The 115,343-nt window shown below is 55.2% G+C and carries 106 protein-coding genes and 4 tRNA genes (2 of these 110 running past the window's edge); 76 read left to right on the top strand and 34 right to left on the bottom strand.

The annotated features are described in order from the left end of the window. Positions 1-572: the 3' end of a PTS sugar transporter subunit IIC gene (locus tag ACVV26_RS19045; RefSeq protein WP_474798818.1), read on the top strand. The gene continues 772 nt to the left of window position 1, outside the view; 572 of the gene's 1,344 nt are visible here — the last part of the coding sequence; its start codon lies off the left edge, out of view; its stop codon occupies positions 570-572. 30 nt (positions 573-602) lie between these two features. On the opposite strand, the gene fhuF is transcribed toward ACVV26_RS19045, so the two are convergent. Both fhuF and ACVV26_RS19035 read right to left on the bottom strand, forming a co-directional pair. Continuing rightward, positions 603-1,391 carry a siderophore-iron reductase FhuF gene (gene fhuF / locus ACVV26_RS19040; RefSeq protein WP_474798816.1) on the bottom strand — a complete coding sequence of 263 codons (789 nt, stop codon included), beginning with the start codon at positions 1,389-1,391 and terminating at the stop codon, positions 603-605. A gap of 80 nt (positions 1,392-1,471) precedes the next feature. Next, positions 1,472-2,539 (bottom strand): GGDEF domain-containing protein, encoded by a 1,068-nt coding sequence (locus tag ACVV26_RS19035; RefSeq protein ID WP_312985473.1) that lies wholly within the window; start codon positions 2,537-2,539, stop codon positions 1,472-1,474. A 255-nt stretch (positions 2,540-2,794) separates the two neighbouring features. Here ACVV26_RS19035 and ACVV26_RS19030 point away from each other — a divergent pair, with 255 nt between their 5' ends. Beyond that, positions 2,795-3,031: a DUF1435 domain-containing protein gene (locus ACVV26_RS19030; protein WP_312985471.1), complete on the top strand. Its 237-nt coding sequence runs from the start codon at positions 2,795-2,797 to the stop codon at positions 3,029-3,031. A 32-nt stretch (positions 3,032-3,063) separates the two neighbouring features. On the opposite strand, the gene ACVV26_RS19025 is transcribed toward ACVV26_RS19030, so the two are convergent. The 4 genes from ACVV26_RS19025 to rsmC all read right to left on the bottom strand — a co-directional run bounded on the left by ACVV26_RS19025 (position 3,064) and on the right by rsmC (position 4,537). Then, a tRNA-Leu gene (locus ACVV26_RS19025) sits at positions 3,064-3,150 on the bottom strand. Positions 3,151-3,180: 30 nt separating this feature from the next. Continuing rightward, positions 3,181-3,267, bottom strand: a tRNA-Leu gene (locus ACVV26_RS19020). 29 nt (positions 3,268-3,296) lie between these two features. Next, positions 3,297-3,383 (bottom strand) — tRNA-Leu (locus ACVV26_RS19015). Between the two features lie 122 nt (positions 3,384-3,505). After that, the gene (gene rsmC / locus ACVV26_RS19010; RefSeq protein WP_474798814.1) at positions 3,506-4,537 is read right to left on the bottom strand and encodes a 16S rRNA (guanine(1207)-N(2))-methyltransferase RsmC; all 1,032 of its coding nucleotides are present in this window, start codon (positions 4,535-4,537) and stop codon (positions 3,506-3,508) included. Positions 4,538-4,663: 126 nt separating this feature from the next. On the opposite strand from rsmC, the gene ACVV26_RS19005 reads away from it, so the two are divergent. From ACVV26_RS19005 to ACVV26_RS18970, 8 genes are all read left to right on the top strand, one after another. Then, positions 4,664-5,077, top strand: coding sequence for a DNA polymerase III subunit psi (locus tag ACVV26_RS19005; protein ID WP_474798812.1), 414 nt, complete (start codon positions 4,664-4,666; stop codon positions 5,075-5,077). Beyond that, the gene (gene rimI, locus ACVV26_RS19000) at positions 5,046-5,489 is read left to right on the top strand and encodes a ribosomal protein S18-alanine N-acetyltransferase (protein WP_474798810.1); all 444 of its coding nucleotides are present in this window, start codon (positions 5,046-5,048) and stop codon (positions 5,487-5,489) included. Before ACVV26_RS19005 ends, rimI begins: the two co-directional genes overlap by 32 nt. A gap of 24 nt (positions 5,490-5,513) precedes the next feature. Further along, positions 5,514-6,191, top strand: a complete 678-nt coding sequence (gene yjjG / locus ACVV26_RS18995) for a pyrimidine 5'-nucleotidase (protein ID WP_474798808.1) — start codon at positions 5,514-5,516, stop codon at positions 6,189-6,191. A gap of 97 nt (positions 6,192-6,288) precedes the next feature. Continuing rightward, positions 6,289-7,878 (top strand): peptide chain release factor 3, encoded by a 1,590-nt coding sequence (gene prfC / locus ACVV26_RS18990; RefSeq protein ID WP_474798806.1) that lies wholly within the window; start codon positions 6,289-6,291, stop codon positions 7,876-7,878. 416 nt (positions 7,879-8,294) lie between these two features. Next, positions 8,295-8,918 carry a molecular chaperone OsmY gene (osmY, locus tag ACVV26_RS18985; RefSeq protein ID WP_474798804.1) on the top strand — a complete coding sequence of 208 codons (624 nt, stop codon included), beginning with the start codon at positions 8,295-8,297 and terminating at the stop codon, positions 8,916-8,918. A gap of 130 nt (positions 8,919-9,048) precedes the next feature. Further along, positions 9,049-9,210, top strand: coding sequence for a DUF1328 domain-containing protein (locus tag ACVV26_RS18980; RefSeq protein ID WP_002437547.1), 162 nt, complete (start codon positions 9,049-9,051; stop codon positions 9,208-9,210). A 201-nt stretch (positions 9,211-9,411) separates the two neighbouring features. Next, on the top strand, positions 9,412-10,488 hold the full coding sequence (locus ACVV26_RS18975) for a patatin-like phospholipase family protein (RefSeq protein WP_312981808.1): 1,077 nt from the start codon (positions 9,412-9,414) through the stop codon (positions 10,486-10,488). Beyond that, positions 10,485-11,261, top strand: coding sequence for a TatD family hydrolase (locus ACVV26_RS18970; RefSeq protein ID WP_474798802.1), 777 nt, complete (start codon positions 10,485-10,487; stop codon positions 11,259-11,261). Before ACVV26_RS18975 ends, ACVV26_RS18970 begins: the two co-directional genes overlap by 4 nt. Here the strand turns inward: ACVV26_RS18970 and ACVV26_RS18965 are convergent. Further along, entirely contained in the window at positions 11,256-12,119 is an 864-nt protein-coding gene (locus tag ACVV26_RS18965) for a YjjW family glycine radical enzyme activase (protein WP_474798800.1), read from the bottom strand. The genes ACVV26_RS18970 and ACVV26_RS18965 overlap by 6 nt on opposite strands. Next, a complete protein-coding gene (locus ACVV26_RS18960; RefSeq protein WP_474798798.1) occupies positions 12,091-13,641 on the bottom strand; it encodes a YjjI family glycine radical enzyme in 1,551 nt (516 codons plus the stop codon). Before ACVV26_RS18960 ends, ACVV26_RS18965 begins: the two co-directional genes overlap by 29 nt. A 265-nt stretch (positions 13,642-13,906) precedes the next feature. On the opposite strand from ACVV26_RS18960, the gene deoC reads away from it, so the two are divergent. The 5 genes from deoC (at position 13,907) to kch (ending at position 19,475) form a co-directional block, all read left to right on the top strand. Next, positions 13,907-14,686 carry a deoxyribose-phosphate aldolase gene (gene deoC / locus ACVV26_RS18955; protein ID WP_474798796.1) on the top strand — a complete coding sequence of 260 codons (780 nt, stop codon included), beginning with the start codon at positions 13,907-13,909 and terminating at the stop codon, positions 14,684-14,686. A gap of 56 nt (positions 14,687-14,742) precedes the next feature. After that, positions 14,743-16,065 (top strand): thymidine phosphorylase, encoded by a 1,323-nt coding sequence (gene deoA, locus ACVV26_RS18950; protein WP_474798794.1) that lies wholly within the window; start codon positions 14,743-14,745, stop codon positions 16,063-16,065. Between the two features lie 99 nt (positions 16,066-16,164). Then, positions 16,165-17,388: a phosphopentomutase gene (gene deoB, locus ACVV26_RS18945; protein ID WP_474798792.1), complete on the top strand. Its 1,224-nt coding sequence runs from the start codon at positions 16,165-16,167 to the stop codon at positions 17,386-17,388. Positions 17,389-17,441: 53 nt separating this feature from the next. Then, complete coding sequence (deoD, locus tag ACVV26_RS18940; protein WP_125293779.1) at positions 17,442-18,161, top strand: purine-nucleoside phosphorylase; 720 nt, start codon at positions 17,442-17,444, stop codon at positions 18,159-18,161. A 129-nt stretch (positions 18,162-18,290) separates the two neighbouring features. Further along, on the top strand, positions 18,291-19,475 hold the full coding sequence (gene kch, locus ACVV26_RS18935; protein WP_474798790.1) for a voltage-gated potassium channel protein: 1,185 nt from the start codon (positions 18,291-18,293) through the stop codon (positions 19,473-19,475). A 27-nt stretch (positions 19,476-19,502) separates the two neighbouring features. On the opposite strand, the gene lplA is transcribed toward kch, so the two are convergent. Together lplA and ACVV26_RS18925 are read right to left on the bottom strand one after the other, a co-directional pair. Then, positions 19,503-20,519 (bottom strand): lipoate--protein ligase, encoded by a 1,017-nt coding sequence (gene lplA / locus ACVV26_RS18930; RefSeq protein ID WP_474798788.1) that lies wholly within the window; start codon positions 20,517-20,519, stop codon positions 19,503-19,505. Positions 20,520-20,543: 24 nt separating this feature from the next. After that, the gene (locus ACVV26_RS18925) at positions 20,544-21,185 is read right to left on the bottom strand and encodes a YtjB family periplasmic protein (RefSeq protein WP_474798786.1); all 642 of its coding nucleotides are present in this window, start codon (positions 21,183-21,185) and stop codon (positions 20,544-20,546) included. Positions 21,186-21,289: 104 nt separating this feature from the next. Between ACVV26_RS18925 and serB the strand changes: the two genes are divergently transcribed. The 3 genes from serB to nadR all read left to right on the top strand — a co-directional run bounded on the left by serB (position 21,290) and on the right by nadR (position 25,044). After that, complete coding sequence (serB, locus tag ACVV26_RS18920; protein ID WP_312981792.1) at positions 21,290-22,261, top strand: phosphoserine phosphatase; 972 nt, start codon at positions 21,290-21,292, stop codon at positions 22,259-22,261. Between the two features lie 12 nt (positions 22,262-22,273). Continuing rightward, on the top strand, positions 22,274-23,656 hold the full coding sequence (gene radA / locus ACVV26_RS18915) for a DNA repair protein RadA (protein ID WP_312981791.1): 1,383 nt from the start codon (positions 22,274-22,276) through the stop codon (positions 23,654-23,656). A gap of 155 nt (positions 23,657-23,811) precedes the next feature. Further along, entirely contained in the window at positions 23,812-25,044 is a 1,233-nt protein-coding gene (nadR, locus tag ACVV26_RS18910) for a multifunctional transcriptional regulator/nicotinamide-nucleotide adenylyltransferase/ribosylnicotinamide kinase NadR (RefSeq protein ID WP_474798784.1), read from the top strand. A 45-nt stretch (positions 25,045-25,089) separates the two neighbouring features. Here nadR and ygjG read toward each other — a convergent pair whose 3' ends face one another. Continuing rightward, positions 25,090-26,487: a putrescine aminotransferase gene (gene ygjG / locus ACVV26_RS18905; protein ID WP_474798782.1), complete on the bottom strand. Its 1,398-nt coding sequence runs from the start codon at positions 26,485-26,487 to the stop codon at positions 25,090-25,092. Then, positions 26,423-26,773, bottom strand: coding sequence for a hypothetical protein (locus ACVV26_RS18900; RefSeq protein WP_474798780.1), 351 nt, complete (start codon positions 26,771-26,773; stop codon positions 26,423-26,425). The genes ygjG and ACVV26_RS18900 overlap by 65 nt, the downstream gene beginning before the upstream one ends. Positions 26,774-26,937: 164 nt before the next feature. On the opposite strand from ACVV26_RS18900, the gene ACVV26_RS18895 reads away from it, so the two are divergent. After that, positions 26,938-28,458: a methyl-accepting chemotaxis protein gene (locus ACVV26_RS18895; RefSeq protein ID WP_474798778.1), complete on the top strand. Its 1,521-nt coding sequence runs from the start codon at positions 26,938-26,940 to the stop codon at positions 28,456-28,458. A 115-nt stretch (positions 28,459-28,573) separates the two neighbouring features. Continuing rightward, positions 28,574-29,305, top strand: a complete 732-nt coding sequence (locus ACVV26_RS18890; RefSeq protein WP_474798776.1) for a FadR/GntR family transcriptional regulator — start codon at positions 28,574-28,576, stop codon at positions 29,303-29,305. 102 nt (positions 29,306-29,407) lie between these two features. Here the strand turns inward: ACVV26_RS18890 and ACVV26_RS18885 are convergent, their stop codons facing one another. Together ACVV26_RS18885 and ACVV26_RS18880 are read right to left on the bottom strand one after the other, a co-directional pair. Then, positions 29,408-29,599: a hypothetical protein gene (locus ACVV26_RS18885; protein WP_474798774.1), complete on the bottom strand. Its 192-nt coding sequence runs from the start codon at positions 29,597-29,599 to the stop codon at positions 29,408-29,410. A 228-nt stretch (positions 29,600-29,827) separates the two neighbouring features. Next, positions 29,828-30,037, bottom strand: a complete 210-nt coding sequence (locus ACVV26_RS18880; protein WP_474798772.1) for a hypothetical protein — start codon at positions 30,035-30,037, stop codon at positions 29,828-29,830. A gap of 232 nt (positions 30,038-30,269) precedes the next feature. On the opposite strand from ACVV26_RS18880, the gene ACVV26_RS18875 reads away from it, so the two are divergent. The 5 genes from ACVV26_RS18875 to ACVV26_RS18855 are packed head-to-tail and all read left to right on the top strand — an operon-like array spanning position 30,270 to position 35,824. Beyond that, on the top strand, positions 30,270-31,154 hold the full coding sequence (locus tag ACVV26_RS18875; protein ID WP_474798770.1) for a 2-dehydro-3-deoxygalactonokinase: 885 nt from the start codon (positions 30,270-30,272) through the stop codon (positions 31,152-31,154). Between the two features lie 8 nt (positions 31,155-31,162). After that, the gene (locus tag ACVV26_RS18870) at positions 31,163-31,813 is read left to right on the top strand and encodes a 2-dehydro-3-deoxy-6-phosphogalactonate aldolase (protein ID WP_474798768.1); all 651 of its coding nucleotides are present in this window, start codon (positions 31,163-31,165) and stop codon (positions 31,811-31,813) included. Positions 31,814-31,845: 32 nt separating this feature from the next. Beyond that, a complete protein-coding gene (locus ACVV26_RS18865) occupies positions 31,846-33,222 on the top strand; it encodes an MFS transporter (RefSeq protein WP_474798766.1) in 1,377 nt (458 codons plus the stop codon). After that, the gene (gene ilvD / locus ACVV26_RS18860) at positions 33,219-34,934 is read left to right on the top strand and encodes a dihydroxy-acid dehydratase (RefSeq protein ID WP_474798764.1); all 1,716 of its coding nucleotides are present in this window, start codon (positions 33,219-33,221) and stop codon (positions 34,932-34,934) included. The genes ACVV26_RS18865 and ilvD overlap by 4 nt, the downstream gene beginning before the upstream one ends. Further along, the gene (locus ACVV26_RS18855) at positions 34,931-35,824 is read left to right on the top strand and encodes a dihydrodipicolinate synthase family protein (RefSeq protein WP_474798762.1); all 894 of its coding nucleotides are present in this window, start codon (positions 34,931-34,933) and stop codon (positions 35,822-35,824) included. The genes ilvD and ACVV26_RS18855 overlap by 4 nt, the downstream gene beginning before the upstream one ends. Before the next feature lie 26 nt (positions 35,825-35,850). Here the strand turns inward: ACVV26_RS18855 and ACVV26_RS18850 are convergent, their stop codons facing one another. After that, positions 35,851-36,417 (bottom strand): helix-turn-helix transcriptional regulator, encoded by a 567-nt coding sequence (locus tag ACVV26_RS18850; RefSeq protein WP_474798760.1) that lies wholly within the window; start codon positions 36,415-36,417, stop codon positions 35,851-35,853. Positions 36,418-36,646: 229 nt separating this feature from the next. Between ACVV26_RS18850 and ACVV26_RS18845 the strand changes: the two genes are divergently transcribed. The 22 genes from ACVV26_RS18845 to grpO all read left to right on the top strand — a co-directional run bounded on the left by ACVV26_RS18845 (position 36,647) and on the right by grpO (position 59,863). After that, positions 36,647-37,399 carry a siderophore-interacting protein gene (locus tag ACVV26_RS18845; protein ID WP_474798758.1) on the top strand — a complete coding sequence of 251 codons (753 nt, stop codon included), beginning with the start codon at positions 36,647-36,649 and terminating at the stop codon, positions 37,397-37,399. A gap of 132 nt (positions 37,400-37,531) precedes the next feature. After that, positions 37,532-38,161 (top strand): response regulator transcription factor, encoded by a 630-nt coding sequence (locus ACVV26_RS18840; RefSeq protein WP_312981770.1) that lies wholly within the window; start codon positions 37,532-37,534, stop codon positions 38,159-38,161. Continuing rightward, the gene (locus ACVV26_RS18835; protein ID WP_474798756.1) at positions 38,161-39,702 is read left to right on the top strand and encodes an MASE1 domain-containing sensor histidine kinase; all 1,542 of its coding nucleotides are present in this window, start codon (positions 38,161-38,163) and stop codon (positions 39,700-39,702) included. Before ACVV26_RS18840 ends, ACVV26_RS18835 begins: the two co-directional genes overlap by 1 nt. A gap of 99 nt (positions 39,703-39,801) precedes the next feature. Beyond that, on the top strand, positions 39,802-41,124 hold the full coding sequence (uhpC, locus tag ACVV26_RS18830; protein ID WP_312981837.1) for an MFS transporter family glucose-6-phosphate receptor UhpC: 1,323 nt from the start codon (positions 39,802-39,804) through the stop codon (positions 41,122-41,124). A 15-nt stretch (positions 41,125-41,139) separates the two neighbouring features. Further along, complete coding sequence (locus tag ACVV26_RS18825; protein WP_125293760.1) at positions 41,140-42,171, top strand: ABC transporter substrate-binding protein; 1,032 nt, start codon at positions 41,140-41,142, stop codon at positions 42,169-42,171. A gap of 53 nt (positions 42,172-42,224) precedes the next feature. Further along, on the top strand, positions 42,225-44,303 hold the full coding sequence (locus ACVV26_RS18820; protein ID WP_474798754.1) for an ABC transporter permease: 2,079 nt from the start codon (positions 42,225-42,227) through the stop codon (positions 44,301-44,303). Between the two features lie 15 nt (positions 44,304-44,318). Continuing rightward, the gene (gene fbpC, locus ACVV26_RS18815; protein ID WP_474798752.1) at positions 44,319-45,362 is read left to right on the top strand and encodes a ferric ABC transporter ATP-binding protein; all 1,044 of its coding nucleotides are present in this window, start codon (positions 44,319-44,321) and stop codon (positions 45,360-45,362) included. Between the two features lie 417 nt (positions 45,363-45,779). Continuing rightward, complete coding sequence (locus ACVV26_RS18810; protein WP_474798750.1) at positions 45,780-46,898, top strand: 1-propanol dehydrogenase PduQ; 1,119 nt, start codon at positions 45,780-45,782, stop codon at positions 46,896-46,898. A gap of 139 nt (positions 46,899-47,037) precedes the next feature. Beyond that, a complete protein-coding gene (locus tag ACVV26_RS18805) occupies positions 47,038-47,730 on the top strand; it encodes a phosphate propanoyltransferase (RefSeq protein WP_474798748.1) in 693 nt (230 codons plus the stop codon). Further along, a complete protein-coding gene (eutJ, locus tag ACVV26_RS18800; RefSeq protein WP_474798746.1) occupies positions 47,723-48,547 on the top strand; it encodes an ethanolamine utilization protein EutJ in 825 nt (274 codons plus the stop codon). Before ACVV26_RS18805 ends, eutJ begins: the two co-directional genes overlap by 8 nt. 4 nt (positions 48,548-48,551) lie before the next feature. Further along, positions 48,552-49,268: a flavoprotein gene (locus tag ACVV26_RS18795; RefSeq protein ID WP_474798744.1), complete on the top strand. Its 717-nt coding sequence runs from the start codon at positions 48,552-48,554 to the stop codon at positions 49,266-49,268. A gap of 11 nt (positions 49,269-49,279) precedes the next feature. After that, positions 49,280-49,552 carry a propanediol utilization microcompartment vertex protein GrpE gene (grpE, locus tag ACVV26_RS18790; protein WP_312981742.1) on the top strand — a complete coding sequence of 91 codons (273 nt, stop codon included), beginning with the start codon at positions 49,280-49,282 and terminating at the stop codon, positions 49,550-49,552. A gap of 24 nt (positions 49,553-49,576) precedes the next feature. Next, on the top strand, positions 49,577-50,074 hold the full coding sequence (locus ACVV26_RS18785) for a GlcG/HbpS family heme-binding protein (RefSeq protein WP_474798742.1): 498 nt from the start codon (positions 49,577-49,579) through the stop codon (positions 50,072-50,074). A gap of 44 nt (positions 50,075-50,118) precedes the next feature. Further along, positions 50,119-51,315 carry a propionate kinase gene (gene tdcD / locus ACVV26_RS18780; RefSeq protein WP_474798740.1) on the top strand — a complete coding sequence of 399 codons (1,197 nt, stop codon included), beginning with the start codon at positions 50,119-50,121 and terminating at the stop codon, positions 51,313-51,315. Between the two features lie 286 nt (positions 51,316-51,601). Next, positions 51,602-51,883, top strand: a complete 282-nt coding sequence (gene grpH / locus ACVV26_RS18775) for a propanediol utilization system shell hexameric protein GrpH (RefSeq protein WP_002438304.1) — start codon at positions 51,602-51,604, stop codon at positions 51,881-51,883. 21 nt (positions 51,884-51,904) lie between these two features. Beyond that, the gene (gene grpI, locus ACVV26_RS18770) at positions 51,905-52,690 is read left to right on the top strand and encodes a propanediol utilization microcompartment protein GrpI (RefSeq protein WP_312981738.1); all 786 of its coding nucleotides are present in this window, start codon (positions 51,905-51,907) and stop codon (positions 52,688-52,690) included. Positions 52,691-52,751: 61 nt separating this feature from the next. Then, positions 52,752-54,272, top strand: a complete 1,521-nt coding sequence (locus tag ACVV26_RS18765) for an aldehyde dehydrogenase family protein (protein WP_474798738.1) — start codon at positions 52,752-52,754, stop codon at positions 54,270-54,272. Between the two features lie 23 nt (positions 54,273-54,295). Continuing rightward, positions 54,296-54,595 carry a propanediol utilization system shell hexameric protein GrpK gene (gene grpK, locus ACVV26_RS18760; protein WP_122927243.1) on the top strand — a complete coding sequence of 100 codons (300 nt, stop codon included), beginning with the start codon at positions 54,296-54,298 and terminating at the stop codon, positions 54,593-54,595. A gap of 10 nt (positions 54,596-54,605) precedes the next feature. Further along, positions 54,606-55,181 (top strand): DJ-1/PfpI family protein, encoded by a 576-nt coding sequence (locus ACVV26_RS18755; RefSeq protein WP_474798736.1) that lies wholly within the window; start codon positions 54,606-54,608, stop codon positions 55,179-55,181. A gap of 48 nt (positions 55,182-55,229) precedes the next feature. Then, entirely contained in the window at positions 55,230-57,782 is a 2,553-nt protein-coding gene (gene grpM / locus ACVV26_RS18750; protein WP_474798734.1) for a glycyl radical diol dehydratase GrpM, read from the top strand. 111 nt (positions 57,783-57,893) lie between these two features. Then, a complete protein-coding gene (gene grpN / locus ACVV26_RS18745) occupies positions 57,894-58,811 on the top strand; it encodes a glycyl radical diol dehydratase-activating enzyme GrpN (protein ID WP_474798732.1) in 918 nt (305 codons plus the stop codon). Positions 58,812-58,957: 146 nt separating this feature from the next. Next, complete coding sequence (gene grpO / locus ACVV26_RS18740; RefSeq protein WP_474798730.1) at positions 58,958-59,863, top strand: propanediol utilization system permease GrpO; 906 nt, start codon at positions 58,958-58,960, stop codon at positions 59,861-59,863. Between the two features lie 112 nt (positions 59,864-59,975). On the opposite strand, the gene ACVV26_RS18735 is transcribed toward grpO, so the two are convergent. The 4 genes from ACVV26_RS18735 to ACVV26_RS18720 all read right to left on the bottom strand — a co-directional run bounded on the left by ACVV26_RS18735 (position 59,976) and on the right by ACVV26_RS18720 (position 64,146). After that, the gene (locus tag ACVV26_RS18735) at positions 59,976-60,518 is read right to left on the bottom strand and encodes a BMC domain-containing protein (RefSeq protein ID WP_474798728.1); all 543 of its coding nucleotides are present in this window, start codon (positions 60,516-60,518) and stop codon (positions 59,976-59,978) included. A gap of 45 nt (positions 60,519-60,563) precedes the next feature. Beyond that, on the bottom strand, positions 60,564-61,715 hold the full coding sequence (gene grpR, locus ACVV26_RS18730; RefSeq protein WP_474798726.1) for a propanediol utilization system methionine adenosyltransferase GrpR: 1,152 nt from the start codon (positions 61,713-61,715) through the stop codon (positions 60,564-60,566). Between the two features lie 119 nt (positions 61,716-61,834). Then, positions 61,835-62,899, bottom strand: coding sequence for an AraC family transcriptional regulator (locus ACVV26_RS18725; RefSeq protein ID WP_474798724.1), 1,065 nt, complete (start codon positions 62,897-62,899; stop codon positions 61,835-61,837). A gap of 17 nt (positions 62,900-62,916) precedes the next feature. Continuing rightward, entirely contained in the window at positions 62,917-64,146 is a 1,230-nt protein-coding gene (locus ACVV26_RS18720) for a sensor histidine kinase (protein ID WP_474798722.1), read from the bottom strand. Between the two features lie 409 nt (positions 64,147-64,555). On the opposite strand from ACVV26_RS18720, the gene ACVV26_RS18715 reads away from it, so the two are divergent. Then, positions 64,556-64,768, top strand: a complete 213-nt coding sequence (locus ACVV26_RS18715; RefSeq protein ID WP_474798720.1) for a hypothetical protein — start codon at positions 64,556-64,558, stop codon at positions 64,766-64,768. 12 nt (positions 64,769-64,780) lie between these two features. Here the strand turns inward: ACVV26_RS18715 and ACVV26_RS18710 are convergent, their stop codons facing one another. Then, positions 64,781-65,080 (bottom strand): hypothetical protein, encoded by a 300-nt coding sequence (locus ACVV26_RS18710; protein WP_474798718.1) that lies wholly within the window; start codon positions 65,078-65,080, stop codon positions 64,781-64,783. Positions 65,081-65,318: 238 nt separating this feature from the next. Here ACVV26_RS18710 and ACVV26_RS18705 point away from each other — a divergent pair, with 238 nt between their 5' ends. The 6 genes from ACVV26_RS18705 (at position 65,319) to ACVV26_RS18680 (ending at position 72,919) form a co-directional block, all read left to right on the top strand. Further along, positions 65,319-65,693, top strand: a complete 375-nt coding sequence (locus ACVV26_RS18705; protein ID WP_474798716.1) for a hypothetical protein — start codon at positions 65,319-65,321, stop codon at positions 65,691-65,693. Between the two features lie 169 nt (positions 65,694-65,862). Next, positions 65,863-66,852 carry a helix-turn-helix transcriptional regulator gene (locus tag ACVV26_RS18700; RefSeq protein ID WP_474798714.1) on the top strand — a complete coding sequence of 330 codons (990 nt, stop codon included), beginning with the start codon at positions 65,863-65,865 and terminating at the stop codon, positions 66,850-66,852. 140 nt (positions 66,853-66,992) lie between these two features. After that, complete coding sequence (gene foxA / locus ACVV26_RS18695; RefSeq protein ID WP_474798712.1) at positions 66,993-69,083, top strand: ferrioxamine B receptor FoxA; 2,091 nt, start codon at positions 66,993-66,995, stop codon at positions 69,081-69,083. Positions 69,084-69,286: 203 nt separating this feature from the next. After that, positions 69,287-70,345 (top strand): 7-bladed beta-propeller protein YncE, encoded by a 1,059-nt coding sequence (yncE, locus tag ACVV26_RS18690; protein ID WP_474798710.1) that lies wholly within the window; start codon positions 69,287-69,289, stop codon positions 70,343-70,345. Positions 70,346-70,355: 10 nt separating this feature from the next. Beyond that, positions 70,356-72,359 carry a TonB-dependent receptor domain-containing protein gene (locus ACVV26_RS18685; protein ID WP_474798707.1) on the top strand — a complete coding sequence of 668 codons (2,004 nt, stop codon included), beginning with the start codon at positions 70,356-70,358 and terminating at the stop codon, positions 72,357-72,359. A gap of 260 nt (positions 72,360-72,619) precedes the next feature. Further along, positions 72,620-72,919, top strand: coding sequence for a DUF1889 family protein (locus tag ACVV26_RS18680; protein ID WP_474801918.1), 300 nt, complete (start codon positions 72,620-72,622; stop codon positions 72,917-72,919). 96 nt (positions 72,920-73,015) lie between these two features. On the opposite strand, the gene ACVV26_RS18675 is transcribed toward ACVV26_RS18680, so the two are convergent. After that, positions 73,016-73,091 (bottom strand) — tRNA-Ile (locus ACVV26_RS18675). A gap of 125 nt (positions 73,092-73,216) precedes the next feature. Here ACVV26_RS18675 and mug point away from each other — a divergent pair. Then, complete coding sequence (gene mug / locus ACVV26_RS18670; RefSeq protein WP_474798705.1) at positions 73,217-73,723, top strand: G/U mismatch-specific DNA glycosylase; 507 nt, start codon at positions 73,217-73,219, stop codon at positions 73,721-73,723. 50 nt (positions 73,724-73,773) lie between these two features. Here the strand turns inward: mug and rpoD are convergent, their stop codons facing one another. The 3 genes from rpoD to rpsU form a co-directional block, all read right to left on the bottom strand. Further along, positions 73,774-75,618, bottom strand: coding sequence for an RNA polymerase sigma factor RpoD (gene rpoD / locus ACVV26_RS18665; RefSeq protein WP_474798703.1), 1,845 nt, complete (start codon positions 75,616-75,618; stop codon positions 73,774-73,776). 153 nt (positions 75,619-75,771) lie between these two features. Beyond that, positions 75,772-77,514, bottom strand: a complete 1,743-nt coding sequence (dnaG, locus tag ACVV26_RS18660) for a DNA primase (RefSeq protein ID WP_474798701.1) — start codon at positions 77,512-77,514, stop codon at positions 75,772-75,774. A gap of 178 nt (positions 77,515-77,692) precedes the next feature. After that, positions 77,693-77,908, bottom strand: a complete 216-nt coding sequence (gene rpsU, locus ACVV26_RS18655; protein WP_001144069.1) for a 30S ribosomal protein S21 — start codon at positions 77,906-77,908, stop codon at positions 77,693-77,695. A gap of 245 nt (positions 77,909-78,153) precedes the next feature. Here rpsU and tsaD point away from each other — a divergent pair, with 245 nt between their 5' ends. Beyond that, positions 78,154-79,167 (top strand): tRNA (adenosine(37)-N6)-threonylcarbamoyltransferase complex transferase subunit TsaD, encoded by a 1,014-nt coding sequence (gene tsaD / locus ACVV26_RS18650; RefSeq protein WP_474798699.1) that lies wholly within the window; start codon positions 78,154-78,156, stop codon positions 79,165-79,167. Positions 79,168-79,183: 16 nt separating this feature from the next. Here tsaD and plsY read toward each other — a convergent pair whose 3' ends face one another. Beyond that, positions 79,184-79,801 carry a glycerol-3-phosphate 1-O-acyltransferase PlsY gene (plsY, locus tag ACVV26_RS18645; RefSeq protein WP_312981697.1) on the bottom strand — a complete coding sequence of 206 codons (618 nt, stop codon included), beginning with the start codon at positions 79,799-79,801 and terminating at the stop codon, positions 79,184-79,186. A 106-nt stretch (positions 79,802-79,907) separates the two neighbouring features. Here plsY and folB point away from each other — a divergent pair, with 106 nt between their 5' ends. Together folB and bacA are read left to right on the top strand one after the other, a co-directional pair. After that, positions 79,908-80,276 carry a bifunctional dihydroneopterin aldolase/7,8-dihydroneopterin epimerase gene (folB, locus tag ACVV26_RS18640; protein ID WP_474801915.1) on the top strand — a complete coding sequence of 123 codons (369 nt, stop codon included), beginning with the start codon at positions 79,908-79,910 and terminating at the stop codon, positions 80,274-80,276. 114 nt (positions 80,277-80,390) lie between these two features. Continuing rightward, positions 80,391-81,209 (top strand): undecaprenyl-diphosphate phosphatase, encoded by an 819-nt coding sequence (bacA, locus tag ACVV26_RS18635; protein WP_474798697.1) that lies wholly within the window; start codon positions 80,391-80,393, stop codon positions 81,207-81,209. Between the two features lie 16 nt (positions 81,210-81,225). Here bacA and ACVV26_RS18630 read toward each other — a convergent pair whose 3' ends face one another. Then, on the bottom strand, positions 81,226-82,461 hold the full coding sequence (locus ACVV26_RS18630) for a multifunctional CCA addition/repair protein (protein ID WP_474798695.1): 1,236 nt from the start codon (positions 82,459-82,461) through the stop codon (positions 81,226-81,228). A 494-nt stretch (positions 82,462-82,955) separates the two neighbouring features. On the opposite strand from ACVV26_RS18630, the gene sinH reads away from it, so the two are divergent. The 3 genes from sinH to ACVV26_RS18615 all read left to right on the top strand — a co-directional run bounded on the left by sinH (position 82,956) and on the right by ACVV26_RS18615 (position 91,033). Then, the gene (gene sinH / locus ACVV26_RS18625; RefSeq protein WP_474798693.1) at positions 82,956-85,178 is read left to right on the top strand and encodes an intimin-like inverse autotransporter SinH; all 2,223 of its coding nucleotides are present in this window, start codon (positions 82,956-82,958) and stop codon (positions 85,176-85,178) included. 40 nt (positions 85,179-85,218) lie between these two features. Continuing rightward, positions 85,219-86,220, top strand: coding sequence for a SinI family autotransporter-associated protein (locus ACVV26_RS18620; RefSeq protein WP_474798691.1), 1,002 nt, complete (start codon positions 85,219-85,221; stop codon positions 86,218-86,220). Positions 86,221-86,398: 178 nt separating this feature from the next. Then, the gene (locus tag ACVV26_RS18615) at positions 86,399-91,033 is read left to right on the top strand and encodes an adhesion domain-containing protein (protein ID WP_474798689.1); all 4,635 of its coding nucleotides are present in this window, start codon (positions 86,399-86,401) and stop codon (positions 91,031-91,033) included. A gap of 54 nt (positions 91,034-91,087) precedes the next feature. On the opposite strand, the gene ACVV26_RS18610 is transcribed toward ACVV26_RS18615, so the two are convergent. Then, on the bottom strand, positions 91,088-91,708 hold the full coding sequence (locus ACVV26_RS18610; RefSeq protein WP_312981692.1) for a TIGR04211 family SH3 domain-containing protein: 621 nt from the start codon (positions 91,706-91,708) through the stop codon (positions 91,088-91,090). A 245-nt stretch (positions 91,709-91,953) separates the two neighbouring features. Between ACVV26_RS18610 and ACVV26_RS18605 the strand changes: the two genes are divergently transcribed. The 3 genes from ACVV26_RS18605 (at position 91,954) to hldE (ending at position 97,608) form a co-directional block, all read left to right on the top strand. Continuing rightward, a complete protein-coding gene (locus tag ACVV26_RS18605) occupies positions 91,954-93,255 on the top strand; it encodes a CYTH domain-containing protein (protein WP_474798686.1) in 1,302 nt (433 codons plus the stop codon). Between the two features lie 12 nt (positions 93,256-93,267). Continuing rightward, on the top strand, positions 93,268-96,108 hold the full coding sequence (gene glnE, locus ACVV26_RS18600; protein ID WP_474798684.1) for a bifunctional [glutamate--ammonia ligase]-adenylyl-L-tyrosine phosphorylase/[glutamate--ammonia-ligase] adenylyltransferase: 2,841 nt from the start codon (positions 93,268-93,270) through the stop codon (positions 96,106-96,108). A gap of 66 nt (positions 96,109-96,174) precedes the next feature. Next, the gene (gene hldE, locus ACVV26_RS18595) at positions 96,175-97,608 is read left to right on the top strand and encodes a bifunctional D-glycero-beta-D-manno-heptose-7-phosphate kinase/D-glycero-beta-D-manno-heptose 1-phosphate adenylyltransferase HldE (RefSeq protein WP_312981688.1); all 1,434 of its coding nucleotides are present in this window, start codon (positions 96,175-96,177) and stop codon (positions 97,606-97,608) included. Positions 97,609-97,641: 33 nt separating this feature from the next. On the opposite strand, the gene ubiK is transcribed toward hldE, so the two are convergent. Continuing rightward, entirely contained in the window at positions 97,642-97,983 is a 342-nt protein-coding gene (gene ubiK / locus ACVV26_RS18590; protein ID WP_312981687.1) for a ubiquinone biosynthesis accessory factor UbiK, read from the bottom strand. Between the two features lie 277 nt (positions 97,984-98,260). On the opposite strand from ubiK, the gene ACVV26_RS18585 reads away from it, so the two are divergent. Next, positions 98,261-98,485 carry a hypothetical protein gene (locus ACVV26_RS18585; protein WP_474798682.1) on the top strand — a complete coding sequence of 75 codons (225 nt, stop codon included), beginning with the start codon at positions 98,261-98,263 and terminating at the stop codon, positions 98,483-98,485. A 47-nt stretch (positions 98,486-98,532) separates the two neighbouring features. Beyond that, positions 98,533-99,186, top strand: a complete 654-nt coding sequence (ribB, locus tag ACVV26_RS18580) for a 3,4-dihydroxy-2-butanone-4-phosphate synthase (RefSeq protein ID WP_312981685.1) — start codon at positions 98,533-98,535, stop codon at positions 99,184-99,186. A 63-nt stretch (positions 99,187-99,249) separates the two neighbouring features. On the opposite strand, the gene zupT is transcribed toward ribB, so the two are convergent. Continuing rightward, positions 99,250-100,023, bottom strand: a complete 774-nt coding sequence (gene zupT, locus ACVV26_RS18575; protein WP_474798680.1) for a zinc transporter ZupT — start codon at positions 100,021-100,023, stop codon at positions 99,250-99,252. A 196-nt stretch (positions 100,024-100,219) separates the two neighbouring features. Between zupT and ygiD the strand changes: the two genes are divergently transcribed. Continuing rightward, positions 100,220-101,008 (top strand): 4,5-DOPA-extradiol-dioxygenase, encoded by a 789-nt coding sequence (gene ygiD / locus ACVV26_RS18570; RefSeq protein ID WP_474798678.1) that lies wholly within the window; start codon positions 100,220-100,222, stop codon positions 101,006-101,008. Positions 101,009-101,040: 32 nt separating this feature from the next. On the opposite strand, the gene ACVV26_RS18565 is transcribed toward ygiD, so the two are convergent. The 3 genes from ACVV26_RS18565 to tolC all read right to left on the bottom strand — a co-directional run bounded on the left by ACVV26_RS18565 (position 101,041) and on the right by tolC (position 104,518). Next, a complete protein-coding gene (locus tag ACVV26_RS18565; protein ID WP_474798676.1) occupies positions 101,041-102,201 on the bottom strand; it encodes a glutathionylspermidine synthase family protein in 1,161 nt (386 codons plus the stop codon). 3 nt (positions 102,202-102,204) lie between these two features. Then, positions 102,205-102,876: a DUF1190 family protein gene (locus tag ACVV26_RS18560; protein ID WP_474798674.1), complete on the bottom strand. Its 672-nt coding sequence runs from the start codon at positions 102,874-102,876 to the stop codon at positions 102,205-102,207. Between the two features lie 151 nt (positions 102,877-103,027). Continuing rightward, positions 103,028-104,518 (bottom strand): outer membrane channel protein TolC, encoded by a 1,491-nt coding sequence (gene tolC / locus ACVV26_RS18555; RefSeq protein WP_474798672.1) that lies wholly within the window; start codon positions 104,516-104,518, stop codon positions 103,028-103,030. Between the two features lie 212 nt (positions 104,519-104,730). Here tolC and nudF point away from each other — a divergent pair, with 212 nt between their 5' ends. From nudF to parE, 5 genes are read left to right on the top strand one after another with little or no spacing between them, the layout of a single operon-like run. Next, a complete protein-coding gene (gene nudF, locus ACVV26_RS18550) occupies positions 104,731-105,363 on the top strand; it encodes an ADP-ribose diphosphatase (protein ID WP_312981659.1) in 633 nt (210 codons plus the stop codon). A gap of 2 nt (positions 105,364-105,365) precedes the next feature. Continuing rightward, the gene (locus ACVV26_RS18545; RefSeq protein WP_125293715.1) at positions 105,366-105,788 is read left to right on the top strand and encodes a DUF1249 family protein; all 423 of its coding nucleotides are present in this window, start codon (positions 105,366-105,368) and stop codon (positions 105,786-105,788) included. Between the two features lie 24 nt (positions 105,789-105,812). Continuing rightward, the gene (gene cpdA, locus ACVV26_RS18540; protein ID WP_474798670.1) at positions 105,813-106,640 is read left to right on the top strand and encodes a 3',5'-cyclic-AMP phosphodiesterase; all 828 of its coding nucleotides are present in this window, start codon (positions 105,813-105,815) and stop codon (positions 106,638-106,640) included. Then, positions 106,640-107,215, top strand: coding sequence for an esterase YqiA (gene yqiA, locus ACVV26_RS18535; protein WP_312981655.1), 576 nt, complete (start codon positions 106,640-106,642; stop codon positions 107,213-107,215). Before cpdA ends, yqiA begins: the two co-directional genes overlap by 1 nt. Positions 107,216-107,258: 43 nt before the next feature. After that, positions 107,259-109,151 (top strand): DNA topoisomerase IV subunit B, encoded by a 1,893-nt coding sequence (parE, locus tag ACVV26_RS18530; protein ID WP_312981653.1) that lies wholly within the window; start codon positions 107,259-107,261, stop codon positions 109,149-109,151. 63 nt (positions 109,152-109,214) lie between these two features. On the opposite strand, the gene ACVV26_RS18525 is transcribed toward parE, so the two are convergent. Continuing rightward, the gene (locus tag ACVV26_RS18525) at positions 109,215-109,529 is read right to left on the bottom strand and encodes a putative quinol monooxygenase (protein ID WP_183169578.1); all 315 of its coding nucleotides are present in this window, start codon (positions 109,527-109,529) and stop codon (positions 109,215-109,217) included. Between the two features lie 108 nt (positions 109,530-109,637). Continuing rightward, on the bottom strand, positions 109,638-110,219 hold the full coding sequence (locus ACVV26_RS18520) for an NAD(P)H-dependent oxidoreductase (RefSeq protein WP_474798668.1): 582 nt from the start codon (positions 110,217-110,219) through the stop codon (positions 109,638-109,640). 249 nt (positions 110,220-110,468) lie between these two features. Here ACVV26_RS18520 and parC point away from each other — a divergent pair, with 249 nt between their 5' ends. The 4 genes from parC to ACVV26_RS18500 form a co-directional block, all read left to right on the top strand. Beyond that, positions 110,469-112,739 carry a DNA topoisomerase IV subunit A gene (gene parC / locus ACVV26_RS18515; RefSeq protein WP_474798666.1) on the top strand — a complete coding sequence of 757 codons (2,271 nt, stop codon included), beginning with the start codon at positions 110,469-110,471 and terminating at the stop codon, positions 112,737-112,739. A 225-nt stretch (positions 112,740-112,964) separates the two neighbouring features. Beyond that, a complete protein-coding gene (locus ACVV26_RS18510; protein ID WP_474798664.1) occupies positions 112,965-113,702 on the top strand; it encodes a 1-acylglycerol-3-phosphate O-acyltransferase in 738 nt (245 codons plus the stop codon). 57 nt (positions 113,703-113,759) lie between these two features. Then, positions 113,760-115,172, top strand: coding sequence for a cell division protein FtsP (gene ftsP / locus ACVV26_RS18505; protein ID WP_312981648.1), 1,413 nt, complete (start codon positions 113,760-113,762; stop codon positions 115,170-115,172). Positions 115,173-115,299: 127 nt separating this feature from the next. Beyond that, positions 115,300-115,343, top strand: partial view of a YgiQ family radical SAM protein gene (locus tag ACVV26_RS18500; RefSeq protein ID WP_474798662.1) — the start only. 2,155 nt of this gene lie beyond the right edge of the window; 44 of the gene's 2,199 nt are visible here — the first part of the coding sequence; the start codon lies at positions 115,300-115,302; its stop codon lies off the right edge, out of view.

Genomic DNA, 115,343 nt, shown 5'->3' with positions numbered 1-115,343 from the left:
TCGTGTCCGGGATGCTGCAAATGTTCTGGCTAACCAACCTTGCTGCAAACCAGGCCGCGCTGGCGCAGGGCGCACCCTTGCCGCATATCTTTATGGAGGCGTTCTGGACCTTTTTTATCGTGGTCGGTGGTTCAGGCGCGACTATGGGGCTGGTGATTTGTTATCTGAGAAGCCGATCAGCGCATCTGCGGGCGATTGGGCGTTTGAGCGTGGTGCCCAGCCTGTTCAACATCAACGAACCGGTTATCTTCGGTACGCCGATTGTCATGAATCCGGTATTTTTTATCCCGTTCCTGCTGGCGCCGATGGTTAATGCAGTGCTTGCCTGGGCGGCTATGAAATTCGATCTGATTAGCCGGGTAATTTCGGTGGTGCCCTGGACTGCGCCAGCGCCGATTGGCGGTGCCTGGGCGCTAGGTTGGGATTACCGGGCCGCGCTGTTAGTGATTGTACTGGCGGTAGTGTCTGCCATTATTTACTACCCGTTTTTCAAAGTGTATGAAAAACAGCTGCTGGCGCAGGAAGCGGCGGAAAGCCAGGCGCATGAGGCCGATAGTCAGCAGGTAGCGTGAGGATGCCAGCCCGTGCGGGACGCGGGCTGATTATTTCAGCGTGCAGTCGCCGCATTGCTGAACGCCAGGCAGACGGTTACGCTGGCAGCAGGTGCGGCGCACCAGTAATCCTTCACGCGGTACAACGGTGCGATAGAGGGGGTTGTCACGTCCATCCAGACGCGTTTTTTCAAAGAAGCAGGCCTGGCGCAGCAATTGCCAGGCGGCTTCACCCAGGCGCGGCTTTAATTCGCCCAGGAACCAGTTGATCAGATAGCCAGTGTTGCTCCATATCAGGCGCCCGTTGATATCGCCGCTTTCTTCCAGCGCGTCGACCACCGGCATCAGCACATTGCCGACCAGGTACTCCATCCGCTCGCGTAAACTAAGACTCGCCAGTTCGGGATCCGGGTAGACATCAATCCAGAACGATTCCACACGGCCCGTTTCATGGAAACGCGCCCGAATGACATCCGGGGAAAGACGCAAGCCTTGCGGATGCGTCAGCACAATCGCCATCAGCGCAGGTGTGAGCAGGCCCACATACCATTGCGCCCACAGGGACTTCAGCGGTTTTACTTCCCGCGCCTGTTCAGTATGTTGGGCGTAAATATGATCGCCATAGGTCGCCATCAGGGCGTTCAACGTACCAGGCTGCGCCCAGTGCGACAGCGTCAGCGCGTTGATAGGCGTCGGTTCATCGAACTTTACGGTGTCGAGTAAATGCGGATGGTGCTCGCGCAGGGCGTGACGGAGCGCATCTGCGAGCATTGCCGTATCGTTAAACGGGGCAGGCGACGCGACGGCAGCGTTTTCCAACTGAAGCGAAAGGTAAGCCATATGCACTGAATAGCAAATCTAAATGATAATGATTGCCAATCCTAACGATGGGTTTTGCCGATGGCAAGCGGATTCATCGGCTACTGTTCAGTTTCCATCTCTTCGCTGGTGAGAATATGGTTGCGCCCCAGATGCTTGGCTTTATACAGGGCTTTATCCGCAAGCTTAAACGCGTCGTTAAAATCCCGTTCGTGCATTGGCGCGAGGCCAATACTGATGGTCACATTCGTGGCGACCTCGGCATTAAAACGGTGGGGAATACGCAGATCAAATACCCGCTGGCGTATCCGCTCTGCGGTTTTGCGTGCCATTTCCAGATCGGTATTGGTTAATAACACCAGAAACTCTTCACCGCCAAAACGCGCCACGATATCCCGCGAACGCACCGCATCGCGGATGGCCGCTGACACGCGGGCCAGCGCCTGGTCGCCCATCATATGGCCGTAATGGTCGTTGTAAGCCTTAAAGTGGTCGATATCCAGCACCACCACCACGTTACGTTCCGACCCTAATGCAAACAGGTTCTCCAGCCGGTTTTGAAAGCCGCGCCGGTTATACAAGCCAGTGAGTGGATCGACCATGCTTAAATCGGTGAGCGTTTTTTTCTCTTCCATCAGCTTAAACATCAGGCCCTGAGCAAATGCGTCGTTGCGCTTCTGAATAAGATGCTGGATCACAATACCCACCATCGGTAGCGCCACGGCGTACAGCATGCGGATAGTGTGTTGCCCCTGATCCAGCCATACCACGGTCAGGATCACCGGCAGGCAATGGCAAATAAATGCTTTAAGGTTATTAATAAATGCCAGTGCGCCGACAAACAGCACGCTCATTAACGCAATGATCAGGTAGGAGGATTCGTGTTGCGGAATATGAGGTTGCTTAAGATAAATATGCCAGGCCCAGAGCGAGCCAAATAAAAGAGAGATCAGATTCAGGCTAATGGTGCGCGCCTGGCTAACCCAACGCCATATCAATAACCCGATACTGAGCGCCAGTAGGGTGACCAGCGGCACGGTAATCATCTTTACGCGGAACAATGGGCTCAGCATGCTAAATAATGCCGACAACGCATTAAGAAACAGAAACAGGCGTAATGAGAGTTGGTACTTCTCTTGAAGTAGCGATCGCCAGGTTTGAGACGTCATATCTAAGTCGTTGTTTACACGCGCTATGTCAGGTTGAGGGGAGATAAAGGCTAACAGGCGGAAAGTGGGTCATGATCGAGCCAGAATTAATGATCTTTATCAATTTGCTCAATCTATCACCTTCATCAATTCGTGTCATTAATTGCCCGTAAAACTCAACGTTCGCTTAACAACAGAAGACTTGCAAATGAGAATTTATATCATATGATATAATTTATCATTGCCATTTGAGTTATCAGTGTAAGAGGCGTAGCCATGTTGCAAAAAGCGCTGGAAAGTGGATGGGGGATTGTACTGCCGGGCGTGGTGGTGACCGTGCTGGCGTTTAGCGGATTAACCTTCGAACAGTGGCGGGGCGTAGTGGTACTGGCGCTGCTGGCGACGTCGGGCATGCTTTATCATAAGCGGCTGCGTCACTTCGTGTTGTTGCCGTCATGCATAGCGTTAACCAGCGGGCTGATGCTGATTGCGTTAAATTTACAGTGGTTTTAAAACAGGGAAGTCAAACAAGAGGGGGTAAAGCGTGGTGCGAAGAGAGGGACTTGAACCCTCACGCCCGTTAAGGCACTAACACCTGAAGCTAGCGCGTCTACCAATTCCGCCACCTTCGCACAGGGTAAAGATAAATATCGTCATCGCATTGGTGCGAAGAGAGGGACTTGAACCCTCACGTCCGTTAAGACACTAACACCTGAAGCTAGCGCGTCTACCAATTCCGCCACCTTCGCGCAGTGCGAACGATATTTTGCGTGGTTGTTGGTGCGAAGAGAGGGACTTGAACCCTCACGTCCGTTAAGACACTAACACCTGAAGCTAGCGCGTCTACCAATTCCGCCACCTTCGCGTACCAGCAATACCAGGAAGTATTGCAACCACGGAGGCGCATTCTAGATGTTTTCTGAGCGTCGTCAACAGTTAATTTGGTGTCGCTTTCCTGATTGGCTTAAAAAGCGACACACGTCAGGTTTAACGCTTCTTCGCGCCGCGGCCCATCACGGCGCGATAGACCTTAAAGCGCCCGGTTTGCGCCAGCACTTCATGGTTGCCGAAGGCTTCATCCAGCACATTTGGATAGGGCAGGAAGGCGTTAGCGACGATGCGCAGTTCGCCGCCGATATTGAGATGGCGCACCGCCCCACGGATCAGCTGTTGCGCCGCGTCCAGGCTGGTTTGCATCCCATCATGGAACGGCGGATTGGAGATGATCATATCGAAGCGGCCATTCACATCGGAATAGACGTTGCTGGCAAAGACCTGGCCTTCCAGCTCGTTAGCCGCCAGGGTTGCTTTTGCCGCTTCTACCGCCGAAGCGCCCACATCGGTCAGCGTTAAACGCACTTTCGGCGAATGGCTGGCCAGCATCACGGACAACACGCCCGTGCCGCAACCCACATCCAGCACTTTACCTTTGGTGTGTGGCGTAAAAGTGGATAACAGCAGTTGGCTACCCACATCCAGCCCATCGCGGCTAAACACGCCCGGCAGCGTTTTGATGGTCCGCCCGTCGAACTGATAGTCGCCCCACCATGCGTCGGCGTCGAATTCCGGTTGTTTTTCCAGCCGGCCGTGGTACAGCCCGCAACGGCGCGCGCTGTCGATTTTGTTCAGCGGACAAAAGTCCTCAAGGATTTGCTCGGCGCTGCGCACGCCGCTGCGGTTTTCGCCCACCACAAACACATCGCAGCCAATCGGCATCAGCGACAGCAGATTCATCAGCTGGAACTGGGCTTCCGGCTTGTTCTTCGGCCAGTAGTAAATTAGGGTATCGCTGTCGGCGATAAAGTCGGCGTCCACGGTCAGGCCGTACTGCGCGCTGTCGCCCATCGTCTGGGAGAGCGTCTGCCAATGGTGATAAAATTGCGTGAAAGCGCGACTGGCTGCGGTTTCAAACCGGGCGGGCAGGTCATCCTGAAGATCTCCGGCGAACAGCACGCGGCTTTCGGCAAAATCATCACTGTGGCGCAGCAAGACTTCGCTTGCCGGGGTAAAAGCAGACATGAAACTCTCCTGTATAAACGTAGGCGGCGATTATAACCCTGACCCGCTTGCGGCTGCACCTTTGTTGGCGCAGGCTGCTCGGATTTGCTATATTTGCGCCCTTCCGGCAATGAGGCAGGCTTTGCGATGACATCCCGACGCGACTGGCAATTACAGCAACTGGGCATCACTCAGTGGGTGCTGCGTCGCCCGACGGCGTTGCAGGGCGAAATCGCCATCTCGCTGCCCGCCCATATTCGCCTGGTAATGGTGGCAGACGCGCTGCCAGCGTTAACTGCGCCGCTCATCCGCGATCTGCTGCTCACGCTTGGCGTTAGCCCCGATCAGGTGCTGGCGCTGACGCCTGACCGGGTGGAAATGCTGCCCGCTGACAGCCGCTGCGTAAGCCTGTGGTTAGGTGTGGAGCCGCTGTCCTCGCTGGACGGCACGGCATTACGCACCCAGACGCTGGATCAATTGCGCCAGGACCCCGCGGCGCGCGCCGCATTATGGCAACACATTTGCGAACATGAACACGATCTCTTTACTCACGAGCAGTGACCTCGACCGGGCATTTGCCATTGAACAGCGCGCCCACGCGTTCCCCTGGAGTCAAAAAACCTTTGCCAGCAACCAGGGCGAACGTTATCTCAGTTTCCGGCTGGATGTGGCGGACGAGATGGCCGCATTCGCCATCACTCAGGTGGTGCTGGATGAAGCGACGCTGTTCAATATTGCCGTCGATCCGGCATATCAGCGCCGGGGATTGGGTCGCCAGCTGTTGGAACATTTAATTAGCGCGTTAGAACAACGCGACGTGTTTACGCTCTGGCTGGAAGTCCGTGCTTCCAATACTGCCGCCATCGCGCTCTATGAGAGCCTCGGCTTTAACGAAGCAACAATACGCCGTAATTACTACCCCACTGCGGATGGCCGTGAAGACGCCATTATCATGGCCCTGCCATTGGGTTGATAACACAACAAGATAGGTGAAGTGATGAACTGGGACTGGATACTGTTTGATGCTGACGAAACGCTGTTTACCTTTGACTCGTTCGGCGGTTTACAGCGGATGTTTCTCGACTACAGCGTGACCTTTACCGTTGAAGATTTCCAGGATTACCAGGCCATCAACAAGCCGTTGTGGGTCGATTACCAGAACGGTGCTATTACCGCGCTGCAACTGCAACATAACCGCTTTCAAAACTGGTCAGAACGTTTAAATGTCGCCCCAGGCGCACTGAATGACGCATTCCTGAACGCGATGGCGGAAATCTGCGCCCCGCTGCCGGGCGCGGTATCGCTGCTTAATGCGCTAAAAGGGAAAGTAAAACTGGGGATCATCACCAACGGTTTTACCGCGTTGCAGGAAATTCGTCTGGAGCGCACCGGTCTGCGCGACTATTTTGATTTATTAGTGATCTCCGAGCAGGTTGGCGTAGCCAAACCCGATGCGCGGATCTTCGATTATGCTTTTGAGAAAATGGGCAACCCGCCGCGCTCGCGCGTGCTGATGGTGGGCGATACGCCGGAATCCGATATTCTGGGCGGCATCAACGCCGGGCTGGCGACCTGCTGGCTGAGCTCAAGCGGACGCACGTTGCCGCCAGAGATCAAACCCACCTGGCAGGTTTCGTCGTTAAGTGAACTGGAGCAGCTGTTGTGTAAACACTAAACACTGATTGTCTGAGATTACCAGCCAGGTAAAATAGCCGCATTTTTCGATTTCCAGTCGCATGGCCTGCCCATGCCCTTATGAAGAAGATTTGATTATGACCTTGTCTCCTTATTTGCAAGAGGTGGCCAAGCGCCGCACTTTTGCCATCATCTCTCACCCGGATGCCGGTAAAACCACCATTACCGAAAAGGTGCTGTTGTTCGGACAGGCGATCCAGACCGCCGGTACGGTAAAAGGCCGTGGCTCCAACCAGCACGCCAAATCCGACTGGATGGAAATGGAAAAGCAGCGTGGTATTTCTATTACCACCTCCGTAATGCAGTTCCCGTATCACGATTGCCTGGTGAACCTGCTGGACACCCCGGGCCACGAAGACTTCTCTGAAGATACCTACCGTACCCTGACGGCGGTAGACTGCTGCCTGATGGTGATCGACGCCGCGAAGGGCGTTGAAGATCGTACCCGCAAGCTGATGGAAGTGACCCGTCTGCGCGACACGCCGATCCTGACGTTTATGAACAAACTGGACCGCGATATTCGCGATCCGATGGAACTACTGGATGAAGTCGAGCACGAACTGAAAATCGCCTGCTCACCGATCACCTGGCCGATCGGCTGCGGAAAACTGTTTAAAGGCGTCTACCACCTTTATAAAGACGAAACCTACCTCTACCAGACCGGTAAAGGCCACACCATCCAGGAAGTGCGTATCGTTAAAGGGTTGAACAACCCGGAACTCGATGCGGCAGTGGGTGAGGATCTGGCGGCGCAGCTGCGCGACGAACTGGAACTGGTGCAGGGCGCTTCCCATGAATTCGATCGGGAACTGTTCCTGAGCGGCGAAATCACGCCGGTCTTCTTCGGTACTGCGCTGGGCAACTTCGGCGTGGATCATATGCTGGATGGCCTGGTGGAATGGGCACCTGCGCCGATGCCGCGTAAAACCGACACCCGCGAAGTGGAAGCCCGGGAAGAGAAGTTCTCCGGCTTCGTATTTAAGATCCAGGCCAACATGGACCCGAAACACCGCGACCGCGTGGCGTTTATGCGTGTGGTGTCCGGCAAATACGAAAAGGGCATGAAACTGCGCCAGGTGCGTATCGGCAAAGACGTGGTCATTTCCGACGCGCTGACCTTTATGGCGGGCGACCGCTCGCACGTAGAAGAAGCCTATCCTGGGGACATCATCGGTCTGCATAACCACGGCACTATCCAGATTGGCGATACCTTTACCCAGGGCGAAATGATGAAGTTCACCGGTATCCCGAACTTCGCGCCGGAACTGTTCCGCCGCATTCGTCTACGCGATCCGCTTAAGCAAAAACAGCTGCTTAAAGGGCTGGTTCAGCTATCCGAAGAAGGGGCGGTACAGGTGTTCCGTCCTATCGCCAACAACGATCTGATCGTCGGCGCGGTAGGTGTGCTGCAGTTTGATGTAGTCGTGGCGCGCCTGAAAAGCGAGTACAACGTTGAAGCGATTTACGAATCAGTCAACGTAGCGACCGCGCGTTGGGTGGAAAGCGATGACGTGAAGAAGTTCGAAGAGTTCAAGCGTAAAAACGAAATTCAGCTGGCGCTGGACGGCGGCGATAATCTCACTTACATCGCCCCAACGATGGTTAACCTCAATCTGACCCAGGAACGTTACCCTGACGTGACGTTCCGTAAAACCCGCGAGCATTAATCCTCTCCCAGGACGCGGCACACGCCGCGTCCCGTCACTTTCCCTGTCTTTTTAGTCCCTTGCGGATTGTTCTTAATTTCCCTGGTTTGTTGCCGGTTTGCTCATTTTTCGCGCAGTCAACCAGGCGTTTTCAAGATTGTGATCTATATTTAACAAAGTGAAGAACAGATTGCCGGGTTAATGTGTCATCTAACTTAGGTTTTTTGACGGTTAATCCTGATATTGGTTTCAATCACGATATTAACAGCTAAGAATGACAATGTGATGTAAAAAAGTAGTGAACAGGATTGTTTCTGCTGTAATCCATTGATTCTTGGTGATTTAGCAACTGCCGTGACGGCGTTGCTGCTTAAGGAGAGGCTACTCGGTAAGTAGCTCAAGGCTCAAATTCTGGGCAAACCTACAGGAATGAATCGATGAACAAGACTAAGATTTCAAAAACTCTGATGGCTGTTTTGTTGGGCTCTGCACTGGCTTCCGGTTCCGCGCTGGCTGAATCCGAAACCATGAACAAAGTCGAATCAACGGCGGATAGCGCAGGGCAAAAAATCGATAACTCTATGAATAAAGTCGGTAATTTCATGGATGACAGTGCTATCACAGCGAAAGTAAAAGCGGCTCTGGTGGACGATGAGAACATCAAGAGCACCGATATTTCGGTAGAAACCGATAAGAAAGTGGTCACTCTGAGCGGCTTCGTAGAAAGCCAGGCGCAGGCTGAACAGGCTGTGAAAGTCGCCAAAGGCGTTGAAGGTGTCGACTCAGTAAGCGACAAGCTCCATGTGCGTGATGGCAAATCCGGGTCCAAAACCGACTCTGCAAAAGGTTATGCAGGTGATGCCGCTACCACCAGTGAAATCAAAGCCAAGTTCCTGGCCGATGACATCGTTCCTTCACGTAAAGTGAAGGTTGAGACCACCGATGGCGTGGTACAGCTTTCAGGTACGGTCGAGTCCAAAGCACAGTCCGAACGTGCTGAGAGCATCGCCAAAGCCATTGATGGTGTGAAAAGCGTTAAAAACGATTTGAAAGTTGAGTAATTCACACCACGAAACCCCCTCTCCTGGTGAGAACCGGGAGAGATGGTAAGCATCACCACCAGATAACACCGCCGGTAAGCCGGGCTTGCTCAGAAGCGGTAGCAATTAAACTATGGTAAAGGAGAGTCTTATGTTTCGTTGGGGCATTATTTTTCTCGTGATTGCGTTGATTGCCGCGGCGTTAGGCTTTGGTGGCCTGGCCGGTACAGCGGCTGGCGCAGCTAAAATTGTCTTCGTAGTCGGTATCATTCTGTTCCTGGTCAGCCTTTTCATGGGCCGCAGACGTCCATAGTGTGATACAACTGCAACAGGTAACCGGAAAGCCAGTCAATGCGACTGGCTTTCACGGTTTTACCGTTGCGCCCCACGCGGCAAGGTTGTTGCGGTAGCGCTTAGCGTGGTATCTTTTTTGTTTATGGCGAAAGAAAAACTAACATGTTGATTGCTGGCGGATTATTCCGTTTACCGGCACAACAACAATCAGGAAAGCAGGGTGGGACAACGTATACCCGTTACGCTCGGCAACATCGCGCCGCTTGCGTTAAAACCGTTTCGTCCCGGAAAGCTTGCCCTCGTTTGTGAAGGGGGTGGGCAGCGTGGGATCTTCACTGCCGGCGTGCTGGACGAATTCATGCGCGCAAATTTCAACCCGTTCGATACTTTCCTTGGCACTTCCGCCGGTGCGCAAAATCTCTCTGCCTACGTCTGTAACCAACCGGGCTACGCGCGTCGTGTAATCACCCGCTATACCACCAGCCGCGAATTTTTTAATCCGGTGCGCTTTGTGCGCGGTGGCAACCTTATCGATCTCGACTGGCTGACCGAAGCCACGGCAAGCAAAATGCCGTTGGCGATGGACAACGCCAGCCGGCTGTTTGACGGCGGCAAAGCGTTTTATATGTGCGCCTGTCGTAGCGACGACTATTCGCCGGGTTATTTCTCGCCAACCAATACCACCTGGCTGGATATACTGCGCGCCTCCAGCGCCATTCCCGGCTTCTACCGGACCGGCGTAGAGCTGGACGGCATCAGTTATCAGGATGGCGGCATCAGCGACGCGGTCCCGGTACGTGAAGCGGCGCGGCTGGGTGCCAACACCCTGGTGGTGATCCGCACCGTGCCGTCGCAGATGTATTACACCCCGCAGTGGTTCAAGCGCATGGAGCGCTGGATGACCGACAGCAGCCTGCAACCGCTGTTGAACCTGGTACAGCATCACGAAAAGACCTACCGGGAAATCCAGCAATTTATTGAAAAGCCGCCGGGTAAACTGCGCATTTTCGAAATCTATCCGCCGAAGCCGCTACAGAGTATGGCGCTGGGCAGCCGCGTCCCGACATTGCTGGAAGATTACAAAATTGGCCGTTTATGTGGACGCTATTTCCTGGCGACGGTAGGCAAACTGTTAGTGCCGACCCCGCCGGTCATGCGCCATGTGCCGCGTATCGTTACCCCTGCGCCGGTGGTGGTGGTACCCCCAGCCACCGTCGCCAACGACGCCGTTGCCGCCACGCTGGTCAACGCGCCGCAGGCCAACGATCCGGCGTTTGAAAATGAGGATCTGGCGTGACCCGCCGTTTTATTGATACCCATTGCCACTTTGATTTCCCACCGTTTACCGGCGATGAAAATTCAGCCCTGGCGCGCGCCGCGCAGGCAGACGTAGAAAAAATCATCCTGCCTGCTATTGATGAAACGCGTTTCGATACCGTTCTCGACCTTGCGCATCAGCATGCGGCAATCTATGCCGCGCTGGGCCTGCATCCGATTGTGATTGAAAACCACACCGAAGCGGCGCTTGAAGAGCTTGACCGTCGGCTGGCGCAGCGCCCGGAGAAACTGGTGGCGGTGGGGGAGATCGGGTTGGATCTGTATCGCGACAATCCGCAGTTCGAACGCCAGGAGTGGTATTTCGACAGACAGCTCCAGCTTGCCAAACGCTACGATCTGCCGGTGATCCTCCATTCGCGCCGCACCCACGACAAACTGGCGATGCACCTTAAGCGCCACGATCTGCCGCGTACCGGCGTAGTGCACGGTTTTGCCGGCAGCCTGCAACAGGCGGAGCGCTTTATTGGTCTCGGTTATAAAATCGGCGTGGGAGGCACCATTACTTATCCGCGCGCCAGTAAAACCCGGGATGTGATGGCGCAACTGCCGCTGGACGCATTACTGCTGGAAACCGATGCCCCGGATATGCCGCTTAACGGTTGGCAGGGCCAACCCAATCGCCCTGAGCGCATCGCGCTGGTGTTTGAAACGCTATGTGAACTGCGCAGTGAAGCACCGGATGAGATTGCCGCCGCCATCCTGGCAAATACCCATCAGGTATTTGATCTATAGATAGAGTGCGGGCAAAACGATATCGCGAATGCCGCGCTGGCGTAGCGCGCTGGCTAACTGCTCCACGTCCTGTCTGGTGGCTGTCCGCCACTCCCGCGCCATACCGTAGGTGCCATGATGATGAAACGCGTTGATGCGCAGCGTAATCGGCCCCAGTTCTCGCAGAAAAGCGCTTAATGGGTCGATATGATGAAGATAATCGCTGTGCTCTGGGATCAGTAACAGCCGCAGTTCCGCCAGCTTTTCCCGTTCAGCCAGAAAGCGGATACTCTCGATGATCCGCAGGTTACTGCGTCCGGTGAGGAACCGGTGTCGCTCGGGGTGCCAGGCCTTAAGATCCAGCATTGCGCCGTCCATTACCGGTAACAGCTTTTCCCATCCCGACTGGCCCAGCTCGCCGTTACTGTCTACCAGGCAACTCAGATGGCGCAGCGCGGCGCGGCCTTTAATCGCCGCAAACAGATCGCGCACAAACGGCAGTTGGGTCGTCGCTTCGCCGCCACTCACGGTAATGCCTTCGATAAACGGCGCTGCGCGTTCCACCTGCGTTAAGACCTCGTCCACGCTTAGCGTTTGCGCCATTGGGCTGGACTGCGACGGGCAGCCCTTCAGGCAGGTATCGCACTGGGCGCAGCGCGTTTCATCCCAGATAACCTGCCCGTCGCGCAGCGTTAACGCCTGCTCCGGGCAGCCGGGAACACACTCGCCGCAGTGGTCGCACAGCGCGATGGTGTACGGGTTATGGCAGCTTTTGCAACGCAGATTACAGCCCTGTAGAAAAAGAGCCAGGCGGCTGCCCGGCCCATCCACGCAGGAGAACGGCAGGATCTTATTGATCGAAGCGCATCTGCTGTTCATTGCTTACCACGCGCGGTTTACGTTGCAGAATTCCGGTATTGCGGGCGGCTTCTTCACCCAGCCATGTGGTATTGGTGCGCGACCCTTCCGCGCGGAATTTCTCCAGATCCGATAACCGCACCATATAACCGGTGACCCGAACCAGATCGTTGCCGCTGACGTTAGCGGTAAATTCGCGCATCCCGGCATTAAACGCGCCCAGACAGAGCTGTACCACCGCCTGCGGATTGCGCTTCACCGTTTCGTCGAGCGTTAAAATATCGCTGATGCCTGACGGGTAGTAGCGATGATGTGGCGCAACGGCCAGCAGATGGGTGACCGGATCGGGCTCATCGCCGTAAGGCAGACGCGCGCCCGGCGTGGTGCCCGCGTCGCTGCTGATACCGGACTGAGCATGCAGCAGGGCGCGTTGATTCCAGCCAAAGTCCACCGGGGTGTTTTCCACATAATCGGCCAACGCGGCGCTGATGCGGTAGCCCAGTTCGTTGGCCTCGGCGTCTTTCCCGTAGCGGCCCGCGATCCCGGATTTATCGCACAGTACGTTCACCGCCTCGGCCAGCGCGTAGATGCCAAACATTGGCGCAAAGCGTTGCGGATCGATCAAGCCTTCGCGCACCAGGAAACTTTCTGTGAAGAAATTCGACTCCTGATACAGAAATGCGCAGCGCGCGTTGATGATAGCCCGTTGTTGTTCACAATAATAAGGGAGCGCGCGCGCAAAGAAGTCGTCGACGCTGTGGCTGCGCGCCGCCACTTCGCTGAGATTAATACGCACCAGCGTACTGCCGCCGCCGCCCATTGGCAGCGAGTTATAGCAGCTGACGATGCCGTAATTCCCCGGTGTGAAAATTTTATCATGCACCGGGCCGTTGGCGATGTGGGGCTTAGAACATTCACAAATGTTATTAGCGACGGTGAGCAGCAAATCGTCCGGCGTAATCTGCGGGTCATAAATAAAGGTCAGATTAGGCGCAACCTGCTTGAGTTCTGCGTCGGCACGTAAGATTGCGCGCGCCACCATCGAATCCTGTGGGCCAATATTGGCATGCATAAACGCATCCGGCAGGACGCGATCGAGGTAGCGCCAGAAACGTTTTATGCGCAGATCGATTTCATCTTGTGTTAGAATTCTAACATAAGGCGACAGCAATGCATCCAGATGCCCCAGGAACACCGGCATCGACGTTACCGACGGAACGTGATGGTAAAGGATGGTGAGCATCGACAGCGCATCGTCGAAATTTTCGGCGGGCGGCAGCTCCAGCCATTCACTGCCCTGAGCGAGAAATCTGGCGTAATCAGGCAGCACATAGCGAGGCTTATACGGAGCGTGGCCTTCGAACATATCGCAAATAACGCCGTCCGCCAGCGCTTGGCGCGCGGTATCCGACAAAGCCGGATAGGGCAGCGCATTCTCGGCTTCCAGCGCCAGAAAATGGCGTTTCTGAGCCGGTGAAAGCCCCGCCGACGTAACGATATTTTGGCAGCGTTCCAGCAAACCGGCTTCGTGAAGTTCAGACATGATGTGTCCCTTACATGTTGACAGTGGTGCCAATGTAAAACGATTCACGCGATGCGCTTTTGATCCTGTCACCCACATTGCGTACTGAACAGCCAGTCTGCCCTAAGAATTTTGAGTTGCATCACATATACGGTGTATGGCGAGTCGTATCGATTTCCATAACTGTGATGTCTGTCTAAGAGTAAGCGTGAGCAGATGTTAGAATACTAACATTCCGCGCGGTGATTAATGAACCGGCGAACCCGGCTTCCATCTGGAGAAACACATGACCGATTTAACCAAAAGCAGCCTTCGCGCATTGCAATTAATGGATTTAACCACCCTGAACGATGACGACACCAACGAGAAAGTCATCGCGCTGTGCCATCAGGCCAACACTCCGGTGGGCAATACGGCGGCGATCTGCATTTACCCACGCTTTATCCCGATTGCCCGTAAAACTCTGAAAGAGCAGGGCACCCCGGATATCCGCATCGCGACGGTCACCAACTTCCCGCATGGCAATGACGATATCGAGATCGCGCTGGCGGAAACCCGTGCGGCTATCGCGTACGGCGCAGATGAGGTAGACGTGGTATTCCCGTACCGCGCGCTGATTGCGGGTAACGAGCAGGTTGGCTTTGAACTGGTGAAAGCCTGTAAAGAAGCCTGCGCCGCCGCCAACGTGCTGCTGAAAGTGATCATCGAAACCGGCGAACTAAAAGAAGAAGCGCTGATTCGCAAGGCCTCTGAAATCGCCATCAAAGCGGGTGCGGATTTCATCAAAACCTCTACCGGTAAAGTGCCGGTCAACGCCACGCCGGAAAGCGCGCGCATCATGCTGGAAGTGATCCGCGATATGGGCGTGCAGAAAACCGTGGGCTTCAAGCCTGCCGGCGGCGTACGCAGCGCCGAAGACGCACAGAAATTCCTGGCGATTGCCGACGACCTGTTCGGCGCTGACTGGGCCGATTCCCGTCACTATCGCTTCGGCGCATCCAGCCTGTTAGCCAGCCTGCTGAAAGCGCTCGGCCACGGCGACGGCAAAAGCGCCAGCAGCTACTGATTCCTTTCCTGCGGCGGGCAACCGCCGCCTAAAATCTGCTATCTCTGGGGGTTACCTTGTTCCTCGCTCAAGAAATTATCCGCAAAAAACGTGATGGCCACGCGCTCAGCGACGAAGAAATTCGTTTTTTCATCAACGGCATTCGCGATAACACCGTCTCAGAAGGGCAAATTGCCGCGCTGGCAATGACCATCTTTTTCCATGATATGACGATGCCAGAACGGGTTTCGCTGACCATGGCGATGCGCGATTCCGGCAGCGTACTGGACTGGAAAAGCCTGAACCTCAACGGCCCGATTGTGGATAAACACTCCACCGGTGGCGTGGGCGATGTTACCTCTCTGATGCTCGGCCCAATGGTGGCGGCGTGCGGCGGCTACGTGCCGATGATTTCCGGTCGTGGCCTCGGCCATACCGGCGGCACGCTGGATAAACTGGAAGCTATTCCGGGCTTTGACATTTTCCCTGATGACGCGCGCTTTCGCGCCATCATCAAAGACGTCGGCGTGGCGATTATCGGCCAGACCAGCTCGCTGGCCCCGGCGGATAAACGTTTCTACGCGACACGCGATATCACCGCGACCGTGGATTCTATCCCGCTGATCACCGCCTCGATCCTCGCCAAAAAACTGGCAGAAGGGCTGGATGCGCTGGTGATGGACGTAAAAGTAGGCAGCGGCGCGTTTATGCCGACGTATGAACTTTCCGAAGCGCTGGCAGAAGCCATCGTCGGCGTGTCCAACGGCGCAGGGGTGCGTACCACCGCGCTGCTGACCGATATGAACCAGGTGCTGGCCTCCAGCGCGGGTAACGCCGTAGAAGTACGCGAAGCTGTACAGTTCCTGACGGGCGATTACCGTAACCCGCGTCTGCTCGACGTGACCATGGCGCTGTGTGTGGAAATGCTGATCTCCGGCCGCCTGGCCCGTGATGAAGCCGACGCCCGTAAACAGCTACAGGCAGTACTGGATAACGGCAAAGCCGCAGAGGTGTTTGGCCGCATGGTCAGCGCCCAGAAAGGCCCGGCGGACTTCATTGAAAATTATGATAAATACCTGCCTGCCGCGACCCTGAGCAAAGCGGTGTACGCCGATCGCAGCGGTGTGGTCTCTGCGATGGATACCCGCGCATTAGGTATGGCGGTGGTATCGATGGGCGGTGGTCGTCGTCAGGCCTCCGATCCGATTGACTACAGCGTGGGCTTTACCGATATGGCACGTCTGGGCGACAGCGTTGACAGCCAACGCCCGCTGGCGATTATCCACGCCAAAAATGAAGCCTCGTGGCAGGAAGCGGCGAATGCCGTTAAAGCGGCGATTGTTTTAAGCGACACCGCGGCTGAAGCCACGCCGGTGGTCTATCGCAGAATCAGCCAGTAACCGTCTTCGCTTCCTGGGCGAGCCGCATTTAGGTATACTGATCTGATCGCATTTTTTTAACGCCACAGGGCGTTAAATAGCGCAACGTACGGAGAAAATATGAAACGTGCATTCATTATGGTACTGGATTCATTCGGTATTGGCGCGACTGAAGATGCAGAGCGTTTTGGCGACGTGGGTTCTGATACCCTCGGCCACATTGCTGAAGCCTGCGCAAAAGGTGAAGCGGATCATGGCCGTAAAGGCCCGCTGAACCTACCGAATTTGACCCGTCTTGGTCTGGTGAAAGCCCACGAAGGCTCCTCCGGTAAAATTGCCGCCGGTATGGACGGCAATGCCGAAGTCATTGGCGCTTATGCCTGGGCGCACGAACTGTCGTCCGGCAAAGATACTCCGTCAGGCCACTGGGAAATCGCCGGTGTGCCGGTTCTGTTCGACTGGGGTTACTTCAGCGATCACACCAACAGCTTCCCGCAGGAATTGCTGGATAAGCTGGTGGAGCGCGCAAACCTGCCGGGCTATCTCGGTAACTGCCACTCATCCGGCACCGTGATCCTGGACGAGCTGGGCGAAGAGCACATGAAAACCGGCAAGCCGATTTTCTACACCTCTGCCGACTCGGTATTCCAGATTGCCTGCCACGAAGAAACCTTCGGGCTGGATCGCCTGTATGAGCTGTGTGAAATCGCCCGTGAAGAGCTGACCGAAGGCGGTTACAACATTGGCCGAGTGATCGCGCGTCCGTTTATCGGCGACAAAGCGGGGAACTTCCAGCGTACCGGCAACCGCCACGACCTGGCCGTTGAACCGCCAGCGCCGACCGTGCTCCAGAAGCTGGTGGACGAGAAGGGCGGCAACGTGGTGTCGGTGGGTAAAATCGCCGATATCTATGCCAACTGCGGCATCACCAAAAAAGTGAAAGCCACGGGTCTGGATGCGCTGTTTGACGCCACGGTAAAAGAGATGAAAGCCGCAGGCGACAACACCATCGTGTTCACCAACTTCGTGGACTTTGACTCCTCGTGGGGGCACCGTCGCGATGTGGCGGGCTACGCGGGCGGCCTGGAGCTGTTTGACCGCCGTCTGCCGGAGCTGATGGAGCTGGTGGGTGAAGATGACATCTTGATCCTGACCGCCGACCACGGCTGCGACCCGACCTGGAAAGGCACCGATCACACCCGTGAGCATATCCCGGTGCTGATCTACGGCCCGAAAGTCAAACCGGGCTCGCTGGGCCACCGCGAGACCTTCGCAGATATCGGCCAGACCGTCGCCAAATACTTCGGCACGTCCGACATGGACTACGGTAAAAACATGTTGTGATTGACAGGGCGGCCTGTCCGCCCTGATTAACCATTTTAAAAAGGGATAAATTCATGGCTACGCCACACATTAATGCAGAGATGGGTGATTTCGCTGACGTTGTTCTGATGCCAGGCGACCCGCTGCGTGCGAAACATATTGCTGAAACCTTCCTGGAAGACGTGCGTGAAGTGAACAACGTGCGCGGAATGTTGGGTTTCACCGGCACCTACAAAGGCCGCAAAATCTCTGTGATGGGCCACGGCATGGGCATTCCGTCCTGCTCCATCTACACCAAAGAGTTGATCACCGATTTCGGCGTGAAGAAAATCATTCGCGTGGGCTCCTGCGGCGCGGTACGTGCTGACGTGAAACTGCGTGACGTGGTGATCGGTATGGGTGCCTGCACCGATTCCAAAGTAAACCGTCTGCGTTTTAAAGATCACGATTTCGCGGCGATTGCCGACTACGGCATGGTGCGCGACGCGGTTGACGCGGCGAAAGCGCTGGGCGTAGAAGCGCGTGTGGGCAACATCTTCTCGGCGGACCTGTTCTACTCGCCGGACCCGCAGATGTTTGACGTGATGGAAAAATACGGCATCCTGGGCGTGGAAATGGAAGCGGCGGGTATCTACGGCGTTGCGGCGGAATTTGGCGCCAAAGCTCTGACCATCTGCACCGTATCTGACCACATTCGTACCCACGAGCAGACTACCGCAGCAGAACGCCAGACCACCTTCAACGATATGATTAAAATCGCGCTAGAATCCGTGCTGTTAGGCGATAAAGCGTAATTTTTGCCTCTCAATGCCAGCCTTCTCCGGCTGGCATTTTTGTTTCTCGCGCCTGGCTGTTTCAAACCCCTCGCCGCACGGCTATCATTCATGCATTCACACCACGGATACATGGAATAACCACTTGTTGTGAAAAAACTCATCCATCGTTGCCTGGCCCTGTTTTCACCGCACGGACTGCTCGCCATTCTGGTGGCGGCCTGCGGTTATTTGTTCCTGCACCCGGTCCTGATGAGAACCGTGGATGTGCTGCCCCAGATGCACAGTTTCAGCACCTGGAAAGAGGCGCTGTCGGTGCTGGGGTTGCTCGACATTCCGCAGTTTGTGCTGGGGCTTGGCTTGATCCTGATGGCCTTCGGGCTGCTGCTGCGCGCCCGCACCGCGTGGGTGTTCTCGCTGCTGTTGTTGTTGGTGACCAGCGCCTTTAATTTCTTATCCCCGCAGGGCAATCCGGCGCTCAGCCTCGGCGCGCTGGCGCTGATGCTGCTGTTGATTGGCTTCTGGCGGCAGTTTGACCGCGCCAGCCTGGCGGCGGGTGGGTTGTTCGCGCTGGTGAGCTTTGTCTCTCTGCTGCTGTATGCGGTGATGGGAGCGCTGTATCTGGGCGAGGAGTTTGCGCCCGCGATCATGGATATGCCGACGGCGTTTTACTTCGCAATCGTCGGTATGTCGACGGTGGGATTTGGCGACATTGTCCCGGTCACCTCCACGGCGCGGTTGTTTACCGTCTCGGTGATCGTCATGGGCATCACCGTATTTGCGACGTCAATCAGCGCCATTATCGGCCCGGTGATTGGCGGTAATTTAAAACGAATCGTCACAGGGCGGATTTCACACGTGATGCGTAAAAATCACTTTATTATTGCTGGCGCATCGCCGCTGGCGCTCAGCGTTTACCACGGCTTAAAAGCGCGCGGTGAAGCGGTCACCGTGATTGTCCCGCCGCATATCGCCCACGAATACCCGCCGGATGCCGATCTGATTTCCGGCGATCCGTCTAACGCCGATGAACTGGTTAAAGCCGGGGCGGCGAAATCAAAATACATTCTGGCGCTGCGCGACGACGACGCCGAAAATGCGTTTATCGTACTGGCCGCCAAAGACGTGGCGGGGGCGGGCACCAAAACCATTTCCGTGGTCAACGCCAGTAAAAACCTGCAAAAAATCAAACGCGTTCAGCCGGATATGGTGTTTTCACTGCAAACCCTGGGCAGCGAGTTGCTGGTGCGCACCCTGAACGGCGAGCCTATCGACAATAAGCTGATCACCGCGCTGTTCTTTGGCGATATTACTGAGAGTAAAGAAGACGAGTGACAACGCCCGGCAGGGCGTTGTCGGTGATTAGCGCACCACGTCCGCCATCCATTGCGCCACGTCGCGTAACGCTTTTTCCTGTTCGGGGAAGTCAATAATCAGCGTTTCGCACGCCTGCTTTAACGCGCTGGCCTGATACACGCAGCCATGTAACCGATTGGCGAGCGCTTCCAGCGGAGCCGGATTCAGGCTGTCGGTAAATACCTGGGTGCGGGTGATATGGCCTCTCTCGACGTCAAAATGCAGCTCTACGCCGCCCCAGCCAAAGCGCTCGTCCAAGGTGTGGGTAAATGCCGGTGCCTGGCCGAAGTTCCATTCCCAACTGCTCTGACGGGCAAAGGTCTCCGCAAAGCCGGGCAGATCGGGCGCCGCGTCCGGGGAAATCACCTCCGGCGCGACCCGCTCGCCATAATAGGCAAAGAACGCTTCGCTAACGGCGTCGCAGACTTGCTGGTGAGTGATCCCCGGCAGTAAATCATTCAGGTTCGCCACGCGTCCGCGTACCGAGGTAATGCCTTTGGCCTTCAGCTTCTTCTCATCGGGATTCAGGTAGTTCGCCAGACGGCTGAGATCGGCATTCAGTAACAGCGTGCCGTGGTGGAACCCGCGATCTTTGGTTTCCCGGTAGGCGGAGCCCGACACTTTACGCGGGCCGTCCGGCGTGGCGACTTCCAGATCGTTACGCCCGGAGGCCGAAGCCTGTACGCCCAGCGCGTTTAACGCCGCCAGCACGATACCAGTGGAGATGCTTTTATCGTATTCCGGCTTACCCGCCATAAAGGTAAAACAGCTATTGCCCAAATCGTGGAACACCGCGCCGCCGCCGCTGCTGCGTCGGGCTAAACGGATGTTATCCTGTTCCATGCGCCGAGTGTTGCACTCTTTCCACGGATTCTGGGCGCGGCCAATCACCACGGTATCGGCATTGCGCCACAGGAACAGCACCCGCTGGGTGGCGGGCATCTGGCGGAAAATACACTCTTCCACCGCCAGGTTAAACCAGGGGTCATACGAGTCTGAAATCAGTAGCCGCAGCGTACTCATAAACGATATCCCTTCATCAAATGGTTATTCTTTTTTGCTCACGTCTTCTTCCGGTACATCTTTACTGGCCGTCAGTAAAAAAGGCGATTGCTGCCAGCGTGTGCGTTTACCCTGCAACAGGGTGCGCGTCAGCACAATGCCGATTGCCAGCGCTAACAGCAGCATCAGGCGTAAAATATTGGTGGTGTTATCCACCTGTTTGGCTTCGGTGGGCAGCGAATGGGTGTCGAGCGTAATGCGCAGATAGCCGAGCGGGCCGCTTTTATCTTCAATGGGCTCAACGATTTGCTGGCTGAAGTAGCTCCCCGCGCGTTTGCCGTCCAGCGCCAGCCGGTCGCGCACTTCAATGCTTTCCCCGGCGCGCGCCACCATCTCGCCTTTATCGTCATACACGCTGGCGTCGAGAATGCGGCTCTCATCGGTCAGTTGCTTGAGGATCGCACCGACGCGTTTTTCGTCCGGGTTCTCGCTTTTCATGAGCGGCAGCAGGGTATAGTTCACCTGGCGCGCCAGCGTCCTGGCCAGCTCTTCAAGCTGGATATTGCGCGACTGTTGATGACTCTGGCTAAACCAGCTTGCCCCCTGCATCAGCGCCACCAGCAGCGCGAGACAGATAAGCACAATAACCGCGCGGTGCAGTCTAAATTTGAAGCGGGTACGGGCCATAATCCACCTGCTGAAAAAATGAATCTTAATGTTGCCAGAAGCGCTGGACTCAAGGTAGCCTCATGCGTTGTTTTCTCCAGTCCTTACCGATTTCAGGAGCGTTAATGCCTAACAGTCTGACCTGGTGCGACCTGCCGAACGATGTTTCTCTCTGGCCGGGGTTACCGCTTTCATTAAGTGGCGATGAAGTGATGCCGCTGGATTATCACGCCGGACGCAGCGGTTGGCTTCTGTATGGCAGAGATCTGGATAAAAGCCGTTTAACCGAATACCAGCGCAAGCTGGGCGCGGCGATGGTGATCGTCACCGCCTGGTGCGTTGAAGATTATCAGGTGATCCGCCTGGCGGGATCGTTAACCCCGCGCGCCACGCGTCTGGCTCATGATAATGGCCTGGACGTTGCGCCGCTCGGCAAGATCCCCCATTTAAAAACCCCTGGCCTGCTGGTCATGGACATGGATTCGACCGCCATCCAGATCGAGTGCATTGATGAGATCGCCAAACTGGCGGGTACCGGTGAGCTGGTGTCGGAAGTGACCGAACGCGCCATGCGCGGCGAGCTGGACTTTACCGCCAGCCTGCGGTTACGCGTCGGCACCCTCGAAGGCGCAGATGCAGAAATCCTGCGCCAGGTGCGCGATGTACTGCCGCTGATGCCGGGCCTGACCTCACTGGTGCTGAAGCTACAATCCCTGAACTGGAAAGTGGCGATTGCCTCCGGCGGGTTCACCTTCTTCGCTGACTATTTGCGCGAAAAATTGCACTTAACCGCCACGGTGGCCAACGAACTTGAGATCCGTGATGGTAAACTAACCGGTCAGGTGATCGGTCAGATCGTCGATGCGCAGTTCAAAGCGCAGACCCTGAAAAACCTGGCGGAAAAATACGAAGTGCCGATTGCCCAGTGCGTGGCGATCGGCGACGGCGCTAACGATCTGCCGATGATCCAGGCGGCCGGGTTGGGTATTGCGTACCATGCCAAACCCAAAGTGAATGAAAAAACCGAAGTGACCATCCGCCATGCGGACCTGATGGGCGTATTCTGTATTCTGTCAGGCAGTCTGAACAAGAAATAAACGAGGTAAAAGGTGGCTAAAGCCCCAAAACGCGCGTTTGTGTGTAATGAGTGTGGTGCGGATTATCCGCGCTGGCAGGGGCAATGCAGCGCCTGCCACGCCTGGAATACCATCACCGAAGTGCGTCTGGCGGCGTCGCCCACCGTTGCGCGTAATGAACGGCTTTCCGGCTATGCGGGCAGCGCGGGCGTGTCTAAAGTCCAGAAGCTTTCCGAGATTAGCCTGGAAGCGCTACCGCGCTTTTCCACCGGCTTTAAAGAGTTCGACCGGGTGCTGGGCGGCGGCGTCGTGCCGGGCAGCGCGATTCTGATCGGCGGTAACCCCGGCGCGGGCAAATCCACCCTGCTGCTGCAAACCCTGTGCAAACTCGCCCAGAACATGAAAACGCTGTACGTCACCGGCGAGGAGTCTCTCCAGCAGGTGGCGATGCGCGCGCACCGTCTCGGTTTGCCGACCGCCAACCTGAATATGCTCTCGGAAACCAGCATTGAGCAGATCTGCCTGATTGCCGAGCAGGAACAGCCGCGCCTGATGGTGATCGACTCCATTCAGGTGATGCATATGGCGGATATCCAGTCGTCGCCGGGCAGCGTGGCGCAGGTGCGTGAAACCGCCGCCTATCTGACGCGTTTTGCTAAAACCCGCGACGTGGCGATTATTATGGTCGGCCATGTGACCAAAGACGGTTCGCTGGCCGGCCCGAAAGTGCTGGAACACTGCATCGACTGCTCGGTACTGCTCGACGGCGATGCCGACTCACGGTTCCGCACCCTGCGCAGCCATAAAAACCGCTTCGGCGCGGTGAATGAACTGGGCGTGTTTGCCATGACCGAGCAAGGCCTGCGCGAAGTCAGCAACCCGTCCGCTATCTTCCTGAGCCGGGGCGATGAAGTCACCTCCGGCAGTTCGGTAATGGTGGTATGGGAAGGCACGCGCCCGCTGCTGGTAGAAATCCAGGCGCTGGTGGATCAGTCGATGATGGCTAACCCACGGCGCGTGGCGGTGGGCCTTGAGCAAAACCGCCTGGCGATTTTACTGGCGGTACTGCATCGCCACGGCGGGTTGCAGATGTCCGATCAGGACGTCTTCGTGAACGTGGTCGGCGGCGTGAAAGTCACCGAAACCAGTGCCGACCTGGCGCTGCTGCTGGCGATGGTATCGAGTTTACGCGACCGCCCGCTACCGCAGGATTTAGTGGTGTTCGGCGAAGTGGGTCTGGCGGGAGAAATCCGTCCGGTGCCCAGCGGCCAGGAGCGCATCTCCGAGGCGGCGAAACACGGCTTCCGTCGCGCTATCGTTCCGGCTGCCAATGTTCCGAAAAAACCGCCGGAAGGCATGCAGGTGTTTGGTGTCAAAAAACTCGCCGACGCGCTGGATATCTTCAACGACCTGTAGTTTTCCCACTGTAAATCAGGCGGTGCGTGCGCCGCCTGGAAATATTTGCCATTCACCTCAGCCGTTTACTCAAGTATCCTCCTGGCATTGATTCGTTTGCCGCTAGACTTAACAGGGCTGAACGATCGCGGCACACGTAAGGGAGGCAGCGCACTTTGTCATCATTCGACTATATAAAAACCGCCATTCGCCAGAAGGGCTGCACCCTGCAACAGGTCGCGGACGCCAGCGGGATGACCAAAGGCTATCTCAGCCAACTGCTGAACGCCAAAATCAAAAGCCCCAGCGCACAGAAACTGGAAGCCTTGCACCGCTTTCTCGGCCTGGAGTTCCCGCGCCGCCAGAAAAGCGTCGGGGTGGTGTTCGGTAAGTTTTACCCGCTGCATACCGGCCATATCTATCTGATCCAGCGCGCCTGTAGCCAGGTGGATGAGCTGCATATCATCATGGGCTACGATGAAACCCGCGACCGGGCGCTGTTTGAAGACAGCGCCATGTCCCAGCAGCCGACGGTGCCGGATCGGCTGCGCTGGCTGTTGCAGACCTTCAAATATCAGAAAAACATCCGCATCCATGCGTTTAACGAAGAGGGCATGGAGCCTTACCCGCACGGCTGGGACGTCTGGAGCGACGGGATTTCCGCGTTTATGGCGGAAAAAGGCATTGAGCCGGACTGGATTTATACCTCTGAAGAGGCCGATGCCTCGCAGTATCTCCAGCATCTGGGCATCGAAACGGTGCTGATTGACCCGAAACGCACCTTTATGAACATCAGCGGTGGGCAGATCCGCGAAAACCCGTTCCGCTACTGGGAATACATTCCTACCGAAGTGAAGCCGTTTTTCGTGCGTACCGTGGCGATTTTAGGCGGCGAATCAAGCGGGAAATCAATGCTGGTCAACAAGCTCGCCAACATCTTCAATACCACCAGCGCCTGGGAATATGGCCGCGATTACGTGTTTTCACATCTGGGTGGCGATGAGATGGCGTTACAGTATTCCGACTACGATAAAATCGCCCTGGGACATGCCCAGTACATTGATTTTGCGGTGAAGTACGCCAATAAAGTAGCGTTTATCGACACCGATTTCGTCACTACCCAGGCGTTTTGCAAAAAGTATGAAGGCCGCGAGCATCCGTTCGTGCAGGCGCTGATCGACGAATACCGCTTCGATCTTGTCATTTTACTGGAGAACAACACCCCTTGGGTGGCCGATGGGCTGCGTAGTCTCGGCAGTTCGGTAGATCGCCATACCTTCCAGGCGCTGCTGGTGGAGATGCTCAACGAGAACAACATCAGTTATGTACACGTTCAGGAACCGGATTACGACACCCGTTTTCTGCGCTGCGTCGAACTGGTAAAGGATTTGATGGGCGAGGCGGGGTAAGGGAATCAGGGAAACCGTCTCACTGCGGTTTCCCTGAATCACCGATTAGTGGGTTGCTACGGCTGCCGGCGCAGCCAACGTCTGTCGCAGCGCCGTCAGCGCGCGGCGGGCCGCCGCAAGCACCTGTTCGCACTGCTCAATGGTCAATGTCAAAGGCGGTTCAACCCGTACCGTTTTGGCGTTGATCAACGTGCCAGCCACCAGTACCTGCTGGCGGAACATCTCGCTGGAGAACTGGTAGCCGATTTCGTTATCCACGAACTCAATCGCCATCAGCATCCCCTGGCCGCGCGCCTCAATCACCAGGTCCGGGTACTGCTGCGCCAGCTCTTTAAAGCCGTCCAGCAGCAGATTGCCTTTCTGCTGCGCCTGCGCCGGAAGGTTTTCTTCCAGCAGCACGTGGATGGTCGCCAGCGCCGCCGCGCAGGACAGCGGGTTGCCGCCAAACGTGGTGGTGTGCAGGAACGGATTGTCGAACAGCACCGAAAACACCTCTTCGGTCGCTACCGTGGCGCCAATCGGCATTACGCCGCCGCCCAGCGCCTTGGCCAAACACAGAATGTCCGGCTGCACGTTTTCGTGCTCGCAGGCGAACATTTTGCCGGTGCGCCCCATACCGGTTTGCACTTCATCAAAAATCAGCAGCGCGCCAAACTCGTCGCACAGCTTACGCACCGCGGGCAGATAGCCTGACGGCGGCAGGATCACGCCGCCTTCGCCCTGAATCGGCTCAAGGATCACCGCCGCCACATCGTCACCGGTTTTTTTGCAATCCGTGAACAGCGCGCGCATGGCCTCGATATTCCCGAACGCCACGTGGCGGAACCCCGGCAGCAGCGGCATAAACGGCTTGCGGAAATCCGCTTTGGCGGTGGCGGAGAGCGAGCCCAGCGATTTACCGTGGAACGCGCCGCTGGTGGCGACAAAGGTAAATTTTCCGCGCGGGGACTGATAGGCTTTGGCAAGTTTCAGCGCCGCTTCCACCGATTCGGTGCCGCTGTTGCTGAAGAAGCTATATTTCAGTTTACCTGGCGTCAGGGTGGCTAAGGTTTTTGCCAGCATCGCCCGTAGCGGGTCGAGGAGTTCCTGGCTGTGCAGAGGTTGTTTTTCGAGTTGATGCTGTACGGCGGAAACCACTTTTGGATTACGGTGCCCCACGTTAAAAATGCCGAAACCACCCAGGCAATCGAGAAACTCGTGTCCCTGAGTGTCGACAAGCGTATTCAACCCTCCCGCTTGCCATTCTACGGCCCCGTAATCCCCGCCAGCGGTAACAGACTTTCTGTACTCTAAAAAACCTGGATTAACATGCTGCTGGAAATAATCGATCACCTCTTTGTTCAGTGTTTTCATCTCCTCATGGGAAAGCGTTCGCTTCTCAATGAGATTCAATGCGTGCGCGGTGCAGGCGAGTGCCGAGGCGCTGTTCGGTAACCTGTTCAAAATGTGCTCCTGGGAATGGCGTATCACGCGATACACAGATCAAGTATTGCAGCATTTGCGCCACTTCGTCGTAGAGGCTGATAAACGGAATAAACGCCAGGGAGAACGCCTGCCGCTTACGATTAAATCTCATCGCAAACGGGGTTATGGCGGTTTGTGCTATCCACAGCGGCAGCGGGAGAAGAAAAGAACAGCGCACATGCACAATGATGGTGCAGATTGTTGCAAAATTGTGCAATAGCTCCCAAATTGACTTTTTTACCCTGTAATCAATCGGGATATTCAAATAGTTGATCGGGTTGATTATTTTGCATTAGCACTACTTCTTTGGAGTTATCCTGAGATTTGCGATCTCTATCATATTTAACCCTTAAAGTTATTATTTTTAGCGCCGACATAACATGGCAAAGAAATAGTTAACAAGAAAATAACCTGCAAAATGGAGCAGCCATGTCGTCGCATCCCCGCGTTACCCAGCGCGAAAAAGTGCTGGATGAAAACACCACGTTAATGTCCACCACCGATCTGCAAAGCTTCATTACCCACGCCAATGATACTTTCGTTCAGGTGAGCGGTTATTCACTTCAGGAACTCACCGGCCAGCCGCATAACCTGGTGCGCCATCCGGATATGCCAAAGGCGGCGTTTGCCGATATGTGGTACACCCTGAAACAGGGCGAGCCCTGGACCGGTATTGTCAAAAACCGCTGTAAAAACGGCGACCATTACTGGGTGCGCGCCAACGCGGTGCCGATGGTGCGCAACGGTAAAACCACTGGCTATATGTCAATCCGCACCCGCGCCACGCCACAGGAAATCGCCGCCGTGGAGCCGCTGTATCAGGCGTTGCGTGAAGGCAAAGCGAAGCGCCGCATTTATAAAGGGCTGGTGCTACGCAAACATTTTCTCGGCAAACTGCCCGCCATGCCGCTGCGCTGGCGTATCCGCAGCATTATGGGGATTGCCGCGCTGATATGGCTGGCGCTGAGCGCATATGCCATGCCGGGATGGCTGATGGCTTTTGCACCGCTAGTGATTATGGCGCTTGGTTGCATGGCGCTGGAATGGCAGATATCTCGTCCGATTGAGAACGTTGCGCGTCAGGCGCTGAAAGTGGCGACGGGGGAGCATAACAGCATTGAGCACATGAACCGCACCGACGAAGTGGGGCTGACGCTGCGGGCCATCGGTCAACTGGGCCTGATGTGCCGCTGGCTGATTAATGATGTCACCAGTCAGGTGGAAAACGTGCGCAGCGGCAGCGAAACGTTAGCGCGTGGTAATGAAGATCTCAATGAACGCACCCGCCAGACGGTGGTGAACGTCCAGCAGACCGTCACCACCATGAACCAGATGGCGACCTCGGTGCAGAACAACTCCCAGACTGCCGTAGACGCCAATAAGCTGTCCAGCGAGGCCAGCGATGCAGCGCGTCAGGGCGGGCAGGCGATGGAAACCGTGGTGAATACCATGGACGATATTGCCGACAGCACCCAGCGCATCGGGTCGATCACTTCGTTGATTAACGATATCGCGTTCCAGACTAACATCCTGGCGCTGAATGCCGCTGTAGAAGCCGCGCGTGCGGGCGAGCAGGGCAAAGGCTTCGCGGTCGTGGCCGGAGAAGTGCGCCATCTGGCAAGCCGCAGCGCCAGCGCCGCCAACGATATCCGAAAACTGATCGACGCCAGCGCTAGCAAAGTGCAGTCCGGCGCGGTGCAGGTTCATGAAGCGGGGCGCACCATGCAAAACATCGTTGACCAGGTGCAGAACGTGACTCAGCTTATCAGCCAAATCAGCAGCGCCACCTCCGAGCAGGCGCAGGGGCTGTCGGAACTGACGCGCGCGGTGGCGGAACTGGATGACATCACCAAAAAGAACGCGGTACTGGTCGAAGAAAGCGCGCACGTCTCATCGATGGTCAAGCATCGCGCGGCGCGGCTGGAGGATGCGGTTACGGTCCTCCAGTAACGTTCATGACAGATGCCCTGTTCGCAGGGCAACATCCCCCACAGACCCGCGAAAATTCCATCTCATATCAACCTGATATAAACTACCCCCTTATTGCCTCTCCAACCGGATCCCCATGAAAAGCGTGACCGCGTCTGTAGCTGAAACACTGACCCAGGACCTCGCCCTGCGCATCATGCGCGGCGAACTGCAACCGGGCATGTCTATTCCCGGCGAAAACGAGCTGGCGGTGCAGTACAACGTCTCGCGTACCTCGGTGCGCAACGCGCTTCAGGTGTTAGGCGCGAAAGGGATGCTGACCATCCAGGCCAAGCGCCGCAGCACCGTGGCACCCCGCGAACAGTGGAGTTTCCTTGATGCCGATGTGCTGAGCTGGCTGGAGGAGATTGGCATTGACGACGCGCTGATCGAACAGCTGATGATCACGCGGTTGATCTTCGAGCCCAACGCGGCGGCCATGGCGGCGATCAACGCTAACGGGCGCGATCTGGCCGATCTGGAAGACGCCTGGGAAATTATGTCTCAGGGCCAGCAGCAGGATTCCGCCGACCTGTTTAAGCAGGGCGATCTGGCGTTTCATACTGCGATCCTTAAAGCAGGGCACAATCCGTTTCTGTTTTCGGTGGGCAATGCGCTTTCCGCCGCCATGCTGTTTTCCTTTAAGCGCACCCTGGAGCCGGACGTGACGCTGACGCTGGAAGCGGTCAATGCCCACCGTGAATTGATGGAGTGCATACGCCTGAAACAACCGGAGCAGGCGCGCCAGCAGATGCGCCATATTTTGCTCAGCGCGGCGAAGAAACACCTCGGGGATCCGCTGCCGGACCGCCTTCAGCATTTTTTATAAGCCCGTTGATTTTTTCGTCTTTAAATGAAAAAGCCCCTTTTGGGGCTTTTTAGCAATAACTTTACCATCAACGGTAAACCACTTTGTTAGCGTCAGGCGGAATCACCCGTCCTGTTTTGGCGTCGGTGCCGTGGGGTTGTTTTGCCAGGATGAGGTTGCTTCAGCGTCTTCACCCGCCACCACAACATGCGTCCTGCCTTCTTCAATAGCGCGAAAAAGTTGTTCTGCCCGGGCAGCCTGGCGAGCGCGATATTGTTCAAGCCAGTCCCCAGAATTTGGGTGTTCGTAAGACATTTGCCCTCCCGTTAGGCTCCAGCCCAACTTCAATAGTTAATCCTTTATGTTTCTTTTTAATTATAAATCGGCAGTAAATATTTAATAATTTAATATCTGCTGGAACGAAGGTATAAAACCCAACGTTGAAGCGAGTATAGTGGTCAATAATTGCTCTTTCAACACATTTAAGAACCCGGATACCCGCACCTGGTGGTAATTCTTCTGTTCGTCGAAAAGGAGTTTTATTTATTCTGTTAGCTTTAGTATCAAAGGCAACGTCATAATGATGCCCATAAAGTGGAAAAATAAACCCATCGGGAAAAAAGCTGCACAATCATAGGGATTGATCTCTGTTATTTGCGTAAAACGCACCTCATAATCAACTCCTGACACCGTAAACCGCGCTACCTGTAAACGCGGGATTCCATATTCAGCACATTCATCGAAATAAGTCATGATTATTCATCATTCCTCCCTTTTCGATATATTAACGCTTCCTCTAACAGACTAAAAAAATAACCGTAAAATTTGTTGTCATTTTACGAGATATGTTCCGTAACTGAATTCATTTTTTAAAAACCGATCTTTTATAACCCTTAACGCCAGCTTTAGATCTCGATCACAGATCGTCGTCCCGCTTTTGGTCTACATTTCTTGTCATACAAGATTTAATGTTTTGGATTACAAGATGAGCAAAAACTGGCTGGCGGTTGACTGGGGCACGACAAATTTCCGTGCCTGGCTGATGCGCGATTCGGACGTGGTTTCCGTCATCAATGCGCCCTGCGGCTTATTACAGGTTGAAAACGGGCAGTTTGAAGCGGCGCTGCAAACCCATATCGCGCCGTGGACTGCTGAATACGGCGCGCTGCCGATATTGATGGCGGGCATGGTCGGGTCACAGCAGGGGTGGGTCAATGTGCCCTATTGCGAAGGGCGCGCGGATGCACAGCAACTGGCGAAAACTGCTCATACGCTGCGCACTCATTGGGGCAGCCAGGGTTGGATATTACCTGGCGTGGCCGGACACAGCGCCGTGGGTTTGCCGGAGGTGATGCGCGGTGAAGAGATTCAGCTTATCGGCTTGATGGCGCTCGCTCCGGCGGAAAATCACCTTGTCATTTTGCCGGGCACGCACAGCAAGCACGCCACGGTTGAACACAACGCCATTCACCACTTTTCCACCTTTATGACCGGCGAGCTGTTTCAGTTGTTGATGACTCACTCCCTGCTGGGCCGCGATTTACCACCTCAGCAACCTGATAGCCGCGCCTTCGCGCTTGGCGTACAGCACAGCGGTTTAAACGCTCCGCTGAGCCAGTTGCTCTTTTCCGTACGCACCCTGCGCCTGCGCGGTGATATTGCACTCACCGGCGTCGGCAACTACCTGTCCGGGCTGTTAATCGGCCAGGAATTGCGCCAGTGCGCCCCTACGCCCCACTGGATCATCGGCAGCGATGCGCTGAACGCCCGCTATCAGCAGGCCGCGTCACTGTTGGGTTTAGTGATGGAAGCCTTGTCCGGCGAGCGCTGTTTTATCGCCGGGATGAACCAGATACGTCTTTATCTATAAGGAATCGAATGATGGATTACCGCGCCTTTTCGACACTGTGGCAGCAAACGACTCTGCCGCTGATTGCAATATTACGTGGACTGACGCCTGAAGAAGCGCCCGCAGTTGCACAGGGCCTGCTGGCGGAAGGTTTTACCTGGCTTGAGGTCCCGCTCAACAGCCCAGATGCGCTGACCTCAATCACGCTGCTGCGCGAACTCGTGGGTAGCCGGGGCTACGTCGGCGCGGGCACGGTATTAACCGCAGAGCAGGTCGATGCGGTGGCGGACGCGGGTGGGCAAATCATCATTTCGCCCAACATGAGCGTGGAGGTGATTCGCCGCAGCCGCGAGCGCGGGTTGATCAGCATGCCCGGCGTGATCACGCCTTCGGAAGCATTTACCGCGCTCCAGGCGGGTGCCAGCGCGCTCAAACTGTTCCCGGCGGAAACCGTAGAACCCGGCACCCTGAGCGCCTGGCGCGCGGTGTTGCCCGCCGAGGTGGTGTGCCTGCCGGTGGGCGGTATTCAGCCTGACGCCGCGCAAATGCGCACCTGGCGTAATGCTGGCGCGCAAGGTTTTGGTTTGGGCGGCGGGCTGTACCGCCGCGCGGATGACGCTCAGAAAGTACAACAAAAAGCCCGCGAGTATCGCGAGGCGTGGCGCAACAGCCACAGATAACAACACCACCCTACAACATTACTGAGGTCCGTATGATTACAGACGCCACACACAGCGAAAGCCGCAAAAACGAGGTCTACCGTAAAGTCACCCGGCGGCTGATCCCCTTTTTGATCTTATGTTATTTCTTCGCCTATCTGGACAGGGTGAACGTCGGTTTTGCCAAGCTCCATATGCAGGATGCGCTAAACCTGAGCGATACGGTTTACGGCATCGGTGCCGGGATTTTCTTTATCGGCTATTTCATTTTCGAACTGCCCAGCAACCTGCTGATGCAGCGCTTCGGGCCGCGCTTCTGGATCGCCCGCATTATGGTGAGCTGGGCGGTGCTGTCGTGTCTGACCATGTTTGTCACCACCCCGACCCAGTTTTACATCGTGCGCTTTTTGCTGGGCGTGGCGGAGGCGGGCTTCTTCCCGGGCATCGTGTTCTATCTCACCCTGTGGTTTCCGTCATGGCGTTCGGCGCGCACCCTCGGCCTGTTTATTCTGGTTACGCCGCTTTCCACGATTATCGGCAGCCCGCTTTCCGGGTTGATCCTGAAAATGTTTGAAGGCGTGGGCCATCTGCATAACTGGCAGTGGCTGTTCCTGGTTGAGGCAATTCCGTCATTCCTGCTGGCGTTTGTGGTGCTTCGCTACCTTGATAACAACGTGAAATCGGCACACTGGCTAACAGCAGAAGAGAAGGGGATTATCGCGCGCGATCTGGAGCAGGATCGGATCAACAAGATCGCCGCCAACGCCGGGAAAGCGCCCACCAGCCTGAGCGCCATGTTCCGCAATAAATTCGTCTGGCTGCTGGCGCTGATCTTCTTCAGCTTCAACATCGGCTATTACGGGATCAACTTCTGGCTGCCGTCGATCATTAAATCCTCTGGCGTAAAAGATGACTTCGCCATCGGCCTGCTGGCCGCACTGCCGTATATCTTCGGGGCGGCGTTTATGGTCTGGAACAGCCGCCATTCGGATCTGAAACAGGAGCGCCGCTGGCATATCGCCATCCCGGCATTGATCGGCGCGGTGGGGTTGACGCTCAGCGCCTCCAGCAGTGGTTCCACCTTCTGGATGATGGCGTGGATCTGCCTGGCGATGTCCGGCACCCTGGCGCTAATCCCTACCTATATGAGCCTGCCCGGCACGCTGCTTTCCGGCACCGCCGCCGCCGCGGGTATCGCCCTGGTGAACTCCATCGGCAACCTGGCGGGCTTCTTTGGTCCCACGGTACTCGGTTATCTCAAAGACACCACCGGCAGCGCCAACGCCGGGCTGTATATCCTGGCAGGCTTCCTGGTGCTGTGCGCGCCGCTGATGTTCCTGCTGCCCGCCAGGCTGGTAAACCCTAAAGCAAAAGCCGAAACCCCGGCGCAGTTTACAGAATCAGATTCAATCAAGAGAGGTCATATATGAGCAGTTGTGGCGCGGGATGCGGTGGCGGTTGCAGCAGCCACTTTAACCCGGTTCTCAGTGGTGATGACGGCGCGCTGAAGCGCGCCCTGTATAAATCGATGGGTCATACCGACGAGCAACTGCGTCGGCCCGTGATCGCCGTGGTCAACAGCTACACCAACGCCACGGCAGGCCACGCCAACCTTAATGAGCTGACGGCGGAAGTGCTCAAAGGCATCGATGAAGCTGGCGGCGTCGGCATGGTGTTCGGCACCATCGCGCCCTGCGACGGCATCGCCGAAGGGCATCTCGGGATGCGCTACATCCTGGCGGCCCGGGAAGTGATTGTCAGCTCCATCGAGGTGATGATGCGCGCCCACCGTTTCGACGGCATGGTGCTGCTCGGCTCGTGCGACAAAATCGTTCCGGCGATGCTGATGGCCGCAGCGCGTCTCGATGTCCCGGCCATTCTGGTCAACGGCGGGCCGATGTATCCGGCGGAATATAAAGGCAAACACTGGGACGGCAATATCGTCACCGAGGCCATCGGCTGGAAGCGGCGCGGTGAAATCGATGAGGCGGAATTCCGCCATATCGAGGATATCGCCGAGCCGGGGCCGGGCTCCTGCACTATGTACGGCACCGCCAATACCATGTGCTGCATCTCTGAAGTGCTGGGCATGAGCCTGCCAGGTAGCAGCACCTTGCCTGCTATTTCCCGCGAGCGCCGCGACTGCGCTTATGCCACCGGGCTGAGAGCAGTGGATTTGGTAAAAAACGGTGTTAATGCCCGCCAGATCATCACCCGGGAATCGATCCATAACGCCATGGTGTACCTGCTGGCGACGGGCGGTTCGACAAATGCGATCCTGCATCTACAGGCGATCTATTACGAAGCCGAACTGGGCGAACTGCCCCTCGCCGCGTTTGACAAGCTGAGCTACAACGTGCCGCTGGTGGCCTCGCTCTATCCGGCGTCTGAGCACGATATGATCGATTTTTGGGAAGCGGGCGGCGTAGCGGCGGTAGAAAAAGAGATCGCCTCGCTGCTGCATACCGACTGCCTGACGGTGAACGGCCAGACCAAAGGCGAGTGGCTGGCGCAGGTTCCGCGCTCACGCCGCCCGGAGGTGATCCACACGCTGGCGATCCCGGTGCGTAATGAAGCGGGCGTGGCGGTGCTGCACGGCAATTTGTCGCCGCTGGGCTGCGTGGTGAAACCGGCGGCGGTGCCGGAGCACCTGATGGTGTTTTCCGGGCCTGCGGTGGTGTTCAACAGCGAAGACGAATCGGTCGAGGCGATCCTGTCCGGCGATATTCAACCAGGCAGCGTACTGGTACTGCGCTACGAAGGGCCGAAAGGCGGACCGGGGATGCCGGAAATGTATAAGCCAATGAAATGCCTGGAAGGGATGGGCTTGTCTGACAACTGCGCGTTAATCACCGATGGCCGTTTCTCCGGCTCCAATCGGGGGCTGTTCGTCGGCCATATTTCGCCAGAAGCCAGCGACGGCGGCGTGCTGGCGCTGGTGGAGCAGGGCGACATCATCACCATCAATATTCCCGAACGAACCCTGACTTTACAGGCTGATGAGGCCGAGCTGGCGGCGCGTCAGGCCCGCTGGCAACCGGTTGAGAAACAGGTGCCGCGCGGCTTTTTGCGATTGTATCGCCGCTGGGCCGCCCCTGCTGCACAGGGTGCGGTACTGGCTGACCGGGAGGAGAATTTATGAGCCTTGTTGCCGCGATTGAAGGCGTTAACCCGATTGCCGCCGTGCCGTTTCGCCGCGACGGCGAGCTGGATGAAACCAGCTTCAGCAACATGCTGGGGCATCTGGCGGGGACCGGCATCGACGGCCTCACACTGTTCGGCATCGCCAGTGAATTTCCAAAACTGTCGGATGACGAGCGCGAGCGGCTGGCGACGCGGTTTATCAGCGATCTCGCCGGTAGCGGGGTGTTTCGCGCCATATCAGTTACCGATCATTCGACGGAACTGGCGGTAAAGCGCGCGCGCCGCTATCAGCAAATGGGGGCCGACGCGCTGATGCTGCTGCCGCCGTTTTTCCTGAAACCCAGCCCGCAAGCGGTGGCGAGCCATATCGCCCAGGTGCTGGAGGCGGTCACGATCCCGGTGATGGTGCAGTACGCTCCCGGCGAAACCGGCCTGCCGATACCGCCTGAAGAACTGGCTCAGGTGGCGCAGTGCTATCCGCACGCGGTGTTTAAAATCGAATGCAATCCGCCGGTGGACTACACCCGCGAGTTTTTGCAGCAGGCACCCGGCGCCCATGTGCTGAACGGCTACGCCGGGCTGTACATGCTGCAAATGCTGGCGGCGGGCGGCAAGGGCGTGATGCCGGGCTGCTCGTTCAGCGAAGTTTATGTGCAAATTTACCGCGCCTGGCGTGAAGGACGTATCGCGCAGGCGGAGGTGCTGCATCAGCGTTTGCTGCCCTGGATCACTCGCTGGATGAGCCACTGCGAATACATCATTCAGGTAGAGAAAACCATTCTTCAGCAGCGGGGCATTATTGCCAGCGACTACTGTCGTCACCCCGGCTGGGTGCTAACGCCTGAAGATCGTCAGGATATCGGGACGTTTTTGGCGATGTTTTTATAACCCTGTAAGGCCGCTGCCCGGCGGCCTTACATCTGGGCAATTTCCAGCGCGGCTCTGTCGATCACGCCGACAATTCGCTTCAGCGTCTGGGCGTCGATCTCCGACTGATTAACCCGCAAATCCAGCACCGCTTTCATATTATCCAGCGCGCGTTTTAAATCTGGGTTTTTACGCAGCTCGTGCCCAATAGCGCGCGCCGTCATACGTGCGCGGATATGTTCAAGATGCTCACGGTTGGCGTTAAGCCAGGCTTCGCCATCCGGCGTAATAGCGATTTTTTTACGGCCCGCATCGTCATCGCTGAATGCGATAAACGCATGTTCTTCGAGGAAATCCAGGGTCGGATAGATCACGCCAGGGCTGGGCGTGTAGTGGCCGCCGGTCAGGGCTTCGATTTCTTTAATCAATTCATAACCGTGGCTCGCGCCGCGCGTCAAAATATCTAACAGCACCACGCGCAGTTCGCCGTGGCCAAAAAAGCGCGCACGGCGTTTACGCCCTCCGCCGCCGTGGCTGCGTTTCTCGCAAGGCTCATGATGGCGTTCGTCGTCGTGAGCGTGACAGTGATGGGTATGCCGATGTTGATGTCTCATGGCTAGCTCCTTAATTAGATATATCTAATTTATATCTAAAAAAAGAGATAACACAACAATGAAGACGAGTAAAATAATTAATTACCTGTTTTATAATGTTATTTAATGATGATTTAACGATCCGTGCTCAATATCATATCCACTCTAAAAAAAAGTTGCCAGCCGCTCAGATAACAATCATTATCATTTAAAATTCGATATATCTAAAACTTAGCGATCTGGACTGACTATGACAACTTCTTACCCTCAGCGCGTGCGCAACGCGCTGCGTTTTCGCGAAATTACCGTTTTAAGCAGCAGCTATGTCAGCGGTTTTCAGCGTATCGTCTTCGGCGGCGACGCGCTGGCGGGCTTTACCTCACAGGGCTTTGACGATCACATCAAGCTGTTTTTCCCCGAGCCGGGCCAGCCGTTTACTCCGCCGGAAATCACGGAATCCGGGATTGTCTGGCCCGGCGATGCCCGTCCGCAATCCCGCGATTACACGCCGCTGTTTGATGAGCGCACTCAGCAACTGACAATTGATTTCTGGGTGCATGACGGCGGTGTGGCCAGCGCCTGGGCCGTGGCGGCGCGCCCTGGCGATACGCTGTGTATCGGCGGGCCGCGCGGTTCGCTGGTGGTGCCACTGGCGTACCCGTGGCAGCTCTACGTGTGCGATGAATCAGGCTTACCGGCGCTGCGTCGTCGCCTCGAAGCGCTGCGAGACGCGGGCGTACAGGTGCAATGCCGGGCGATTGTCAGCATCACCGATGACGCCTGCGAAGGCTATCTTACCCATTTGCCCGAGGCCAATATCGACTGGGTAATCGGCCATGACGTGGCGGCGCTGGAACAGCATCTTCAGGCCATCACCTGGCCGACGGAAGACTATTTCGTCTGGATCACTGGCGAAGGCAAACTGGCGAAAAGCCTGGCGGATCGCTATACCCGCCAGCTCGACCAACAGTTAGTGCGCGCCGTCGCGTACTGGCACGCCTGATCGTCTGCGTTAACGCACGGCAAGCTGGCCCATAGCTTGCCGTTTTGTTACATCCGTTACATATTACCAACATGAATATTGCCACCTGAACCTGATGGCGCATTATGGCGCGGTTCAGTAAGGGGAACCGTCATGATTGGTGTGGTATTAGTGGATGACCATGTGGTCGTTCGGTCCGGTTTCGTCCAGCTACTCAGCCTGGAAGAGGACATTACGGTGCTGGGCCAGTACAGCAGCGCTGCCGAGGCATGGCCTGCGCTTTCGCGCCAGCCGGTGGATGTGGCGGTACTGGATGTGGCCATGCCCGATGAAAACGGGTTAAGTTTGCTTAAGCGTCTGCGCGCCCGCCAGCCGGGTTTCCGCGCCATTATCCTTAGCATCTACGACACCCCGGCATTTGTGCAAAGCGCGCTGGATGCGGGCGCGTGCGGCTATTTGACCAAACGCTGCGGCCCGGAAGAGCTGGTGCATGCGGTACGTTCAGTGGGGCTTGGCGGACACTATCTGTGCGCCGACGCGTTAAAAGCGCTGCGCGGCGGTGCGGAACCGGCCCGCGTATTGCAGGTGTTAACGCCCCGCGAGCGCGAAGTTTTCGATCTGCTGGTGCGCGGCGAGAGCGTTAAATCCATCGCGCTACAGCTCGATCTCAGCCATAAAACGGTCCACGTCCACCGGGCCAACGTGCTGGGCAAATTGCAGTGCGCCACGACCATTGAACTGGTGCATTTTGCCCTGGAACATCAGTTGCTGACGGGGCATTGATGCGCCGTTCTCTTCGCCAGGTTGTGCTGTCGCTGTTTATCATGCTCGCCTGGGGGCCAGGCTGGCTGATGCTCTGGACTATCAGTTTTTATCTCACCCGCAACGGCCAGCAGGCGGCGTTGCTGTTGCCTCACGGCGTCCAGTTGGCGCTGCTGATTTTGCTGGCGCGCCGCTACTGGCCTGCGCTGTTTATCCCGCAAATCGGCCTGTCGCTGTGGCTGTGGCACGAGCAGTTAATCAACGGCGGCGCGATGGCGTTCGCGCCGTTTATCACCGCCGTTCCGGCATTGCTGACCCAGTATTTCTGGCACCGCTTCCCGCTTTACTGGCAACGTTTGTCGCTATTGCTAAGCGCGGTGGCGGGCGCGGCGTTGCTCAATACTCTGCTATTGACGCCGTTTATCGAAAGCCGCGCCACGCTGATTTTACTGGCGTCGTTCACCGGCGGCGTGCTGCTGACACCGTTTGTCTATTTGATATTCGACTATCTCCGCCAGCAGCATCGCTACCAGTTGCTGGGGCTGGAAACCCGCAACCCGCCGCTGCGCGCCTCGCTACTACTCTGGTGCAGCCTGTTTTTTATTATCGGCATTGGCACGCAAATGGTGCTGTCGCCGGAAATCGAACGGCTGCTGCTGATTGTGGTGTTTTTACCCAACGTGGTGATGGCCTGGAAATTCGGCTGGCAGGGTGGCGTGCTGGCGGCGCTGCTCGGCAGCATGATGATCACCACTGCGCGCCAGGTGGGCAGCGGTTTTAGCGACTTAATGGAGCTGGAGATTTTCCTCTCCACCCAGGCGCTGCTGGGCATCGGCCTCGGCATCGCCATCAGCCGTCAGGAACAGCTCGCCAGCAATCTCGATCACTACCGCCAGCGGCTGGAAGTCGAGCTGGACGCGCGGCGGGCGCTGACCGAAAAACTGATCCATGCCGAAGAAGATACCCGCAAGCAGCTGGCCCGGGAGCTGCACGATGAGATCGGCCAAAACATCACAGCGATCCAGATTCAGTCGCAGCTGGTGAAGCGGGTGAGCGATAACCGCACCGCGCTGATGGCAGGGGAACAAATCAGCGAGCTGGCCCAGCGCATTCATCACTCCACGCGCCAGCTGTTGCGCCAGTTGCGCCCGCCGGTGCTCGATCAAATGGCGCTGGATGAAGCACTGCACCATCTGGTGCGTGAATTTGCGTTCCCCGAGCGCGGCATTCGCTGCCGTTTCCACTATCAACTTGCCGCGCCGCCGGACAACGAAACCGTGGTGTTTACCCTGTATCGCCTGTTGCAGGAACTGCTGAACAACGTGGCGAAACACGCCCAGGCCACGGAAGTGGACATCACCCTCAGCCAGTCGCCCGGCTTCGTGCATCTGGTGGTGAGCGATAACGGCGTCGGTGTCCCACCTGGCCGCGCGCCGGGGTTTGGCATTCAGGGCATGAGCGAACGGGTGCAGGCGCTGGGCGGCGAACTGCTGCTGGAAAGCCAGTCAGGCGTACGGGTAACTGTTAACTTGCCCACACTTTTGCCACAAAACCCGCTCTAACCAGGAAAAAGTCTTAGTCACCCTGGAACGACTCTCATCCCTTTTAGCGGGCCATTTCCTACATTCAACGGGCCGGAGACAGCCATGGACCACCTGACTATGTCCAACGCAGAAACTGCAAAACGCTATCGCGCCGTCAGGCCGCGGCTGCTGTTGGTGATGATTGTCGGCTATGCGGCGTTTTACCTGACGCGCAAAAGCCTGAATTTCATCCTGCCCGCGCTCCAGCTCGATTTAGGGCTGAGCAAAAGCGATATCGGCCTGTTGGGTTCGCTGTTTTATCTCTCCTACGGGCTGTCGAAATTCGCGGCGGGGTTGTGGCATGACGCCCACGGTCAGCGCGCGTTTATGGGCATCGGCCTGTTCGCCACCGGCCTGTTGAACGTGCTGTTCGCGTTTGGCGACAGCCTGACGCTGTTGTTGATTATCTGGACGTTGAACGGCTTTTTTCAGGGCTGGGGCTGGCCACCTTGCGCAAGATTATTAACCCACTGGTATTCGCGTAATGAGCGCGGCTTCTGGTGGGGATGCTGGAACACCTCTATCAATATCGGCGGGGCGATTATCCCGCTGATCAGCGCGCTGGCCGCGCACTGGTGGGGGTGGCAGGCCGCGATGCTGACACCAGGGATCATCAGCATGGCGTTAGGCGTTTGGCTGTACCGGCAATTGCCCGGCACGCCAAACGAAGAGGGGTTGCCCGGCGTGGGGGAATGGCGTCACGACCCGCTGGAACTGCGCCAGCAAGAGCGCAGTCCACCGATGTCGCTGTGGGCCATGTTACGCACCACCATGCTGCAAAACCCGATGATCTGGCTGTTGGCCGGGTCGTATGTGCTGGTGTACCTGATTCGCATCGCGCTGAACGACTGGGGCAACATCTGGCTTTCTGAAACCCACGGCGTCAATTTACTCAGCGCCAACGCCACGGTGATGCTGTTTGAAGTGGGCGGGTTGCTGGGGGCGCTGTTTGCCGGATGGGGATCGGATTTGCTGTTCAGCGGGCAACGCGCGCCGATGATTTTGCTGTTTACCCTCGGGTTGATGGTCTCGGTCACCGCGTTGTGGCTCGCGCCGGTACATCACTATGCATTACTGGCGATGTGTTTTTTCGCCATCGGTTTTTTTGTTTTCGGCCCGCAGATGCTGATTGGTCTTGCGGCCGTGGAATGCGGTCATAAAGGGGCCGCGGGCTCGATTACCGGTTTTCTCGGCCTGTTTGCCTACTTAGGGGCGGCGCTGGCCGGTTGGCCGCTGTCGAAACTCACCGAAGTATACGGCTGGTCCGGCATGTTTGTGCTGTTGTCGGTGGCCGCCGTGTTGATTGGTTTATTGCTGATGCCGCTACTGATGGCGGGCATCAACGCACAGGACCGCCAGTACCACGCCACGGACCCGGCGAGCTTACCTCCAGACACCTGACAGAAGGATAACAACATGAAATTGACAGCCCTCTCTGCTCTGATTGCCGCAGGCGTGACGCTGGCGACATTCAGCCACGCGGCGGATGCTAAAGGACGTTTAGTGGTGTATTGCAGCGCCACCAATGAAATGTGTGAAGTGGAAACCAAAGCGTTCGGCGAGAAATATGACGTGAAAACGTCTTTTATCCGCAACGGCTCGGGCAGTACGCTGGCGAAAGTGGATGCCGAGAAGAAGAACCCGCAGGCGGATGTGTGGTACGGCGGCACCCTGGATCCGCAGTCTCAGGCGGGTGAAATGGGCCTGCTGGAAGCCTACAAGTCGCCGAACCTGGAGCAGATCATGGAGAAATTCCGCGATCCGGCCAAAGTGAAAGGCAACCTGTCGTCGGCGGTTTACGTGGGCATTCTCGGCTTTGGGGTCAACACTCAGCGCCTGAAAGAGAAAAACCTGCCGGTGCCGAAGTGCTGGAAAGATCTGACCAAACCAGAATACAAAGGCGAAATCCAGATTGCCGATCCGCAAAGCTCCGGTACGGCGTACACCGCTCTTGCTACCTTTGTCCAGCTGTGGGGCGAAGATCAGGCGTTTGATTACCTGAAGCAGCTTAACGGCAACATCTCCCAGTACACCAAATCCGGCATTGCCCCGGCGCGTAACGCCGCCCGCGGTGAAACCGCCATCGGCATCGGCTTCCTGCATGACTATTCGCTGGAAAAAGAGCAGGGCGCACCGCTGGAACTGATTTCACCGTGCGAAGGCACCGGCTATGAAATCGGCGGCGTCAGCATCCTGAAAGGCGCGCGTAACATCGACAACGCCAAACTGTTCGTGGACTGGGTATTGTCGAAAGAAGCCCAGGAACTGGCATGGAAAAAAGGCAAGTCTTACCAAATCCTGACCAACACCACGGCGGAAACCTCGCCGCTGTCCCTGAAGCTCGACGATCTGAAACTGATCAACTACGACATGGACAAATACGGCTCCACGGATACGCGCAAAGCGCTGATCAACAAGTGGGTCAACGACGTGAAGATGGGCAAGTAACCGTACGCGGGTGAGTTCCTCACCCGCCTTTTCCCCCTGCCGACGAGGCGTGTATGTCTGAAACATTACTTTTGCGTCCCGCGCAGAAGCGGGAGGCTATTTTCGCCTGGGTGCTGCTGGGACTGCTGGCGTTCGCGCTACTGCCAAGCTGGAGCCTGGACTATGGCCTGATGGAATCCACCTCCGACGAGATCCTGGATGCCTATGGCTGGTCGCACTGGAACGTCAGTGTGCTGTGGTATTTATTGCCGTGTGTGCTGTTGTTGCGGCCTTTGCATGAATCGCGCCGTGAACAGCGCTCGCGCCACTGGTTTGATGCGCTGTGGGCGCTGGGCTGCATGGCGTTTGTGGTGATCAGCGCCACGGTGATTGGGCGCGGCATGGGCTACGCCACCATCGTGCTGTTTATCGCCTTAGGCGCCATTGCCACGCTGGCGTTGACCCGGCTGGAATTTCTCGGCGGCGACCAGTTCGTTATCGGCTCGCTGATTGCCATTATCGCGCTGATCGGCGTGTTCATCGTCTGGCCGAGCATTGCGATCTTCATCCCGATGTTCACCAACGACGTGGGCGAGTTCGCTCCGCTGGCGTTTATGGCGGTGCTGGGGCAGGCGCATATCCTGCAAGTTATCGCCAACTCGATCATGCTGTCTATGGCGGTGGGCGTAGGCTGTACGTTCTTCGGGCTGGTGCTGGCGATTTACACCACCCGCATCGCCAAACGCAGCGCCATTATCGGGCGCATCTTCTCCATTCTGCCCATCGTCACGCCGCCGTTCGTGGTGGGGCTGGGCGTGACGCTGATGATGGGCCGTTCGGGCTACGTCACCGAATTAATGGTCGACTGGTTCGGGCTGACCAACACCAACTGGCTGTACGGTTTCACCGGGATTTGGCTGGCGCAGGTGCTGGCGTTCACCCCGATGGCGTTTATGATCCTCGACGGCGCGATTAAAACCATTCATCCGTCGCTGGAAGAGGCGTCCTACACGCTGCGCGCCAACCGCTGGCAGACCTTTATGTCGGTATTTATGCCGCTGCTGAAACCGGCCATGGCCAACGCCTTTCTGATCGTGGTGGTGCAATCGCTGGCGGACTTCAGTAACCCGCTGGTGCTGGGCGGCAACTTCGACGTGCTGGCGACGCAAATTTACTTCTACATCACCGGCTCGCAGCTCGACTACCAGGCGGCCAGTACCCTCGGCGTGTTCCTGCTGCTGTTCTCGCTGCTGGTGTTCTGCATCCAGTATATGTGGATTGGTAAGCGTTCTTACGTCACCGTGTCCGGCAAATCCTATCGCGGTGATGTGCAGCCGCTGCCGGTGGCGCTGGTGTGGAGCGTAATCGGTCTGCTGGCGGTGTGGATTGCCTTCAACGCCCTACTGTACGGCAGCATTTTCTACGGCAGCTTCACTGTTAACTGGGGCGTGGATTACACCCTGACGTTGGACAACTTTATCAAACTGTTCGGCCAGGGCATGGACGACGGCGCATGGCCTTCGCTGCTCGACACGCTGCTGTACGCCGGGATCGCCGCGCCGATCACCGCCATCTTCGGCTTGCTGATCGCCTGGATCGTGGTGCGCCAGCAGTTCAAAGGCAAAAAGACCATCGAGTTCACCACCATGCTGTGCTTCGCGGTGCCGGGCACCGTGGCGGGGGTTTCCTACATCCTGGCGTTTAACAGCGCCCCGGTGTACCTGACCGGCACGGCGGCGATTGTGATTATCTCTATGGTGATGCGTAACGTGCCGGTGGGGATCCGCGCCGGGATCGCAGGCCTGGGGCAGATCGACAAATCGCTGGATGAAGCCTCGCTGAGTCTGCGCGCAGGGTCGCTGCGTACCATCGTCAACATCCTGCTGCCGCTGCTGCGCCCGGCGATCCTGTCGGCGCTGATTTACAGCTTTGTGCGCGCCATTACCACCGTCAGCGCCATTGTGTTCCTGGTTACGCCAGACACCCGCGTGGCGACGGCCTATATCCTGAACCGCGTGGAAGACGGCGAATACGGCGTGGCGATTGCCTACGGTTCGATTTTGATTGTGGTGATGCTGGCCATCATCTTCCTTTTTGACTGGCTGATTGGCGAAGCGCGTATTTCGCGTTCCAAAGCCAAAAACCAGGCGTAATCACGGAGCTTAACCATGACGCATCATTTTGTTGAATTACGTAATGTCACCAAACGGTTTGGCAATAACACCGTGATCGACAACATCAACCTGGCGATCCCGCGCGGCGAGATGGTCACGCTGCTGGGCCCGTCGGGCTGCGGCAAAACCACGGTGCTGCGCCTGGTGGCCGGGCTGGAAAAGCCCAGCGAAGGGCAGATCTTTATCGACGGCGAGGACGTGACCCATCGTTCCATTCAGCAGCGCGATATTTGTATGGTGTTTCAGTCGTATGCGCTGTTCCCGCATATGTCGCTGGGCGAAAACGTCGGCTATGGCCTGAAGATGCTCGGCGTGGGGCGCGCCGAGATCAAACAGCGTGTGAAAGAGGCACTGGCGATGGTCGATCTCGATGGGTTTGAAGATCGCTATGTGGATCAGATCTCCGGCGGCCAGCAGCAGCGCGTGGCGCTGGCCCGCGCCCTGATCCTCAAGCCGAAAGTGCTCCTGTTCGACGAACCGCTGAGTAACCTCGACGCCAACCTGCGCCGCAGCATGCGCGATAAAATCCGCGAGCTGCAAAAGCAGTTCAATATCACCTCGCTGTACGTGACTCACGACCAGAGCGAAGCGTTCGCGGTGTCGGATACGGTACTGGTGATGAACAAAGGCCACATCATGCAGATCGGTTCGCCGCAGTCGCTGTATCGCCAGCCCGCCTCGCGCTTTATGGCGAGCTTTATGGGCGATGCCAACCTGTTCCCGGCCCAGTTCGGCGCGGACTATGTTGATATTTACGGCTACCGCCTGCCGCGCCCGGAGAACATTGCGCCGATGGGCGAGGGCACCGTGGGTGTGCGTCCGGAGGCGATTACCCTCGGCACACACGGCGAAGAGAGCCAGCGCTGCGTGATTCGCCACGTTGCCTATATGGGGCCGCAGTATGAAGTGATTGTCGACTGGCACGGGCAGCAGATCCTGTTGCAGGTTAACGCCACGCGTTTACAGCCGGATGTGGGCGAGCACTATTATCTGCAAATCCATCCCTACGGTATGTTTGCCCTGGCGGAGAGTCACTGAAGCCTGGAACGCATTCCTGAAGCAGTGCAGCGGCAAAAAAATACCCCGCTATGATGGCGGGGTTAAACGAGGCCTGTTGCGTCCTTTAACAGACGTCTTAATACCGGTTACTCTATTCCAGAATGCCGGTAATAATGAGAGATAACGTGGCCTTTGCGCGGATTCGGAATTTATTGGGAATAAGAAAAACGCATGAACAAGACGCCGATTCTATTTATGCTCTGGCGATAAATATCGCGTTTTAGCGTATCAGATTTTAGGTATTTATTTAGAAAAGGACTTTTTTGCCCAAGGCAAAACAATACCGCAAAATAATCCTTCACCTGCACAAACATCCTCAGTCTCTTCAAAATCGCGCCATGTTAGGTTAACGACATCGTATTTGGTCGTTTATACCCGTCATTAAGGTAGTTGCACATGGCCCGCTATTATTTTTCCTGCCCTGAAGTTTATTTTGGCGAAGAGGCAATGACCTCTCTGAGCCAGTTTAATGATAAACGCGTCGGCATCGTGACCGATGATTTTATGGTGTCATCGGGTAAAACCCGCTATTTGATCAACCACATGCCTCAGGCATCGGTGTGTATTTTCGGCGAGGTCAAACCCGACCCGGATATCGATATTTTGACCGCCGGCGCGGCGCGCTTTAAAGCGTTTAAACCCGATGTGATTATCGCCCTCGGCGGCGGCTCGTCGTTGGACGCGGCGAAGGGGATTAAGGTCACGCTGGAGGAGTATTTTGCCGATCATCCCATTGATTTGATCGCCATTCCCACCACCAGCGGATCCGGCTCTGAAGTGACTGCCTATGCGATCATTTCCGATCCGCAAAATGGCCGAAAATATCCGCTGATCTCCGAACACCTGGTGCCGGATATCGCCATTCTCGATCCTAATCTGGTATTAACCGTGCCGCGCCATGTGGCGGTAGATACCGGACTGGACGTGCTGACCCATGCCATTGAAGCCTTTGTCTCCACCGGTGCCAACGACTTCAGCGACGCGCTGGCGGAAAAAGCCATCGCGCTGACCTGGCGCTATCTGCCGCAGGTGTTTAACGACGAAAAAGACATTGCGGCGCGCACCCATATGCATAACGCCTCCTGTATGGCGGGCATGGCGTTTAACTCCGCTGGGCTGGGGTTGGTTCACGGCATGGCCCACGCTATCGGCGGGATGCTGCATATTCCGCACGGCAAAATCAACGCCATGCTGCTGCCGATGATTATCGATTTCAACAGCAAACAGGCGAGCGCGGAAACCCGCGACCGCTATCACCGCTGTGCGCAGATTATGGGCATTGACCATGCAATACCGGAGCAGGCCATTGCGTTAATGACCCAGGCGATCCGCCAGATCAACCGCTATTTCGGCATCCCCGCTACGCTCAGCGAACTGGGCACTGACCGGGCGAAAATTACCGCGTTGCGTACCGCGCTGGTGAACTCGGCGTTGGCCGACGGCTGCACCGCATCGAATCCGCGCCGGGCAACGGCGCAGGACGTAGAGGCGCTTATCGATCAGATCGCGGGCTAACAGGACAACTTTGTCCGGCCTGTAAGAAGCGGTCAAAAAAGTCCTGCTGATAAACAAAAACCGGGCGTCGTTACTCCTTATTCTGATCAACAGACGCCCCGTACCCATGAAATAACCCAATAACCAGGTCGTTCCCGTTATGAATTACACCGAACAACAAGCTGAATGGATCACCCAACAAATCCTGCAGGAACTCGCCGCCAGGAAAAGCCCGGCAGCCTCAGCGTCTGCCGCCGCGCCCGTCGCGCTGGATATCCCGGTGGGCGTGTCCAACCGCCATGTACATCTGTGCCGTGAAGATATGGACATCCTGTTCGGCTACGGCTCCACGCTGACCCGCTTTAAAGCGGTTAAACAACCTGGTCAGTACGCTGCGGAAGAAATGGTGACGCTGCGCGGGCCGAAAGGCGAACTCAGCAAAGTACGCGTGTTGGGGCCGCTGCGCAGTACCACGCAGGTGGAAATTTCCGTCGCCGATGGCTTCGCGCTGGGTGCCAAAGCGCCGGTGCGTATGTCGGGGGATCTGCTGGATTCGCCGGGCATTGAAATCATCGGCCCGAAAGGACGGGTGGTGAAACACAACGGTACGATCGTCGCCTGGCGTCATATTCATATTTCGCCCGAGGAAGCCGAACTGCACGGCCTGCGCGACGGGATGGAAATTGACGTGCAATCCAATGGCCCGCGCGGCGGCGTGCTCAGTCACGTGGTGGTGCGCGTCACGGCGGATGCGGTGCTGGAACTGCATATCGATGTGGAAGAGGCCAACGGTTTCGGCCTGCGCAACGGCGACACCGTACGCGGCATCAAACAGGACGCGCGTCATGGCTGACACCCCCGAAAACCGCCGTTTGCACGAACTGGCTGCGCTGATTGACAGCGGAGAATGCCGGCCCTGCACCGGTGCGTTGAAAGTGGGTGTGGATCTCGGCACCGCCAATATTGCAATTGTGGTGGTGGATCAAGATAACCAGCCGGTAGCGGGGGTGACGTATCCCTCCAGCGTGGTGAAAGACGGCGTGGTGGTGGATTACCTGACCGCCAGCCGGGTCGTAACGCGCCTTAAACATATTCTCGAAGAGAAACTGGGCCGCACCCTGGAACGCGCGGCCACCGCCATCCCGCCGGGGATCTCCGAAGGCAATACTAAAGTGATCGTTAACGTGGTGGAGTCGGCGGGTTTTACCGTGACCAATGTGCTCGATGAACCGGTCGCTGCCGCCAGCGCGCTGAATATTAAAAACGGCGCGGTGGTGGACGTAGGGGGCGGTACGACCGGCATGAGCATTTTGAAAAGCGGCAAAGTGACCTTCAGCGCCGATGAACCCACCGGCGGCAGCCATATGACGCTGGTGATGGCTGGCGCGCTGGGCTTGCCCTATAGCGAAGCAGAAGAGATGAAAAAGGATCCGGCGCAGGAAGCGCAGGTTTTTGCCCTGGTGCTGCCCGTGGCCCAAAAGATGGCCAGCCTGGTGTCGGGGTGGCTCGCCACGCAGCGGGTAAAAAATATCTACCTGGTAGGCGGCGCGAGCAGCTTTAGCCAGTTTGCCGCCGTGTTCAGCAAAGAAACCGGCAAAAACGTGATTGCTTCGGTGGAGCCGCTGTTAGTGACGCCGTTAGGCATCGCCATGAACGCAGGGAAGGGATAACCAGATGGACAGCCAGACTTTATCGCAACTGCTTGACCGCGTGATTGCAGAATTACTGGCGCAATCCGCCGCGCAGAAAAATATCTGCGTGGTGGTGACAGGCGACGATATCTCTTCGCTGCCGGAAACGCTGAACTGCCTCGCGGCGCTTGAGCAGGCGGGCTATAAGCTGTGGGTGAGTTTTTCCCATAGCGCCAGTCAGTCGGCGCTCAAATCCGCCTGTATGGATGCGCTGCGCCAGCGCGGTTCCCACGCCGGGTTCGATATGTCGCCGTCCCTCTATGAGGCGCTCTATTTGCCTGCGCTCTCGGTTAACAGTATGAGCAAAATTGCGCTGGGGATCCGCGATAACCTGGCCTGTGAAGCGGTATTTCAGGCGTTGCATCATCGCAAACAGGTGATCGCCACCTTGCACCCGCAATGCATCGACAGCGCGTTGCCGCTGCCGCTACTGGCCCGGCTGGAAGGGTATGCGCAGACGCTGGAAAGCTATGGCGTGACGATCTCCGGTAAAAAAATGTCCCACGCCAGCCCTGGGTTGCCTGGCCAGCCACCGCACTACGCCAGCCTGCCGAGTGCCGGTAAGAAACGCTTAATCGCGTTGCGCGATGTTCGCCTGCTTGCGCCTGGCGAAGGGCTGCGCGTAGAGAGCAACACCCTGATCACGCCTGCCGCCAGAGATGAAATCAAGCGGCGCAATCTCACCGTTATCCACGGATAGCCGGAGGAAATATGTATCTCGCGAAAGTCACTGGCGCACTGGTGTCCACTACCAAACACGCCTCGCTGAATGGCTCGAAACTGCTGATGGTGGCGCGGCTGGATGAAAACTATCAGCCGACCGGCCATGCCCAGGTGGCGGTCGATACCGTCGGCGCGGGCAATGGCGAGATTGTTATCGTCACCACTGGCAGTTCGGCGCGCATGAGCAACAGCAAAGAGCACTCGGTGATTGATGCCGCCGTGGTGGGCATCGTCGATTCGCTCGAACTTAACGGCAAATAGCGGCCCGAGCGCTGAGGAATATTTATGTCTGCGAATGAAGCTTCACTCGACAGTTGGATCAACGAGGCTATCGCCACGCAGTTGCCGGAGCGGCGGATGTCGCTAAGTCTGGATGACAGCGAGCTGCTGGCAAAGCTGGCCCGGGAAGTGGCCCAGGCCTGCGATGTGCCCATTGTCTTTAGCCTGGTGGATGCCTGTGGCCAGCAGCGGTTTTTCTTCAGCATGGATAACGCACTGCTGGTCAGCCATACCCTGGCACCGCAAAAAGCCTGGACCGCGGTGGCGCTAAAAATGGCGACCCATGAACTGGCGGCGCTGGTGCAGCCCGGCGGCGATTTATACGGCCTTGAGAAAGAAAAAGATATCTGCTGCTTCGGCGGTGGGTTTCCCTGCTGGTCGGGCGGGCGTTTGCTCGGCGGCATCGGTATCAGCGGCGGCAGTGTTGAGGAAGATATGCTCATCGCCCGCCAGGCGCTGGCGCGCTTTAGCGCGCTGCGTTATCCCCTCGCAACAACACGTTAAAACAACACGTTAATTTTTCATCGCAGTCTATTTCAGGGGTCATCATGTCCTTAGCTTGTGTATTAGTCATTAACTGTGGTTCCTCATCAATGAAGTTTTCGGTCATTCCTCAGGATGCCGACCAGCCGTTGCTCTCGGGGCTGGCGGAACGGCTGGGCATTGATAACGCCGTCATGACGTTTAAAGACCGCGACGGCAATAAATCCACCGTTGCGCTGGACGACGCCAGCCATCAGCATGCGCTCAAAGTGTTATTCGCGAAGCTCGGCGAGCAACAACTGCTGGAAACCATCAGCGCTATCGGGCATCGCGTGGCGCACGGCGGCAGCGATTTCAAACATTCGGTGCTGGTCACCGATGACGTAATTGAAAAAATCCGCGCACTGTCGGTGCTGGCCCCGCTGCATAACCCTGCCAATCTCATCGGCATTGAAGCGGCCCGGGCTCTGTTGCCTGCGCTGCCGCAGATTGCGGTGTTCGATACCGCGTTCCACCAGACGTTATCCCCGGCGGCTTACACCTATGCGATCCCGCTCGAATATCAACAGGAGTACCAGGTACGTCGTTACGGTTTCCACGGTACGTCTCACCGCTATATCGCCGCCGAGGCGCTGGACGCGCTGGATCTCGACCCGGCGGATCACGGCATCGTGATTGCCCACCTGGGAAACGGTTCTTCAGTTTGCGCGGTGCAAAACGGCGCAAGCGTCGACACCTCAATGGGCATGACGCCGCTGGAAGGGTTGGTGATGGGCACGCGCTGCGGCGATCTCGACTTTGGTGCCGCTGCCTACCTGGCGAAATGCACCGGGCAAACCCTCGACGGGCTGTACAAAATGGTTAATAACCAGTCCGGCTTAATGGGGATCTCAGGTTTATCCAGCGATTGCCGTTCCCTCCAGCAGGCGCGGGATGAAGGCCACGAGCGGGCAACGTTAGCCATCGACGTGATGGTGCATCGCCTCGCCCGGCATATCGGCGGCCATGTCACTTCCCTCAAACGCTTCGACGCGCTGATTTTCACCGGCGGCATTGGCGAAAATTCGGCGCTAATTCGGGAACTTACGGTGCAACGTCTTCAGGCATTGGGATTAGCGCTGGACGAAGAGCGTAACCCGCAGCTGTTCGGTGGGCGTAGCGGACTCATTTCTAAAGCAGGCACCACAAAGATTGCGGTCATCCCCACCAATGAAGAAAAAATGATTGCGATGGATGCCGCAGAGATTGCCCGCATGGCGTAATGAATGAGTAAAAATGCGATCGCTTTAACAGTAATTATTATTGCTGTTCAGTTCGGGATTATTTTGTGCAAGGTAATCCAAACGCGGGTCTTTTATTGACGATCTCAGGTGGATTTTATTGTCGATTGCGGGAATGCAAAAACAAGATAGTCCCGCTGACGCGCAAAACATTTTGTCTGAATAACCTTAGCATCATGATGAGTCAATAATTAACGCACATGGGTAAATCCGTGGATTGCTATTCCTCTGTGCACGTTTTCTTTCTATCGGAAATATCGAGGTTGTTATGCAACAAGAAGCATTAGGAATGGTTGAAACGAAAGGCCTGGTTTCTGCAATTGAAGCCGCAGATACCATGGTGAAATCCGCCAACGTGACCCTGGTGGGTTATGAAAAAATCGGTTCCGGCCTGGTGACTGTAATGGTTCGCGGTGACGTGGGCGCAGTGAAAGCCGCGACTGACGCGGGTTCTGCCGCTGCGGGTAAAGTGGGCGAGCTGGTCTCCGTACACGTTATTCCGCGCCCGCATATTGAGGTAGAAAAAATTCTGCCGAAGGCCGTCGGTTAATAACAATAAAGGATACTGATCATGAGAGATAATCTTGTTGAGCAGATTATATCTGACGTAATGAATAAACAAACCGGCGCACAACCGAAAGCCAAAACCGCCGCGAATTTCGCGGGTTGTGGTATTACGGAATTTGTCGGCACTGCGTTGGGTCACACTATCGGCCTGGTGATTGCCAATGTCGATAATCAATTGCATGAAGTCATGAATATCGACAAGAAATATCGCTCTATCGGTATTCTGGGCGCGCGTACCGGCGCAGGCCCGCAAATTTTTGCGGCTGATGAAGCAATCAAAGCAACCAACAGCGAAATTATTTCAATTGAGCTGGCCCGCGATACTGAAGGCGGTGGCGGACACGGTTGCTTAATTATTTTTGGCGCGTCTGATGTGTCTGACGTCAGACGTGCGGTTGAAGTCGCGCTGTCTGAAATTGAACGCACTATGGGCGACGTATACGGCTCACCGGCCGGTCACCTCGAATTCCAGTACACCGCACGTGCCAGCTACGCGCTGAACAAAGCGCTGGGTGCGCCGGTTGGCAAATCCTTCGGGATGACCTGCGCGTCGCCTGCGGCGATTGGCCTGGTGATTGCCGACGCAGCGGCAAAATCCGCCGTGATTGACCCGGTTGGCTATGCCAGCCCGTCGAAAGGCACCAGTTTCAGTAACGAAGTGATCTTTACCTTTTCCGGTGATTCCGGTGCGGTACGCCAGGCGGTGATTGCCGCGCGTGAAGTGGGCCTGCAACTGCTCTCCACGTTAGATCCGGCGGAAATTAAATCCACCACGACGCCGTATATCTAAGCATCGGGTGACGACGCGCGCGACGCGGTCGGTATCAGGAAGAGTAGTAAGGAATTTAAAGATGAATGATATTGAAATCGCTCAGGCTGTCTCGACCATTCTGAGCAAATTCACCAAAGCAACACCGGATGCAGCTCCGGCAGCGGCTCCCGCCACGTCAGAATCGGCGCGGGTCGAAGGCCTGGATGAAATCGTCGCTAAGGCGCTGGCGCAACAGTCCTCCGGGCGCGCCGCCTGTGCATCGTCCCAGGTCGCGAACGCCGGAACCGGCGCATTCGAGACCATGGATGAGGCGATTTCCGCCGCTGTCCTGGCGCAGGTGCAGTATCGCCACTGTTCTATGCAGGACCGTGCTTCGTTTATCAATGGTATCCGCGACGTTTTCCTGCAGGAAGATGTGCTGTGCGCCATTTCCCGTATGGCGGTGGAAGAGACCGGCATGGGGAACTACGAAGACAAACTGATTAAAAACCGCGTCGCAGCGCTGAAAACGCCAGGTCTTGAAGATTTGGCCACCAGCGCGATTACCGGAGACGGGGGGTTAACGCTGATCGAGTACTCCGCGTTCGGGGTGATTGGGTCGATTACACCCACCACCAACCCAACCGAAACCATCATTAACAACAGCATCGGCATGCTGGCGGCAGGCAACACCGTGGTGTTTAGCCCACATCCGCGTTCCCGCAAAGTCTCTCTTTACACGGTCGAGCTGATTAATAACAAACTGGCTCAGTTGGGCGCACCGGCGAACATGGTGGTGACGGTGACCAAACCGTCCATCGACAACACCAACGCCCTGATCAACGACCCGCGCATCAACATGCTGGTGGCAACCGGCGGCCCGGCTATTGTGAAAACCGTGATGTCATCCGGTAAGAAAGCGATTGGCGCAGGCGCAGGCAACCCGCCAGCGGTAGTGGATGAAACAGCGGATATCGAAAAAGCGGCCCGCGATATTATTAAAGGCTGCAGCTTCGACAATAACCTGCCGTGCGTGGCGGAAAAAGAAGTGATTGTGGTGAACCAGGTCGCGGACTATCTGATCCATTGCATGAAGAAAAGCGGTGCCTACCTGCTGTGCGACAAGAAGCTGATTCAGCAGTTACAGACGCTGGTGCTGAACGAAAAAGGCACCGGGCCGAACACCGCGTTTGTCGGCAAAGATGCGCGCTACATCCTGCAACAGTTGGGCATTACGGTTGGCGACGATATTAAAGTCATCTTAATCGAGACCGAGAAAACTCATCCGTTCGTGGTGCATGAACTGATGATGCCGGTCCTGCCAGTGGTGCGCGTCGACAACGTTGATGAAGCCATCGAACTGGCGGTGAAAGTGGAGCACGGCAATCGCCATACCGCGATTATGCACTCCACCAACGTCGAGAAGCTGACCAAAATGGCGCGCCTGATCCAGACCACCATCTTTGTAAAAAACGGTCCCTCCTATGCGGGACTTGGGGTGGGTGGTGAAGGGCATGCCACCTTTACGATTGCCGGGCCGACCGGTGAAGGGCTTACGTCAGCGCGCGCGTTTGCACGCCATCGTCGCTGCGTAATGGTTGAAGCGCTGAATATTCGCTAACCATCGCGAAGGGTAACTCAAAGATGAAAAAACGAATCATAAACGCGCCGACCCCGGATATCCTGGCCATGTTGAAACGGCGTATGCCAGGGGAGTTTCGTTCGCGTCTGGATTTGATTCGCATCGACGCCATTGGTTTGTTAATGCTGCCGGTCCCGGATCTCTATTTTTATGCCGACGTGGCCAGCAAAAGCGCCAATGTGGTGGTATCGGAAATCTTTGGCAGTTGCCCTCAGCACATCACCACCCTGGCCATTTTCGGCGAAGTCGCGGCGGTGCATGAAGCCATGCGAATAATTGAGGAAGACGACAACCAGTTTTGAGAGTTCGCTTATGAAGAAGGTATTACTTATCGCAGGCGATTTCTCTGAAGACTATGAAGTCATGGTGCCATGGCAGGCATTAAGCATGTTAGGTTTCAGAGTGGATGTAGTGTGTCCGGGAAAACGAACCGGCGAGTTTATTAAAACCGCGATTCATGATTTTGAAGGTGATCAGACTTACACCGAAAAACCCGGACACCTTTTTAGATTAACCGCATCATTTGATGAAATAAGGTTACAGGAATATTGCGGCATTTATATTTCAGGCGGACGTTCATCGGAATATCTGCGATTAAATAAATCGGTACTGAATATTGTGCATTACGCGATGAACTTTGCATTACCCGTTGCTGCAATTTGTCATGGTCCACAAATTCTGGCCGCTGCGGGGGTATTAAAAGGCAGAAAACTGACGGGGTATTTTACGGTAAAACCGGAAGTGGAAATGGCGGGCGGCCTGTGGGTCACTGCCGCAGATGAGGAAGCCGTCGTGGATGGCAATTTAATCACTGCGACCACCTGGATGGGGCATCCGGCAATATTACGTCACTTCATTACTCAAATGGGCACCAGCATTATTCATTAATACCCCGGCATCGCCGCAAGGTTAACAAAATATATTCGGGAGTTTTATATGTTAGAGAAAGGCTTTTCTAATCCGACTGACCGTGTTGTAAGACTGAAAAATATGATCCTGACGGCGAAGCCGTATGTGGAATCAGAGCGCGCAGTACTGGCAACCGAAGCATATAAAGAAACAGAGCAACTGCCGGCGATTATGCGCCGCGCAAAAGTGGTTGAAAAAATCTTCAATGAATTACCGGTGACAATTCGCCCGGACGAATTAATTGTTGGCGCAGTGACTATTAATCCTCGCTCGACCGAAATCTGCCCTGAATTCTCTTATGACTGGGTGGAAAAAGAGTTTGAGACCATGGAGCACCGTGTCGCCGACCCGTTTATCATCCCGAAAAAGACCGCTCAGGATCTGCACGAAGCATTCAAATACTGGCCGGGCAAAACCACCAGTTCTCTGGCGGCGTCTTACATGTCTGAAGGCACAAAAGAGAGTATGGCGAGCGGCGTCTTCACCGTTGGCAACTACTTCTATGGCGGCGTCGGCCACGTTAGCGTCGACTACGGCAAGGTGCTGAAAATGGGTTTCCGCGGCATCATTAACGAAGTCACCCGCGCGCTGGAAGCGTTAGATCGCACTGAGCCAGGCTATATCAAAAAAGAGCAGTTCTATCACTCAGTGCTGATCAGCTATAACGCGGCGATCCGTTTTGCCCATCGTTACGCTGAAGAAGCGTCCCGTCTGGCGCAGCAGGAGAGCAACCCAACCCGTAAACGCGAACTGGAGCAAATCGCCCAGAACTGTACTCGCGTACCGGAATACGGTGCGACCACATTCTGGGAAGCGTGCCAGACCTTCTGGTTTATCCAGAGCATGCTGCAAATTGAATCCAGCGGCCACTCTATCTCTCCGGGGCGTTTCGACCAGTACATGTATCCGTACCTGGCGGCAGACACGTCTATCTCTCGCGAATTCGCGCAGGAGCTGGTGGATTGCTGCTGGATCAAGCTTAACGACATCAACAAAACCCGTGATGAGGTTTCTGCCCAGGCGTTTGCCGGTTATGCGGTATTCCAGAACCTGTGCTGCGGCGGTCAAACTGAAGATGGACGCGACGCCACCAACGACCTGAGCTACATGTGTATGGAAGCGACGGCGCACGTGCGTCTGCCGCAGCCGTCCTTCTCCATCCGCGTATGGCAGGGCACCCCGGATGCGTTCCTGTATCGCGCTTGCGAACTGGTGCGTATGGGCCTGGGCGTTCCGGCGATGTACAACGATGAAGTAATTATCCCGGCACTGCAAAACCGCGGCGTTTCGCTGCGTGACGCGCGTGATTACTGCATCATCGGTTGCGTAGAGCCGCAGGCGCCGCACCGTACCGAAGGCTGGCATGACGCCGCGTTCTTTAACGTCGCCAAAGTGCTGGAAATTACCCTGAACAATGGGCGTGTCGGTAACAAACAGCTGGGCCCGGTAACAGGTGAATTGACCCAGTACACCAGCATGGATGACTTCTACAGCGCGTTCCAGAAACAGATGGCGCACTTTGTTCATCAGCTGGTTGAAGCCTGTAACAGCGTGGATATCGCCCACGGCGAACGCTGCCCGCTGCCGTTCCTGTCTGCACTGGTCGACGACTGCATCGGTCGCGGTAAATCCCTTCAGGAAGGCGGCGCGATTTACAACTTTACGGGCCCGCAGGCGTTCGGCGTGGCTGATACCGGCGACTCCGTCTACGCGATTCAGAAACAGGTGTTTGAAGACCGTAAACTGTCTCTGAGCGAGCTGAAAAGTGCGCTGGATGCCAACTTCGGTTACCCGGTCGGCGCGAATCCGCATACCCCGGCAGCGAAATCCTCGCTCAACGAGCAGGATATTTACGATGTGGTAAAACGCATTATCGAGCAGCACGGTGCGCTGGACCCGGCGGCGATTAAAAATGAAGTGTATCGTCAGCTGACATCCGGCAACGCGGCGCCGGTGCAATCGGGCACTATGTCCCGTCACGAAGAGATCCGCCGTATCCTGGAAAATACGCCGTGCTTCGGTAACGACATCGACGACGTGGATTTAGTGGCACGTAAATGTGCGCTGATCTACTGCCAGGAAGTCGAGAAATATACCAACCCGCGCGGCGGTCAGTTCCAGGCCGGTATTTATCCGGTGTCTGCAAACGTGCTGTTTGGTAAAGACGTTGCCGCACTGCCGGATGGCCGTCTGGCGAAAGAGCCGCTGGCAGATGGCGTGTCTCCGCGTCAGGGTAAAGATACCCTTGGGCCAACCGCCGCAGCCAACTCGGTTGCCAAGCTGGACCACTTTATCGCGTCTAACGGTACGCTCTACAACCAGAAATTCCTGCCGTCTTCACTGGCTGGCGAGAACGGTCTGCGTAACTTTAGCGGCCTGGTGCGTAACTACTTCGATAAGAAAGGGATGCACGTCCAGTTTAACGTTATCGACCGCAACACCCTGATCGAAGCGCAGAAAAACCCTGAGCAGCATCAGGATCTGGTAGTACGCGTGGCGGGCTATAGTGCCCAGTGGGTGGTTCTGGCGAAAGAAGTTCAGGACGACATCATCAGCCGTACCGAACAGCAACTGTCGTAAATAATCAGCGGGCTATGTAGCAATACATAGCCCGTTATTATCCGCTTCACAACGTCTGGTTTTTATTTTTACCTGAAAGGGTAATTCATCTGGCAAATATAGAGTGATGTTATGAATAAAGTTGAGTACGAAACCGAAGGCGTCATATTTAATATTCAACGCTATTCTTTGCACGATGGCCCAGGCATTCGCACTATTCCTTTTTTTAAGGGGTGCCCGCTATCCTGCAAATGGTGTAGTAATCCTGAATCACAACGTCCACAGCCAGAGTTATTATTTAAAAAGAATGATTGTATCCGCTGTGGAAAATGTATTGATGTTTGCCCGCAACAGGCGCTTTCCACCACCAATGCCTGGTTTATCGACCGCGACCGCTGTATTCAGTGCGGCAAATGTACTGAAGTCTGTCCAACCCGCGCGCTGGAAATGAAAGGCAAACGTATGTCCGTAACAGCGGTGATGCGTGAGCTGGAAAAAGAAGAGAATTTATACCGTCGCTCAGGCGGCGGGATTACCCTGTCTGGCGGCGAACCGCTGGCGCAGCCGGAATTCGCGCGCGAGTTGCTTAAAGCCTGTAAAGCCAAAGGCTGGCATACCGCCATCGAAACTACCGGGTTTACCACCAAAGCGGTGATTGATGCGGTGTTTCCCTATGTCGACCTGGCGCTAACCGATATCAAAGCCATCGATCCGGAGATCCATGAGCGCAACACCGGCGTGAATAATAGCGTGATTTTAGAGAACCTGCTGCGCATCTCTTTTTTAACCAAAGTGGTGGTGCGTATTCCGGTGATCCCCGGCGTGAATTACAACCCGCAAGAAATTCGTAATATCGCGGAGTTTGCCCGATTAATGCAAAACGTCGATACCATTCATTTATTGCCGTATCACAGCTTTGGTGAAAATAAATATAATTTGCTGGGCCGCCAGTATCCGATGGGCGATGCAAAAAGTATTGAAGAAGCTAAAATGGCCACCTTAAAAGCAACGGTTGAGTCATTAGGTTTTAACTGCCATATCGGCGGTTAATAAATGCATCAATAAGAGCGCGGCAATACACTGCTGCGCTTTTTTGTTTCTTACGCACGAATATTATTTTAATTATAAAAATACCTGGAGCCAGTCTGCATTTTTCTCTTGTCATTTAATTTAATCCAATTACAGAGGTAAGCTAGATGAATAGCTTAGATATTTTAGTTGCCTTCGGCGGCGGCATATTTGGCGCAGCTATCGGCGCGCTGGCGGCGTTTGAATTCGTAGGGCTTCTGGTGATCGCCATGGCGGTGGTGCAAATTATTACCGGCGCGCCATCAGACTTTATTACCTTTCCGTTCGGGCTGTTTGGCCCGCATACCGGCGGCTTTGCTGCGGGTGTGGCGGCGACGGCGTATGCAGCGAAGAAAGGGAAGTTAGGCTCCGGGCGTGATATCACCGCCGGGTTGAGTGGGCTGGCGGCTTACGATGTGCTGCTGGTTGGCGGGGTTTTCGGTGCGGGCGGTTACATCATCGCCTGGGGGCTGAATCAGATCCCGGCGTTTCCGTCCGGTAATGCCTGGACCGATACCGTAGCGCTAACCGTGGTGATTTCTGGCGTGGTCTCTCGTCTGGTTTTCGGTAAAACCGGCCTGTTTGGCAAGCCGGAACAGGGGATCCGCCACTGCTATCCGCCGCAGGATAAGTGCTGGATGCCTTACCATAGCCGCATTCCGCAGCTTTCTGTGCTGGGCCTGGGCATCGGTCTGCTGGCTGGGTTTTTAGGGCTTAAATTCGGCGGCAACGGCGCGCTGCTGGCGTTTGGTATCTCTGCGTTCTCGCTGATTTTCTTACATTTCAATACCCAGGTGCCGGTGTCACACCATATCGCGCTGCCTGCTGCGCTGGTGGCGGTACTGTCGGGGAGCCTGATCTGGGCTGCCATCGTCGGTATTATTTGCGCCCTGTTGGGTGAACTCATGTCGCGTATTTTCCTGATCCACGGCGACACCCATATTGACCCGCCGGCGATGGCCATTGCGATAATGACGACAGCGATCAACGTGTTGGCGACCATTGGGTTATTTACACTGGTTCCACTGTTTTAATCCCGGAATGCAAAAAGCCAGCAGGTTCTGCCTGCTGGCTTTTTTGTTTTTCTGAAAGATAAAAAATACCGCGAGAAGGGAAATTCATCGCGGCACGGTTAAAGCCGTTTAATTATCTTTTTTTACCGCCGGGACGTGGTCCTTTCTTTGTGGTTTCCTGAGGCGCGTCTTTTGCAGGTTCAGCGCTTTCAGAAGCGGGCATCGCTGGTTGTTCTTGATCCACGGCCTGCGGCGCGTCATCAGCGATATCCATGCAGGATGCGCTGTTGGTCGTATCCAGATTCACCACCGGAATGGTCTGTGAAGGCGCTTCTTCAGGCAGTGGCTCCGGGGACGCAGTTGGCGCTTCAGATTCAGGTTGCGCGATGCCAACCGTCTCGCTGGAGTGAATAATATGCTCAATATGCTGTGCGGTACGGGCGATCACTTTATGTGCGTACACACGACCAACACGGCTTGCTGCACCAATGGCCGCCGCTACCGCCGCGTTAACCGCGCCCACTTCGCCTTCCAGCTTCACGGTCACCATGCCACCGCCTTTGGTTAACTCATAACCCACCAGACTGACGTTGGCGGATTTCATGGCGGCATCGGCGGCTTCCACCGCCGCAGCCATTCCGACGGTTTCGATTAAGCCTAAACTTTGCCCGGACATACACTTCTCCTGTAGATAAATTCTAATATGCTGCGCGTCGTCGGCTTAACGTCCAACGTCTTCGCGTAATAGCGCCGCTTTGTCCGTGGCTTCCCACGGAAAGCTGTCGCGACCAAAGTGGCCATAGCAGGCCGTTTTACGATAGCGGGGGACCAGCAGGTCGAGCATGGTAATAATGCCGAACACGCTAAGGTCGAAATGGCGGTTTACGCTTTGCTGCAACGCCTCAGAGGGCACGGTTTGCGTGCCAAAGGCGTTGATCCTGACGGAAACAGGGCGGGGCAGGCCGATGGCCCATCCCAACTGGACTTCACAGCGTGAGGCAAGCCCGGCGGCGATGATGTTTTTTGCCACATAGCGAGCAGCATAGGCGGCGGACCGGTCAACCTTTGAAGGGTCTTTACCAGAAAACGCGCCGCCGCCGTGGCAGGCCGCGCCGCCATAGGTATCGACGATAATTTTGCGGCCAGTTAGCCCACAGTCGCCCACTGGCCCGCCAATCACAAAGCTACCCGCCGGATTCACCAGAAAGCGGGTTTGCGGCGTGAGCCAGCGCGACGGCATCACCGGTTTGACGATCTCTTCAATGACCGCTTCACGTAATGCTTCCAGAGAGATGTCCGGGCTGTGCTGGGTAGAGACCACAACGGTATCCACCGAATGAACACGGTTATTCTGATAGCGCAGGGTGACCTGGCTTTTGGCATCAGGGAGTAAAAACGGCAGCCGTTGAGATTTGCGCAGTTGCGCCTGGCGCTCCATCAGTCGATGGGCGTAAACCAGCGTGGCGGGCATCAGTTCCGGCGTTTCGTCGCAGGCATAGCCGAAAGTAATACCCTGATCGCCTGCGCCCAGCTCTTCCTGCGAATGACCGCGAATGCCGTCGGCAATATTGGCGGACTGCTTGCCGAGAATATTCAATACGCCGCAGGTGTTGCCATCAAAGCCGAGCCGGGAATGGTCATAGCCAATCTCTTTAATGGTGCTACGCACAATCTGCTCGATATCCACGGCAGCATGGGTAGAAATTTCCCCAGCGACAATGGCGACGCCGGTTTTCACCAGGCATTCGCAGGCCACCTTGCCCCACGGGTCTTGCAGGAGGATCGCATCCAGAATGGCATCGGAGATTTGATCTGCCATTTTATCGGGATGCCCTTCGGCAACGGATTCGGAGGTAAACAGGTAATCGTTCAAAGCGAGGCCACTTGTCTGGAAGGTTTATTCCTATCTTAGGGGGCAACCAGACAAGTGGGCGTAAACTATCTTGCGGGTATATTGGACTATTTTGTTTTCATTACCGTGCCAGCGCAAAATCACGCCATCGCCGCGTAATCCCCCGGCGCCACGATTTTCCGGTAATCCGACGGAGCCATTCCGGTTTCTTTTTTGAAGATTCGGCAGAAATAATTAGAATCCTGATAGGCCAACTCCAGCGCAATGGTATTCACTTTTAAGTCACTGAACTGCAATAGCGATTTGGCGATAGTGATTTTGCGCGTGGCGATATAATTCGAAAACCCGATGCCGGTTATTTTCTTAAAGGCGCGGCTCAGATAGCAGGAACTCACAAACGATTTTGCCGCCACGTCATCAAGGGTCAGGTTTCTGAGAATATTCTTCTCGATATGGAATTTTGCCCGTTCAATAAAGTCGATATTGCCGGTATAGCTCTTAAAGGCGTAATCAAACAGTTCTTCGCTGATGGTCAGAAGGCTGATCATGATGCGAAAATAACGGCTCTCCATGACGCCATATTGACTGATATCTTTAATCAACGCGGCGACTTTACGGTTAGTCGGCGTTAACTTTTCCCCTTTGGCGGTCATATACTGGCTAACGATTTCCAGAAAGTCAGTCACGTCTTTGCGGTTATCTTCTTCCATCATATCTACCGGACAGGCACCATTTATGATGTCAAAAATAAAGCTGTGCCACTGGGCGTAATCGCAGTTGTCTATCATGGCGAACACTTTCTGTTTCAGCGCGCGGGATTTTTCGTTATCCCCTTCATCAAACGCCAGCGTTCTTTTAATGGTGTCGGTCAGGATGCTTTTTTTCACCGGCTTCAGCAGGTAATCGTCCACTTTGAGGTTATACATGCTGCGCACGATATCAAAATCATCATTGGCCGTGGTAACGATGACTCTGGTATCGGTGTTCTTTTTCTTAAGATATTCAATAACCTGATTACCATTCGGCAATGGAATATTGATATCCACGAAGATCATGTCGATTTGGCTCAGTTGATCGATCAACTGAATCGCTTTTTTGCCGGTGGAGGCTTCGTGTATCACGGCGTTTTCCACGCACTGGGAAATAATCCGCCGCAGGGATTCTAATTCGATAGGCTCATCTTCAACGATAACAATGTTAAACATATGTCCTCTTCCTGATATCAGGCTTCCAGCATTGGGAACCGAAGTTTAATGGTTGTACCCATCCTGGGTTTGTTAGGGCTCATGATTTCCAAGCCGTAGCTCTCGCCAAATAACAGCTTCAATCTATTTTTTATGTTGTTAATGCCAATACTGCCTTTCTGCAAATTTTGATCGCCCGATAAAATATGGTTGATCGCGTCTGGTGCAATGCCGTCGCCATTGTCGGTGACTTCAATAATGACGTCCTGGCCGTCGTCCGTGGCGCGAATTAACAGATGGCTGCTACTGTCACGTGGTTCCACCACATAGTTAAAGAAGTTTTCCACCAGGGGTTGCAGGATCAAGAACGGGCAGACCACGTCCAGATATTTTTCGGGGATATCGCACAAATAATCGAAGCGATCGCTCATGCGCACTTTCTGAATCGACATATAGCTGTTGACGTAATTCATCTCGTTACGCAGCGTAATCAGACCGTGATTATTTTTACGAAGCAGATAGCGCATCATGTCAGAAAAATCATGCACCATGGTTTCGGTGCGCTGCGCGTCCTCCAGAAAGGCTAAACGACCAATGGTATTTAATACGTTAAATAAAAAGTGCGGGTTAATCTGGTACGATAGCGCTTTAAATTCTGCTTCATGTAATGAGCGCTCAATCTCTACACGTTTTCTTAATTCATTGGTGAGCTCGAGATCTTTTTTGCGTAATTCGCGTTGGATATTATTGGCGTGCGCCTGCTCAACCAGATAAGAAGAAACATGTAATAACGTTGAAGCCGTAGACTCAAAACGCTCATAGGGCATACGGCGGGTGTTCTGATGCAAATTAATTAACCACGGGTTTTCTTCCCAAACTTCGTTGTTATTCAGAATATAGGGAATGCTGCGCTCTTTTTCTTCTTCGACTTTTACCTGGCCGGAAATAAAAGCGCCAAGATAATGGTCGTTAATCATGATCGGTACGGCAAATTCTACAAAGCCGCAGTAGCAGCGATACACCACGGGTTCACGGGCATGCATCGCAGCGCGCCCACCTGCGTTGTCGCTTTCGTAGCAGTGGTGCGCCAGCGTTGGGTTGAGGCGCGAACGTGCGCAGAAGTCTGAGAAACCGCTGGGCTTAGTCACCGGGACGCCGTTTTCATCCACCACCACCAGCGCGATCATCATCGATTTAGAAAAGTTGTCCTGCAGGGTCTGAAGGCGTTTTACATCCAAAAACTCGTGTAATTTGTATTTATTCATCATCCTTTCAGCCTGCATCTTTAAAGCATTAGCGCATATTTAAAAATAAACGATCTGGCGCAAAAAAATATTGAAATGGGTCACGGCAATAAAAATAGCCTTTAAAAACCATGTTAATGACGTATCTCTGATGTTGTTTGAATGTAACGAAAAAAGGTAATTCTTTGTCGATTGGATTAATCTTAATAACAATCAAAAAAGTTTAGGTTAGGGATTATTATAAAGCGAATCACTAACGCAACAGAATAAAGGCTTGCAATTTTTCGTTTAGGATTCATTTCATATATAAGGTGCAAGACAATATATTAGCAGGCAGGAATAAGACGGCAATATTTTATCAGGGCATAAATGGGAATACAGCTCGCAATATTGAAATAATAACGTTAAAAAAGGCGCTTCCCGCGCCCAGTTAATGTGTATTCAACTGCCCTGTACTACCCGAGTGCGCCTGCGCGGCGGCAATACGGCGCGACGTGGCCCACCGGGCCAGAATTTCCACGGCGGCAGCGAAGCCCTGGCGGCGTGCAAACCCGCCAGAAGACGAACCGTTCCCGATGATGTCCGGGCATGTGAGCTGGCGGCGTTGATTAACACCACGGTGCCGATGATCAATGCAAGTCCCTGAGATTTCATCGCGTTACTCGTCGTTGCGAAACGCTGTCAGAATTTGACGGGCAAAGCAGATAACAGCATAAACGACAGCCATCAGCAGCGCGGAAAAGAGTAATGCGGCGCAGGCTGTTTCTGGAAACTCACTGGCTGAAAGCGCAGCCTGAATAAGCTCACCCTTTCCAGGTGTAATGATGATCATATAAAGCAAAAATAATGCACTGGCCATGAGCGGATGGCGTGCGACAGCGGCCAGCAGTATACCGATGAGTTTGCCCGGCACGCGAGAAATCAAAGCGAGTTTGCCGCTTTGTTTAGGATGAAACATGGAACCTCTCCAAAACAACACAGAGCTACGGATAAATCCGCAATAAAAACAGATTATAATGGCGGCAAGAATGCGCCACCCAACGCCAATAAAATACGCTGAATCTGGAAATATTCGAGTAAATACTACCAAAGAATAAATCGTGTAAAAAAGGGGTAGTGCAGTCTTCAAATCATGGAGACGTTGCGCCTGTAAAGGCAGCAGTAAGGATGATATTGCCCCTACAGATTCAAGAAATTTGACCGATGATCGTATGGCGTTCCCGCATGGCGTGAATGACACACTACATCAGGAGAAAATAATGGAATCATTTGAAGGTAAAGCCGTTTTTTATGAAAAAAGCGATGAGGGAAAATTTACCGATCTGGTTATCAGGGAAGAGAGCCTTTCATTCGATTTGGTACATTACGGCGAAAAATACACGGTATCGCTGAATAGAAAATCAGGCAGTTTGTATAAAGGCAAAGCGATTCACCACATTTCTCGCGAAGACATTCCCTTAACGGCGCGTGTGGTTGAGGATCCCGAAACGGGGTTGATGATTATTTCCGGCACCGAGTGGGGAGAAGGGGGCGCGAACTGGATGTGGTTTGCGGAAATTTCGCCGGTTTAAAACTGCAAACGGCCTTTATTGCGCTGCAAAAAACCCGCATAAGCTGTCTGGCGATGGCAGCTTATGCGGGCTCCTTCTCAATCTGCTACTGAGAATAGTTATCACTTAAATTGCCGCGCGTTGCCGGGAATGATAAGGTTCCTGTTCCACTGTTACCGTAGATCCAGCCATGAACGACGCAACGCTACCCCGGCAATATTTACTTCAGCCACCCCAGAAAAAAGTGTTTTTTGTCAGCGACTTTCAGGGGTTTGGCGAGCGCTATGGTATTGATTACCGCTTCCCGCTGCTGGCTTCTTCCCATCAGGCTGACGCGCCGGTTTTGCAGGGCGATGTGGAAGAGATTGCGCTCGCGCCAGGTATTTCCCTTACGCATTCTGATGTGCAAGTGCTTCAGCCTTATGAAACCTTCTCTCGCTACAGCAGCCCGCTGTATACGCTGGTGGTGCTGGAGGGCTGCGTCGTTTTAACCCTTAACGGTAAAGAGTATGTGGTGCGCGCCGGGATGGCGTTCAGCTCCAGCCTGTATGAGCATCAGACAATGAATGCGCGGCATACGGCGGAAAGCAAGCTGAAAACCCTGTCGCTGGGCGTTTTTCCGGGCGATGCCTGGCGCAACGGTATGCTAGATTCATTATTGCGCGAATGGGAGATGCGCGGGCCCTCGACGTTTGTCTGGCAGGTGCCGGGTTTCCTGCTTTCCGGGCTTACGCATATTCGCCAGAGCCAGGTCTACGGCGTAGCGCGGCAATTAATGCTGGAGGGTTTAATGCTCCAGTTACTGGGGCAGGGACTGAGCGCACGCCAGAAAAGCGCGCAAACCTGCGGCGCACCGGTTCGTTGTGAACAACACCGTCTGGAGCGGGTGCGGCAACAGCTTGAGAGCGCACCGGAGCGCGATTACTCGCTGGCGGAGCTGGCTGCGCAGGCGGCGATGAGCCCCAGCAGCTTACGCAGTAAATTCCGCCAGGCTTATGGCTGTACGGTGTTTGATTATTTGCGCGATTGTCGTCTGGCGCTGGCGCGACGCTATCTGCTGGAAGGCCACAGCGTCCAGCACGCCGCCTGGGTATCGGGCTATCAGCACGCCACCAATTTCTCCACTGCTTTTCGCCGCCGCTATGGCGTTTCGCCGGGTCATCTCCGCCCCGGTAGCTAACCCATTTCCCCCATCTTTGCGAACACAACCTATGCAGTTTGGCAGCGCGCATACGCAATCTGGCGGCGCGCATAGCCTTTTACGGCTTAAAAAAGGTAATAATTCTTATTAACAATTAGAAATGCTTTCTGGAGATATTCATGTTCGCTAAATCGCGGCTGGCGTTGCTGGTGGGATGGGTTACCGGCAGTCTCGCTTTACCTTTAATGGCGCAGGATACGCAAAAAACCGATACCGTAGTGGTCACTTCACAATTGCTGAGCGGTGCCACCAAGCTGGCAACACCGGATATTGAAACGCCGCAGGCGGTGTCCATCGTCACGCGCGGGCAGTTTGAAGAGCAGGGCGCAACCAGCGTGCGCCAGGCGGTGAGTTACACGCCGGGCGTCTACAGCAACCAAATCGGTGCATCGAATCGCTTTGACTATATCGTGCTGCGCGGTTTCTCTGACGGTAGCCTCGACAACGTCTATCTTGATGGCCTGAAGATGATGGGTGATACCAACTCGCACAGCTCGCTGGTGGTCGACCCGTGGTTCCTGGAAAATATTGAAGTGGTGCGCGGCCCGGCATCAGTGCTGTACGGGCGTTCGTCGCCGGGCGGCATTGTGGCGCTGACTTCGCGTAAACCCTCGTTCGATCCGGGCGGGGAAATTAAACTTTTTGCGGGTAATAACCAGCAGCGCGGGGCGATGTTTGATGTCACCGGCCCGCTGGATGATAACGATCGGGTGGCGGTACGCCTGAGCGGCATGACCCGATATGCCGATTCCCAGTTCGACCCACTGAAAGAAGAGCGTTATGCGCTGATGCCGAGCCTGACCTGGCGCATCACGGACAATACGCGCCTCGATCTGATGGCCTATTTACATCGCGATCCAGAAGGCGGCAGCCACTCTGGTTTGCCTTATGATGGGACCGTGGTTTCGCATTACGGCAACAAAATTTCCAACACCTTCTTTGAAGGCGAGGACGATTACGATAAATACGACCGCCGGGAGAATATGGTTGGCTACAACATCGAACATACGTTCGATAGCGGTTGGTCGGTGCGCCAGAAGCTGCGTTATCTGCATACCAAAGTGGAGCTAAATCAGGTTTATGCGGCGGACTGGCTCAACGAAACCGAACTGAATCGCGGTTATTCCGGTTCGGACGAGAAGATGAGTGCCATCACGCTGGATAACCAGATCGACGGCAGCTTCGATACCGGGGCGATTAACCACCGCGTATTGCTCGGCATGGATTATCAGGATCGCAGCAACCACACCACCGGATACTATGGCGCGTTCCCGCCGATTAATGCGTTCCACCCGGTTTACGGCGCACAGCCGGATTACATCACTCTGTACAGCAAAGAGAAGCACAAGCTGCGCCAGACGGGTTACTACCTGCAGGATCAGATGTCGCTTGACCGCTGGCGCCTGACGCTCGGTGGCCGCTACGACCAGGTGAGCGTGTCGAATATTGATAATTACAACAATACCCGCAGCGATCTGGATAAAAACAACTTCAGCAGCCGCGCGGCGTTGTTGTATCTGTTCGACAGCGGCGTGGCACCTTATGTGAGCTACTCCACCGCCTTTACGCCGACCAGTTTTGCTGATGAGAGCGGCAATATTCTGGAGCCGATGAAAGGCAAACAGTGGGAAGCGGGCGTGAAGTATGAGCCGGAAGGGTGGAATAGCCAGTTTAGCGCGTCGGTGTTCCGCATCAATCAGGAAAACATTGCCACCAAAGAGGAGCCAACCGACCCGTACCGCTCTATCGGCGAAATTGAATCTGAGGGCGTGGAGCTGGAAGCGGTAGGGCAGTTAACCGACAGCCTGCGTATGCAGGCGGCGTATACCTACACAGATATCCGTTACAAAAAGAGTAGCCCGGAAGAGCAGGGCAAACGCGCCGTTTACGCGCCGCGCAACATGGCCAGCGCCTGGCTGAGTTATGACGTGCAAACCGGCCCGCTGGACGGATTAACCGTCGGCACCGGCGTGCGTTATGTTAACGGTGTGACCAGCGATCGCCAGAATACCCATACGCTGCCGTCGTATACCCTGGTGGATATGATGGTGGGTTACGACCTGTCAAAACTGGGCGTAAAAGGCCTGAGCGCCCAGCTTAACGTCAGTAACCTGACGGACAGGAGCTACGTAGCGGCCTGTAACTCGCTCTCGTATTGCTACTTTGGTGCAGAGCGCAGCATTGTAGGCAGCGTGTCCTGGAAATTTTGATACGGCACTGAACATATTTGCCTAGAAAATGAGCCAGCTGTGGTAACGCGGCTGGCTCAGCCTGTAATAAACCCGCACAAACACTCCGCCTTAACGTAAATGAATCAAAGACCTGCATAAGCGCCCTACCATAATTGATATTGCAAATGATATTGATTTTCATTAGCATCAAAAGGGTAAATTAATGTAAGGGAATAATTACAATGGTCAATAACCCGTTCAAATTATCGGCAATATTTGCTTTATCCGTTGCGCTTACCTTTGGATCAACTTCCGTCCTGGCGAAAGAATTTACCGATAACGCGTTTGTTTCCTCGTCTTTAGGGCATGGCGTTTATGAACTTTCTCAGGACACGTCGCAGCAGGCGATTTTCGTTGCGTCTGCACCTTCGTTTGATAAAGACAAAACCAGCGGCCTTGTGTTTAAACTCGATCCGCAAACGCTGGCGATCGGCGAGAAAATCGCCACTACGCGCCGTACATTCGCGACCGCTATCGATCAGCAAAACCATATTTTGTACCTGGGGAATGCGCTTGAAGGCTCTTTGACGCTGCTGGATACCCGCACCGGTAAAGAGCTTAAAATCATCCCGTTAAGCGATGATGCCGATGCCAATAAAAAGGCGCATGTGCGCGAAGTGGTTTTGGATGCCAAACATCAGCGTCTGTATGTTTCCGGCATTGGCGAGAAGGGTAAGGGCCTGCTTTGGGTGGTGGATACCGATAAACAGCAACTGATAAACACGCTTGAGAAGTTAGAGCCTGTCGGCTTTGCTGTGGATACGGCGGGCGATCGGGTTTACGTCGTCACCGGCAGCGGCAAACTGGTTACCCTGGATGCTAAAACCTCGCAGCCTCTCTCCAACGTCAAAGTCGATCCCGCAGATCCCCATCACTACTTCCTCAATATCGCGCTGAACACCAAAGCAGGGCTGGGTTATATCGCCGATACCAATACGCAGGATGTGCTGGTGGTGAAACTGGCAAACGGCGAACTGGTTCACCGCATTCCAACCCCTAATTCTATTGCTGTGCTGTATAACGCCGCGCGTGATGAAATCTATGTGACGCACCGTAATGCGCGCCAGATCAGCGTGATCGACGCCAGCAGTTACGCGATCAAGCACACCATCAAAACCGCCGCGATGCCCAACAGTTTGCTGCTGTCGCCGGATGCCAGAACGCTTTACGTCAGCGTTAAGCAAGATGAAAAAGCAAAAGCCGCTGATTACGTTCTGAAAATCGACCTGAATACGCTCTAAGGTAACCCGCATGATCCTTCAAACACGCCTGGCCGTGGCGGTTTCGCTCGCCCTGGCAATGATGCCAGTCGCACTCTATGCTGCTGAAAAAACGAATAAAGATGAAGATGTGATGGTCGTAACGGCTTCGGGTTTTTCACAGGAAAAACGCGAAGCGCCTGCCACCATTTCGGTAATTGACCAGAAAGAACTGAATGTTCGATCAAACCAGAACATTACCGAAGCCTTTCAGGATATCCCTGGCGTTCTGGTAGGCAACGGGCACGGCAGTTTAGCCACCGGCAACGTGCAGATGCGTGGCCTGGATTCCGATTACACATCGTACCTGGTCAATGGTGTGAAGCAGAACACCGCGGAATCGCGTCCCTATGGGCATCACATCGGAACGGAAGCCTACTTTATGCCACCGATGGCCGCGATTGAGCGCATCGAAGTTATTCGCGGGCCGATGTCGTCACTGTATGGTTCGGATGCGATGGGCGGTGTGGTTAACGTGATCACCAGAAAGCCCTACGCGCAGGAGAACTGGACCGGCGCCCTGGAGGATAATTACTTCCTTCAGGAGCAAAGCGAGTATGGCAATACTAATCAAATGAACGCGTTTGTCATGGGGCCGCTGATCCCGGGCAAACTGGGGATCAGCGTGGGAGCTGACTGGCTCGATCGCCGTGATGACGACAGCCCGACAAAGCAGCGTTTTGTTAAGCATGATTCGAAGAACGTCAACGCGACGCTGGGCCTAGCGGCGACCGATACCCAGCTATGGGATCTCAATATCGTTGGCGGGACACAGGAGAAGAGCCATAACAAGAGCAACCCGTGGTACTGGGATTTTAACCGCCAGGCTTTTACGCTTTCACAGCACGCCTGGTATGGCGATGATCTGCTGGAGGCGAAGAACTATGTCAATTATGAGAAAGCCGATACCCAATACCGTTCTGGTGGTCTCTCTCCTCAGTACATCAAGCAAAACAATTTTACGGCTAACACCCAGAATACCTTCAGCCTGGACGATCATAAGCTGACGCTGGGCGCAAATTTCATCCGCGAAGAGCTCAACGATACCTTCGATATTGAGCATAAAGAGGCACCCGGCGTTACGCCGGTCAGCAAGATCTCCCGTGATGGCTGGGCGGTATTTGCTGAAGATGCGTGGATGATCGTTTCTGATTTTACCCTGACGACGTCAGCGCGCCTCGATCACGATAGCTACTTCGGTTATCACGTGACGCCAAAAATTTACGGTAACTGGACGATTGATGAAGCCTGGGCGCTGAAAGGCGGCGTCTCATCCGGGTACAGAAAACCGGAACTGCGCCAGACCAGCGAAGGTTTCACCAGCGTGTACGGCTCCAGCCCACCGTATCCCGGTATCGTCATTGGCAACGCCGATCTTAAACCTGAAAAGAGCATTAACACCGAGTTGGGCCTTTACTGGCAGGGAGAGGGCCTGGCGCTGGATAGCACCGTGTTCTACACCCAGTTCAAAGACAAGATTAGCGATTACAACATCTGCACCGAAACCGCCACCCAGCCGTGTATCTACAATGGCTATTCGGCGGAAACCGTGGATAAGTACTTCAATGTTAGCGATGCCGACGTGTATGGCCTTGAGCTAAACGGCGACTGGCAGATCACTGCGACGCTGAAGGCGAACGCCAACTATACCTGGACGCGCAGCGAACAAAACAGCGGCCCGCAAAAGGGTTATGCACTTAACGACTTCCCGAAACATATGGCGAATGTCTCGCTGAACTGGTCGGCGGCTAACGATCTGGTGCTGTGGACCAAAGCGAATTACCGCAGCGATTCACCGGACGTTGGGAAATCCACCGCTACCGAGAGCTACATTATGGTGGACCTGGGCGCGCGTTATCAGCTCAATAAAAATACCCAACTGATGGCAGGCGTTTATAACGTGTTTGATGTGGATCCGCTTTATACCACCAGTTACAACGAAACGTCGATGGTTGAAGGGCGTCGCTATAACCTGGGCGCGCGGGTGGAGTTTTAATTTTAGCCATCAGGTTAAAAAACAGTTACAACAAGGGGTTAGATGAGAAATCGTCTATCCCCTTTTTTATCCTCAGCATGAAATGATGATGCAATATCTCAAATCGGGAGCTGACGAGTGGGTTTGCGCAAGGGGGATTTGCTATGGTGAAAGGGGCTTGAGCTTTTGGCCAATCAGGGGCACTCCCTTTGATGTTGCCGTTTGTTTTTGTTCGTCTTAAAGGCTCATTTATTACATTGGTTAATTTTAAGGATAAGAGTATGCCAGCAGTAATCGATAAAGCATTGGACTTCATTAACGGTATGAATACTTCAGCATCAGTGCCGGATCCTATGGATGAAAGCACAACCAAGGGATTACTGAAGTACTTAAACGAATTGGGTGTTCCGGCCAGCGCGGCTGATGTTACGGCACGCGGGGTCCAGGAGGGGTGGAATACGGGTTTCACAGAGAAAGTAGCCGGATGGGCTGAAAAAATTGCCACTGGCAACCGGGTGATTATCAAAGATCCTGAATACTTTTCTTCATATATGCGGGAACAGCTCCGGGAGCTGGTGTGAGTAAGTGATTGGCATATTAATCTGTCAAGACTGGGTTTCTGACATATTGTTAAAATAACAAAGGGCTTACGGTTTATCGTAAGCCCTTGTTTTATCTGGTGGCCCCTGTTGGGTTTGAACCAACGACCAAGCGATTATGAGTCGCCTGCTCTAACCACTGAGCTAAGGGGCCGTGGCGCTGGATTATAATGGATGTGCTGCGCTCAATCCAGCCATTACCGCGCGGCTGCTGCTTTTATCAGCATTTTAAAAACGGTCTTTTATACTTTACGAATCCGAAGGTTATCAGGGGTTATCATGATCAACGACATATTAGCGCCGGGGTTAAGAGTCGTGTTTTGCGGGATTAACCCGGGCAAATCCTCCGCTCATACCGGATTCCATTTTGCTCATCCGGGAAACCGCTTCTGGAAAGTCATTCATCAGGCCGGGTTTACCGATAAGCAATTGCTTCCTGAAGAAGAACAGCAGTTACTGGATACCCGTTGCGGTATCACCATGCTGGTGGAGCGCCCAACGGTGCAGGCGAGTGAAGTGGGGTTGCATGAACTGCGTACCGGCGGACGCGAGCTTATCCGCAAAATTAACGATTATCAGCCAGCTGCGCTGGCAGTATTAGGTAAAAAGGCCTTTGAGCAGGCATTCAGCCAGCGTGGCGTAAAATGGGGTAAGCAGTCGATAACCATTGGCGACACCGAGGTATGGGTACTCCCTAATCCCAGCGGGCTAAATCGCGCATCGCTGGATAAACTTATTGAGGCATATCGGGAACTGGATGAAGCGTTGGTGTCTCGTGGGCTATAAGCAGGCATAAAAAAACCCTCACGAAGAGGGTCTTTTAACGGAGTGAACGATTAATCGTCCAGGAAGCTACGCAGCACTTCAGAACGGCTCGGGTGGCGCAGTTTACGCAGCGCCTTCGCTTCGATCTGACGAATACGTTCGCGGGTCACGTCGAACTGTTTACCCACTTCTTCCAGTGTATGGTCGGTATTCATATCGATACCAAAACGCATACGCAACACTTTCGCTTCACGGGCGGTCAGACCAGCCAGCACATCGTGCGTGGCGGCACGCAGACTCTCGGTGGTGGCAGAATCCAGCGGTAATTCGAGGGTGGTATCCTCGATGAAATCCCCTAAATGCGAATCTTCATCGTCGCCAATCGGCGTTTCCATGGAGATTGGCTCTTTAGCGATTTTCAGCACTTTGCGGATTTTGTCTTCCGGCATCAGCATGCGCTCGGCCAGCTCTTCCGGCGTTGGTTCGCGGCCCATTTCCTGCAGCATCTGGCGAGAAATACGGTTGAGCTTGTTGATGGTCTCAATCATATGCACCGGAATACGGATGGTGCGTGCCTGATCCGCGATAGAGCGGGTAATTGCCTGACGGATCCACCAGGTGGCGTAGGTCGAGAACTTATAACCGCGGCGGTATTCGAACTTATCTACTGCTTTCATCAGGCCAATGTTGCCTTCCTGAATCAGGTCGAGGAACTGCAGACCACGGTTGGTGTATTTCTTGGCGATAGAAATCACCAGACGCAAGTTCGCTTCAACCATCTCTTTCTTCGCACGGCGGGCTTTTGCTTCACCGATGGACATACGACGGTTGATATCTTTAACCTGCTCAATGGTCAGGCCGGTTTCTTCTTCGATCTGCTGCAATTTTTGAAGGCTGCGATGCACATCTTCAGCCACGTCTTTCAGCTTTTCGGACCACGGTTTGTTCATGGCCAGCGCTGCATTGAACCAGGTTTCGCTGGTTTCATTGCCGGTAAACAGCGTGATGAAGTTTTTCTTCGGCATTTTGCACTGTTCAACGCACATCTTCATGATGATACGTTCCTGGGTACGCACGCGGTCCATCATGATACGCATGCTGTTAACCAGGTAATCAAACTGTTTCGGCACCAGGCGGAACTGTTTGAACACTTCAGACAGCTTCAGGATCTCTTCCTGAGCGGCTTTGTCGCTGCGGCCTTTCGCTTTGATGACAACGCGCGCGGCTTCGTACTGGGTGCGAAGTTCGCTGAACTTCTCACGGGCCAGTTCCGGGTCGATGGTGTTGTCATCATCACTGCTGTCGTCGTCTTCGTCTTCATCTTCGTCTTCGTCATCTTCCAGCTCTTCGCTGGACAGTTCGGAACCCACGTGGGTCGCGGTCGGTGCGAGATCTTCTTCCGCGTTCGGGTCGACAAAGCCGGTGATCAGGTCGGACAGACGCGCTTCGCCCGCTTCAACGCGGTCGTATTGTTCCAACAGATAGGTGATGGCTTCCGGGTACTCGGCAACAGAACACTGAACCTGGTTGATCCCGTCTTCAATGCGTTTCGCGATGTCGATTTCGCCTTCGCGGGTCAACAGTTCAACGGTACCCATTTCACGCATGTACATACGAACCGGGTCTGTAGTACGCCCGATTTCAGACTCAACGCTGGACAGCACCTGAGCAGCAGCTTCTTCTGCATCTTCATCAGTGTTGTTTGAGTTTTCAGCAAGCAACAGATCATCGGCGTCCGGTGCTTCTTCCATCACCTGGATGCCCATGTCATTAATCATTTGGATGATGTCTTCGATCTGATCGGAGTCGACGATATCTTCCGGCAGATGGTCATTGACCTCGGCATAGGTCAGATAGCCTTGCTCCTTACCACGAGTGACGAGAAGCTTCAGCTGTGACTGCGGGTTTTGCTCCATAAGACGGTATCCACACTTATTTCATGAGGGTTGTGTCGGCAGGCGTGACCGCCAACAATAACGAGCGAGGGCTGATTTATTTTCATGCCGCAGCGCCTCTTTGCGGCTTTCGGGGGTTCACCCGAACGATAATCGGCAGTTAAGCCGCAGAATTCATTTTTTTGCCAGTTCCTGGTTCAGTCTCCAGAGCTCCCGGCGTTCTTCGCTGCTTAAACCGTGCGTGCGCTCGCGAGCGATGAGCTCTTCCTGGCGCTGTTCAAGCATCGAATCAAACATATGGTTGAGTGAGTCGGTGAACGTTTTTTCTGCAATGTCCTTATCTGCTATATCGTCCCACATCGACAGTTTTTCAAGGGTGGCGGCCTCTTTAGTACCGCGATACTGCTCTAAAAGCTGGCCGGTGGTCAGGCCTGGCTGAGACAAACAAGTGTTGACCAGTTCTGCAAATAAACCAAGCCCAGGCAGTTTGTCTTTGTCCAGCGCATCCAGTGGCGGCACCTGCGGCGCCAGTTCTGGATTCTGCAACAGCAGTCCTATCAGTATACGCATGGTTGTGCGTTTTAGCGTCGGCGCGGTACGTACCGCAGCGTCGGCCTGCTTCGGCATCAGGCGCTCCAGCGCGCTGTCATCGAGGATACCGAGCTTTTTTCCTAATTCCTGGCGCAGATAGATTCGCAGCGTCTCGCCCGGCACCTGAGTGATCAGCGGCAGCGCCAGCGTGCTTAGTTGCGCACGGCCATCCGGCGTACTCAAATCGACCTGCGGCATCAGGCTGTTAAACAAGAAGGTCGAGAGCGGCTGGGCCTGCTCCATACGCGCTTCAAACGCGTCTTTGCCTTCTTTACGCACCAGCGTATCCGGGTCTTCGCCGTCGGGTAGAAACATAAAGCGCAGCTGCCGACCATCGGTCATATAAGGCAGCGCCGTTTCCAGCGCGCGCCATGCCGCGTCCCGGCCGGCACGGTCGCCGTCATAACAACAAATCACATTGTTGGTGACCCGAAACAGCAGCTGAATATGGTCAGCCGTGGTTGAGGTCCCTAATGACGCTACCGCGTAGTTGATGTCGTATTGCGCCAGCGCAACCACATCCATATAGCCTTCGACCACCAGCAGGCGCGCCGGTTCAGGGCTGCTCTGCTGCGCTTCATAAAGGCCATACAGCTGGCGACCCTTATGGAAAATATCGGTTTCCGGCGAGTTTAAATATTTAGGCTGGCCGTCGCCCAATACGCGACCGCCAAAACCAATCACCCGGCCCCGTTTATCGCGGATCGGGAACATCACCCGTTCGCGGAAACGGTCGTAACTGCGCCCGCGATCGTTGGTGACCAACATGCCAGCATCAATCAGCGACTGACGATTTTCATCGTTGCCGCCGAAGCGCTTGAGCACATTGTCCCAACCGGCAGGCGCATAACCGATAGCGAAGCGCGAAATGACGTCGGCGCTTAAACCGCGTCGGGAAAGATAGTCACGCGCGTCGCTGGCATTCGGTTGCGTCAGGGATTGTTGATAAAACGCACTCAGGCCATCCAACAACTGGTACAAATTCTGCCGCTGGTGGCGTTCTATCTGGCTCGGCCCGGAACCCGCCTCATAAGGCACGTCCAGGTTATGCATAGCCGCCAGTTCTTCAACGGTTTCGACGAACTCGAGCTTGTCGTAATTCATCAAAAAGTCGATGGCGTTACCGTGCGCACCGCAGCCAAAGCAATGGTAGAACTGCTTTTCGCCGTTTACGGTAAATGAAGGTGTTTTCTCATTATGGAACGGACAGCACGCGTGATAATTTTTGCCCTGTTTCTTGAGCTTTACCCGAGCGTCAACGAGGTCGACAATATCGGTGCGAGCCAGCAGGTCATTAATAAAGACACGTGGGATTCGTCCAGCCATAAGCCCCATTTACCCGCTAACTTTCTGCTAAATATTCAATGCGATCGCGTTCTGGCGATGCGGGGCAAAAAGCGTAGGGATGTCAGTTCATAAACGAAAATAAGCCGCGCATTCCTTTCGGAAGCACGGCCTTTACAACTACAACTCGGTCTGAAAGGAGGGGAGTCCCCTCCAGAGATTAGTACAGACGAGTACGGCGTGCGTTTTCGCGAGCCAGTTTCTTCGCGTGACGTTTCACAGCAGAAGCTTTGGCGCGTTTACGTTCGGTAGTCGGTTTTTCATAGAACTCACGACGACGAACTTCCGCCAGAACACCTGCTTTTTCACAGGAACGTTTGAAGCGACGCAGTGCTACGTCGAACGGCTCGTTTTCACGTACTTTAATTACCGGCATGTGCCTCTCACCTTTGATTAAATCGGTTTGCTGCTGGCATCAACGCCAGCTTAATTCAAAATGGTGCGGAATTTTACTGCAACTGCTGATGCTTTGTAAAGCAACAGGAGGAACAAAAACCGCTTTTCGGTGGCATTCTTACAGGGGCGGGGATTATACACTATCCCGCAGGCCGATGAGCAATGTTTTACAATGACGACCTCAGCGCATACACTGCGGCGCAGGCAAAAGAGGTAAAAATAAGCATGCGTGTACTGGGTATTGAAACATCCTGCGATGAAACCGGCATCGCCATTTATGACGATGAAAAAGGGCTGTTGGCTAACGAACTGTATAGCCAGGTGAAACTGCACGCCGATTACGGCGGCGTGGTACCGGAACTGGCGTCCCGCGACCATGTGCGTAAAACCGTGCCCCTGATTCAGGAAGCGATGAAAAACGCCGGACTTACCGCCAGCGATATCGATGCGGTGGCTTATACCGCAGGTCCTGGCCTGGTGGGCGCATTGCTGGTCGGTGCGACCGTCGGACGCGCACTGGCGTTTGCCTGGGATGTTCCTGCGGTGCCGGTGCACCACATGGAGGGGCATTTGCTGGCACCAATGCTGGAGGACAATCCCCCGGAATTTCCGTTCGTCGCGCTGCTGGTGTCCGGCGGCCATACCCAGCTGATTTCCGTTACCGGGATCGGTGAATATCAGCTGCTGGGCGAGTCTATTGATGACGCCGCAGGTGAAGCCTTTGATAAGACAGCAAAACTGCTGGGCCTGGATTATCCCGGCGGCCCGATGCTGTCGAAACTGGCCGATAACGGCAATCCCGATCGCTTTACTTTCCCGCGCCCAATGACCGATCGCCCTGGGCTGGACTTCAGCTTCTCGGGGCTTAAAACGTTTGCCGCCAATACTATTCGTGATAACGCGCCCGATCCGCAAACCCATGCGGACATCGCCCGCGCGTTTGAAGATGCGGTGGTAGATACGCTGATGATCAAATGCCGCCGCGCGCTTGAGCAAACCGGCTTTAAGCGGCTGGTGATAGCGGGGGGCGTCAGCGCTAACCGCACCCTGCGCGCCAGGCTGGCTGAGATGATGAAAAAACGCGGCGGTGAAGTGTTCTACGCCCGCCCGGAGTTTTGCACCGATAACGGCGCCATGATCGCTTATGCGGGCATGGTGCGTTTAAAAGCGGGTGGCAACGCGGATTTAAGCGTGTCGGTACGGCCGCGCTGGCCGCTGGCGGAACTGCCTGCCGCGTAAATGAAAAAAGAAGAGCTTACTGCTCTTCTTTTTTTTGCTTTCTTTTCAGCTTTTGCCAGATTTTGGTTTCCTGGCCGCGCCACAGCCGCTGAATATTGTCGTGATGACGCAGTAAAATCAGGCAGGAGAGCATAGAAACCGGGAAGGTGAACTGGGGCTTAAACCACCAGACGTAAAACGGCGCAATCAGCGCGCTGACAATGGCACCTAAAGAAGAGTAACCGCTGAGTAGCACACTGAGCAGCCAGGTACCGGCCATCACACCGGTGAGATCCCAGCCGATAGGCGCAATCGCGCCAAACGCCGTGGCGACGCCTTTGCCACCGCGAAAACCAAAAAACACCGGCCAGATGTGGCCCAGACAGGCGGCGATAGCGACTAACCCTAACCAGAACGGGGAAAGACCGAGCGCATAAGCTCCCCAGACGGGCAGCATGCCTTTCAGCACGTCGAAAATCAGTACCGCTACGGCTGCTCCCTTGCCACCTATGCGTAATACGTTGGTCGCGCCGGGATTCCCGGAGCCGCTATCGCGCGGATCGGGCAAACCTGCGATACGGCAGACCAAAATGGCGCTGGAAATTGAGCCGCAAAGGTACGCAAGGAGGATCATTCCAGGCGCGATTGCACTCATAACGCTGTTCCGTTTTGAAAATGTCGTTTTATTCTCTGCATCTGTGGATAATACGCATAATTTGCCGGAAGTGGTATCCGGGCGCGCTAAAAACAGGCAGGTCATGATGGATATAGTATTTATAGAGCAACTTTCGATAATCACCACTATTGGTGTTTACGACTGGGAGCAAACTATCGAACAGAAGTTAATGTTCGATATCGAAATGGCCTGGGACAATCGTCCGGCGGGCAAAAGCGACGACGTGGCGGATTGTCTGAGCTATGCCGATGTGAGCGAGGCGATCATCAACCACGTTCAGGGCGGTAAATTTGCGTTGGTGGAACGTGTGGCGGAAGAAGTCGCTGAACTGTTGCTCACCCGCTTCAATACGCCGTGGGTGAAGATCAAAATCAGTAAACCCGGCGCGGTTGCGCAGGCGGCTAACGTGGGCGTAATCATTCAGCGTGGCGTTAATCCTAATCAAATCATTTAAGTTAATAATTATTAAACCTAACGCGGCTATATTGGTCTTATAGCTCGAGCATTTACGGCAAGCGCACTGCGCCCGCCGTTTTTTTTGATTTTTTTTGGGGTACGAGGACATTTCATGGGCGATCTGCATTCGCTGGTCATCGCGGCGATTCTCGGCGTAGTTGAAGGTTTAACCGAGTTTCTGCCGGTTTCCAGCACCGGGCATATGATTATCGTGGGCCACCTGCTGGGCTTTGAAGGGGAAACGGCCAAGACGTTTGAAGTGGTGATTCAGTTGGGTTCGATCCTGGCAGTGGTCGTGATGTTCTGGCGCCGCCTGTTCAGTTTGATCGGCATTCATTTTGGCCGCTCACCGCATGAAGGCGTGGGCCGCAGCCGCCTGTCATTAGTCCACATTTTGCTGGGCATGGTGCCAGCCGTGGTGCTGGGCCTGGTGTTCCATGACCTGATTAAATCGCTGTTTAACCCGATTAACGTGATGTATGCGCTGGTCGTCGGCGGGGTGCTGCTGATCGCGGCGGAGGTCTTTAAACCTAAAGAGCCACGTGCGCTGGGGCTGGATGATATGACTTACCGCCAGGCGTTCACTATCGGCTGCTTCCAGTGCCTGGCGCTGTGGCCGGGCTTTTCGCGTTCCGGTGCGACCATTTCCGGCGGGATGCTGGTGGGCGTCAGCCGTTACGCCGCATCAGAGTTTTCGTTCCTGCTGGCGGTGCCGATGATGATGGGCGCGACGGCGCTCGATCTGTATAAAAGCTTCCACTTCCTGACGGCGGCGGATATTCCTATGTTCGCCGTGGGTTTTGTCACCGCGTTTCTGGTGGCGCTGGTGGCGATCAAAACCTTCCTGCAAATCATCAAACGGATTTCGTTTATCCCGTTCGCGATTTACCGCTTTATCGTGGCGGCGGCGGTCTACGTGGTCTTTATGTGATGAATTGCCCCCGGCCTCAGGGCTGGGGGCAACGCTCGGCTTTCCATTGCGCGACCGCTCTGACGCGCCGTTTGGTTAACTCTTCCCGTACCTCAATGCCTTTAAATCCGTCCGCGACCACCTCTTTTGGCGAGACCGCTTTCGCCACTTCCCAGGCTTCACGCAACAGCCGTCCTTGCGGATAATCGCAGCCCTCAAAGCCCTGGCGTCCGCGCACGTCCGCTTCGCTGGTTAACGCAATCTGTTCTACTCGCTGGGGCTTACGCCAGGCGTCGATAGAGTCGAACAGCTTCACAATGGTTTTTGGCTGCAAAATCGGCAGGGTATGGATGAGATCGTGGAACTCCGCCACTAGCCTGGCGAGGTCGCGGATGTCATTCGGCACCCGTAACCGCTGGCAGATATTTTCGACCAGCGGAACGCCAGCCGGGCCATGTCCGTGATGGCGCGGCCAGAGTCGCGGCGGCGTTAGACCTTTGCCGACATCGTGCGTCAGTGTGGCAAAGCGCACGTCCACCTCCGGGCTCAGCATCGCCGCCATCGACAGCGTCATCAGCACGTGTACGCCGGTATCGATTTCCGGATGCCATTTTTCCGGCGCAGGCACGCCGAACAGCGCATCCAGTTCCGGGAACAACACCTTCAGCGCCCCGCAATCGCGCAGCACTTTGAAAAAGATATGCGGATTATGGGAGCGCAGCGCGTTTTCGGTCTCTTTCCAGACCCGCTCCGGGGTGAGATGGGCCAGCTCGCCTGCCTCGGTCATCTCACGCATCAGCGTCTGTGTTTCTTCGGCGATGGTGAAATTCAGATGGGCAAAGCGGGCGGCGAAACGCGCCACCCGTAAAACACGCAACGGATCTTCATTGAACGCGCCGGAAACATGGCGCAGCAGGCGCTTTTTGATATCTGCGCGTCCGTTATACGGGTCGACAAACTCGCCGTTTTCGTCCAGCGCAATGGCGTTAATCGTCAAATCGCGGCGCAGTAAATCTTGCTCCAGGGTGACGTCGGGCGCGGCGTAGCAAACAAAGCCGGTATAACCGTAGCCGTTTTTCCGTTCGGTACGCGCCAGCGCATACTCTTCACGCGTTTGCGGGTGCAGAAACACCGGGAAATCGCGCCCAACCTGTTGATAGCCCAGCTCAAGCATCTGCGCAGGCGTTGCACCTACCACAACCCAGTCTCTGTCTTTAACCGGTAGCCCTAACAACCCATCACGCACTGCACCACCGACCAAATAGCTCTTCACCCATACCTCTCTTGTTGACGTTAGCGTTGAGATAATACGTAAGTGTAGAGGAGAAGGCCAAGGTGAAAAGCATGGCAGCCTCGCCTGCGGAGAACGCGGCAGGATTTACTGAAGAATGTATTCGTTATTTTATATATAAATTTTCAATGATTAACTTAAATTACATTCATTAAAATTAACTGAAATCATATTTAATGGCACTTAATTGCGATTGATCCAAAAATGGACATAATGATACTGAGTTTCAGAGTGAAGGAAATTGTGTCTGTATATCACAAACTGTAAAAACAACTTCTCAGGAATTCATAACGCAAATAGAACTATTGTATTTGGCACAGTGATATCGACATCGTGTAGAGAATGCTGCTTATGGAGTTTTATTTGAACTATTGATTTCGTGGAGTTCATTGGCTTTCAGATAATAACTATTGTGCATTCCTTTTTATGAATTTATGCGCAACTGTTCAGGTATTTTTCGGATAAATAGTAGAAAAATGAATCGCGGGAACTGGACTGTCATAATAATAATTTGTCTCTGGATAAATTGTGCGTATTCGCAAGAGAATCCGGCGTCAAAAATTATCTCAGACGAATCCGCTATGAATTCTTTACCTGAGCTGGGTGGTGGAAATACGGAACAACAGTCGCAAAAGAATGATTCGCAGAATACGTCAATACAGAAAAAGGCATCAGATTATTTTATTAATTCCGCTACTCAGGGATTTGAGAACCTGACGCCAGATGCGCTGGAATCACAAGCGCGCGGGTATGTGCATAACCAGATCATATCATCAGCCCAGTCCTATCTTGAAAGCGCAATGTCGCCGTGGGGGAATGTCCGCGCCAGCCTGGCAATAAGTGATGAAGGCGATCTGGAAGGCAGCTCTTTGGACTATTTTATCCCTTGGTACGATAATAATAAGTCGCTATTTTTTAGTGAGTTTTCAGCAATGCGCAAAGAAGAGCGCACCATTGGCAATGCAGGGATAGGCATTCGACAGAACGTTGGGGATTGGTTACTGGGTGGCAACGTCTTCTATGACTATGATTTTAGCCGCCGTCATCAACGTCTGGGTTTTGGTGGTGAAGCATGGACAAACTATCTGAAATTGTCAGGAAATTATTACCACCCGCTGTCAGACTGGCAGGATTCAGAAGATTTTGATTTTTATGAAGAAAGGCCAGCCCGTGGATGGGATGTCCGTATGGAAGGGTGGTTGCCTGCCTGGCCGCAGTTTGGGGGTAAGCTGATATATGAACGCTATTACGGTGACGAAGTTGCGTTATTTGGCAAAGACAATTTACAGAAAGATCCGCATGCCACAACGGTTGGATTAACGTACACGCCCGTTCCTCTTCTGACGTTAGGGGCCGACTATAAAGCCGATGGCGGTGATAATTCTGAGTTGAGTATTAATGCTGCCGTTAATTATCGCTTTGGCACTGCCTTAAAGGATCAGCTCAATTCGGATAATGTTGAGGCGATGCATTCAATGATTGCCAGCCGCCATGATTTTGTCGCGCGTAATAATTTCATCGTGCTTGAATATCGCGAGAAAGATCCACTGGAAGTCAGTTTATGGTTAAAAGCGGATGCGGCAAATGAGCATCCGGAATGCGTTATTAAAGATACACCCGAGGCGGCAATAGGCCTTGAGAAATGCCGTTGGACGATTAATGCGCTCATTAAACATCACTACAAAATTATTGCAGCATCATGGCAATCAAAAAATAACGCCAATCAAACGTTAGTTATGCCGGTTATTAAAGCTCATACCCTGACTGAAGGTAATAACAACCACTGGAATCTTATCCTGCCGGCCTGGCATAACGCGCCGACAGAAGCTGAACGTAACGCGCTAAACACATGGCGGGTACGCATTGCGCTGGAAGATGAAAAGGGCAATCGCCAGAACTCCAGCGTGGTGGAAATTAACATTAAGCAAAACCGCCATATTGAGCTGATTGCGGATAACAGCACGGATACCGATCGTACCGACCATAGCCATGAAGCCAGCGTGCAGGCTGACGGCAAACAAGGCATCACCCTGGGACTGCTGCTGACGGATGCTTTTGGCGATACCACGGATAACAAAGGCAATACGCTGAAAGATGAGGTCATGGATCCAGAGCTTTACGACAGCACCGATCAAAAAGTGACGCTGCACGATACGCCATGCGCCACTGAATCTCCCTGTGTATTTATTGCGTCGCGAGATAAAGAGGCGGGTACGGTCACATTGGCCAGTACGTTGCCGGGAACATTTCACTGGAAAGCGAAAACCGATGCCTATGGCGACAGCAATTTTATTGATGCCACATTTATCGGCGATCCATTAGGGCCGGTTAACCCGCTGATTTATCAGGTTGACGAGAGCAATCCATTGAATCTTATCGGTAAAAAAGACCGCCTTCTCGCGATGGATAAGCGCTATCGGTTTGTGCTGTGGCGCGACAAAAACAACGATGGCGTTTTTCAACGTGCAGAGCAACTCAGCGAAGAAGAAATGGCGTCGTATGACTACCGCTGGGTATTTACCGGACAGAACGCACAGGGACATACCGGAGCACAAACCCATACCGAGAATCAGGACCTGATTATCCCCGCGACCAACCGGGAAGCGGCGGAGAAATTCGGCGCGACTGAACAGGGTGGTATTCAGGGATACGGATTACGTGTCGCTTACAGATTTAAAGAAAGTCAGGGCGGAAACTGATCTTATCAGCCGCTAAAAGAATCATTCCAGGAGAACAGATATGCAGAGTAAATTAACGCGGCCACTGACTAAAGTCGCGATGGCGCTGGCAATTGCTGGCTATTGCACGCTTCCTTCAGCAATGGCTGCGCCACGAAGCACCGCACTCAATCAGAACGCCCTGCAAAGCGCGGCGCCGTTGCAAAGTGCGTCAGGCTGGCAGGTAAGCGGCTCAACGGGCACGATTATCGGTACCCTACCAAAAATCAAGCTGCCCGGTGCAGCGGCCACCGATGACGGTCAACATGTCAAAGTTGAAATCGATCGTTCCGGGCGTACCGGTGGGACAACGGCCTCCACGGAAGGTGAAAAACAGCTCCATGTCGGTGATAAAATTACCGTCAGTTGGGACATCAACGATATAGAAGGCGATACGGATACCACCGACCTGACAAAGAAAACCATCAAGTGGATGTGTTATTCCGATCAAAGTAAGTCCAACGGACGCGTATTGCAGGGCGATGGCACGGACGGCTCAGCCTCGTACACCATCGGTGATGGCGATGCAGATTGCTACATCGGTTTGCAAATTACGCCCACTACGGAAACCGGCGATCCACGCGTGGGGACATTAGTGGACCTGGCCGATCTCTCCAGCGCGACGGGCGGCGGTTCCGACAGTGATGATATTCCTGAAGGCCCGGTTGTTGACGCTAACGTTAACGTCACCATTTACGACGCCGCTGACACCACGGTCAACCTGTTGAAAGACGCCACCGTTAAACTGCATACCGGTCATACCTATAAGGTCAAACTGTGGAAAGACACCAACGCCAACAACAAATATGATGATGGTGTTGATACCGGTCTTACCAGCAAATATGACTACATGTGGGTGTTCTCGGGCCAGAGCGCGACAGCCGCCACCTCCGGTGACTCCTCGGTACAGAACCAGGATCTGGTTATTCCTGCAACCAACACGGAAGCGAAGAGCGTCCTTAGCAGCGCAGGCGCAGACGGTGTTCAGGGCAACAGCCTGTCCATCAAATATAAACGTAAATAACCTTCATCAGCGCCATTCCCGTAAGGGAATGGCGTCTCTGGCGAGTGAATTTTGCGAAGCCCACCGTTTGGCAAAATTTATTTTATCGATATGTCGCAGTCACAATAAAACAGCCGAGTTTTTTATGTTTCAACACGCAACATTAAAAAAGAACTTTCACTTTTTAATGCTGGCAATCATGACTTGCCTGACACTTTTTTCTGCACGCGCGAGCTCGGAAGAGGGAACCTGGCAGCGGCTTCGCGCTGAAACCGGCACTATAGACGGGACGCGTCCGAGTGCCGATGGCGCGATCCTTCCTGTCTACCAGGGCAGTATTCAGCTCGACCCCGCAAAAAATTACGCTGTACCCTATACCGCCAAACCCGGGAATTTCACCACTGATGCGACAGCCAATCGTTTAATTGTGGTCAATCCACGTGATACGGAAGGCGATTTGTTTTCCGCGCCGCCAAAAGTGCAGTGGCAGGATCAGCAGGTTCCGGGGACCAAAGTAGTATGGGCGGACGCCGCATCGCCTGATATCCCGCTTGTCCCCCAGCCCATAAACAACCAAACCTTTTGCGCTCAGAATCTTGCCGGACGTCACTTAGTGGTTTGGTCACAGCCAGACTCCACTTCAACGATCCCCTCGCTGTTTCTTTTTACCCTGACCGGTTCGCCGATAAGCGGATTACTGGAACTGCAAGAGAAAAAGGTGGCTGTTGATGTCGCGACGGCGACCGGCGACCCGCTGAGCTTGTCCGCCAGCCATTTTGACAGTGTTCTGAATGCCGCCAGGGTCAAAGCGGGAGAAACCATCACCTTAACCATCAACACCAAAGACTGTGCGGGCGAGCCGTTGGGTAACGCACCGTTCACGATTACCCGTAGCGATGCGCTTAACCGTCAGGGCGAAGTCAACAATGCCGCGCCAGTTCGCGTCGGGAATATGGAGCTAACAACCCCAGAGACGGTATTTCGTGGCGTAACGGATGAGAACGGTACGGCAACGGTAACGGTGTCGCAGGATAATGGACCGGGCGTCAAAACTACGCTTAAAGTGGCCTCTGAGTACGTGCCGACTCAGGCAGAAAATATTGAGGTCATTTTCACCACACTGACCAGCCCGGATAGCGTGAAAGCCGCCATGTGGGGCCATATGGCGGAAAGCACCACGGTGAAGGGATACACGTTCACTCGCCCCCGGCTTGCTGCGGAAACGAGTGGCGCTAACAGTACCGTGGCCGATGCTAACGAGGTCTGGGCGCTATTTGACTGGTCAGGTGCTGATGAACACTGTAAACAGAAGCTGCCTGACGTACGGCAACTCAGCGGCCTGGCGCTTGCGCAGATGGGCTCAACGGTCCAGAACACCCTGGGTTGGCCACTTGGCAATAATGATTACTGGTCCGACTCTGAAGGCGGCGCGGGGCTGCACCTGGCCGTAGATATGCGTAATGACGATGTCCGTGTGGGCAGCGATGCGGGCAATATGCTGGCGAGCTGCGTTGATGGACAGGCACCAGCCATTGCGCCCAACATCACCCTGGCGCTGGATAAATTTAATGATGATCTGAACGCCGGGGTGGCACCGACCGAGGAATCTATTGTGATGAAAGTCAGTATCACCGACAGTGAGACTGGCGAAAAACTGCCCTATTTTTACTACACCCTGGCGTCTGGCCAACCTCATAACCGTAAAAATGAAACCAGTGACGACTGGCAAAACAACCCGGTACTCATGGCGGGTGAGCATCTGAAGCAGAAAGATGCTCACTATTATCAGGGCGTCACCAATGCAAACGGCGAGGCCACCATCACGCTGACGCAACCGAAAGGCGCCGGCGTACGTACAACGATTACCGCCCGGTTGCGAGAGGGGTATACCGCGACAGACGCAAAAGATGTGATTTTTACTGTCGGTACCAGCCCGGACAGCGATAAGGCCAGGATGTGGGGCCATATGAAGAGTGGCGTCATGGTCGATAACCAGCTGCTTTCGCGTCCTTTACTGGCGGATGAGACAGAAAAAGAAACCGGCTCGATGCCAGAAAACAATGAAGTTTGGGCCACCTACAATACGCTCAGCGCGGGAACAGAACAGTGTGGGCACGGGCAGGTGGCTCCCGCTGCGCTCCTTAATAGCCTCTACCAGGCGAACCCTGATAACCAGATGGCGTTAACGCAGGGTTGGCCAACTGGCAAAAATCTCTATCTCGCCATTGATAGCAATAATGGTAGCGCGCAGAGCGTTAATCTGGCGACGGGAATAAGCCAGACGTTTATCCCTCCGATGCCGAGCTATTTAACCTGTAACGCAACGGGGTTGGTAACGCAGATTCAGGTACTGACCGGCGGCGATGCCGCCCTGCGTAAAGCAAAGGCTAAAGTTGGCGAAACCATTAAACTCACCGTAAAAACGGTGAACGCCTTTAACGGCAATCCCGTACCTAATAGCGCATTTACTGTGACCCCGGCACATGGCCTAAACCGTCAGGGTTTGGCGGAGTACACGGACAATACCCAGGGCGACTTGATGATTAATGGACAGCACCTGAGCTTTTTGAATCCGTCATCGAAAACCTATCGGGGCACTACGGATAGCTCAGGGGTCGCGCAGTTGGACATTACCCAGCCAAATGGGGTCGGGGTTGATACGCCGCTGACAATCGCGCTTGTGGACTCAACTATCGCCAATGCCATTAAATATGATGTGATATTTACCGTGCTGACCAGCCCTGACAGCGAAAAGGCCAACATGTGGGGGCATATGAGCGATACGCTCACGGCAGACGGTAACATCTTCGAACGCCCGAAACTGAAAAGTGAAGTCACGTCGGCCACGACCTTCATGAACGAAAATAACGAACTCTGGACGCAGCCCACCAGAGCCAGCGTCAACAATCCTGATGCGGGTGGATGCGCGGCCGGTCATCTGCCACGCAGCGACCAACTCCTCTCGCTGTACAATGCTTATGGCCGTAACGTTATTCCCTCTGCCGAAGGGTGGCCGATAAACGGGTATTACTGGTCCTCGACCTCCTCCGATCCTTCCGGCAACGCCTGGTATGCGCAATCTTTGGCGAATGGCAACCAGATGCAAGCGTCCAGCTATACCGCTCAATATGTTACCTGCCTTAAAGAGGCGATTCCTGAAGTCGCGCGAATCGAACTTGAGCCTGTGGATAGCGAGCAATGGTCACAAACGCTTAACGCTGCGAAAGTCAAAAAAGGTGACACGCTGAAGCTAAAAGTGACCACCAAAGACAGCGCGGGCAATCCTTTCCCGAACGCGCCGGTGGTGGTGGCGCGCAGCAATGATTTTGATCGCCAGGGCAATGAAATTTTTGGCTCTTACGTACGCCCGGTTGACGTTAACGGGATGTCGCTTGCAAATTCAAATTCAGTCGTAAACCTGGTCACTGGCGAGGACGGGACGCTTGAACTTACGGTGACACGCCCGGATACGCAGGGAAGCAGAACCGCGATCCATGTCAAATCGAGCTACGACAACACCATCTCCGCCAGCCTTGATACGATCTTTACTGTAGTAACCAGCCCTGATTCGCCAAAAGCGCTCTGGTGGGGGCATATGGCGGAAACCGTCACGACAAAAGAGGGATACGTATTCCAGCGGCCACGTTTGTACAGTGAATTATCCCTGCCCAGCCAATACACATGGCAAACGGAGAACAATGAAAAATGGGCTCTGTTCACCTACAGCCAGGCGCAGGATAGCAGTCATGAGGGGTGCGGTACGAACTACATTCCTGAGGAGGCTATGCTGCAAGCGCTCTACAACGCCAATCCGCGAAACGCAATGTCATTCAGCCAGGGATGGCCGGTATATACAGGCTACTGGAGCAGCACGGTAGACAGTTCGATGGTTCACAACCAAAGCTATAAAGCTATGTTGCTCGATGTTGGCATCACCTACAGTAGCGTGCCCACACAGCGCAATTACCTGACCTGCACCAACCAGGAACGCACCAAAGTAGGCCAGATTGTCCTCTCTTCTGAACAGTACGTCGCTGAACTGGACGCAGCCAAAGCGCATGCCGGACAGAAAATCGTGATCAAGGTCCAGACCCAGGATGCGCAGGGAAATAGCGCGCCGGGGGCGTCGTTCACCCTAACGCGCGGTCCAGGCAAGAGCCGGGATAACGTCGTCTATCATTATACGCTGGAGATAGGGTACGCAGGTGGGTATCCGCAGTCGCTTGATAGCGGAGAAAAATTTTTTGGTGTGACTGATACCAATGGCCAGGCGTCGATTGAAGTTGAGCAGGATAACTCACCGGGCTTGAAAACGCCGTTGACCGCGGCATTGTCTGACGACCCAACTATCGCTCAAACGATGTCGGTAATTTTCACCACACTCAGCAGCCCGGATACGTCAAAAGCCCGAATGTGGGGGCATATGACAGAAACGGTTAAGACTGCTGACGGTCTGGCGTTCCACCGTCCGCTACTGGCAGCAGAAATCTCCAGCACGACATCGAGCTTTAACTATCGGGGCGAAGACTGGGCGAGCTTGACGTCACAGGAAGCCAAAGCGTTAACCCTTCAGGGTTGCACAGCCGCTTATCAACCAGTCATGAGCGAACTGCTCAAGCTATATCAGGAAAATAGCGGCGGAAAGCTTGAGGAAAACAATGGGTGGCCGGTGAGATTCTCAAGAAGTAATGGCAACTGGTGGGCATCGGATAAAGCGCCAGCGAATGGGTTTGATCAATACATTAACCTGAGTTCAGGTTTGGTAGCCTCAACCAGTTCAATCGTCCGTGAAGGCATGATCTGTTTATCAGTGCCGCATACCAGCGCAAAGTAGCAATGAAAAAACCCACCGCAGCCCGACGTGGCTGTGGTGGGTTTAGATATGAGATCAATTCATCCAGCGATCTTTCTTCTTACGGCGCGGGATCATATGCGGAAGCAGCAGGCCCAGCAGCAGGCCGACGCCTAACACGCCGCCGCCGTACATAAACCACTGCATAATAATAGTGCGCTGCTTGTCGTCGAGTTGCAGATTAGCGGCGTTGACTTTTTTGCTCGCCACAATCAGCTCATTTTTCAGCTTCTGATTTTCTTCTTTCAGACCGTTGATGGTGCTGTCGCTGGCGGAGACCTTCTTCTGCATGTCCGACGTGCGCTCGTTCCAGGTCGCATCAATGTTGTTCAGCTTGTCGGTCAGCGTCTTGACCTGATTTTCCAGTTCCGGCACGCGGGTGCGCAGGCTCGGTTCGGTATTCAGTTCTTTAAGGGGGATCCATGCGGTACGCCCGTTGCTGTCACGTACCTGACCATAATTCGTTGACTCATTAGTCTGTAACAAGGTGACGGCTTCACCCGCGTTCAATGAACCCACCAGACGATAGTTGTCGCCGGGGCCACTGCGAACCCAGGTGGTCAATTCATCGGAGACGTAGCGTTTCTCTTCGCTATGGGCCACAGTTGAAACGCTAAGCGCGAATAAAGTCAGGCAAATCAGGCGTAATTTAGGCATCAGGTCTTCATTAATCGTTATTCGTGGGATGATAGTAGTGCAACAGTTTGACGATGCGAAGCGCAAACCTGAATGAGAATCATCCTGGTACATCAGTGACTGGCGCACTGCCAAAGGGTTTGTCGCTCGTCTAAAACGCCTTCGGCGTGGCATTTTAGCGGAAAATACTATCTACTGACAAAAAACAGGCCCGTAAGTTCGCCGGACATTCACGCCGGTGTGACGCAACCGTAAGTAAAAAGGCTATGGCACAAGAAATCGAACTCAAATTTATCGTACTTCCCGACGCCCTTGAGGCCGTGCGCAACGTTCTCAACGGACTTTCCGGCGAGCATCACGCTCCCCGTCAGCTACTCAACGTGTATTACGAAACGCCCGACAACCAGCTGCGCCGCCACGATATGGGGCTGCGTATTCGTGGCGTTGATGGTCGCTATGAAATGACCATTAAAACCGCGGGTCGCGTGACCGGCGGCGTACACCAGCGCCCGGAATATAATGTCGCTCTGGACAGTGCCGAGCTGGATTTAGCGCGTTTCCCGGTAGATATCTGGCCCGAAGGGCTGACGGCTGAGGCGCTGCAAAACCAGGTAACACCGCTGTTTAGCACCGATTTCCATCGTGAGAAGTGGGTGGTTACTCACGGGGAAAGCCGTATTGAGCTTGCGCTCGATCGGGGTGAAGTCAAAGCGGGAGAGCACAGCGAGCCGCTGTGCGAGCTGGAAATGGAACTGCTCGACGGGCAGCTTGCCGATCTCTTAAAGCTGGCGCGTCAGCTGGTGGCGGTTCCCGGTCTGCGGCAGGGTAGCCTGAGCAAGGCCGCGCGCGGTTATCATCTGGCCCAGGGCAATGCCGTGCGGGCTATCCGTCCGCTGACGGTAATTAAAATGCCGCCTAAGGCCACTGTTGAACAGGGGCTGCAAACGGCGCTGGAGGCTGCGCTGTCCCACTGGCAATACCATGAAGAGCTGTGGGTACGCGGAAATGCGCTGGCGAAAGCGCAGGTTCAGCAGGCAATCGGCTTGATTCGCCATATTCTGGCGCTGTTCGGCGGCGTTATCCCCCGCAAAGCGAGTACTCGCTTACGTGATTTACTGACCCAGTGCGAAGTGTCGTTGGTCTCGGAAGCCTCGGCGGAAACCCTGGTGTTTAGTGGCGAAATCAGCACCGCTAAGCTGGCGTTGACCGAGTGGCTGTTAACCCAGGGCTGGCAGCCGTTTGTTGATGAGAAAGACCGCCGCAAGCTGGACGACTCCTTTAAGCGCTACGCCGATATTCACCTGTCACGCCACGCCGCCGAACTGAAACAGGCGTTTTTGCAATCCTGCGGTGAGCGCTACCGCGATCAGCTGCCGCGTTTATACCGCGAGCTGGACGCTATTCGCACTCTGGCGGGTGTTTACGATACCGAAGTGGCTTTGGACTGGATCGACACCTGGGACGCGCTGCGCCATGCCATCGAAAACGGCTTACGCGGCGATATCGAATCCCTGCGCCATGAAGCCATCGCGCAATCGCCGTTCTGGCTGCACAGCGGAAAAAAATAAAAGGACCCCACCATGACGCCGCTCTCACCCTTACTGCAGCAACACGCTGAAAAAGTGCTGGCTAATCTGCCTGAGCCGTTGTCGGGCCCTGTGCTGGACGACGATGCGCAGGCGATGCTGGCCTTCAGCGATTTCGTGCGCGACGGCCTGGCCGCGCACCCGGAATGGCTGGACGAGCTACGCGGCAGGCCGCCGGAAGCCAACGAAGAACGCCATTACGCGGTCTGGCTTCAGGAGGCATTGCAGGCGGTGAGCGATGAGGCGCAACTTATGCGCGCGCTGCGTCTGTTCCGGCGACGGATCATGGTGCGTATCGCCTGGGCGCAAACCCTGAATCGGGTTACTACGCAAAGTACCCTGTCGCAACTCAGCGTGCTGGCCGAGACGCTGATCGTCGCCGCGCGCGACTGGCTGTGGGCGTCCTGCTGCCGTGAGTGGGGCACGCCGTGCAATGCCCAGGGCGAGCCGCAGCCGTTGATGATCCTCGGGATGGGGAAACTCGGCGGTGGCGAACTCAACTTTTCTTCTGATATCGACCTGATCTTCGCCTGGCCGGAAAACGGCGTCACCCAGGGCGGACGGCGCGAGCTGGATAACGCGCAGTTCTTTACCCGTATGGGCCAGCGGCTGATCAAAGTGCTCGACCAGCCGACCCAGGACGGTTTCGTTTACCGGGTGGATATGCGTTTGCGCCCGTTTGGCGACAGCGGCCCGCTGGTGCTGAGCTTCGCGGCGCTGGAGGATTATTACCAGGAGCAGGGGCGCGACTGGGAGCGCTACGCCATGGTGAAAGCGCGCATTATGGGCGATAACGATGACCGCTGGAGCCAGGAGCTGCGCGCCATGCTGCGCCCGTTCGTGTTCCGCCGCTATATCGATTTCAGCGTGATCCAGTCGCTGCGTAATATGAAAGGGATGATCGCCCGTGAAGTGCGGCGGCGCGGCCTGACCGATAACATCAAACTGGGCGCGGGCGGCATTCGGGAAACCGAGTTTATCGTCCAGGTGTTCCAGTTGATTCGCGGCGGACGCGAGCCGACGCTGCAATCGCGCTCGCTGTTGCCAACGCTGGAAGCCATCGACGCGCTCCATCTGCTGCCGCAGGGCGATGCGGAACACTTACGCGATGCCTACCTGTTTTTACGCCGTCTCGAAAACCTACTGCAAAGCATTAACGACGAACAAACCCAGACGCTGCCGGGGGACGAACTAAACCGCGCGCGTCTGGCCTGGGCGATGGGCGAGCCCGACTGGACGGCGCTACAGACCACCTTAGCCGGCCATATGACGGCGGTACGGCGCATATTCAACGAGCTTATCGGCGATGACGAACCCGATGCCAGTGAAGACAAACTGGCTGAAGGCTGGCGCGAATTGTGGCAAGACGCCCATGATGCTGACGTTTCCAGTCCGGTGTTAAGTCACCTGGATAGCGACAGCCAGCGTCAGGTCGCGGCGCTGGCGGCTGAATTCCGCAAAGAGGCGGATAAACGCACCATCGGCCCGCGTGGAAGGCACGTGCTGGATCTGCTGATGCCGCGCCTGTTAAGCGAAGTGTGCGCCATGCCGACGCCTGCCGTTCCGCTGGGACGCATTACGCCGCTGCTGTTGGGTATCGTGACCCGTACCACGTATCTGGAACTGCTCACCGAATTCCCCGGCGCGCTGAAGCATCTTATCCGGCTATGCGCCGCCTCGCCGATGATTGCCGGGCAACTGGCGCGTTATCCGCTGCTGCTTGATGAACTGCTTGATCCGAACACCTTGTACCAACCTACGGCCACCAACGCCTATCGCGATGAGCTGCGCCAGTATTTACTGCGCGTCCCGGAAGATGATGAAGAGCAACAGCTTGAAGCGATGCGCCAGTTCAAACAGGCGCAACTGCTGCGCGTGGCGGCGGCGGATATCGCAGAAACCTTGCCGGTAATGAAAGTGAGCGATCACTTAACCTGGCTGGCGGAAGCGATGATCGACGCCGTGGTGCAACAGGCCTGGACGCTGATGGTCTCGCGCTATGGCGCGCCCACGCATCTTCAGGGCCGGGAAGGGCGCGGTTTCGCCGTGGTGGGCTATGGCAAATTAGGCGGCTGGGAGCTGGGATACAGTTCCGATCTCGACCTGGTGTTTTTGCACGATTGCCCGGCGGACGTGATGACTGACGGCGAGCGGGAGATCGATGGCCGCCAGTTCTATCTGCGGCTGGCCCAGCGCATCATGCACCTGTTCAGCACACGCACCTCGTCGGGCATTTTGTATGAAGTGGATGCCCGTCTGCGCCCGTCCGGCGCGGCTGGAATGCTGGTGACCACTGTCGACGCCTTTGCCGATTATCAGCAAAACGAGGCGTGGACCTGGGAGCATCAGGCGCTGGTGCGCGCCCGCGTGGTCTATGGCGATCCGAAACTGTGCCATGATTTTGACGCCATCCGCCGGGAGATTTTGTGTAAAGCCCGTGACGGTGCCGCGCTGCAAACCGAAGTGCGCGAGATGCGCGAGAAGATGCGCGCCCATCTTGGTAACAAACATAAAGCTCGCTTCGATATTAAAGCCGATGAAGGCGGAATTACCGATATTGAGTTTATTACCCAGTATCTGGTGCTGCGTTTCTCTCACGATGCGCCGAAGCTGACGCGCTGGTCTGATAACGTGCGCATCCTCGAGTTGCTGGCCCAGAACGACATCATGCCGGAAGAGGAAGCACGCGCGTTGACCCATGCTTACGTCACGCTGCGCGATGAATTGCACCATCTGGCGCTCCAGGAACTGCCCGGCCATGTAGAGCCCGGCGCCTTCCAGGCGGAGCGGCAGCAGGTGACCCAAAGCTGGGCGGCATGGCTGGGTAAGGCATAAAAATGTGTGCGCAGGGAATTGTGATATTATCCCGCGCAAATTTGGTATCTCTCAGGAGAGTCTGGAATGAAAGTAACGCTGCCCGAGTTTGAACGCGCAGGCGTCATGGTGGTGGGCGATGTCATGCTCGATCGCTACTGGTATGGCCCCACCAGCCGTATTTCCCCGGAAGCCCCGGTCCCGGTGGTGAAAGTCGATAATATCGAAGAACGGCCCGGCGGCGCGGCAAACGTGGCGATGAACATCGCCTCGCTGGGCGCGCACTCCCGTCTGGTCGGCCTGACCGGCATTGACGATGCGGCGCGGGCGCTGAGCCAGGCGCTGGCTAACGTCAACGTGAAATGTGATTTTGTGTCGGTGCCGACTCACCCGACCATCACCAAATTACGGGTACTTTCCCGTAACCAGCAGCTGATCCGCCTCGATTTTGAAGAGGGTTTCGAGGGCGTTGACCCGGAGCCGCTGCACGAGCGCATCAACCAGGCGCTGGGCAATATCGGCGCGCTGGTGCTGTCTGACTACGCCAAAGGCGCGCTGGCCAGCGTCCAGCAGATGATCCAACTGGCGCGTAAAGCGGGCGTCCCGGTGCTGATCGACCCGAAAGGCACCGATTTCGAACGTTATCGCGGTGCGACGCTGCTGACGCCGAACCTGTCGGAATTCGAAGCCGTGGTCGGCAAATGCAAAACTGACGCGGAAATCGTTGAGCGCGGCATGAAGCTGGTGGCTGATTATGACCTCAGCGCGCTGCTGATCACCCGCTCCGAGCAGGGCATGAGCCTGCTGCAACCGGGTAAAGATCCGTTGCATCTGCCGACCCAGGCTCAGGAAGTGTATGACGTGACCGGTGCGGGCGATACCGTGATCGGCGTGCTGGCGGCCACCCTTGCGGCGGGCAACTCGCTGGAAGAAGCCTGTTTCTTCGCTAACGCAGCGGCGGGTGTGGTAGTAGGCAAACTCGGGACCTCTACCGTGTCGCCAATCGAGCTGGAAAATGCGGTACGCGGTCGTGCCGATTCCGGTTTTGGCGTGATGGACGAAGAAGCGCTGAAGCTGGCGGTAGCCGCGGCACGTAAGCGTGGTGAGAAAGTGGTGATGACCAACGGCGTGTTTGACATCCTGCACGCCGGGCATGTGTCCTATCTGGCTAACGCCCGCAAGCTGGGCGACCGGTTGATTGTGGCGGTGAACAGCGATGCGTCCACCAAACGCCTGAAAGGGGAGACCCGTCCGGTTAACCCGCTGGAGCAGCGCATGATCGTGCTGGGCGCGCTGGAAGCCGTGGACTGGGTGGTATCGTTTGAAGAAGATACGCCGCAGCGCCTGATCGCGGGAATTCTGCCTGACCTGCTGGTCAAAGGTGGCGATTACAAACCAGAGGATATCGCGGGTAGTGAAGAGGTTTGGGCCAACGGCGGCGAGGTGCTGGTGTTGAACTTCGAAGACGGGTGTTCAACCACCAATATCATCAAAAAGATCCAGAAAGACAGCGGTAAATAAAATAAATTGGGCCTTCAGTGAAGGCCCAATTTTTTACAGCGGTTTTTCGTCGTCAACCGGCGGGACTGCCGGCGCAGGCTGGATCACATCGACTGGCGGGATAGCCGGTGCTGGCGCAGCGGGTTGTGCAGACGTATTGCTGCTTTCCAGCGCGCTGATACGCTGCTCCAGCGCTGCCAGCTTCTCGCGGGTGCGCAGCAGGACCTGCGTCTGTACATCAAATTCTTCGCGGCTGACAAGGTCGAGACGCGTCAACTGCGACTGTAAAACCTGGCGGATTTTCTTTTCAACATCATCCCCGAATTCACGAATGCCTTTTGGCATGGATTCATGAACCTGGCGGGCAATCTGCTCAATTTTTTTCGGGTCAATCATGGCGGTTTCCCAGTGCGTGAGTTACATAACCTCTTATTGTAATGCCTGTTTCCGGGAGGAGAAACCGGAAATGTATGAATCTAAGTAATAGCACAAACCGATTTATTTAGGTGGCTGAATACATTGCCGACAATAATCATTGGCGTTATAGTAATCCCGCTTATTCTCAGGGCGGGGCGAAATTCCCCACCGGCGGTAAATCAGTTTACTTGTCCACAGTATTTCACGTCGCAGCAAGGCGGCAACCGAGAGAATCACCGGGAGTTTAGTTAACTAAATGACCGATGTGAACGAGGGCAGCCAACGCAGCGGCGGCGTGAAAGACGCAGGACAAACTGAAAGCCCGCGAGCGCTTCAGATGTTTTTAAAAACGCTGAAGGTCAGCAGATCCGGTGTAATTCCGGGGCCGACGGTTAAAGTCCGGATGGGAGAGAGTAACGATCAAGTTGGGCATACGGCCCACTCACGTTATTTTTTTGCCGTTTTACGACGGCACTCCTAAGACCGCCCTGATTCTGGTAACCATAATTTTAATGAGGTTTTTTTACCATGAATCAGACGCTTCTTTCCTCTTTCGGTACCGCATTTGAACGCGTTGAACTCGCTCTGACCGCTTTGCGCGAAGGCCGTGGCGTGATGGTGCTCGATGATGAAGACCGTGAAAACGAAGGCGATATGATTTTCGCCGCCGAAACCATGACCGTTGAACAAATGGCGCTGACTATTCGCCACGGCAGCGGCATTGTGTGCCTGTGCATCACTGAAGATCGCCGTCAGCAGCTCGATCTGCCGATGATGGTCGAAAACAACACCAGCGCCTACGGTACGGGTTTTACCGTTACCATTGAAGCCGCGCACGGTGTGAGCACCGGGGTCTCCGCTGCGGACCGCGTGACCACCATCCGCGCCGCTATCGCCGATGACGCTAAGCCTTCCGATCTGAACCGTCCGGGCCACGTGTTCCCGCTGCGCGCCCAGAACGGCGGCGTGTTAACCCGTGGTGGTCACACTGAAGCCACTATCGATCTGGTGACGCTGGCGGGTTTCAAACCGGCGGGTGTACTGTGCGAACTGACCAACGACGACGGCTCAATGGCGCGCGCGCCGGAGTGCATCGACTTCGCCGTGAAACATCAGATGGCAGTCGTGACCATTGAAGATCTGGTGGCTTACCGTCAGAAGCACGAGCGTAAAGCCAGCTAATCTTGTCAGATAATAAAAAGCCCGGTGACATCAACCGGGCTTTTTTACATCCAGAGAAAACGATCAGCCAATTCCGCTGGTTTGCAGCAGCGTCAGGCTTAAACCCATCACCGACATCCCGCACAGCACGCCGTAGCTGGGGTTGTTATTCGGGTCGATCTCTTTCGCCAGCGGCATCAACTCATCTACCGAAAGCGCCACCATAATTCCCGCCACCGCTGCCATAATCGACGCCATCAGCACCGGCGACACCAGTGAGCCGAGGATCAGCCAGGCCAGCACGCCGCCTAAAATTTCCGCCATCCCGGAAATACCCGCCCAGAATATCGCTTTGTATTTGGAGCCTGTCGCGGCGTATACCGGCCCGGCAACTGCCAGTCCTTCAGGAATATTGTGCAAGGCGACGGCAAGGGCAATACCAAAGCCTAATTCGAGGTTATTGCTGGCCGTCACGAAGGTGGCGATACCTTCAGGGAAGTTATGCAGGCTGATGCCGAGCGTCAGCAACAGCGCGGTACGTTTAAGGTTACGCGGCGCGCGCTGGAGATCTTTATCCAGCAGATCCTGAGCATGGGCGTGGGGTAAAATCCGGTCCAGGGCGTAGTAACCCAGCAGGCCGACAATAAACATGCCGTAGCCCAGCATCGGCGACATCCCTTCTTCGCGCAGCGCGGCAGGCAGCATTTCCATCAGGGAAATCAGCAGCATAATGCCTGCGGCAAAACCCAGCGAAAACGCCAGCAGCCGGTTCGACGGCTTCTGGCCGATAACGCCCAGCAGCGCGCCGATAAACGTGGCTCCGCCAGCCAGTAAAGTCAATATAAGAGGGACCGACATCAACAGCTCCTTGGGTTTATGATGCTCAAAGCTTAAAGAACCAGCCGATGAAAATCGACGCGTGGTCAGCGGATTTACATCACACTTACATTCAAATTTCCTGATGATCTCCATCATGGTTATCTGAGTTCTTCTTTTCCCGAATCGGCGTAAGGTTACTCCATCAACATTACCTCGAAGACCAAAGGATAACACCATGAACGTTTCGCGTATGCCTGCACTGTTTCTCGGCCACGGTAGCCCGATGAACGTGCTGGAAGACAACCAGTATACTCAGGCCTGGCGGCATTTGGGCGCAACGTTGCCGCGTCCAAAAGCGATCGTCGTGGTGTCTGCTCACTGGTTCACCCGAGGTACCGGCGTTACGGCCATGGAACAGCCCAAAACCATCCATGATTTTGGTGGATTCCCGCAGGCGCTGTATGACACCCACTACCCGGCGCCAGGTTCACCGGAACTGGCGCAGAGACTGGTCGATCTGCTCGCACCTGTGCCCGTCGCGCTCGACAGGGAGGCCTGGGGGTTTGACCACGGCTCATGGGGCGTGCTGATTAAGATGTACCCGGATGCCGACATTCCGATGGTGCAATTGAGTATAGACAGCACTAAACCTGCCGCCTGGCATTTCGAAATGGGCCGAAAACTTGCGGCGCTGCGTGATGAAGGCATTATGCTGGTGGCGAGCGGCAACGTGGTTCACAACCTGCGTACCGCCCGCTGGCATGGCGAAAATACGCCGTATCCGTGGGCGACCGCGTTTAACGATGTGGTGAAAGCGAATCTCACCTGGCAAGGGCCGGTAGAGCAGCATCCGCTGGTGAACTTTCTCCAGCAGGAAGGAGGCAACCTGTCCAACCCGACGCCGGAGCACTTTTTACCGTTGCTGTACGTACTGGGCGCGTGGGATGGCAGCGAGCCGGTTACGGTGCCGGTGGACGGTATCGAGATGGGATCGTTGAGTATGCTGTCAGTGCAGGTTGGTTAAAAAAGGGCGCGATATGATTCGCGCCTTTTTTATTACTCGATAAAGATATGCGGATAAAAGCGCGAGAGATCCTGGGTGATTAACGCCCGATCTTCACGGATGCCGATCCCGGCAGGTTGATCGTTGATGAGCCAGCTGCCGATCAGCGTATAGCTGTCACCAAACTTCGGCAGCGGATAAAATTGCTGCACGATCATGCCTTCCTCGCCATACGGCCCCTCGACTTTTTCCAGCGTTTGACCGTTTTCAATGATGGTGATGTTGGCACCCTCGCGGGAGAAAATCGGCTTCACGACGTATTTGTCCATCGGCGGGTGATCGTCTTCGGCGAAATAAGCGGGCAGCAGGTTAGGGTGGTCAGGGAACATTTCCCACAGCATCGGCAGCAGCGCTTTGTTGGAGATAATGCTTTTCCAGGCCGGTTCCAGCCAGCGTACGCCCGCATCTTCCAGCTTGGTGGAGAAGATCTCACGCAGCATGTATTCCCACGGGTACAGCTTGAACAGGTTGCTGATCACCTGATCCTGCGGATCGGTAAACTGGCCTTTCTCGCCCAGACCGATGTCGTCGATATATAAGAACTCACTCGCCACGCCTGCTTCTGCGGCGCAGTCCTGCAAATATTGCACCGTACCGCGATCTTCTACTGTGTCACGGCAGCAGGCGAAATGGACCAGGTTGAAGCCGTGCTGCTCTTTCAGCTCCGCGAAGCGCGCGATCACCTTTTCTTGCAGGCTGTTGAACTGATCGCTGTTGGCCGGGAGCTTGCCCGCATTGATCTGATCTTCCAGCCAGATCCACTGGAAAAACGCCGCTTCATACAGCGAGGTGGGCGTATCGGCATTGTTTTCTAACAGCTTCGGATCGCCGACGCCGTCCCAGGCCAGATCGAGACGCGAGTAGAGCGACGGCTGCTGGCTGCGCCAGGACTGGCGCACAAATTCCCAGGTGTGTTTCGGGATGCGGAATTTGGTCAACAGGGCATCGCTGGCAATAACTTTCTCCACCACTTGCAAACACATCTGGTGAAGTTCGGCGGTAACAGCCTCAAGACGCTCAACCTGGCCGAGCGTCAACTGGTAATAGGCTTCTTCACACCAGTACGGCTCGCCGTACATGGTGTGGAAGTTGAAACCGTATTCAGTGGCTTTTTCGCGCCAGTCCAGGCGCTCGCTAATGGCAATGCGTTCCATCTATCAACCGCCCATCGAACGGTTGGAGGTGCCGGTTGCCGAGCTACGCTGCATCGCGGACTGCTTCGCCACTGACTCGCCAAAGCCGCCACGGGTCACGGTGGTGGTGGTCGCCGGTTTCGGTGCCATCGCAGTTTTTGGAACCGTCATGGTACGGCCCGGTTGCGCTGCGCCATAGCTCTTGCCGCTGGCATCATTGTACTGGCCATACGCCGGGCTTGCCGGGTTGCGGGAGCTGAACAGCGGCTGCTGCGCGAAGCCCGCGCCGCCGCCCATCATGCGTCCCATCATGTAGCCCGCCATTAACGGCATCCAGAAGCTGCCGCCGCTGTGAGCCTGCGCCTGGTTTTCACCCGCAACGCCCGCCTGAGCAGGGGCCTGTTGGCACTGGTTTTCACCGAATTCCGCCACGCAGTCTTCGCGGGTGGCGTATTTTGGCGCGGTGCGCTCGGCTTCTTTCAGGGCATTATTGTAAGCCGTGGTACATTCGGCGCTTTTGCCCGGGTTAGCGGCCGAACAGTCGTCGGCGTTCTGATAAAGCGAGACAGTCTCATCGCTCTTTTCACAACCCGCGAGCATAAACACGGCAGAGACCGCCAGTGCAACCGGCGTTAAGTGGCGCGCGCTAAAGCTTTTGCGAAACGTCGCATGATTGATGGATTTTGTCCGTTTCATTTTATCTTCCTGAACCCAGTGATAATGCAAAGAATTAACTTCAAAGGATAGAGGATGAACGGTCGAAATTAAAGCGGCGGGCGCGCCGGGCGCGGATCTTTACGTTGCCTTACGAAGTTTCGGGGGGTGATTCACACCCCCCGTCGCAGGCTTAATTGCGGAACGGATTTTTACCGTTGCTCTGCGTTGCGGAGGCGGGTTGCACCGCGCTCGCTGGCTGAGCGGCTGGCTGGGTCTGTGCGCTGGTGGTGGCGTAGCCATCCGCAGCGGCATCCTGCCGGGAGTTTTCCGGTGCCACGATTTCAGGCGTGGTAGAAACCGGTTTGCCCAGGTTGCTGTTGAGGATCTGCAGATCCTGCTCGTTCAACGTTCCCAGCGCGGATTTAATATTCAGCTGGTTAATCAGGTAGTTGTAACGGGCACTGGAGAGCTGCTGCTTCGCGTTGTACAGCGTAGTGGTGGCATCCAGCACATCGACGATGGTACGGGTACCCACTTCGTAACCGGCTTCTGTCGCATCTAATGAACTCTGGGCAGAAACCACCGCCTGTTTATAAGCGTTGATGCTGCTGATAGAGGCATTGATGTTATTGAAAGACGAACGCACGGTTTGCACCACGTTGCGGTGTGCGCTTTCAAGCTGCTCGCTGGCACCCACAAAGTTGTACTGCGCTTGTTTAACCTGGGACGTCACCGCGCCGCCGCTGTAAATCGGTAGGGAGAAGTTAATGCCGACTTTGTTCTGACCGACGTTACTGTCGTTATACTGGGCGGTATTGGTCGCGGAGCCGCTGTAAGAGCTGTCAGAAATGCCGGTCGATGCGGTCAAACCCACTGTCGGCATATGGCCGGTTTCCGCCAGGCGAATCTGCTCGCGCGCCAAATCCTGGCTCAGACGCGCCTGCAACAGCGCCAGGTTGCGATTTTCCGCTTCTTTCAACAGATTGTTGACTGAATCCGGTTTCGCGGTTTTGAACGCGTCCACGTTCAGCGAAGCCAACTGCGGGTAATAGTTGCCGGTCACCTGGCGCAGCTGTTCCAGCGCGTTATCCAGATTGTTGCGGGCGGTGACTTCGTTCGCCAGCACGTTATCGTATTGGGAACGGGCGTTCTGCACGTCGGTGATCGCCACCAGGCCCACGTTAAAACGCTGGGTGGTCTGGTCTAACTGGCGATAAATCGCCTGTTTCTGCGCTTCGGTAAAGGAGAGCGCATCGATCGCGCTCAGCACGTTAAAATACGCGGTCGCGGTGTTCAGGATCAGGGTTTGCTGATCGGTCTGGAAAGTGACGTCCTGAATCCCGGCGCTTTTTTCCTGAAGCGTTAACTGACGCCATTTCGACATATCGAAAATAGTCTGGGTCAACGACAGCGATGCGCTGGTGGTGTTGGAGTTAACGCCATTCGCATCGCGGTAACCATTACTGTAAGAGTAGTCTGCGCCAAGGCCGAGCTGCGGTAATAAAGGACTGCGAGCTTCGTTGATTTTTTCGAATGCGGCATCACGATCGGCGGCGGATCTACGCAGGTCCGGGTTGCTCAAACGTGCTTGCTGATAAACCTGTAACAGGTTTTCTGCCTGGCTCATGGCGCTGAATCCGGTAAGGCTCAGGCCGATAAGAATGGGGAGCAGTTTCTTCATTTGCATTCCTTGTTGTGAAGCAGAATTTGTTTATTAGCGCTGACAGAAGTCGAAAATTGTCGCCGATTTTAGCAGAATCCGCGATATGTGAAGATTGGCCTTCTGTGCCTTATGCCATTAAATTTCATCAATCTACCATATTGGCGTTATAACGACAGGTAAACTGAGTTGAATACGTTCACCACCACCCTCATTTATAACAGGCTTTGATCATGAGTAAACCAGACGATCGTGCAGTGACTTTCACAAAAAACGATGTAGAAATTATTGCACGGGAAAAACTGTACCGCGGCTTTTTTTCGTTAGATCTGTATCGTTTTCGACACCGCCTTTTTAATGGTGAAATGAGCGGCGAAGTGCGGCGTGAAATTTTTGAGCGCGGTCATGCTTCAGTCCTGCTACCCTTTGACCCTGTGCGTGATGAAGTGGTGCTGATCGAGCAGATCCGTATCGCCGCGTATGACACCAGCGACACCCCGTGGTTGCTGGAGCTGGTCGCCGGGATGATTGAACCTGGCGAAAGCGTGGAGGAAGTGGCGCGTCGCGAAGCCATGGAAGAAGCAGGATTGGTAGTGGGACGCACGAAGCCAGTATTGAACTATCTCGCAAGCCCTGGCGGCACCAGCGAGCGGTTATCGATTCTGGTGGGTGAAGTGGATGCCACGCAGGCCGAAGGTATACACGGCCTGGTGGAAGAAAACGAAGATATTCGTGTTCATGTGGTAAGCCGGGAACAGGCATACCAGTGGGTAAAAGAGGGGAAAATCGATAACGCAGCCTCAGTCATCGCACTGCTCTGGCTGCAACTGCACTATCAAGAAATACGTCAAGAGTGGAACACCTGAATATGAAGCGCTATACCCCCGACTTTCCAGAAATGATGCGCCTTTGCGAAACCAATTTTGCAATTTTGCGCCGCTTACTGCCGCGAACGGATGCAGTGGGCGAAACAGTGAGCTATCAAGTCGGCAGCGCGCAATACCGATTAACGATTCTCGAATCCACCCGCTACACTACGCTCGTGGAAATCAAACAGACCGTGCCCGCTATTAGTTACTGGAGCCTGCCGTCAATGTCGGTGCGGCTCTATCATGACGCGATGGTGGCGGAAGTGTGTTCAAGCCAGCAGATCTTTCGCTTCAAAGCACGTTATGATTACCCGAATAAAAAGTTGCATCAACGCGATGAAAAGCATCAGATTAACCAGTTTCTTGCTGATTGGTTGCGCTACTGCCTGGCGCATGGAGCGATGGCGGTTCCGGTTTGTTAGCGTCGTGAAACCTAAGGACACCCTTTGGAACGTTTGTTGAATCTTCCTGTTGCGGATGGGGCGAGCGTCAGGATTTTACAAATTACCGATACCCACCTGTTCGCGCAAAAAAGCGAAACGCTGTTGGGCGTCAATACCTGGAGTAGTTATCAGGCTGTGCTGGAGGCTATCACGGCACAGCAGCGCCCGTGCGACCTGATCGTCGCGACCGGCGATTTAGCGCAGGACCATACGCCGGAGGCTTATCAGCACTTCGCGCAGGGTATCGCCGTCTTCTCTGCGCCCTGCGTCTGGCTGCCGGGCAACCATGATTTCCAGCCCGCCATGTTCAGCGCGCTTCAGGATGCGGGCATCTCCCCGGCGAAGCAGGTGCTGTGCGGCGACAACTGGCAGATCCTGCTGCTGGACAGCCAGGTGTTCGGCGTTCCTCACGGTGAATTAAGCGAATATCAACTGGATTGGCTGGAAACGAAGCTGGAGGAAAACGCCGAGCGGTTCACCTTGTTACTGCTTCATCACCATCCGTTACCGGCAGGATGCAGTTGGCTGGATCAACACAGCTTGCGTAACGCGGGTGAGCTGGACGCGGTGTTAAGCCGTTTTCCGAATGTGCGTCACCTGCTGTGCGGGCATATCCACCAGGAACAGGATCTCGACTGGAATGGCCGCCGTCTGCTGGCGACGCCGTCGACCTGTGTCCAGTTCAAACCCCATTGCGCAAATTTTACCCTTGATACCATCGCCCCCGGTTGGCGCTGGCTGGAGCTGCATGCCGACGGTACGCTGACCACCCAGGTCGAACGCCTTGAGGGGACGCAGTTCAATCCTGATACCGCGTCTGAAGGCTACTGATGTCCACGCTTCTCTACCTGCACGGGTTCAACAGTTCGCCACGCTCTGCGAAAGCAACCCTGTTTAAAGCCTGGCTTGAACACCACCACCCGGCGATTAAGATGATCGTGCCGCAACTGCCGCCGTTTCCCTCCGATGCGGCGGAACTGCTGGAGTCGCTGGTGCTGGAGCACGGCGGCGAAGAACTGGCGGTGGTGGGCTCGTCTCTCGGCGGGTATTACGCCACCTGGCTCTCCCAATGCTTTATGCTGCCAGCGGTGGTGGTTAACCCGGCGGTGCGCCCCTTCGAACTGCTGGTCGACTATTTAGGCCAAAACGAGAACCCCTACACCGGGCAGCAATATGTGCTAGAGTCACGCCATATTTACGATCTCAAAGTCATGCAAATCGACCCGCTGGAAGCGCCGGATTTGATCTGGCTGCTCCAGCAGACCGGGGACGAGGTGCTTGATTATCGCCAGGCAGTGGCTTACTACGCTTCCTGCCGGCAGACCGTGATTGACGGGGGTAATCATGCCTTTGTGGGCTTTGAAGATTATTTCTCACAGATTGTCGATTTTCTGGGTATTGAGTAATTCTGCCCGGATTCGATGCCGTTTCTCTCTGAACGAATAAACCATGACGCAATCCTATAACGCTGATGCCATTGAGGTACTCACCGGGCTTGAGCCGGTTCGCCGCCGTCCGGGGATGTATACCGATACCACTCGTCCCAACCACCTTGGGCAGGAAGTTATTGATAACAGCGTGGACGAAGCGCTGGCGGGCCATGCCAAACGCGTAGACGTAATCCTCCACGAAGATCAGTCGCTTGAGGTGATTGACGACGGGCGCGGTATGCCTGTCGATATCCATCCGGAAGAGGGTGTACCTGCCGTTGAGCTGATCCTGTGCCGTCTGCACGCCGGGGGTAAGTTCTCTAATAAAAACTACCAATTCTCAGGCGGCCTGCACGGCGTGGGGATCTCGGTGGTCAACGCCCTGTCGAAGCGGGTTGAAGTGAACGTTCGTCGTGACGGGCAGATTTACAACATCGCGTTCGCTAACGGCGATAAAGTGAAAGATCTGGACGTGGTCGGCACCTGCGGTAAACGCAATACCGGTACCAGCGTCCATTTCTGGCCGGATGAATCCTTCTTCGATTCCCCGCGTTTTTCAGTTTCGCGCTTAAGCCATTTGCTGAAAGCCAAAGCGGTGCTGTGCCCCGGCGTGGAAATCACCTTTAAAGACAAGGTGAACAACACCGAACAGCGCTGGTGCTATCTCGACGGGCTGAATGATTACCTGAGCGAAGCGGTCAACGGGCTGCCGACGCTGCCGGAAAAACCGTTTATCGGTAATTTCTCCAGCGATACGGAAGCGGTTGACTGGGCGCTGCTGTGGCTGCCGGAAGGCGGCGAATTGCTGACCGAAAGCTACGTTAACCTGATACCCACCATGCAGGGCGGGACTCACGTTAACGGCCTGCGTCAGGGCCTGCTGGACGCGATGCGCGAGTTTTGCGAATACCGCAACATCCTGCCGCGCGGCGTCAAACTGTCGGCGGAAGATATCTGGGAACGCTGCGCCTATGTGCTGTCGGTGAAAATGCAGGACCCGCAGTTTGCGGGGCAGACCAAAGAGCGGCTCTCTTCGCGCCAGTGCGCGGCGTTTGTTTCAGGCGTGGTCAAAGACGCCTTCAGCCTGTGGCTGAACCAGAACGTTCAGGCCGCAGAAATGCTGGCGGAACTGGCAATCTCCAGCGCTCAGCGCCGGATGCGCGCCGCCAAAAAAGTGGTGCGTAAAAAGCTCACCAGCGGACCGGCGCTGCCGGGCAAACTGGCAGACTGCACCGCGCAGGATTTAGCACGTACCGAGCTGTTCCTGGTGGAAGGGGATTCAGCGGGCGGCTCCGCCAAACAGGCGCGTGACCGTGAATATCAGGCGATCATGCCGCTGAAGGGTAAGATCCTTAACACTTGGGAAGTGTCGTCAGATGAAGTGCTGGCCTCTCAGGAAGTGCACGATATTTCGGTGGCGATCGGCATCGATCCCGACAGCGAAGATCTCAGCCAGCTGCGCTACGGTAAGATCTGCATTCTGGCGGATGCCGACTCGGACGGTCTGCATATCGCTACGCTGCTGTGCGCGCTGTTTGTGAAGCACTTCCGCACCCTGGTGAAAAACGGCCACGTCTACGTTGCGCTGCCGCCGCTCTACCGCATCGATTTGGGTAAAGAGGTTTACTACGCGCTGACGGAAGAAGAAAAAGCCGGCGTGCTGGATCAGTTGAAGCGCAAGAAGGGCAAACCGAACGTGCAGCGCTTTAAAGGGCTGGGCGAAATGAACCCGCTGCAACTGCGTGAAACCACGCTGGACCCGAACACCCGCCGTCTGGTGCAGTTGACCATCAGCGACGATGACGATGCGCGTACCACGGCGATGATGGATATGCTGCTGGCGAAAAAGCGTTCGGAAGATCGTCGCAACTGGTTGCAGGAGAAAGGCGACCTCGCCGATCTGGACGTTTAACCGGCGTGATGGCATAAAAAAGGCGATGAATATTCATCGCCTTTTTTGATCCTGAAAGCGCGGTTAAACGCCCTGTTCCAGAATACGGATATGGGTTTCCAGCACGTCACCTTTCACCGCTTCGCTCCACGCTTTCATGTGCGGTGTCTGAAGATGGGCCTCAAGGTGCGGCACGCTTTCCCACTGTTCCAGCATTACGATGGAATCTGGCGCGGTGGACTGGAAGCTTACCTGGGCATTCACATCCACCAGCGGCGCATAGCCGTGGCAACCTTCTTCGGCCAGCACAGCAGGAATAATTTTGGCGAACTGATCCAGTACCGCCTGGCGATGATGTGCGCCCGGACGCGTGCGGATCTCTGCAATAACTGTCAGCATGAAAAACTCCTTGTGATAAATCCGTAAAACAGGAGTCGCAGGCGCGCGCTATTAACACGGCGCACAAACCGCGACTCTCTTGATCAGAATAGAGTAACAGGCATTCAGTTAAGCAAAAATTGCCGCCAGATGCTCGCGATATTCTTGAATATAACGCGGCACGTCCGGCATTTTGATCACGTCATTGGTGATAAAGGTCGGCAGTGGGTCCATGCCCAGGAACTGATTGGCCTTATGGAACGGCAGATACACGCCATCCACGCCCACGCCGTGGAAGAACTGATCTTCATCGGTAAATGCATCAATCGGGGCGTTCCACGTCAGAGAGAGCATATATTTGGTGCCCTGGATCAGGCCGCCGGAGCCGTATTTTTTGCTGGCGTCAGAACGGGTACGGCCATCGCTGGCGTACAGGGTGCCGTGACCTTCAGTGAACACATCGTCGATATATTTTTTCACGGTCCAGGGCGCGCCCATCCACCAGCCTGGCATCTGGTAAATCACCACGTCGGCCCAGACGTATTTCTGCACTTCAGCCTGGATATCGTAATCGCTGTCGGCGCGGGTCACCTGAACATCGTGTCCGAGGTCGCGCAAAAAGCTTTGTGCGACGTCGGTCAGGGTATCGTTAAGCTGGCCTTTAGAGTGCGCAAATTCTTTAGCGCCGTTGATGATAAGCACGTTGCTCATTATTTATCCTCGAATAATTACATTTGGCATGAATAATAGCGGATTGGGCGAGACGGTAAAATTAGCAAAAAGAGCAAAGACTTTTGCCAGATGAGCAATAATCAACGTGTACAGCGGTAGTCTGATTACTGTTGTTAAATACAGGAAAGATGCCATCCCACGCTGGGACTCGCTCCTCAGATAAGGTACTATCTGCGGCAATATTGCCGCTACTTCACCCTGCGGCCCCTGTTCGAGGTATAACGATTAATGAGTGACATTACTCAGGATGGTGCAGAGCGTCTTGCGCTGCATGAGTTCACGGAAAACGCCTATCTGAACTACTCCATGTACGTCATCATGGACAGGGCGTTACCCTTTATCGGCGACGGTTTAAAACCCGTGCAGCGCCGCATCGTGTATGCGATGTCTGAGCTGGGCCTCAGCGCCAGCGCCAAGTTTAAAAAATCGGCCCGTACCGTGGGCGACGTGTTGGGTAAATACCATCCGCACGGCGACAGCGCCTGCTATGAGGCGATGGTGTTAATGGCCCAGCCGTTCTCCTATCGTTATCCGCTGGTGGATGGCCAGGGGAACTGGGGGGCGCCGGACGATCCGAAATCTTTCGCGGCGATGCGTTATACCGAATCGCGCCTGTCGAAATACGCCGAGCTGCTGCTCAGCGAACTCGGCCAGGGCACGGTAGATTTCGTGCCTAACTTTGACGGCACCCTGGACGAGCCGAAAACGCTGCCAGCGCGGGTGCCGAATATTCTGTTAAACGGCACCACCGGTATCGCGGTCGGGATGGCGACGGATATCCCGCCGCACAACCTGCGCGAAGTGGCGAAAGCCACCATCAGCCTGATCGATAACCCGAAAACCAGCCTGGACGATGTGCTGGATATCGTCCAGGGCCCGGATTATCCGACCGAAGCGGAAATCATCACCCCACGCGCCGAGATCCGCAAAATCTACCAGAGCGGGCGCGGTTCCGTGCGTATGCGCGCGGTGTGGAAGAAAGAGGACGGCGCGGTGGTGATCACGGCGCTCCCGCATCAGGTTTCCGGTGCCCGCGTGCTGGAGCAAATCGCCGCCCAGATGCGCAATAAAAAGCTGCCGATGGTGGACGATTTGCGCGACGAGTCGGACCATGAAAACCCGACGCGTCTGGTGATTGTGCCGCGCTCCAACCGCGTGGATATGGAGCAGGTGATGAACCACCTGTTCGCCACCACCGACCTGGAAAAGAGCTACCGCGTTAACCTGAACATGATCGGCCTGGATAACCGTCCGGCGGTGAAAAACCTGCTGGAGATCCTGACCGAATGGCTGGCTTACCGTCGCGATACCGTGCGCCGCCGTCTGAACTATCGTCTGGAAAAAGTGCTCAAGCGCCTGCATATCCTGCAAGGCTTGCTGGTGGCGTTCCTGAACATTGACGAAGTGATTCATATCATCCGCACTGAAGATGAGCCGAAACCGGTGCTGATGGCCCGTTTCGAACTGAGCGAAACCCAGGCTGAAGCCATCCTGGAGCTGAAACTGCGCCATCTGGCGAAGCTCGAAGAAGTGAAAATTCGCGGTGAGCAGGACGCGCTGGAAAAAGAGCGCGATCAGATCCAGTCGATTCTGGCCTCCGAGCGCAAAATGAATACCCTACTGAAGAAAGAGCTACAGGCCGACGCCGACGCCTTTGGCGACGATCGCCGCTCGCCGCTGCATGAGCGTAGCGAAGCTAAAGCCATGAGCGAACACGACATGCTGCCGTCTGAGCCGATCACCATCGTGCTGTCGCAGATGGGCTGGGTGCGCAGCGCCAAAGGCCATGACATTGACGCGCAGGGTTTGAGCTACAAAGCAGGGGATAGCTGGCTGGCGTCCGCGAAAGGCAAGAGTAACCAGCCGGTGGTGTTTATCGATTCCACCGGGCGCAGCTACGCCATTGACCCCATCACGCTGCCGTCGGCGCGCGGGCAGGGCGAACCGATCACCGGTAAGCTGACGCTGCCGCCAGGCGCGGTAGTTGAGCAGATGCTGATGGCTAATGAAGATCAGAAGCTTTTGATGGCTTCGGATTCCGGCTACGGTTTCGTCTGCACCTTCAACGATTTGATTGCCCGCAACCGGGCAGGCAAAGCGGTGATCTCGCTGCCGGAAAACGCCCATGCGCTGCCGCCGCTCGAGATCGTCAGTGACCAGGATATGCTGCTGGCGATCACCGCCGCAGGCCGTATGCTGATGTTCCCGGTGTCCGATTTACCACAGCTGTCCAAAGGAAAGGGGAACAAAATCATCTCCATTCCGGCGGCGGATGCGGCGAAGGGCGACGATAAGCTGGCGCACCTGCTGCTGCTGCCGCCGCAAAGCACACTGACCTTCCACGTCGGTAAACGCAAAATCAAAATGCGCCCGGAAGAGCTGCAAAAAGTGAACGGTGAACGCGGGCGTCGCGGCACCTTAATGCGCGGCCTGCAACGCATTGACCGTATCGAGGTGGATTCGCCGCTGCGTCCTGACGCGGGAAATAGCGAAGAGTAAATTTGTCGACCATCGCGGTAGCGGGATCACGTCTCTCGCTGCCGTTTTCCCGCAGTGCGTCAGCGATAACTTTTTTATAACTCAGCCATTGTGTGTTGATGCGTCGCGCATAAGAATACGCGTTTGGGAAATCATCCGTATTGTGCCGTGGTCATCCTCGACCGGAGCGGTGTTTTTGCGACAAAGCCAGTATACTTGTCTGCGACAAGGGCTTCAGAGGTAGTTATGTTACTTATTCTTCGTATTATTTTTGTCGTGATCTACTGTATTTTGGTTTGCATTCTGGGTTGTATCTGGTGCTTGTTCAGCCCGCGTAACCCGCGCCACGTCGCTACCTTTGGCCATATGTTTGGCCGCCTCTCTACCGTTTTTGGATTAAAAGTCGAAAAGCGCTACCCGCAAGGTGTTGAGCAGTTCGGCAATGCCATTTTTATCGCCAACCACCAGAACAACTACGACATGGTGACGGCTGCAAACGTCGTGATCCCGCCAACGGTGACGGTGGGTAAGAAAAGCCTGCTGTGGATCCCGTTCTTCGGGCAGCTCTACTGGCTGACCGGCAACCTGCTGATCGACCGCGACAACCGCGCCAAAGCGCACGGCACCATCGCGCAGGTTGTAAACCAGTTTAAAAAGCGCCGCATCTCTATCTGGATGTTCCCGGAAGGCACCCGCAGCCGTGGCCGTGGCTTAATGCCGTTCAAAACCGGCGCGTTCCATGCGGCACTGGCAGCAGGCGTGCCAATCATTCCGGTTTGCGTGTCTAACACCCACGACAAAATCAAACTTAACCGCTGGAAAAACGGCCTGGTGATTGTTGAAGTGATGCCGCCAATTGATACCTCTGCCTGGCAAAAGGATCAGGTGCGTGCGCTGGCGACCCATTGCCGTGAAGTGATGGAAGCCAAAATCAAAGAGCTGGACCAGGAAGTGGCCGAGCGCGAAGCATCAGGCAATATTTAAGTTTTACATCAAGAGGATACTTTCCTCGCGATTTTGACAGTTTACACGGAGCAAAGTATGTCACTCAGTCGGCGTCAGTTTATTCAGGCATCGGGAATGGTTCTCTGTGCAGGCGCAGCGCCACTGACGGCACACGCGGCAGGGCAGCAGCAACCGCTGCCGATCCCGCCGCTCCTCGAATCACGTCGCGGCCAGCCGCTGTTCCTTACCCTGCAACGCACCCACTGGTCGTTCACGCCCGGCACCCGCGCGCAGGTATGGGGCGTGAATGGTCGCTATCTCGGGCCGACCATCCGCGTCTGGAACGGCGATGACGTGAAGCTGATTTACAGCAACCGGCTGGCTGAAAACGTGGCGATGACGGTGAGCGGTTTGCAGGTTCCCGGCCCGCTGATTGGCGGCGCATCGCGCATGATGTCTGCCAGCGCCGACTGGGCACCGGTGCTGCCGATTCGCCAGCCAGCGGCCACGCTCTGGTATCACGCCAATACCCCCAATCGCAGCGCCGAGCAGGTTTACAACGGCTTGGCGGGAATGTGGCTGGTGGAGGATGAAGTCAGCAAGGCATTGCCGATCCCCAACCACTACGGCGTGGACGATTTCCCGGTGATCATTCAGGACAAGCGGCTGGATAACTTCGGCACGCCGGAGTACAGCGAGCCGGGCAGCGGCGGGTTTGTTGGCGATACACTACTGGTTAACGGCGCGCAAAGCCCGTATGTGGATGTGTCCCGCGGCTGGGTGCGCCTGCGCCTGCTGAACGCTTCCAACGCCCGCCGCTATCTGTTGCAGATGAGCGATGGACGTCCTCTGCACGTGATTTCCAGCGATCAGGGCTTTCTGCCCGCGCCGGTTTCCGTGAAGCAGCTTTCCCTCGCGCCGGGTGAACGCCGCGAAATCCTGGTGGATATGACCAATGGTGATGAAGTTTCCGTCACCTGCGGTGAAGCGGCGAGCATTATGGATCGCCTGCGCGGCTTCTTTGAGCCTTCGAGCATTTTGATCTCCACGCTGGTGCTGACGCTGCGTCCCACTGGCCTGTTACCCCTGGTGACCGATACATTGCCGATGCGTTTATTGCCGAATAACATTCTGGATGGCAGCCCGGTACGCAGCCGCGATATCACCCTGGGCGACGATCCGGGCATTAACGGCCAGCTTTGGGATATCAAGCGTCTGGATGTCACCACCCAGCAGGGCACCTGGGAGCGCTGGACGGTGCGTTCTGATTCGCCGCAGTCGTTCCACATTGAGGGTGTCCAGTTCCTGGTGCGCCATGTCAACGGTGCTGCGCCTTTCCCGGAAGATCGCGGCTGGAAAGACACCGTGTGGGTCGACGGGCAGGTCGAACTGCTGGTTTATTTCTCGCAACCGTCCTGGGAACATTTTCCGTTCCTGTACGGCAGCCAGACCCTGGAGATGGCGGATCGCGGTTCAATCGGCCAGATTCTGGTGAACCCCGCGCCGTAAACTTTTCGTTCCCTTTTCCACGGCGGAAAAGGGACGTAAACGTTTTGTTATTACCTCTTCTTTTCTGGCGGCGATACAACGTATAATCGCCGCCCTTTGTCTATTTTTTTACCACCCCGGAAGCATTATGAGCGCTATAAGTCTGATCCAACCCGATCGCGACCTTTTTTC

The organism is Atlantibacter sp. MEI4A-1023, from assembly GCF_056155425.1.
Note: the sequence above shows the minus strand (reverse complement) of the source record. Positions and strands in the feature narration are given on the sequence as shown.

Bases quoted from the DNA above. Each gene is read 5' to 3' on its own strand.
- fhuF (WP_474798816.1), bottom strand. From the start codon at position 1,391: ATGGCTTACCTTTCGCTTCAGTTGGAAAACGCTGCCGTCGCGTCGCCT.
- ACVV26_RS19035 (WP_312985473.1), bottom strand. From the start codon at position 2,539: ATGACGTCTCAAACCTGGCGATCGCTACTTCAAGAGAAGTACCAACTC.
- ACVV26_RS19030 (WP_312985471.1), top strand. From the start codon at position 2,795: ATGTTGCAAAAAGCGCTGGAAAGTGGATGGGGGATTGTACTGCCGGGC.
- rsmC (WP_474798814.1), bottom strand. From the start codon at position 4,537: ATGTCTGCTTTTACCCCGGCAAGCGAAGTCTTGCTGCGCCACAGTGAT.
- ACVV26_RS19005 (WP_474798812.1), top strand. From the start codon at position 4,664: ATGACATCCCGACGCGACTGGCAATTACAGCAACTGGGCATCACTCAG.
- rimI (WP_474798810.1), top strand. From the start codon at position 5,046: ATGAACACGATCTCTTTACTCACGAGCAGTGACCTCGACCGGGCATTT.
- yjjG (WP_474798808.1), top strand. From the start codon at position 5,514: ATGAACTGGGACTGGATACTGTTTGATGCTGACGAAACGCTGTTTACC.
- prfC (WP_474798806.1), top strand. From the start codon at position 6,289: ATGACCTTGTCTCCTTATTTGCAAGAGGTGGCCAAGCGCCGCACTTTT.
- osmY (WP_474798804.1), top strand. From the start codon at position 8,295: ATGAACAAGACTAAGATTTCAAAAACTCTGATGGCTGTTTTGTTGGGC.
- ACVV26_RS18980 (WP_002437547.1), top strand. From the start codon at position 9,049: ATGTTTCGTTGGGGCATTATTTTTCTCGTGATTGCGTTGATTGCCGCG.
- ACVV26_RS18965 (WP_474798800.1), bottom strand. From the start codon at position 12,119: ATGAACAGCAGATGCGCTTCGATCAATAAGATCCTGCCGTTCTCCTGC.
- ACVV26_RS18960 (WP_474798798.1), bottom strand. From the start codon at position 13,641: ATGTCTGAACTTCACGAAGCCGGTTTGCTGGAACGCTGCCAAAATATC.
- deoC (WP_474798796.1), top strand. From the start codon at position 13,907: ATGACCGATTTAACCAAAAGCAGCCTTCGCGCATTGCAATTAATGGAT.
- deoB (WP_474798792.1), top strand. From the start codon at position 16,165: ATGAAACGTGCATTCATTATGGTACTGGATTCATTCGGTATTGGCGCG.
- deoD (WP_125293779.1), top strand. From the start codon at position 17,442: ATGGCTACGCCACACATTAATGCAGAGATGGGTGATTTCGCTGACGTT.
- lplA (WP_474798788.1), bottom strand. From the start codon at position 20,519: ATGAGTACGCTGCGGCTACTGATTTCAGACTCGTATGACCCCTGGTTT.
- ACVV26_RS18925 (WP_474798786.1), bottom strand. From the start codon at position 21,185: ATGGCCCGTACCCGCTTCAAATTTAGACTGCACCGCGCGGTTATTGTG.
- serB (WP_312981792.1), top strand. From the start codon at position 21,290: ATGCCTAACAGTCTGACCTGGTGCGACCTGCCGAACGATGTTTCTCTC.
- ACVV26_RS18895 (WP_474798778.1), top strand. From the start codon at position 26,938: ATGTCGTCGCATCCCCGCGTTACCCAGCGCGAAAAAGTGCTGGATGAA.
- ACVV26_RS18890 (WP_474798776.1), top strand. From the start codon at position 28,574: ATGAAAAGCGTGACCGCGTCTGTAGCTGAAACACTGACCCAGGACCTC.
- ACVV26_RS18885 (WP_474798774.1), bottom strand. From the start codon at position 29,599: ATGTCTTACGAACACCCAAATTCTGGGGACTGGCTTGAACAATATCGC.
- ACVV26_RS18880 (WP_474798772.1), bottom strand. From the start codon at position 30,037: ATGACTTATTTCGATGAATGTGCTGAATATGGAATCCCGCGTTTACAG.
- ACVV26_RS18875 (WP_474798770.1), top strand. From the start codon at position 30,270: ATGAGCAAAAACTGGCTGGCGGTTGACTGGGGCACGACAAATTTCCGT.
- ACVV26_RS18870 (WP_474798768.1), top strand. From the start codon at position 31,163: ATGATGGATTACCGCGCCTTTTCGACACTGTGGCAGCAAACGACTCTG.
- ACVV26_RS18865 (WP_474798766.1), top strand. From the start codon at position 31,846: ATGATTACAGACGCCACACACAGCGAAAGCCGCAAAAACGAGGTCTAC.
- ilvD (WP_474798764.1), top strand. From the start codon at position 33,219: ATGAGCAGTTGTGGCGCGGGATGCGGTGGCGGTTGCAGCAGCCACTTT.
- ACVV26_RS18855 (WP_474798762.1), top strand. From the start codon at position 34,931: ATGAGCCTTGTTGCCGCGATTGAAGGCGTTAACCCGATTGCCGCCGTG.
- ACVV26_RS18850 (WP_474798760.1), bottom strand. From the start codon at position 36,417: ATGAGACATCAACATCGGCATACCCATCACTGTCACGCTCACGACGAC.
- ACVV26_RS18845 (WP_474798758.1), top strand. From the start codon at position 36,647: ATGACAACTTCTTACCCTCAGCGCGTGCGCAACGCGCTGCGTTTTCGC.
- ACVV26_RS18840 (WP_312981770.1), top strand. From the start codon at position 37,532: ATGATTGGTGTGGTATTAGTGGATGACCATGTGGTCGTTCGGTCCGGT.
- ACVV26_RS18835 (WP_474798756.1), top strand. From the start codon at position 38,161: ATGCGCCGTTCTCTTCGCCAGGTTGTGCTGTCGCTGTTTATCATGCTC.
- uhpC (WP_312981837.1), top strand. From the start codon at position 39,802: ATGTCCAACGCAGAAACTGCAAAACGCTATCGCGCCGTCAGGCCGCGG.
- ACVV26_RS18825 (WP_125293760.1), top strand. From the start codon at position 41,140: ATGAAATTGACAGCCCTCTCTGCTCTGATTGCCGCAGGCGTGACGCTG.
- ACVV26_RS18820 (WP_474798754.1), top strand. From the start codon at position 42,225: ATGTCTGAAACATTACTTTTGCGTCCCGCGCAGAAGCGGGAGGCTATT.
- fbpC (WP_474798752.1), top strand. From the start codon at position 44,319: ATGACGCATCATTTTGTTGAATTACGTAATGTCACCAAACGGTTTGGC.
- ACVV26_RS18810 (WP_474798750.1), top strand. From the start codon at position 45,780: ATGGCCCGCTATTATTTTTCCTGCCCTGAAGTTTATTTTGGCGAAGAG.
- ACVV26_RS18805 (WP_474798748.1), top strand. From the start codon at position 47,038: ATGAATTACACCGAACAACAAGCTGAATGGATCACCCAACAAATCCTG.
- eutJ (WP_474798746.1), top strand. From the start codon at position 47,723: ATGGCTGACACCCCCGAAAACCGCCGTTTGCACGAACTGGCTGCGCTG.
- ACVV26_RS18795 (WP_474798744.1), top strand. From the start codon at position 48,552: ATGGACAGCCAGACTTTATCGCAACTGCTTGACCGCGTGATTGCAGAA.
- grpE (WP_312981742.1), top strand. From the start codon at position 49,280: ATGTATCTCGCGAAAGTCACTGGCGCACTGGTGTCCACTACCAAACAC.
- ACVV26_RS18785 (WP_474798742.1), top strand. From the start codon at position 49,577: ATGTCTGCGAATGAAGCTTCACTCGACAGTTGGATCAACGAGGCTATC.
- tdcD (WP_474798740.1), top strand. From the start codon at position 50,119: ATGTCCTTAGCTTGTGTATTAGTCATTAACTGTGGTTCCTCATCAATG.
- grpH (WP_002438304.1), top strand. From the start codon at position 51,602: ATGCAACAAGAAGCATTAGGAATGGTTGAAACGAAAGGCCTGGTTTCT.
- grpI (WP_312981738.1), top strand. From the start codon at position 51,905: ATGAGAGATAATCTTGTTGAGCAGATTATATCTGACGTAATGAATAAA.
- ACVV26_RS18765 (WP_474798738.1), top strand. From the start codon at position 52,752: ATGAATGATATTGAAATCGCTCAGGCTGTCTCGACCATTCTGAGCAAA.
- grpK (WP_122927243.1), top strand. From the start codon at position 54,296: ATGAAAAAACGAATCATAAACGCGCCGACCCCGGATATCCTGGCCATG.
- ACVV26_RS18755 (WP_474798736.1), top strand. From the start codon at position 54,606: ATGAAGAAGGTATTACTTATCGCAGGCGATTTCTCTGAAGACTATGAA.
- grpM (WP_474798734.1), top strand. From the start codon at position 55,230: ATGTTAGAGAAAGGCTTTTCTAATCCGACTGACCGTGTTGTAAGACTG.
- grpN (WP_474798732.1), top strand. From the start codon at position 57,894: ATGAATAAAGTTGAGTACGAAACCGAAGGCGTCATATTTAATATTCAA.
- grpO (WP_474798730.1), top strand. From the start codon at position 58,958: ATGAATAGCTTAGATATTTTAGTTGCCTTCGGCGGCGGCATATTTGGC.
- ACVV26_RS18735 (WP_474798728.1), bottom strand. From the start codon at position 60,518: ATGTCCGGGCAAAGTTTAGGCTTAATCGAAACCGTCGGAATGGCTGCG.
- ACVV26_RS18725 (WP_474798724.1), bottom strand. From the start codon at position 62,899: ATGTTTAACATTGTTATCGTTGAAGATGAGCCTATCGAATTAGAATCC.
- ACVV26_RS18720 (WP_474798722.1), bottom strand. From the start codon at position 64,146: ATGATGAATAAATACAAATTACACGAGTTTTTGGATGTAAAACGCCTT.
- ACVV26_RS18715 (WP_474798720.1), top strand. From the start codon at position 64,556: ATGTGTATTCAACTGCCCTGTACTACCCGAGTGCGCCTGCGCGGCGGC.
- ACVV26_RS18710 (WP_474798718.1), bottom strand. From the start codon at position 65,080: ATGTTTCATCCTAAACAAAGCGGCAAACTCGCTTTGATTTCTCGCGTG.
- ACVV26_RS18700 (WP_474798714.1), top strand. From the start codon at position 65,863: ATGAACGACGCAACGCTACCCCGGCAATATTTACTTCAGCCACCCCAG.
- foxA (WP_474798712.1), top strand. From the start codon at position 66,993: ATGTTCGCTAAATCGCGGCTGGCGTTGCTGGTGGGATGGGTTACCGGC.
- yncE (WP_474798710.1), top strand. From the start codon at position 69,287: ATGGTCAATAACCCGTTCAAATTATCGGCAATATTTGCTTTATCCGTT.
- ACVV26_RS18685 (WP_474798707.1), top strand. From the start codon at position 70,356: ATGATCCTTCAAACACGCCTGGCCGTGGCGGTTTCGCTCGCCCTGGCA.
- ACVV26_RS18680 (WP_474801918.1), top strand. From the start codon at position 72,620: ATGCCAGCAGTAATCGATAAAGCATTGGACTTCATTAACGGTATGAAT.
- mug (WP_474798705.1), top strand. From the start codon at position 73,217: ATGATCAACGACATATTAGCGCCGGGGTTAAGAGTCGTGTTTTGCGGG.
- rpoD (WP_474798703.1), bottom strand. From the start codon at position 75,618: ATGGAGCAAAACCCGCAGTCACAGCTGAAGCTTCTCGTCACTCGTGGT.
- dnaG (WP_474798701.1), bottom strand. From the start codon at position 77,514: ATGGCTGGACGAATCCCACGTGTCTTTATTAATGACCTGCTGGCTCGC.
- rpsU (WP_001144069.1), bottom strand. From the start codon at position 77,908: ATGCCGGTAATTAAAGTACGTGAAAACGAGCCGTTCGACGTAGCACTG.
- tsaD (WP_474798699.1), top strand. From the start codon at position 78,154: ATGCGTGTACTGGGTATTGAAACATCCTGCGATGAAACCGGCATCGCC.
- plsY (WP_312981697.1), bottom strand. From the start codon at position 79,801: ATGAGTGCAATCGCGCCTGGAATGATCCTCCTTGCGTACCTTTGCGGC.
- folB (WP_474801915.1), top strand. From the start codon at position 79,908: ATGGATATAGTATTTATAGAGCAACTTTCGATAATCACCACTATTGGT.
- bacA (WP_474798697.1), top strand. From the start codon at position 80,391: ATGGGCGATCTGCATTCGCTGGTCATCGCGGCGATTCTCGGCGTAGTT.
- sinH (WP_474798693.1), top strand. From the start codon at position 82,956: ATGAATCGCGGGAACTGGACTGTCATAATAATAATTTGTCTCTGGATA.
- ACVV26_RS18620 (WP_474798691.1), top strand. From the start codon at position 85,219: ATGCAGAGTAAATTAACGCGGCCACTGACTAAAGTCGCGATGGCGCTG.
- ACVV26_RS18615 (WP_474798689.1), top strand. From the start codon at position 86,399: ATGACTTGCCTGACACTTTTTTCTGCACGCGCGAGCTCGGAAGAGGGA.
- ACVV26_RS18610 (WP_312981692.1), bottom strand. From the start codon at position 91,708: ATGCCTAAATTACGCCTGATTTGCCTGACTTTATTCGCGCTTAGCGTT.
- ACVV26_RS18605 (WP_474798686.1), top strand. From the start codon at position 91,954: ATGGCACAAGAAATCGAACTCAAATTTATCGTACTTCCCGACGCCCTT.
- glnE (WP_474798684.1), top strand. From the start codon at position 93,268: ATGACGCCGCTCTCACCCTTACTGCAGCAACACGCTGAAAAAGTGCTG.
- hldE (WP_312981688.1), top strand. From the start codon at position 96,175: ATGAAAGTAACGCTGCCCGAGTTTGAACGCGCAGGCGTCATGGTGGTG.
- ubiK (WP_312981687.1), bottom strand. From the start codon at position 97,983: ATGATTGACCCGAAAAAAATTGAGCAGATTGCCCGCCAGGTTCATGAA.
- ACVV26_RS18585 (WP_474798682.1), top strand. From the start codon at position 98,261: ATGACCGATGTGAACGAGGGCAGCCAACGCAGCGGCGGCGTGAAAGAC.
- ribB (WP_312981685.1), top strand. From the start codon at position 98,533: ATGAATCAGACGCTTCTTTCCTCTTTCGGTACCGCATTTGAACGCGTT.
- zupT (WP_474798680.1), bottom strand. From the start codon at position 100,023: ATGTCGGTCCCTCTTATATTGACTTTACTGGCTGGCGGAGCCACGTTT.
- ygiD (WP_474798678.1), top strand. From the start codon at position 100,220: ATGAACGTTTCGCGTATGCCTGCACTGTTTCTCGGCCACGGTAGCCCG.
- ACVV26_RS18565 (WP_474798676.1), bottom strand. From the start codon at position 102,201: ATGGAACGCATTGCCATTAGCGAGCGCCTGGACTGGCGCGAAAAAGCC.
- ACVV26_RS18560 (WP_474798674.1), bottom strand. From the start codon at position 102,876: ATGAAACGGACAAAATCCATCAATCATGCGACGTTTCGCAAAAGCTTT.
- tolC (WP_474798672.1), bottom strand. From the start codon at position 104,518: ATGAAGAAACTGCTCCCCATTCTTATCGGCCTGAGCCTTACCGGATTC.
- nudF (WP_312981659.1), top strand. From the start codon at position 104,731: ATGAGTAAACCAGACGATCGTGCAGTGACTTTCACAAAAAACGATGTA.
- ACVV26_RS18545 (WP_125293715.1), top strand. From the start codon at position 105,366: ATGAAGCGCTATACCCCCGACTTTCCAGAAATGATGCGCCTTTGCGAA.
- yqiA (WP_312981655.1), top strand. From the start codon at position 106,640: ATGTCCACGCTTCTCTACCTGCACGGGTTCAACAGTTCGCCACGCTCT.
- parE (WP_312981653.1), top strand. From the start codon at position 107,259: ATGACGCAATCCTATAACGCTGATGCCATTGAGGTACTCACCGGGCTT.
- ACVV26_RS18525 (WP_183169578.1), bottom strand. From the start codon at position 109,529: ATGCTGACAGTTATTGCAGAGATCCGCACGCGTCCGGGCGCACATCAT.
- ACVV26_RS18520 (WP_474798668.1), bottom strand. From the start codon at position 110,219: ATGAGCAACGTGCTTATCATCAACGGCGCTAAAGAATTTGCGCACTCT.
- parC (WP_474798666.1), top strand. From the start codon at position 110,469: ATGAGTGACATTACTCAGGATGGTGCAGAGCGTCTTGCGCTGCATGAG.
- ACVV26_RS18510 (WP_474798664.1), top strand. From the start codon at position 112,965: ATGTTACTTATTCTTCGTATTATTTTTGTCGTGATCTACTGTATTTTG.
- ftsP (WP_312981648.1), top strand. From the start codon at position 113,760: ATGTCACTCAGTCGGCGTCAGTTTATTCAGGCATCGGGAATGGTTCTC.